The following is a 110,621-nucleotide window of genomic DNA, read 5'->3' on the forward strand; positions in this document are numbered from 1 at the left end:
AAGGTTCGATGCGACGGGCCAGGATTTGCGCTTTACCTGGAACGGCACGCCCTTCCTTGTCCGCCTGCCGCTGATCGGCGGTTTCCAGGCCGAGAATGTGCTGGCCGCCGCTGCGCTGGTCGCGGCTTCCGGCACCCATTCGCCGGAAGAGATTGCCCGCACCCTGCCGGGCCTGACCACGGTGCGCGGCCGGATGGAACTGGCGGCGACGCGCGCCAATGGCGCGACCGTCTTCGTCGATTATTCCCACAAGCCCGGCGCGCTGGCTTCGGCGCTGCAATCCTTGCGCCCCCATGTGATGGGCCGCATCATCTGCGTCTTCGGCGCGGGCGGCGACCGCGACCGGCTGAAACGTCCCCTGATGGGCGAGGCGGCGGCGCACCATGCGGATGTGGTGATCGTCACCGACGACAACCCCCGCAGCGAGGACCCGGCCGCGATCCGCGCCGAAGTGATGAAGGGCTGCCCGGAGGCGACCGAGGTCGGCGACCGGGCCGAGGCGATCCTGCGCGGTGTCGATGCGCTGCAACCGGGTGACGCGCTGCTGATCGCGGGCAAGGGGCACGAGACCGGCCAGATCATCGGCAGCGACATCTACCCGTTCGACGATGCCGAACAGGCGAGCGTCGCGGTCGCCGCCCTTGACGGGGTGATCTGATGGCCGCGCTCTGGACCTCGGACGATGCGGCACGCGCGACCGGCGGGCGGGCGACACGCGCCTTCACGGCCGATGGCGTCTCGATCGACAGTCGGACCATCGCCACGGGCGACCTTTTCGTTGCCCTGAAGGATGCACGCGACGGGCATGATTTCGTCCGCGCCGCGCTCGACCGGGGCGCGGCGGCGGCGCTTGTCTCCCGCATCCCCGACGACTGTTCCGAGGCTGATCCGCTCTTGATCGTTCCGGATGTGCTGCAAGGGCTTGAGGCGCTTGGCCGGGCCGGGCGCGCGCGGGCTTCGGCAAAGGTGGTGGCGGTGACCGGGTCGGTCGGCAAGACCTCGACCAAGGAGATGCTGCGCACTGTTCTGGCGGCGAACGGCCGTGTGCATGCGGCCGAAGCCTCCTACAACAACCATTGGGGCGTGCCGCTGACGCTCGCCCGCATGGCGCCGGACGCCGCCTTCGCGGTGATCGAGGTGGGCATGAACCATCCCGGAGAGATCGCGCCGCTCGCGCGGCTGGCGCGGCCGCATGTGGCGATGATCACCACCATCGGCACGGCGCATCTGGAAGCGTTCGGCGCCATCGAAGGGATCGCGCGCGAGAAGGCCTCCATCGCCCTGGGGCTGGAACCCGGCGGCATTCTGGTGATGCCCGGCGATCTGCCGACCTCGCCCATCCTTGCGGAGGCGGCCCGCGCCGTCGGTGCGGCGGCCGTGACCTTCGGGGCAGGCTCGGGCGATGACTGGCAGCTTGGCACCGTGACGCTGGCGCAGGACACGACCGTGGTTCAGGCCAGGCATGCAGGCCAGCCGATCCTCTTCAAGGTGCGCACGGCGGGGCGGCATTTCGCCAAGAACGCGCTCGGCGTCCTTGCGACCGCCCATGCGCTCGGCCTCGATCCGGCGATTGCCGCCTGCGACCTGGGTCTGTGGGCACCGCCCGCCGGGCGGGGCGAGCGGCAGCGCATCTCGCTCGACCCGGTCGAGCCGGGCTTTACCTATGACCTGATCGACGATGCCTATAACGCCAATCCCGACAGCCTCGCTGCGGCACTCGATGTGATCGCGGCCTCCCGGCCTCAGGACGGGATCGGGCGCCATGCCGCGGGGCGCCGGATCGCCATCCTCGGCGACATGCTGGAGCTTGGGTCGGACGAACGCGCGCTGCACGAGGCCGTCGCCCGCCATCCGGCGGTCGAGAGCCTCGCCTTCATCCATTGCGTCGGTCCGCGCATGCGCTGGCTGTGGGAAGCTCTGCCGCGCGAGAAACGCGGCGATTGGGTCGAGAAAGCCGACGAGCTTGCCGCCCGCGCCCATCAACTGGCGGACGCGGGCGATGTGATCCTCGTGAAAGGCTCGAAAGGGTCGAAGGTCAGCCTCGTGGTTGACGCGCTGAAGAAACTGGGGCATCCGGTCGCGCCCGAATAGACCCGGGCGCGGAAAGAAAGAAGAAACGGGCCGAAGGCCCAGCCGAGGGGACGCGTAGATGCTGTACTGGCTGACCGCTTTGTCGGACGGGGGGGATGTGTTCAACCTCTTCCGCTACATCACCTTCCGCGCGGGCGGCGCCTTTTTCACCGCGCTGCTCTTCGGCTTTCTCTTCGGCCAGCCGCTGATCAATTTCCTGCGGCGCAAGCAGAAGAAGGGACAGCCCATTCGCGACGACGGCCCGCAATCGCATCTGTCGAAAGCCGGAACGCCGACCATGGGCGGCCTTCTGATCCTGTCGGCGCTTATTTTCTCGACGCTCCTTTGGGCGCGGCCTGACAGCCCCTATGTCTGGATCGTGCTGATGGTGACGGCGGCCTTCGGATTTCTCGGCTTCGCCGACGATTATGCCAAGGTCACCAAACAGTCGACCAAGGGATCGTCTGCGCGCATCCGCCTGCTGATCGGCTTCCTGATCGCGGCGGCGGCAGGGTATGCGGCCGCGCTTCTTCACCCCGAAGCCTTGTCGATGAAGCTGGCCCTTCCCGTCTTCAAGGACACGCTGATCAACCTCTCCTTCATCTTCGTGCCCTTCGCCATGCTGGTCATCGTCGGCGCTGCGAATGCGGTCAATTTCACCGACGGGCTGGACGGGCTTGCGGTGATGCCGGTGATGATCGCCGCCGGTACCTTCGGCGTGATCGCCTATTTCGTCGGCAACGTGAATTTCGCCGATTATCTCGGCCTGCATTTCGTGCCGGGTACGGGCGAACTGGTGATCTTCTGCGCCGCCCTCATCGGCGGCGGCTTGGGGTTTCTGTGGTACAACGCGCCCCCTGCCGCGGTCTTCATGGGCGACACGGGCTCGCTCGCGCTCGGCGGCGCGCTTGGGGCCATCGCAGTGGTGACGAAGCATGAGATCGTGCTGGCGATCGTGGGCGGCCTTTTCGTCGTCGAGACGCTGTCGGTCATCATCCAGGTCGCCTATTTCAAGCGCACCGGAAAGCGGGTGTTCCTGATGGCGCCGATCCACCACCATTTCGAGAAGAAAGGCTGGTCGGAACCGCAGATCGTGATCCGTTTCTGGATCATCTCGCTCATTCTCGCGCTCGTCGGTCTCGCAACCTTGAAGCTGCGTTAGCATGGCAGGGCTCGGCGGCGTCGGGCATCTGCGCGTCCTGAACCCCGAACCGGGCCTTTACGCCTATTACGACGGGCGCGTGCCGGGCTACCGGTTCATTGAGGCGCCGAACTGGGTGGACGAGGGCGCGATCTCGCTCGGCACCGCCTCTTACGCGCTGGTCGCGGGCGACGAGGCGCTCGTCTACGACAGCCATGTGTCCGTGGCCCATGCGGGGGCGATCCGCGCCCATCTCGAAGGGCTGGGCGTCCGGCGCTTCACCGTGACCTACAGCCACTGGCACCTCGACCATGTCGCGGGCACGGCCGCCTTTGCGGGCGCACCGGTCATCGCCAACGTGCTGACGCTGAGGCATCTGGCAGCGCACCGCAAAGCTGTCGAAGACGCAACCTATCACGGCCTGCCCGCCATCAACCCGCTGATCCTGCCGACTGAAACGTTCGAAGGTCACATGGCCTTCGAGTTCGGTGGTGAGCGGATCGAGCTGATCGCCGCCAACATTCATTCCGACGATGCTGCCCTTCTGTGGTTGCCCGGCCGAGGCGTTCTTCTGGCGGGTGACACGGTAGAGGATACAGTGACCTATGTCGGCGCGCCCGAGGACTTTGCCATCCATCTTCGCGATCTGGAAAAGATCGCCAGGCTTGGTGCGCGCCGCATCTACCCCAATCACGGCGCGCCGGAACGGATCGCGTCGGGCGGGTATGGCGGTGACCTTCTTGCCGCCACGGCGCGCTATGTCTCTTGGCTCCAGTCACTCGCTGCGCGCCCCGAACAGGGCGCGCGCGATCTTGCCGATGTCGTGGCGCAAGATCTCGAAGCCGGAACGCTGATCTACTGGCGGGAGTACGAGGCGGTCCACCGGCAGAATGTCGAACAGACACTCGCCCACTTCGCCGGCCGGGCCTGATCAGGCGGGCGGACGGCGCCCCGGCCAGTCGGTCGCGCGGTGATAGGCCTGGCCGATGGACAGGATATTCGCGTCCGACCCGGTCGGCCCGATCAGCTGCATCCCCATCGGCAGGCCGCCCGCGCCAAAGCCCACGGGCAGGCAGAGCGACGGCAGGCCAATCAGCGATACCGGCACGACCACCTCCATCCAGCGGTGATAGGTATCCATCGTCCGGCCCGCGACCTCCCTCGGCCAGCGCCAATCTGCGGGGAAGGGCCAGACCTGCGCGGCGGGCATGATCAGCGCATCGTAAGTCCGGAACAGCTTGGCGGCATGCGCGTACCAGCGCGAGCGGATGGTCGAAGCCTCGTAGACCGCGGCGGTGCTCAGCGACTGGCCCTGCTCGATCTCCCACAGCGTCTCGGGCTTGATCTTCGCGCGCTTCGCCGGATCGGAATGGAGCGCCTTCATCGAACCTGCATTCAGCATGGCGCGGAGCGTGATCCAGGCATGCCAGAGCCGTTCCGCAGGGTAGGGCGGCGCGACGGGCTCGACGATGGCGCCCATATCTTCAAGCACCCTTGCCCCCGCAAGGCATTGATCGAGGATGCCCGCCTCCAGCGGATAGGCCCCGCCCCAGTCGCCGAGCCAGCCGATGCGCAGGCCCTTCACGTCACGGTCAAGACGGTCGGCAAAGCTTTCGGCCGCGCGCCCGAACGGCGCCTCGGGGTTCGGGCCGCACAGGGTTTCGAGAAGCCGCGCGAGGTCTTCGATCGTGCGCGCCATCGGGCCTTCGGTCGAGAGCGTGTGCAGATAGGTATCGCCCTCGGCATCCTGCGGCACGAGGCCCCAGGTCGGGCGGAAGCCGTAGACATTGCAGAAGGCCGCCGGATTGCGCAGCGACCCCATCATGTCGGACCCGTCGGCCACGGCGAGGAGGCGCGTGGCGAGCGCCGCCGCCGCGCCACCCGAGGAGCCGCCCGCGCCGCGCGTCCGGTCGTAGGGGTTGAGGGTCGTGCCGTGGACCGGGTTGAAGGAATGCGAGCCGTGCCCCCATTCCGGGGTATTGGTCTTGCCGATGAAGATCGCACCCGCCGCCCGCTGCCGCGCCGCCACGAGATCATCGGCCCCGGGCACATGATCGGCAAAGAGCGGCGAGCCCCAGGTGGTGCGCAGGCCCTTCGTCGCCACCAAGTCCTTCGGGGCGGCGGGCAGGCCATGCATCCAGCCCTTCGGCTCTTCCTTGTCGGCGGCGCGCGCGCGGCGCATCGCTTCATCGGGGTCGATCAGCGAGACAAGCGCGTTGATCCCAGGGTTGAGCCGGGCGATCCGGTCGAGATAGTCCGCCATGATGTCGGACGCCGAGAGCTTGCGCGCCCGCAGAAGGCGCATGAGATCGGACGCGGAATGATCGGTAAGGCTCATCGCTGGCTCCCTGTCGTCGGGCAGAGAGTAAGCCGGCAAGGGCTGGATGCAAGCGCGCTTGCTGTTTCGTCCGGGCTTCGCCCGGCCGACCCGTGCGAGGGGGCTGTCTGCCCCCTCGCGCTCCCCCGAGGATATTTGGAAACGAAAGAGGGGATGGCTCGGGCGGGGCCGGATGGCCCTGCAGGGGCGGGTCGGAAGGGGAGGCGGCCGTCAGCGCAGAATGCGGTTCACATGGCCCATCTTGCGGCCCGGCCGCGCTTCGGCTTTCCCGTAGAGATGGATCGCCGTGTTCTTCTGGCGCGCGAGATCCGGCACCCGCAGCACATCGTCGCCGATCAGGTTCTCCATCTCGACATCCGCATGTCGCGATCCGTCGCCCAAGGGCCAGCCAGCGACGGCGCGGATATGCTGCTCGAACTGGTCGATCGCGCAGCCGTTCTGGGTCCAGTGGCCGGAATTGTGGACGCGCGGCGCGATTTCATTCACCACGAGGCCCTGATCGGTCACGAAGAGCTCAACTCCCATCACGCCGACATAATCGAGCGCGTTGAGGATGCGGGCGGCAAGCAGCACGGCATCGGTCCGCTCGGCCGGGCTCAGGCGGGCGGGGACGGTCGTCGTGTGCAGGATGCCGTCGCGGTGGACATTCTCGCCCGGATCATAGGCGGCGACCTCGCCGGAGAGCGACCGGGCCGCGATCACCGAGACCTCGCGCGAGAAAGTGACGAACCCTTCCAGCACGGCAGGCGCGCCGTTCATCGCGGCGAGCGCCCCGGGCGCATCGGCGGCCGACAGGATCCGCGCCTGGCCCTTGCCGTCATAGCCAAGGCGCGTGGTCTTCAGGATCGCGGGCGCGCCGATCCGGGCGATGGCCGCGTCAAGCCCGGCGGCATCGTCGACCGCCGCATAGGGCGCGGTCGTCAGGCCGATCGAGCTGAGAAAGTCCTTCTCCAGAAGCCGGTCCTGGCTGGTGGCCAGCGCCTTGCGGTTCGGCCGGATCGGCCGCAGGCTTTCCAAGAGATCGAGCGCCGAGGTCGGCACATTCTCGAACTCGTAGGTGATGACATCGACCGAGCTGGCGAAGGCGCTGAGTGCCGCCTCGTCTTCGTAAGGAGCGGTCGTCACCTTGTGGGCGACGTCGGCAGCGGGCGGGTTCGCGGACGGCTCGTAGACATGGGTCCGGTAGCCGATCCGCGCCGCCGCGACCGAGAGCATGCGGCCAAGCTGACCGCCGCCGAGGATGCCGATGGTGGACCCTGGGGCGAGCCGCTCACTCATCGGCGGGCTCGTCGGGGATCGAGGCCGAGAGCGCCGCGCGCCAGGCGTCGAGGCGGGTGGCAAGTGCGGAATCGTGCAGCGCGAGAATTCCGGCGGCCAGAAGCCCGGCATTCGCCGCGCCCGCCGCGCCGATGGCCATCGTGGCGACGGGGTAGCCTTTGGGCATCTGGACGATGGAATAAAGACTGTCGACGCCCGAAAGCGCCTTGGTCTGGACCGGCACGCCGATCACCGGCACCCGGGTCTTCGAGGCCATCATGCCGGGCAGATGCGCGGCCCCCCCGGCGCCCGCGATGATCACCTGCAGGCCCCGCCCTGCGGCCTGTCTGCCATAGTCCCAGAGCCGGTCGGGGGTGCGGTGGGCCGAGACGATCTTCGTCTCATAGGCCACGCCCAGCTCGTCGAGGATGGCGGCGGCCTCCTTCATCGTCGGCCAGTCCGACTGCGACCCCATGATGATGCCGACCTTGACGCCCATGTCCGCCCCTCGCTTGTCAGGGGCCGGTTAGCATGGGGCCGGGTGCGGTGCAACGTCACCTTGACGCCATGAAAGAGCGCTATAGTCCTGCGCCATGACAATCCTGACCGGTTCCCTGACCTCTGTCCTCTCGATCCTGGCCGGCCTTCACCTGGTGTGGGCGATCGGCTGGTGGTTTCCGTTCGGCGACGAAGGGCGGCTTGCCCGCGCCGTGGTCGGCGCGCGGGGGATTGAGCGGATGCCCGGCGCCATCGCCTGTTCGCTCGTCGTGGTGGCGCTTCTCGGCGTTGCCTCGGTCATCTGGTGGCCCGATACGATCCTGCGCACGGCGGCACTCTGGGCGTCAGGTGCGGTGTTCTTGCTGCGGGGCGTGGCCGCCTATGTCGCGGCCTTCCGCCGCCTTGTACCGGAAGAGCCCTTCGCAACCCTCGACAGGCGCTGCTACGCGCCGCTCTGTCTGGTCCTCGGCGCTGGGCTCTGGCTACTGGCCGCCTGAGGTCAGGCGATGATATCGGGGGTGAGGATATCCTCGATCCGGGCGATCTGGTCCTTCAGATGCAGCTTCTGCTTCTTCAGCCGCCGAAGCGTCAGCTGATCGGCGCGTCCGGCCTCTTCCATCGTATGGATCGCCTCGTCGAGATCGCGGTGTTCCTGCTTCAGGACACCGAGTTTGACGCGCAGGACCTCGTCGCTGTCCATCTCGAACTGGGCATTCATGGTCTTTCCGACTCGCTCTGGCCTCTTGCCACAGTCTACACGGCGCGCTGCCATCATGGGAAGTCTTAGCGCCTCGCGCCCTTGCCGCCCGCGTTGCGCCACCCCATATTGCCCGTCAGGTGCGTTGCCGATCCGGGGCGCGCCGTTCGCAAGTCGCTTAAGCCGAGGGCCTGCCCGAATGACCAAACTGACCTTTGCCGCCCATCCCTTCCTTCTGGGGTTCGATCAGCTCGACCGGCTGGTCGAGCGCGCCGCGAAGAGCGGCAGCGACGGCTACCCGCCCTTCAATATCGAACAATCCGGCGAGAATGCCTTCCGCATCACGCTGGCAGTGGCGGGCTTCCGCGAGGATGACCTTTCGATCACGGTCGAGGACCGCCAGCTGGTGATCCGGGGCCGACAGGCCGACGACAGCGAGGGTCGCGTCTTCCTGCACCGCGGCATCGCGGCGCGGGCCTTCCAGAAGGCCTTCGTGCTGGCCGACGGCGTGGATGTCGCGGGCGCGTCGATGGAGAACGGGCTTTTGCATGTCGACCTGCGCCGGGCCGTGCCGGAGGCCGTGGTGCAGACCATCCGGATCGACCGGAAATAGGAGGCAGGCATGGATACGAAATTTGATTTCGGCGCGGTCGAGGGCGAGCGGATCGTCTATGTCCGCCCCGTCGCCGTTGCCGATCTGCCTGACGAGCTGCGCGCGCATGCGGGCAATCGCGAGGTGATCTGGGCGGTCCATGGCGCCGATGGCGAACAGCTGGCGCTGGTGGCTGACCGGCGGATGGCGTTCCTTCTGGCGCGCGAGAACGACTATGCGCCGCTGAGCGTGCATTGACCGGCGCGGCGGATAAACTTTCGTAAGAGACAGGGCCGTTGCCCCCGGAAACCGATAGGCGCGGGGGCAATTCTGGCGGATGTTCCGAAAGACCGCGTGTGACGGTTGAAAGGAACCCGATGCAAGTGAAATCTTCTTATTCTGCGGCGCAGATCGCGCTTCACTGGCTGATCGCCGCACTCATTCTCGCCAACTATTTCCTGTCGGAGGAGATGCCCGAGGTCTTCGACCATATGCTCGAAGGCGAAGGCGGGCCGACGCTCGGCTCGACGTTCCATGTCTGGGCGGGCATGGCTGTGCTCATTCTCAGCGCGATCCGGATGGTCGTGCGCTTTTCGGCCGGCGTGCCGGGAAGCGCGGGCGACGGCCTCATGGACCGGGCCGCGCGATGGGCGCACGGGCTGCTCTACCTCCTCATGGTTCTCGTGCCCGGCCTCGGCGCCTACAGCTGGTTCGCGGGCGCCGAAAGCACGGCCGACCTGCACCAGTTGACCGCCAACCTTCTGATAGCGGTTGCCGGTGCGCATGCGCTCGCCGCGCTCTATCACCAATATGTGCTGAAGGACGGGCTTCTGTCCCGGATGCTGCGCCCGAACTGAAGTTCCGGCAAAAAAACGCGCGGCCCCTGCCGGGGTCGCGCCTTCTTGCGTCTTGTGGGAAGGCTCAGGCCTTGATCAGGCCCATGCTTTCCAGCTTCAGGATCACCTGATGGGCGCAATTGTCGACATCGACATTCTCGGTCTCGACCCGCAGTTCGGGGTTCTCGGGGACCTCGTAGGGGTCCGAGATGCCGGTGAATTCCTTGATCTTGCCTTCGCGGGCGAGTTTGTAGAGCCCCTTGCGGTCACGCCGTTCGCATTCCTCGACCGAGGTCGCGACATGGACCTCGATGAAGGCGCCGAAGGCCTCGATCATCTCGCGGACCGCGCGGCGGGTGGCCGCATAGGGCGCGATAGGCGCGCAGATCGCGATACCGCCGTTCTTGGTGATCTCGGACGCGACATAGCCGATGCGCTTGATGTTGATGTCGCGGTGTTCCTTCGAGAAGCCCAGCTCCGATGACAGGTGCTTGCGCACCACATCGCCATCGAGCAGCGTCACCGGGCGCCCGCCCATCTCCATCAGCTTGACCATCAGCGCGTTGGCGATCGTGGACTTGCCCGAGCCCGAGAGGCCGGTGAAGAAGACGGTGAAGCCCTGTTTCGCGCGCGGCGGCGAGGTGCGGCGCAGTTCCTTCACGACTTCGGGGAAGGAGAACCATTCGGGGATCTCCAGCCCCTCGCGCAGGCGGCGGCGGAGTTCGGTGCCGGAAATGTCGAGGACGGTCGAGCCTTCCGGCACTTCGTCCACCGGATAATATTGTGCCTTTTCCTGCACATAGACCATCTGCTTGAAGTCGACCATCTCGATGCCGACTTCCGCCTGATGCTGGCGCACCAGTTCCTGCGCGGCGTAGGGATCGTAGAAGTCCTTGCCCTGGCTGTTCTTGCCGGGGCCCGCATGGTCGCGGCCGACGATGAAATGCGTGAGCCCGTGGTTCTTGCGGATGATCGCATGCCAGAGCGCCTCGCGCGGGCCACCCATGCGCATCGCAAGGTTCAGAAGGCTCATATGCGTGGTCGAGGCCGGGTATTGGCCAAGCACCGCCTCGTAGCAGCGGACGCGGGTGAAATGGTCGACGTCGCCCGGCTTGGTCATGCCGACGACGGGATGGATCAAGAGGTTCGCCTGCGCTTCCTTCGCGGCGCGGAAGGTCAGTTCCTGATGCGCGCGGTGCAAGGGGTTGCGGGTCTGGAAGGCGACGACGCGGGTCCAGCCCAGCTTGCGGAAGAAGGCGCGCAGTTCGTTCGGCGTGTCGCGGCGGGCCTTGAAATCGTAATGCACGGGCTGCTGGATGCCGGTGACCGGCCCGCCGAGATAGACGTTGCCCGCCTTGTGGTGGAGATAGTTCACCGCCGGATGGGCGATGTCGTCGGCGCCAAAGACCTTTTCGGCCTCGCGCGCCTTGTTCGGCACCCATTTGTCGGTGACCGACAGGATGGCAAGGATCACGCCTTCCTGGTCGCGCAGCGCAATGTCCTGCCCGGGTTCGATACCCTCGGCGAATTTCTCGCTGACGTCGAGCGTCACAGGCATCGGCCAGAGCGCGCCGTCTGCGGTGCGCATCGTCTCGACGACGCTGTCGTAATCGGCCTCGGTCAGGAAACCCTTCAGCGGGTGGAAGCCACCGTTCATCAGAAGTTCCAGATCGCAGATCTGGCGCGGCGTCAGATCCCAGGAGGGCAGGCTGCCCGCCTCGTGCTTCAGCTTCTGGGCGGAATCGTAGGAGACATAGAGTTCGGGGATCGGTGCATGGTTCGCGGGTGCCATGGAATGGGCCTTCTGCAAGCGGAAAGACTTTGAATTTGCCGGCGGCATAGCCCCGAAAAGCCGGGCGGTTCAAGGGAAATAGCCTGATTTCACGCGAAAAGGGCGGAAATGCCGCGCTGCGGCGGATGAATGGAAGAGATTCCCGGACAAAGGCGCAGACGCCGAACGACTGATATGGGGCAGACGCCCGGTTCCGAAGAGTTTTCGCGAAAACTCTTCGGAGGGGATCCGGGGGTAGAAAAATCTTCGCGAAGATTTTTCTACCCGGCCGTCGCGAGCCAGCGTTCGGCGTCGAGTGCCGCCATGCACCCCATGCCGGCCGAGGTCACCGCCTGGCGATAGACATGGTCGGTCAGGTCGCCTGCGGCGAAGACACCCGGGATCGAGGTGGCCGTGGAACCGGGCGTCACCTTCACATAGCCGCCCGCGTGAAGCTCCAGCTGATCCTTCACCAGCTCCGACGCGGGCGCATGGCCGATCGCCACGAAGAAGCCCGCACAGGGCACGGTGCGCTCGGCCGCGGTCAAGGTGTCGCGGATGCGCACGCCGGTCACGCCGAGGGGGGCGTCGTCGCCAAGGATCTCCTCGACCGTATGGTTCCAGATCACCTCGATCTTGGGGTTCTTGAAGAGCCGGTCCTGCAGGATCCTTTCGGCGCGGAACGAGTCGCGGCGATGGATCACCGTGACCTTCGAGGCGAAGTTCGTCAGGAACAAGGCCTCCTCGACCGCCGTATTGCCGCCGCCGATCACCACCACTTCCTTGCCGCGATAGAAGAAGCCGTCGCAGGTCGCGCAGGCCGAGACGCCGAAGCCCTTGAACCTCTCTTCCGAGGGCAGGCCCAGCCATTTGGCCTGCGCGCCGGTGGCGAGGATCACCGCATCCGCCGTGTAGGTTGTGCCGCCGTCTCCGGTCGCCGTGAAGGGCCGCTGCGACAGGTCAAGCGCCGAAATGTGGTCGGAAATGATCTCCGTCCCCATGGCCCTTGCATGCGCCTCCATCCGGACCATAAGGTCGGGGCCCTGCACCTCGGTATCGCCGGGCCAGTTCTCGACCTCGGTGGTGATCGTCAGCTGGCCGCCGGGCTGGATGCCCTGGACGAGGATCGGCGCGAGCATCGCGCGCGAGGCATAGACCCCTGCGGTATAGCCTGCCGGGCCGGAGCCGATGATCAGAACCCTTGTATGCCGTGTCTCGCCCATCGCTGCCTCTTCACATTCCCTCCGCCCGGATATAATCAGCCACCCGGCTCGGGGAAAGGGGGCATGTCCGCCAGCCCCGATGCGGAAAATCGCCAATACGCGAAATAATATTGCGCATTACTGCCCCCGGCGGTAAGTTCCGCAAAGTTTTCAAAGGAGACGTTCAATGGCCGGCCACAAGCTCGACGAGATCGACCGCAAGATCCTGTCGGAACTGCAGGCCGATGGCCGGATGACGAACGTCGAGCTGGCAAGCCGCGTGGGCATTTCCGCGCCGCCCTGCCTGCGCCGGGTCCGTACATTGGAAGAGACCGGCTATATCCGCGGCTATCATGCCGACGTGAGCCCGCGCGAACTGGGATTCGAGGTTCATGTCTTTGCCATGGTCAGCCTGAAATCGCAGGCCGAATCCGATCTGTCGGCATTCGAGCAGCGCTGCCGCGACTGGCCGCTGGTGCGCGAGTGCCATATGCTGAATGGAGAGATCGATTTCATCCTGAAATGCGTGGCGCCGGACTTGTCGTCCTTCCAGCACTTCCTGACCGGGGAACTGACGGCGGCCGACAATGTCGCCTCGGTCAAGACATCGCTCGTGATCCGCTGCGCGAAAGACCAGCCGGGCGTACCCTTTGACGTGCTTGAGGCGCGGATCGCGCGCCTGGGCTGATCACGCCCCGCGCAACGATCCACGCCTCAAGCGGCCTCCGCAGCCGTCCGGCGAAATTCCTTCCGCACCCAGGAAAATTCCGCCCGGCCCGGAGACAGGGAGCCTGTCAGGCGGCGATAAGGTCCGCGGCCTCTTCCTCGCTCAGGCGCGCATGGGCCATCGGGCCGAAGCCGCCCCAGCCCTTTACCTGCGGGAAGAGCGCGAGGAACAGCTGACCAAGCTGCGGGTCGAACCGTTCGGACGGGTTCTTGCCGGGATGGAAGCTCTCGATCTCGATCCCGGCGCAGCGCAGCGAGCCGTGGTTTTCCAGAACGACATGGTAGACCGTCACCGGGGCGACCGGCGTGACCTCGATCACCGACAGACCGTCGATCAGGCCGCGCGCGGGGCAATAGGCGGCGGCGTGACCGGCCGCACGGGTCCGGGCGTTGCGCATCAGCAGCCGTGCCTCGGGGCCAAGCAGGATGTCGGGCATCGGCTTGCCGCCACCGAAAGCGTCGGCGGTGATCCGGGTCATGCTGGTAGCGGCGATCCCGGGGATCGTGTTCGGCGGGAAAAGCGTCATCGAGCCGATCCAGGTCACGGTCTCGATCCGGCCTTCGCCGGTCACGACCTGCATGCCGGGCAGAAGGTCTTCGATCGCGACCGGGCCTTCCGCGGTGTCTATCACCGTGCCGCGGGCAAGGGCAGAGAAAGCCTCCTCGAATTCGGGCAGCGCCGGGGCAGTGCGGCTCTCACCCTCGATCTGGCCGTCGGCGCCGAGCCACTGCACCTCGTAGCGGCGCATCTTGAAGGTCGGGCGCGGCGGGCGCGGCGCGGGTTTGGCGCCACGCGGCAGGAACAGGTCTGTCGTTCTGGATGGGGATGACAAGGCAGGCATGGCCGAAGCCACGCTCGGGGCGGAATGCATCATATCAAAAACCTTCCGGTTCAAACTTCAAAAATAGAAACGGCGAAAAAGCCGTCACAAATGCTGCGCCCGAAAACTGGGAGCGTCTTCCTTGTGCGCCCATTCTGTCTGCCTGTCAAATCTTGGGCGAACTTTGCCGAAAACGGCCGCCAATCGCGGCCGTTATGTCAAGATTGCCGTATGGTTAATGAACAATGGCTATCGGAATGTGGCGGGAGTTCGATTCGACCGCGACGGGACCTCAGAGCCGGATCGCGGCGATCAGCCTGCCGTAGTCAGCTTCATGCCGGTGAACCGACCGGCGGAAGGAAAAGAAGCGGTCCGGGTCGGAATAGGTGCAGTGCCCGGTCCAGCGCGCCAGCCCCACACCGGCCGCGCGCAGCCGGAAGAGACCGAAGGACGGCAGGTCGAACTGCAGCCGGTCGCCTTGGCCCTGCGCGAAGAAACGGTCGTACGAGGCATCTTCGCTCAGGAAGCTCTCCATGAACTCCGGTCCGACCTCATAGGCGCGCTGGCTGATCGTCGGGCCGATCATCGCGACGATGCGGTCGGCGCGTGCGCCGAGCCGCTCCATCGCCAGCACCGTGTTTTCGAGCACCCCGGTCAAAGCGCCCCGCCAGCCCGCATGTGCCGCCCCGATCACACCTGCCCCGGCGTCGGCCAGAAGCACCGGCTGGCAGTCGGCGGTCAGGACAGACAATGCGAGACCGGGACGGTCGGTCACCATCGCATCGGCGCGCGGCGCCTTGTCGAACGGGGCGGTGACGGTCACCACATCGGCGGAATGAACCTGATGGACGCCGACGAGTGCCGCGACCGGGACCGACAGATGGGTCGCCACCCGCTCGCGGTTCATCATCACCGCTTCTGACTGGTCGGAGGAACCGAGCCCGCAGTTCAGCCCGTGGAAAATGCCGGAGGAGGCGCCGCCTTTGCGGGTGAAGAAACCGTGCGTCACGGGCTCCAGCGCCGGATCGGTCAGACTTTCGAGCGTCGTGGCCATCAGATGGGGTCCAGTCCCGGCGGTGGTGGTGCACCTGAAGGATGACAGGCGATCACCTTGAACAACTCACCCATTTCCGATGGATGGGTCAAGCGCCGATAGGCGGCGAGGTGGCTGTCGAGCGGCTGGCCCTGCAAACGCGCGGCCAGCCGCTGCGCGCGCTCGGCGATGCCGAGCCGTTCCAGAAACTGGCCCTGCGGCACCATCCGGCTTGGGCGGGCGCCGGGGCGGGTGAAAGCAAGGCTCAGCGCCTCGAAATCGACATGCGCGGTCAGATCGGCCTCGCCCGGTGCGGCGAACGGATCGGTCGGGCGATGAGCCTTCAGCGCCTGGAACGTGTCGCCGAGAGAATGCCAGCCGCCATAGTCGATCACCAGTGCGGCGCCGCCATGCGTCGCAATCCGTCGGGCGATCTCATCGGCTATAGGCGGAAGGGCAGGGCACAGCTCGACCAGATCGCCGGGGCGGGTGTCGGCGAGGCGGGGGGCGAGCGGTCCGTAAGGCGTTGCCGGTCCAAGGCCGAGCGTCAGCCGCCCGTCCTGAAGCCCGACCATCCGTTCGGACCATCCGGCCGCCGTGCGAACGAACTGGCGGATCGGCAGCGCGTCGAAGAATTCGTTGGCGACGAGGAAAAGCGGCCCTTCGGCAAGATCGGCTAGCCCGTCAAGCCACTGCACATCGTACCCCTGCAGCCGATCCTTCTGGACGCCGCGCAGCGTCGGTGAGGCTTCGACGAGACCGACCCTGATCTGCCCGGCAAGTCCGGGCACCGAGGCCATCGCCCGCAGCATATCCGCCATCAGCGTTCCGCGCCCGGGGCCAAGCTCGACCAGGCGGAAGGGCAGGGGGCGGCCCTGATCGATCCAGGCCTGCGCGAGGCAAAGGCCCAGAAGCTCGCCGAACATCTGGCTGATCTCGGGCGCGGTGGTGAAATCGCCCCGTGCCCCGAACGGGTCGCGGCTGGCGTAATAGCCGTGAACCGGATGCATCAGGCAGTCGGCCATATAGTCGGCGAGGGTGATCGGCCCCTCCGCCGCGACCCGCGCCGCGATGAGGCGGCCGAGCGGCGTCATCCCTTGGCCCGTGCCCGGGCAAGGAACCAAAGGCCGGCCGCCACCATCGGCAGGCTGAGAAGCTGACCCATGGACAGGCCGAAACCGGCCGAGCCTATGACATGGCCAAGGGGGTTGTCGGGCGTAATGAACTGCCCGTCCGCCTGCCGCACGAACTCGACGACGAAACGCGACAGGCCGTAGCCCAGAAGGAAGGTGCCGGTGATGAGGCCGGGCCGTTTCAGAGCGCCACGCCGGAAAAGCCAGTAGAGAAGGGCGCCCAGCAAGAGCCCTTCAAGACCGGCCTCGTAAAGCTGGCTCGGGTGGCGGGCGCAGTCTCCCGGAACAATGCCGGGGCAGTCCTGTGCCGCCTCGCCGGGAAAGATCACTCCCCACGGCAGGTCGGTGGGCCGCCCCCAAAGCTCGGCATTCACGAAATTCGCGAGCCGCCCGAGGAAAAGGCCGATGGGGGCCACAAGCGCCATTGCGTCCGACAGAAGCATCGGGCGCACGCCGTTCTTCCAGCAGAAGAACAGGCCCGCCGCGATCACGCCGAGAAAACCGCCGTGGAAGGACATGCCGCCTTCCCAGACCCGGAGAATCTCGCCCGGATTGGCGAGGTAATAGTCGCGCTGATAGAAGAAGACGTAGCCGAGCCTGCCGCCGAGAACCACACCGAGGACGATCAACGTCAGAAGATCCTCGACCTTGCCAGGTTCCATCGGCGCCCGGTCGCCGGGCCAGAGTGTCGGTCGCCGCATTAGCGCCTGGATCACCTTCCAGCCGACGACGAGACCGGCGAGATAGGCCAGCGCATACCAGCGCAGCGCGAAGCTGAAGGTGCCGATGTCGATCGAGAAAATCTCGCTCGACAGGTCCGGAAATGCGATGACTGCCTGCATCATGCCCTCTTTTCCGCCCGTCAGAGCCCGAGGGCGCGACATTGTCAACCTTGAGCTTCCCGGGCCTTCAGCCCATATAGGCGGCAAGATGCCCGAGAAGGAGGCTCCGCCATGGAAGGCCCGAACAAGTTCATCGACGATCTGTCGAAACTGATGACCAATGCGATGGGCGTGGCCCAGGGCGCCAAGACCGAGGCCGAGACGGCGATGAAGGGCTGGATCGACCGCTGGCTCGCCGACCGCAATTTCGTGACCCGCGAGGAGTTTGACGCCGTCCGCGCCATGGCGCAGAAGGCCCGCGAGGAAAACGAGGCGCTTGCAGCACGGATCGAGGCGCTGGAAGGTGCCAGGAAGAAGACCAAGGGCTGATGGGGCGCTCTGGGGCCGTTCCCGGTTCCGGCCGGGGCGATGATCGGCGACGGGCCCTGCGGGCGCGCGAGACGAAGGGGCAGTGAACGTGGGCAGCGATGCGCGTCTCGGGCTTCCGGAAGGCCTCGCGATCCTTATCAATCTCGCCTCTGCCACGGACCGTCGGGCGTTTCAGGAACGGCAACTCAACCGGCTTGGCGTCCCTTTTACTCTATTGGCCGCCACCAGCGTTGCCGACGTCGCCCCCGCCCAACTCGCCCGGTTCCGAAACGCCTGGGCGCGGCCCCTGCGCGCGACCGAGATCGCCTGCACCCTCTCTCACCGCCGCGCGTGGGCGGAGGTCTTGGCCGGTGGTCGGCCGCGTTTGATCCTGGAAGACGATGCCATACTGTCCCCGGCCCTGCCTGCGCTGCTCGCCGACCTGATCGGGCGCCCGGGCACCGAGTATGTGACGTTCGAAACCTACGTGCATCCGAAGCTCCTGTCGCGTGCAACGGAGCCGCTTTGCGAGGTCGGTTTCGTCCTCTCGCGCCTCTATCGGGACCGTGGGGGCGCAGCCGCCTACTTGCTCTGGCCCGACGGCGCGCGCCGCCTTCTGGCCGCGACCGAAACGGTTCTGCCGCTTGCGGATGCCGCCATTGATCTCGTCCCCGGTCTTGTCCGCCATCAGGTCGAACCCGCCGCTGCGCGGCAGGCCCAGTTCCTGCCCGCGCCACCCGCCCCGTTCGACCGGATCGGCGCATCGATCATCTTTACCGAACCGATGCCGGACCGGGGGGCGGGCGCCGCGTGGTTTCGCTTCCGGCTGCGTCGCCTGCGGATATCGCTCGGGCTTCTGCTGCGCCGCCTTCGGGCCTCAGGCGCGGTCCTGAGGCACGTCGATCCGGCCACCGACATCGGCTGGCCCGGCGACTAGGGGCATCGTCTCGCCCCTCCGACCGTCTGCGCCATCCGAGGTGGCTTTTCAGCGCACCGGCCGTGCCTATAGTGGCCCCATGACACTTACCCTCTATTCCGCATATTATGGATCGAAGGAACCGCTGAACCGCGAGGTCTTCGGCGCTTTCACCCATGTGCGGCGCGTTCTCTTCACCGACCATGCGGATGTCGATTTTCCCGGGGTCGAGATCGTTCACGATCCGCTCGACGGGCTCGACCCCGCCCGGGCCTCGCGGCGCGCCAAGCTGATGCCGCACCGCTATCTGGGCGAGGGCTGGTCTCTCTGGCTCGACAACAAGTCGCGGCTGAAACGCGATCCGCTGGAGATTCTTGAAACGGTGACGGCGGGCAGCGATGCCGCCTTCTTCGCGTTTGCGCATTTCCGCCGGGACTGCGTCTATCAGGAACTGCAGACCTGCTGGGAGAACGGGCTGGATGACTATCGTATCCTGAGGGAACGCGAGCGCACCTACCGTGCCGAGGGCATGCCTGGGCATTCGGGCCTGATCGAGGGCCATTTCATCCTGCGCCGCCATCAGGATCCGGCGGTTGCGCATTTCGGCGAGCGCTGGTTCGAACATGTGCTGCGCTATTCGCGCCGCGACCAGATTTCCTTCCCCTATCTGGTCTGGAAACTTGGCCTGCCTTTCGAATTCATTCGAAGTCTCGACTGGCGCGAGACGGTTCAGCACGATTTCCTCGACCGTGCGAACCGGGTGCCGGACTTTCCGCGCAAGCATCTGGCCTATCAGGCGGCTCGACGCTTCTATCATTCCATCAAGGGGCGATGACGGGCCGCTCATCGCGCGCCGGGCGCGCGCTCTTCGCTCGGTGAGCGAGGAACCCCGTCAGGAGCGACGAGCGGCCCGGGCGGGCCTGAGTCTTTGCCGCCACAGATCGGCCGCCCAAATCTGGTGGGCCGAAAAAGCCCCTACCCATCCTTTGGGTGCGCCCCTATAGTCCTTGCGGGCAAAGGGTTTTCGGGGAGATATCCATGCGCTGTCCGTTTTGCGGCAATGTCGATACGCAGGTGAAGGACAGCCGCCCGGCTGAAGACCATGTCTCGATCCGGCGGCGGCGGTTCTGCGCGGCCTGTGGCGGGCGCTTCACCACCTATGAGCGCGTGCAGTTACGCGACCTCGTGGTGATCAAGTCCTCGGGTCGTCGCGAGGACTTCGACCGCTCGAAGCTCGAACGCTCGATCCGCATCGCCATGCAGAAGCGCCCGATCGAGCCGGAACGGATCGACCAGATGATTTCCGGCATCGTCCGCCGTCTGGAAAGCCTTGGCGAGACCGACATTCCCTCGAAGACCATCGGCGAGATCGTTATGGAGACGCTCGCACGGATCGACACGGTTGCCTATGTGCGCTTCGCCAGCGTCTACAAGAATTTCCAGGCCGCCGACGATTTCGACAAGTTCGTCTCGGAACTGCGCCCGGCGGCCGGCGCCGAGGAGTGAGCGGCGCGGACGACCGCGCCTTCATGGCCCAGGCGATCGCACTGGGCGCGCGCGGGCTTGGCCGGGTCTGGCCCAATCCGGCGGTCGGCTGCGTGATCGTGAACGAGGGCCGGATCGTCGGCCGTGGCTGGACTGCCGATGGCGGGCGGCCCCATGCCGAGCCGCAGGCGCTCGGCCAGGCGGGCGTGCTCGCGCGCGGCGCCACCGCCTATGTGAGCCTTGAGCCCTGCGCCCACCATGGCAAGACCCCGCCCTGCGTGGACGCCCTGATCGCGGCGGGCGTGGCGCGTGTCGTCACAGCGCTTGAGGACCCTGACCCTAGGGTCGCGGGCGGGGGGCATGCGCTGCTGCGCGATGCCGGTATCGTGGTAGAGACCGGCCTCATGCAGGCCGAGGCGCGGGCGGTCCAGAAAGGTTTCCTCAGTCGCGTCACTCTCGGGCGACCGATGCTGACCCTGAAGCTCGCAACCAGCCTCGACGGCCGGATCGCGACCGCCTCGGGCGAAAGCCGCTGGATCACCGGGCCAGAGGCGCGGCGGCGGACCCATCTGATGCGGGCCTGTCATGATGCCGTGCTGATCGGGGCGGGTACCGCGCGGGCGGATGATCCGGGTCTGACGGTGCGCGGGCTCGGCGTCACCGGTCAGCCTGTGAGGATTGTCGCGGCGCGCGGGCTTGACCTGCCGCGCGATGGCCAGTTGGCCAGGACGGCGACAGAGGTTCCGCTGTGGCTCCTGCACGGTCCGGACGCTGCCGCCGCCGCGCGCAGCCACTGGTCCGCGCTCGGCGCGCGGCTGATCGAAGTTCCGCTCGCCGACGGCGGTCTCGACATGAGGGCGGCTTTTCAGGTCCTGGGCGCCCTTGGCCTGACCCGGGTGTTCTGCGAGGGCGGCGGGGCGCTGGCAGCGGCGCTGATCCGCGCCGGTCTGGCGGACGAGCTTGCGCTTTTCACCTCCGGCCTCGCGCTTGGCAGCGATGCCCGGCCGGGCGTTGGCGCGCTGGGTCTTGACACTCTGGCGGGCGCCGGACGCTATCGGCTGGAGGAGCTTTGCCCGGTCGGCGGTGACGTGCTGAGCCGCTGGTCGCGCATGTGACGCGGGCGGACGCGGGCGGACCGGGCCGCTCATCGGCCCTCGTGGCCCTCTTCGCGAGGAGGGCGCGGCCCGCGCCCGAGGAGCGGCCCGTCAGCGCCAGAGCCAGGGCTGGCCCGCCAGAAGGCCCTGAAGCTTTGACAGAACCCGATAGCCCGCGCCCGGTCGTGGCACCTGGCCCTGTGCCAGACGGTCCACGATCACCTCGGCGGGGCAGGGCAGGCCGGTCTTTGGGTCACGGTAGCGCGGATAGGCGATCAGCGCGGCATGGACGAGCTTTTCAGGCGTGGGCCGTGCCTTGCGGTGCGGGATCGAAGGGCCAAGATCGCGCGTGAGGCCCCAGCCCGCATAGAAGGGCGCGCCGAGACAGGCGACGGGCCTGCCGCGCATCAGCGCCTCGAAGCCGAGCGTCGAGGTGATGGTCCAGACCTCGTCCACCTCGACGAGAAGCGCCGCCGGATCGGCGGCGCGCACGAGGAGAGCGCCGCGCGCGGTCAGGTCCGCCGGGGCGATCAGGCCGGGCCGGAGGCCCGCCTCGACGTCGGGGTGGGGCTTGTAGAGGATCACCGCCCCGGGGTTTTCCGCCCGTGCGCGGTCCAGCAGCGCAAGGTTCGTCCGAACCTCGCCCGCGCCGAGCCGGATCGAGGCATCGTCCTCGACCTGACCCACGACCAGGATGCGCCGCCCCTGAGGCAGAGCGGGCAGCGCGCCGCCGATATTGTATTTGGTCAGGCCCGCCCTGGTGATCGCGGCGATCAGCTTGCGCGCCCGCTCCTCCTCCCCGGCAGCGGGCGGCGCGGCGATCAGCCGGTCGAGATCGCTTTCCCGCGTCGGGTCGTAGTAGATGCCGCTTGCATCGCTCACCAGAGACAGGGGTGGCACAAGTTCGGCGCCAAGCCCGCGCGAGCGCAGAAGGCCGTCCTCCACCCGGCGGACCGCAAGATCCGGGCCGGCAGCTGCGGGGGCGGCCGCGCCCCATGCCAGCAAAGTGCGCCCGCTTGCCCGCGCTTCCTCGACCGCCCGCCCGCCCTCGCGGAACAGGACGGGTTTCCCGCGCCCGTAGAATTTCTGCAGATGCGCCCGCTTCCACAGCCGCATTCCGCTGGCGACATAGCCCGCCCGGTCCTCGCGACAGGCGCGCACTTCGGCCTCCAGTTGGTTCAGCATCTCCTCGAAGCTGCACAGCCGGTCGCGGCAGGGGTCGTACCAGACGGGGTAGAGGATCATCGCGGCGGCAAAGAGCTGCGCGCGGGTCAGTTTCCGCTGGCGCCGCCAGACCGGCTGGCGGTCGTCGGTCAGGCCCCAGCCCGCATAGAAAGGCTGGCCGAAGACATGGGGCCTGTGGCCCGCGAGAATCGCCTCGAACCCCATCTGGGACGAGACCGTATAGACCGCGACCGCGCCCTCAAAGAGTGTCTGCGGCGTCAGGGCCGGGTCGGCAAATTCGATCGGCCCCATCGCGCGGTCGTCGGGTCCGTAATGGCCAGGCCGGTGGCCCGCGCCGGTTTCGGGGTGGCTGCGGATCAGGATCGGGCGCCCGGGATGTTCGTCCATCGCGACGAACAACATCTCGCGGAAGGTGGCCGCCGTCGCCCCGCCATGGATGATCGAGGCATCGCCCCTGGTCTGGTCGATCACCAGCACATAGCCGGGCGGCGGCGGCGTGGCGGCAGGATCGGAGAGATTGTATTTCGAAAGATGCCCCGCCGCGATCTGCGCCATTCCCGCACGGGCGCGGCCCAGAAGATGGCTGTCATCCAGCGGATGGGTCGCGAGAAGGATCTCCAGATCGGACGGACTGTCGGCGGCGAAATGCACGCCGCGCTCATCGAGCAGCAGCCCGAGCGGCGGCGCGCCCTCGCGGCCGAGTTGCACCGAGCGCAGGAACGGGTCCTCGACCCTCAGGACCGGGCGCGCGAACCTCTCCGCCACCGCCTCGCCGCGCGGCGCGGTCGGGCTCTTGCCCCAGACGCCGACATGATCTTCGGGCCGTAGGGGCGCGCCAAGCCGCACATCCCAGCCTTTCAGCGCCAGAATGCGGCGGATGCGCGCCTGGGTCAGGAAGCCGCCATTATAGACGAAAAGCCGCCGGGCGCTGTCACGACCGGCGGCGTCGCGCGTCGGAGCGCCGCTCAATTGCCCTGCGCGAGCGCGCTGACGGAATTGGCCGAGCTTGCGGTGCCGGTCAGCACGGCCAGCGTCTTCTGCCACTGAACATAGGGCGCTTCGGTCACATAGAGCGTGTCGCCGTCGCGGATCAGGAAATCGCGCGCGTTGAAAAGCCCATCGGGTTCGGTCAGGTTCAGCACATAGGCCACGCGCTGCGGGCCATTCAGGTCGTTGCGGCCAAGGACGGCACGGGCGATCGCCTCGCTTTCGTCGCGCAGGACGAACACCCCCTTGGGATCGGCGAAATTGGTCGAAAGGCCGCCGACCTGTGCCAGCGCCTCGATGGCGGTCAGGGTGGGGGTTTCGAACTGCACGCGGTTTTGCGCGCCGGTCGCGCCCATCGCGGTGAAGGAGCGCGGGTCGGCCTCGACAAGGATGATGTCACCGGGACGCAGCGCGATATCCATCGCCGGGTTCTGGTAGATGTCGACGAGGCGCGCCTGGCCAGACGACTTGCCGCGCGTCAGCGTCACCTGGGCGGCCTGCGGATCGACCGCCACGCCACCTGCGCGTGCGATCATCGCCGACAGGGAACGCGTGGGCCGCTCGATCGGGTAGACGCCCTGTGCGCCGATGTCACCGATGACCGAAACCGTCGCACCATCGCCTGCAAGCCGCGTCACCTCGACCTGCGGGTCGGGGGTCTGCTCAGACAGCTTGTCGGTGATGATCCGGCGCAATTCATCGACCGAATTGCCTGCGGCCTTCACCCGGCCCGCATAGGGCACGAAGATGAAGCCCTGGCCGTCGACCTGAATTTCCTGAAGCGGGGTGGCCTTGTTGCCCTTGGCCAAAAGCCCGTTATCGACGTTTTCCCAGATCACCAGACCGAGCTTGTCGCCGGGTCGCACATCGTCGGACCCGACCAGACCGGCATGGCGGAAGGCCGCCGGGAAGCCGATGGGTGCCTCTTCCCCGGTCAGGCGGGCGACGCGAGCGTCGACGGGAATGATGAAGGAATTGCCCTGCCGCTCGACACTGCCTGCAAGGATCTCTTTCTTGTTCGGCCCCGAGCGCGGCAGACCGCAGGCAGCGACCAGCGCCACCATGGAAACAAGAACCAGACTGCGCGTCCGGCGTTTGCCAGATTGGATCACTCTTCGGTTTCCGTTTATTATCCTGCCTCTTTGAGCGCGATGGTAGCGGTTGCGGCGGCAAAAAAACAGCCCCCTCAACTCACCCTCAATTCACCGCCCGGATGTGTTGCCGCTCTGCCGCGGCCGCCTGAAGAAGCGTGACATAGGGATCATGCGGCGCCAGCATCATGTCCACGACCCGCCGCAGCGCCCTGCGGCGCCCGGCGGCAGAATAGAAGCCGCCCGGAATCTGCGAGGTTTCCAGAAGGAACTGCCGGTAGTCGGAATAGGCGCGCGAGTCGGGGCGGGCTGGCGCGGCGAAGAACTCGGCAAGCGGCTGGGGGGACACGAAGTCCGGCTTGTCATAGACCGCGCGGCCAAGAAGCTTGACCGGCAGTCCCCGCCACAGCGCCTGCTGGGCGGCAGTGGAATTGACCGTCACCGCGCTTGCCGCCTCGCGCAGAAGCTGGGCAAGCTTGCCGCCGGTCACGAAATGAACCCGCGCCGACAGGCCGCGCGCCGCGGCGCCCTCGCGGATCAGCCGGGCCAGCGGCAGGCGCCCGTCCTCCAACGGATGGGCCTTGAAGACCAGATGGTGATGCGCCGCCGCCCCCCGTGCGAAAGCGTCGAGGCACTGGGTCACGAAATCAGCCATCGAGGCGAAATCGGAATGCGCCCGGAAGCTCGCATCATGTTCAAGCTGCAGCAGCACCAGATGATAGGGAAAGCCGCTTTGCCGTATGCGGCGTTCGGCAAGCCGGCGCCCGATCCTCACGAACGGCATCGTGAAGAAGCGCTGCAGATGCAGCCGCGCCTCGCGTGCCACGCCGATCTCTCGGTGCGGACGGTGACCGGGATAGGCGCGGTTCATCGTCAGGATCAGGAAATGATAAAGCGCGCCGTAGAACATATGCTCGCGCATGTCGCCCCAATGGACCGGCGCGGGCGGCTGTTCGGCGCCCGGCCGGGCGAGGGCAGCGCGCATCGTCGCGAGGTCAAGCTGCATCAGCCGCGAATTGCCGTTCGATCCGTCGCGTTCGTAGGTGATCCAGTAGGGCCTGAGATAGCCCTCTTCGAAGACATGGATGCGCAACCCGCGTTCCTTCGCCAGCCGGATCGCCGTGGCGTGGATCGGTCGGCTGTCGCCGTAAAGCGCGATATCGGTGATGCGCAGTTCCGTCAGCAGGTCGGCGAGCCGCGCCTCCCATTCGCCAAGCGGCGCACGGAAGGCGATATAGTTCGGGCCGCGCCAGAAGAACGCGTCGCCGCGATTGAACCCGACGCGCCAGACCTCGGCACCCGCTGTGCGCAAGAGGTCGCCGAGCCGCGCGAAGAACGGCCCGTGCGGCCCCTGCAGCAACAGGAAGCGCCGGTCGGCGGCGGACGGCGGAGGGGAGGTGCGTCGGGTCATGCTTTTGCCAATCTGTCGGTTTTTCCCGCTTTCATCTTGCCCTCGTTGCGCCGGACCCTTCCGCCACGCCCTTGCGCCAGGGCGCCGCGCTCGCTAGGCAATCGGGAAAGGAGACGCTCATGTTCACAGGTATAGTCACCGACATTGGCGAAGTCATGGCGCTTGAGCGTCGCGGCGATCTTTGGGCGCGGATCGGCACGCATTATCCGGCCGGCGGCATCGACATCGGCGCCTCGATCGCCTGCGACGGCTGCTGTCTGACGGTCATTGCGCGCGGGGCAGAGGACGGGCGCACCTGGTTCGATGTGCAGATATCGGCCGAAAGCATCGCCAAGACCACGATCGGGTCCAACCGCGTGGGTTGGTCGGTCGGACGGCGGCTGAACCTTGAACGGGCGCTGAAGGTGGGCGACGAGCTGGGCGGCCATATCGTCTCGGGCCATGTGGACGGCGTGGCCGAGATCGTCGGGATGGAGGATGAAGGCGAAAGCACCCGGTTCACCTTCCGGGCGCCCGAGGCGCTTGCGGGCTTCATCGCGCCCAAGGGATCGGTGGCGCTGAACGGCACGTCTCTGACGGTGAACGAGGTGAACGGCCGGGAGTTCGGCGTCAACATCATCCCCCATACCAAGGCTGTCACCACCTGGGGGGCGGCGCGCCTGGGCGATCAGGTGAATATCGAGATCGACACGCTTGCGCGCTATGTGGCGCGGATGCGGGACTGGGCCAACGGCTGACGCCTGCGCGGGCAAATCTTTTCGAAAAGATTTGCCAAAATCCTTTGAAGGATTTTGGTCTGCCCGATAGACAGGCGCCATGCCTGAAAAACCGGCGTTGCGTCCGGCGATCCGCCCGGCACGCGCCTTTGAGCTTGCCCGCAGCCGGCGATCCTGAAAGCTTGGCAATCGCGATGATTAACCTGATCGGGCATAACGGCGGCCCGACGCTGGAGGGCGGCGCAAGCTGGCGGGCGCATTGCTGGCGGACGGCGCGGGCGCGGCTTCTACCGGTGCTGCCGGTCGAGGTGGTTCGCCTCAGGGTCAAGCGGGCGGCGGAACTTGGGCTGGATTACAAGACCTATGCCGGAGTGCGCGCGACGACCGGGCGCGACCTCTTGGCCTTTCTCTTTTCATCGAATGCGCTCGCCCTGTCTGTGGCGCAGCCGGTCCTGCCGCCGGAACGGGCGGGCAAGCTTGACCAGATCACCGCCTGCGGCCGCATCGCGCTGGCCAATCCGCCGCTGACGCCCGAGGCGGTCAGGAATGCCGCCTGCATGATCGACGCCGCCCATGCCGCGCCTGCGCTTCTCGCGCCGGAACGCGAGGTCCGCGCCCGGCTGCGCGCGGCACTCGGGCACCTTCCGGCCGATGCCGTTCTGCTCATCGGCGATCACGCGCTGGAACGCGACTGGTGCGCGGCGGGCAGGCTGGCGGGCTATCTCTCTGCCGAGAGGTTCTTCACGGCGCCGACTGCGCGCTGAGACAGCGCCCTGTCGCTTGAGGCCGGTAAAGCGCCGCCGCCGCCTCTGGCCTTTCGGGCGCGCATCGTCTATGCCCGCCGGTGACTTTTCCCTGCCCCGGGCCGCCCATGACCGACGATCTGAAATCCGTGATTTCGCCCACCGAAGAGATCATCGAAGAGGCCCGGAACGGCCGGATGTTCGTGCTTGTCGACCATGAGGACCGCGAGAACGAGGGCGATCTGGTGATCCCCGCACAGATGGCCACGCCCGAGGCGATCAATTTCATGGCCATGCACGGGCGGGGACTGATCTGTCTGACGCTTCCGGCCGAGCGGATCGAGACGCTGGGCCTGCCGCTCATGTCCACCAAGAATTCCTCGCGTCACGAAACGGCCTTCACCATCTCGATCGAGGCGCGCGAAGGGGTGACGACCGGCATTTCCGCCCATGACCGGGCGCGCACGGTTGCTGTCGCCATCGACCCTTCGAAAGGCGCCGCCGATATTGCGACGCCGGGCCACATCTTTCCGCTGCGCGCCCGCGACGGTGGCGTTCTGGTGCGCGCGGGCCATACCGAGGCCGCGACCGACGTGTCGCGCCTCGCGGGCCTCAATCCGGCGGGCGTGATCTGCGAGATCATGAACGAGGACGGCACGATGGCCCGCCTGCCGGAACTGGTCGCCTTCGCGCAGAAGCACCGGCTGAAGATCGGCACGATTTCCGACCTCATCGCCTACCGGCTGCGCCATGACAGTCTGGTGCGCGAGATCGCCCAGCGGCAGGTCACCTCGATCCACGGCGGCGACTGGCATATGCGGGTCTTCACCGATGCCACGCAGGGCGCCGAACATATCGTGCTGACCAAGGGCGATATCGCCACGCAAGCGCCGGTTCTCGTCCGCATGCATTCGCTCAATCCGCTGGAAGATGTCCTTGGCCTCCACCCCTCGCATGCGGGCCAGATGCCTGCCGCGATGCGCGCCATCGCCGAGGAGGGCCGGGGGGCGGTCGTGATGCTGCGCGACACGCAGATGAAGCTTGCGCTGGATGAGGAGGCAACGCCCCACAAGCTGCGCCAATATGGGCTCGGCGCGCAGATCCTCGCGGCCCTCGGCCTCAACCGGATCGAGCTTCTGACCAATTCCGGAACGCCGAAGATCGTCGGGCTCGACGCCTACGGGCTCGAGATCACCGGCACCCGCCCGATTGCACTGGACTGAGCCATGGCCGCAAACGAACAGCATTATTCCCTGCCGCTGCCCGATTTCGACAAGCCGCTGAGGCTTCTGATCGTCGTGGCGCCCTATTACCGCGACATCGCCGACAACCTGATCGCCGGGGCGAAGGCCATGGCGGCCAAGGCGGGTGCGACGGCCGAGGTGATCGAGGTTCCCGGGGCGCTCGAAGTGCCGACGGCGATCGGCATGGCTTTTCGCATGGCCGATTATGACGGCTTCGTCGCGCTTGGCTGCGTGATCCGGGGCGAGACCACGCATTACGACACGGTCTGCAACGATTCATCGCGCGGCATCACCATGCTTGGCCTTTCAGGTGCCTGTATCGGCAATGGCATCCTGACGGTCGAGAACCGCGAGCAGGCCGAGGTCAGGGCCGATCCGGAGGGCCAGAACAAGGGTGGCGGTGCGGCAGCGGCGGCCTTGCATCTGATCGCACTTTCCCGCAAATGGGCGCGCCAGACCAAGGGCATGGGCTTCAAGCCCGCCGAATGAGAGAGAGATGACCGACGACGCCCCCCGCAAGCCGACGCAGGAAGAGAAGCGGCAGATGAAGTCCGCTGCCCGGCTCTATGCCGTGCAGGCGCTTTTCCAGATGGAGGCGGCGAGCCAGACAGTCGACAAGGTGCGCCGTGAGTTCGAGACGCACCGCTTCGGCGCGACGATCGAGGGCGATGAATTCGCCGAGGGGGATACGCACCTCTTCCGCCAGATCATCGAAGAGGCGGTGAACTGGCAGGCCAAGATCGACCAGATGACCGATAGGGCGCTGGTTGCCAAATGGCCTCTCGACCGGATCGACCCGGTGTTGCGCGCGCTCTTCCGCGCCGCGGGGGCGGAGCTTCTGCAGCCCTCGACCCCGCCGCGCGTCGCGATCACTGAATATGTCGATGTGGCACACGCCTTCTTCCCCGATGGGCGGGAACCGAAATTCGTCAACGCGGTCCTCGACCATATGGCGCGCGAGGCCCGTCCCGAAGCTTTCTGAGGGACTAGCCGCTCATCGTCGCCTGCGGCGCTCTTCGCTTGGCGCGCGGGCACAGGCCGCTTACGCTGTGGCAAACACAGTGACCGGAGAGCATCATGCCGCCTGCCGCCCAGATCCTGATCGCCGCCATAGCGGCGCTGCATCTCAATATCCTCTGGTTCGAGATGTTCGCCTGGGAAAGCCGGGGGCCGAAGATCTTCCGGTCTTTCCCGAAGGACCTCTTTGCACCCACGAAGGTGATGGCCGCCAACCAGGGGCTTTACAACGGCTTCCTCGCCGCCGGTCTCATCTGGTCGCTGATCGCGCCCGAGCCGATGGCCCGCCCGCTTGCCAGCTTCTTCCTTGGCTGCGTGCTCGTCGCCGGTCTATTCGGCGCGCTCACCGCCTCGCGCCGCATCCTTTATGTGCAGGCGCTGCCTGCGGCACTGGGGCTGGCGGCGGTCTGGTTCCTCTAAGCGGCGGGCCTGCGTCACTCTGCCTCTGGCGCCGGGAGCCTGAACCCTTAGATTGGTGGCGGAGGGTCCAGCGATGCCCGAACTTGTCCGCCTTTACATCCGCCACGTGATCATCGGCTTCCTGCTCGGGGCGGCCTTCACCGCGCTGCTTCTGTGGCTGAACGTCGCGAACCTCTGGCATCTGGTGACGGCCACGCGCGAGGGGCCGCTCGCCGTCCTGATGCTCGTCGTCTTCAACACGATCGTCTTTTCAGGCGTGCAGTTTGCCTATGCCGTGATGCAGATGGCAGAGAGACCGGGTGGGGCTGGCGGCACCAAGGCGCCCGTCGCGCTGACCGAACCGGCGCCTGTCGCGGCACAGAAGACAAGTGGCGGGAACCGCAGCGACCGTGCCGGCGTGAATTTCCCGAGAGCCTGACTAGTCAGGTGGGAGCCAGATACCTGGGCCAGGACCCAGGCAGAGCCAGCCCCCTCGGAAAAGAGTATCGGCCACTGGAAAAGGGCCGGATACGAGAAGAGCAGAACCCGCCATCAAACAATCTATGCCCGCAGCTTGGCAGCTTCAAGGCGGGACTGTCGGGGCTTGACGAAATGTTCGTCTTTCGTTCATGTTCTTCCATGTCCAGTGATCTGATGCCCGGCCAGGTACTCGCGCGCGGTGTTTGCCGCCATCTCCTGTCGCACGGGTTCGCGACGGTCGAGGAACTTGTGCCCGCGCCGGGCCTCAGGGTCGATGTCATGGCGCTCGGGCCGAAGGGCGAGGTCTGGATCGTCGAATGCAAATCCTCGCGCACCGACTTTGTGAGCGATCGCAAGTGGCACAGTTACCTCGAATGGGCGGACCGGTTCTTCTGGGCGGTGGACGCCGATTTCCCGGTCGATCTGCTGCCCGAAGGGGCGGGCCTGATCATCGCCGATGGCTATGATGCCGAAATACTGCGCCTTAGCCCCGAGGCGCCGCTGCCGGGGGCGCGACGCAAGGTGATGCTTATGAAATTCGCGCGCCATGCCGCGTTGAGACTGCAATCCTATCGCGACCCGGGCGTGACGGCGCAGGGAATTATCGCCGTCTAGGCTTGCCCTTCCCAGACCCGCCTGCGCGCATCTCCCGCGCCGCTTCGGCGGCCGCGCGCAGCTCCTCGGCGATTTCCTCTGCCTCCTCGGGATCGAAGTCGAGCGGCAGCTCGAACCCCTCCGCCTCGACATAGATGCGCACCATTCCCTGATCGGTCGGACCGATCTGCAGATTGGCGGCGATATCGCTTTCCTTGTTGATGCCCATCTCGGCCTCCGGATGTTCAGTTTCGGTTCTGGCGGAAGCGCGAAGAAAATCCAAGCCTTAACCGCCGATCGCCGTTTCCCGGCGGTGCGGTCGTCCGCCTGCCTGTGGATAAGTGCTCTGGCGAAAGCTTGCGCCGCGCGGGCACTGCGGTCGTACATGGGAAGGCGGCACAGGATCTGCTCCGTGATCGTGACGAATCATGCGAAATGGCCGCGTTGTGCCAGGCGGAACTCGGCGCCTGGCACTCTGTCGCAGGTCGGATCGCGACCTGACGAACAAAGCAGGAAGGACATCGGGATGTTGGACAGTGCAAGACGCGTCATCGCAACCCTGACGGAGCCCGGAATCGGTCTTCTGGCGCGGGCCATCGTGGCCTCGCTTCTGATCGACGCGTTCGGCCAGCAGACGCCGGTCGCCCTCGCCATCGTCTTCGTCCTCGGCCCCGGCCTCGACCTGCGTCGACGCATCAACCGGCAGGCACCGGTCGCTTGCGGCACGCCGATTTTCCGGTTGACCCTTTCCGCCAAACGCCCTAATCCCACGCCCGAGTGCCGCCTTAGCTCAGTTGGTTAGAGCACCAGATTGTGGATCTGGGGGTCCCCCGTTCGAGCCGGGGAGGCGGTACCATGACGCCCCTTGAGAAAGCAGCACCGGCATTGGGTGGCGGGCGCGCCCGCGCTCCGACAATTTTCGCCCCGCCGGACAGCCTGGCATTCACCGGAAGCCGGATCCGGCGCCCGTCGCGCCGCGATATTGCCGAATTGCACCGTCTGCCAGACCGTGGCGCGGGTCATCCATGGTGGCGATCTGGCGGGTGAGTGCGCGCTTCCTGCGGAAGGCACGCCGCGCGGGTCTCGGCGGAGACGACCGGGGAAAAGCCGTTTTAAATCAACATATTGGATGGTGGCGGAGAGGGTGGGATTCGAACCCACGGTGGGCTTGCACCCACAACGGTTTTCGAGACCGCCCCGATCGACCACTCCGGCACCTCTCCGCACTTCGGGGGTCGTCTGGGGGCGGGGTTTAGCCGGGGTTGCGGGCCTCTGCAACAGCAAAATGTGGCGCCGACCGCCGGACAGGGGGCGACAAGGCGCCGACCGCGCGGGCGGCGCTTATTGGCACCGGCAGTGACACAGGATAGGCTTTGGCAGCGCAGGTTCTGGCAGGTAGGGCAGATGCGGTTCGTCGCACTGATTTTTCTCGTCGCGGTTTTCCTTGGTGGCATGGCGCCCCGGCCCGGGCTGGCCGAGGCGGCGCGGGTCTCGGGCATCGACGCCGTTGCGAGCGCGCTTGAGGATGCGATGCTCCTGCCCGAGCTTCTCGACGTGATGGCGCGCGAGGGCGCGGCCTACGGTGGCGATCTGGACCGGCAGTTCCTGCAGGGCAGTGGCGGGGCCTCCTGGCAGGCGGAAGTCGAGCGGATCTATGCGCCTGAACGCCTCGGTCCGCTCTTTCATGCGGCCTTCGCGGCGGAGCTCGACCATATCGGGGTCGATACCCGGCCGATTCTCGCCTTCCTCGGTTCCGACCTTGGCCAGAAGATCATGCGCCTCGAGCTGTCGGCCCGCGACGCGCTTCTGGACGACGGCATCGAGGAGGGCGCGCGCGCCATGGCCGCGCGGCTCGAGATCGAGGGCGACGGGCGCTACAAGACACTGCGCCGGTTCGTCGATGCCAACCATCTGGTCGACATGAATGTCTCGAGCGCGCTCAATGCCAATGTTGCCTTCCTCAAGGCGCTCTCGGCATCGGGGGGTGCGAACACGGCGCTGCCCGACGACGAGATCCTCGCCCGGGTCTGGGCGCAGGAGGGCGAAGTGCGCGGCGAGACCGACGCCTGGCTTCTGGCCTTCGGCACGCTGGCCTACGGACCGCTCCCGGACGCGGAACTCGACCTCTATCTGGCATTTTCCGAGACTGCGGAGGGCGTTGCGCTGAACCGGGCGCTCTTTGCGGCCTATGACCGGATGTTCGTCACCGTCTCGGGCGACCTGGGCGGCGCGGTCGGCCGCTGGATGGTCGGGACCAACCTGTGAAAGCGCCGCGCCATGCCGCCGAAACCGGTCCGGTCCGGCGCCGGAAGCTGTTCTACATTCCGGGCTACGACCCTTTTCCGCCGCGCCGCTACCGGGAGCTTTATCGCAGCCAGGCGGCGCTGCAGGCCGAGCTTTCCGGTCACGATATCGCGCTCGCGCCGAAGGCGGGCGGTGGCTATGGCTGGCTGATCGAGGCCGAGGTCGAGGGCCGCGATGTGTCGGCAGAGGTCGAGGTTCTGGTCTGGTCCGACCTCGTGAAGGCCTCGATGGGGCAGGGGATCGTCGAGACCTATCGCCAGCTTTTCCGCACCTCCTGGCTGTATGTCGGCTCCGGCGCGCTGCGGCGGCTGATGCGGTTGCGGAAAGGGCCGATGATCGCGGCGCTTTATCCGATCGCCGCGCTGATCCTGCAACTCCTGGCGGCGCTCGCCGTGGGCCTTGCGGCGGCGCACTTTCTGCCGGTCGGCGGGCTGCCGGGCGGCCTTCTTGGACTGATCATTGTCGCGGGCAGCGTCTGGGGCGGGCTCTGGCTCTTCCGTCGCCATGACCGGCGCATTTACGCCTGGTACCTCATGCATGACTATGCGTTCACCACGGTCGAGGACGGCGCCTATCCGGCGGCGCTCGAGGCGCGGATCGCCGATTTCCGCACCCGGATCGCCGCCGATCTGGCGCGCGACTGGGACGAGGTGCTGGTCGTCGGCCATTCCTCGGGCGCGTATCTGGCGATCTCGATCCTCGCCGACCTGATCCGGCGAGAGCCCGTTCAACCCGACGGACCGGCGCTGTCGCTTCTGACCCTCGGGCAGGTGGTGCCGATGGTCAGCTTCCTGCCCGGGGCGGGGCGGCTGCGAGAGGATCTGGCCTATCTCTCCGAACGACCGGAACTGGCCTGGGTCGATGTGACGGCGCCGGGCGATGGCTGTGCCTTCGCGCTGTGCGATCCGGTGGCGGTCTCGGGCATGGCCGGACCGGCGCAGCGCTGGCCGCTGGTCCTGTCGGCGGCCTTCAGCCGCACGCTGTCGCCCGTGCGCTGGCAGCGGCTGAAACGGCGCTATTTCCGTCTGCATTTCCAGTATCTTTGCGCCTTCGACAATCTGACGGGCGCGCCGGACGAGTATGACTACTTCGCGGTGACGGCGGGCCCGAAGACCCTGTGGCAGCGCTTCGGCGGGCGGGCGCCGTCGAAAAGCCGGGTCGTTGAACCGCAAAATCCCTATGGAGCGTTCCGGTGAGCGGTCACAACCCCGCGCCAAAGCCCGAGCCGCGTGCGGGTCGCGTCTCGCTCTGGCGTTACCTGCGACTGTTCCGGCAGGATATCCTCTCGGCCCAGCCCGCGCGGCTTTACCGCGCCTGGATGGCGGAATTCCGCACGCCCTTCTTCCGCTCCTACCTCTGCAACCATCCCGACCTGATCGACCTTGTGCTGAAGGAACGTCCCGCCGATTTCCCGAAATCCGACCGTATCCGCGAAGGGCTGGCGCCGCTTCTCGGCCGCTCGGTCTTCGTCACCAACGGCGCCGAATGGCAGGCGCAGCGCCGCATCATCGACCCGGCGTTCGAGGGCGGGCGTCTGCGCGAGATATTTCCGGCAATGCTGGCCGCCGCCGAGGCGGCCTCCGCCCGGCTCGTCCCCCATGAGGGCCAGGTGGTCGAGGTCGAGGAGGCGATGAGCCATGCCGCCGCCGACATCATCTTCCGGACGCTCTTCTCGATCCCGATCGAGGATGAGACGGCGGCGGCGGTCTTTGCCGCCTTCCGCCGCTATCAGCGCACCCAGCCGCTGCTGAACCTCGGCGCCTTCCTGCCCCTGCCGCGCTGGCTGCCGCGCTTTCACCGGCGCAGCACCCGCCGCGCGGCGCGGGATATCCGGGCCCTGATCACCCGGCTGACGGAACAGCGGATGGCCGCGATCCGCGCGGGCAGCGCGCCCGACGATCTGGCGACCAAGATCATGACGACAGCAGACCCCGAGACCGGGGCATGTTTCAGCACCGAAGAGATGGTCGATCAGGTGGCGATCTTCTTCCTTGCCGGGCACGAAACCTCGGCCTCGGCTCTTGCCTGGGCGCTCTATCTGATCGCTGCCCATCCAGAGTTGCAGGACCGCGCGGCAGCGGAAGCGGCGGGTCTGCCGGACCTGCCCGGCTTCTCCGACATCGCCGGGCTGACCATCCTGCGCGATGTGTTCCGCGAGACGCTCAGGCTTTATCCGCCGGTGCCGATGATGGTGCGCGAGAACCGCTGTCCGGTCGATCTTCGGGGCAGGGCGGTCCGGCCCGGCGCACAGATCGTTCTGTCGCCCTGGCATGTGCACAGGCACGAGCGGCTTTGGCACGATCCTGACATATTCGACCCGGACCGGTGGCGGCGGGAGGATGGCCGAACTTCGGCGCGCGACGCCTATTTTCCTTTTTCGGCAGGGCCCCGCGTCTGCCCGGGCGCGGGCTTTGCCATGATCGAAGGTCCGCTTGTTCTGGCGATTCTCCTCAGATCCTGGCGATTCGCGGTCGAAAAAGCGGACATTCCCGCCCCGATTGCATTTTTGACGGTTCGATCCCGATCCGGCATCAGACTGTTTCTGGGTCGTCGGCAATAACCGGCCACCGCTCTGAGGGACCTGACGTCATATTCGCATGACTCCGGTTGACCCAGATTTCGCCGCAATTTAGCCACAGCTCTCACCCGTCATTCACTCACCGGTCTGCTTGTTATTGCTGGGGTGCAACAAATGAAGCTGTCCATAGCGTCTCGCCATCAGGGCGAGGGCAATATGTCGCCGCTGGGCTGGTTGCGTATTGCCGTCCCGACCTGGTCGCTGCGCGGCGCGGCCTTCCGTCATCAGCACGCGGATGGCGGGCTGTCGCGCGAAGAACTGCAGGCGCTGTTCCGCAAGGATCTGCGCGCGCCTGTCCTGATGCCGCGCAAGGGAAAGGCCGACTGACCGGCCGATCAAGCCCAAGTCGAGGCGACGCCGCTACCCTGCGGGCTGGCGCAGTCAGGCTGCACGCGCGCCTTCCCCAGCTTTCCTGACCTTGAGCCCTCAGCCGCGCCGACGCGCGCCGCGCTCGCGCCGCTCCGCGCCTGAAGGCTCGCCCGTGCCGTCCGAGGCGGACGAGAAGGCGCCGAGCTTCGACGCGATCTCGTCGAGCGTCGGGCGGGGGCCGCGCGGGTGGCTTTCGAGCGCGGCGCGCATCGAGCGCAGATGGTCGGGCATCGTGCCGCAGCAGCCGCCGATGATCGTGGCACCTGCATCGCGCGCCAGAACCGCATATTCGCCCATCAGTTCCGGCGTGCCGTCATAATGGATATGGCCGTCGTGATATTTGGGAATGCCCGCATTGCCCTTGGCGATGACCGGCAGTTCCGGGCCGGCCGCCATGAAACCCATGACGGTGCGCATCAGGTCAGACGCGCCGACGCCGCAATTGGCACCGAAGGCAAGCGGCGGGTTCGGCAGGTTCGCGACCAGCGCCACCATCTGCGCCGAGGTGAAGCCCATCATCGTGCGGCCCGCCGTGTCGAAGCTCATCGTGCCGCACCAGGGCATGCCCGCCAGCGCGCAGGCCTCGGCTGCCGCACGGAATTCCTCGGGGGCAGAGATGGTCTCGACCCACAGGACATCGGCCCCGCCCTCTTTCAAACCTTCCGCCTGTTCATGAAAAACCTCGACCGCCGTGGCGTGGGTCAGACTACCCATCGGCTCCATGATCTCGCCCGTCGGGCCGATGGAACCTGCGACGACGACCGGGCGGCCCGCCGCATCGGCGATCTCGCGGCCAAGGCTGGCGCCGACGCGGTTCAGTTCGCGCACGCGGCCTTGCGCATTATGCAGCTTCAGCCGCGCGGCATTGCCGCCGAACGTATTGGTCAGGAAGAGGTCCGACCCGGCCTCGACCGCATTGCGGTAAAGCGCGCGGATATTGTCGGGCCGGTCGGTGTTCCACAGTTCCGGGGGCTCGCCCGCCTCAAGCCCCATGTTGAAGAGGTTCGTGCCCGTCGCGCCATCGGCCAGAAGCCAGTCGCGGTCGGCAAGAAGGCGGGAAAGGGTATTGGTCATCGCAGGTCCTGACAGGCAAGAATGGCTTTGGGGTCACGCTGCCCCGCCCTCATCCTCTGCCACGCCGGTCAGGAAACATCAAACCCAAGTTTTTCAACATGACCATGAGCGCGCCGCAAGCCGCGGTCTTGCCGGATGTCGGGCAGAGGCGGCGGGTGGCGCACGGCACAGGCGATTTCGATGGCGGCCAGTGGAAGCGAGGCGGGGCGCGGCGTCGCGAGGTAAAGCCGGGTGCGCTGCGGCGCGAAACCCGCCTTGAACTGCCTGAGGCCGCCGACGCCCGCGCGCTGAAGCACCCGGTCCGCCAGCCAGCCCGCAAGCCCCGGAAGACCACCACGCGGCAGCGCGCAGGCGGCGAGCGACAGGCGCGGCAGGCCGAGCGTCGCCGCTTCCTCAAGGCCAGCGACGATCAGGGTTTGCATCGTGCCGTCGGGCGTGCCCGCGCGCTGGCGCATGAGGTCGAGCACCCATTCCGCCTGTCCGGCATGGAAGCTGGCGAAGGCGATCAGCCTGCCGTCCTGCCAGGCAAGATAAAGCCGATGGCCTGACAGGTAGGCGGGCGCGAAGCGACCCATGGAAAAGCCGCGCTCCCCGCCATGCCGAAGGCTCCAGTCCCGGTTCACCTCCTCCATCGCCGTGAAAGGCAGCCCGGCGGGGTCGTCCGGCCGGTGGCGGGTGACGGTGACGCCCGCCTCTGCCGCATGGCGAAGCTTGCGGCGCAGCGTGGCGCGCGCGCTGCCCGTGGTGGTGAAGCTGCGGGGGCAAAGCCAATGGTCCTCGGCGACCGGCGCGACGGCCCAGCCCTCGGCCCGTGCCGCCGCCGCCGTGCGCGGCCCGACCTTGTAAAGGCAGGGGGCCAGCCCGGCCCGTCGCGCCTCGGCGGCAAGCGCGGGCAGCAGGCGCGGGCAGGCGCCCGCCCCGCCTGACGGGTCGAGAAGCGCCACGAGCCGCTGGCCCGCGCGGGCAGTCAGCCAGAAATCGCGGTGCCGCGCGCCCTGCAGGATCCGGTGGGTGCCCTGATGGCAAAGGCCATATTCGGCGCTTGGCGCCAGCACCAGTGCTTCGGGCAGGACCTCTGCCCCGGGGTTGGGATAGAAGGACGGCACCGTCCCGCCTGAAGACGGGGACGCGGACGGGACGGTGCCGCCGGCTGCGCCGGAACGCGGGTGCCCCAGCGCGGCCAGTGCCACGATCGCGGCGGCGACGGCGGCAGGAAGGGCGAAATAGACGGTGCGATAGCAGATGAGCGCGGTGGCCAAGAGATCGAGCGGCAGGCCGGGCAGAAGCGTTGCCAACACCACCTCGAACGGCCCGACGCCGCCCGGCGTGCCGAACATCAGCCCGACACCAAGCGCCAGAAGGAAGGCGGGCAGGAAATGCGGCAGATCGGGCGCCAGATCGGGCGGCAGGAACACATAGAGCGCGGCGGCGGCCCCGAGGCAGTCGATGAGCGTCAGGACCAGGATGCGCACCATCATGCGCAGGGGCGGCATTTCGAACAGGCGCCGCTTCAGCCGGACATGGGGGACGAAACCGGTGCGCACGGCGGCAATCAGGGCAAGGATGACAATGACCAGCGCGGCCATGCTCAGCCCCGCCGCATGTGGAGCGTCAGCAGGCCACAGACATGCGAAGGCAAGTGCCGTCAGGATCGACCAGGCCGCGAGGAAACTCGCCGTGACCGCGATGGTCAGCCGGATCGAAGCGGCAAGCGAGAGGCTCGGCACCAGATGGAACCGCATGAGGCTGCCGGTCAAAAGGCCGAAGCCCGCAGTCTGGCTGATGGCGATCGCCGCCATGCCCGACCTGACGGCCTGAGGGTCCGCCACGCCGGTCGCGAGCCAGCGGTGAAGCTGGGCATCATACTGGCCGATGGCGCGGTAGCTGGCATAAGTCGCCGCCGCGGCGATCAACCATTGCGGCAGCGATATCTCCCACACGGCGGCGGTGACCGAATGCCAGTCGATGGCCGTCAGATGGTCGCGGAAAGCCAGCACGATCAGCGCCGCAAGCGCCAGAAGCGGCACTTGTCGGATCAGCGCCCGACGCAGGAGCGATGGCGTCCCTGTCGCCGCCTCGGCAAGACCGCCGACCGCAATCGCCTTCTGAAAATCCCGCATTCCGACACCCTGCCTTCCACCGATCCCGGCGATCAGCTAACGCCGGGCAGGGTTGTCGGGGGCTTAACGCGGGCAGGGGGGCGGGGCAGGAAAACGCCGGGCTTTTTAGCGATCGAAACGAAAACGCGCGAGCCTGTGGCCCGCGCGTTGCTGTCTGTGCACCCAATCGGGCCGGATCAGCTTTCGGTCATGATCTGGCGCTTCGCCTCGGCGTCGAAAGCCGCCAACTTGGCGCGGATCGCCGCCTCGTCGGCCTTGGCGCCCAGATCGGCGGCAAGCTTGCGCACGACATCCTCGTCGCCCGCCTCTTCCATGTCGGCGATCACCACCGACTTGGCGTAGGTGTCCGCATCGGCGCCGCTCTTGCCCAGAAGACCGGCCGCCCAGAGACCGGCAAGCTTGTTGCGCCGCGCGGCCACCTTGAACCTCAGTTCCTCGTCATGGGCGAACTTGTTCTCGAAAGCATTCTCGCGTTCGTCGAAAGTGGTCATCGGCCAGGCCTCTCTATCAGAAATCCCTTCTGATATGCACGTCCGGGCCTGCGCCCGCAAGAGGCAGCTGGCCCGATGGCGATGCGCTGTCTGATCGCATTCCCGCATCCGTCAGGGCAGGATCGCGACGGGCGACAGGCAAAGGCCTGCCCGGGCTCCGGCAGATATCTGCCCGGAGTTTTGCGCGCCGCGAGCGGCAATGTTTGCGCCCGGTCGCGCACGCCCGCTAGCAAACCGCATCTGCCGCGCCGCTGCGTCCGTTCGGATCAACCATGGCAGCGCGGACCAACCAGGGAGGATCGAATGCTCAATCTCAAAGCCCGGGTCGGCGCGCTGATCGCGGCGGTGACGCTTGCCGCGCCGGTGACGGCACAGGCCGACGACTTCATCAATATCCTGACCGGCGGCACGTCGGGCGTCTATTATCCGCTCGGCGTCGGCCTGTCGAAGATCTATGCCGACAATATCCCCGGCGCACGCACGCAGGTGCAATCGACCAAGGCCTCGGTCGAGAACCTGAACCTTCTGCAGCAGGGCAAGGGCGAACTCGCGCTGGCGCTCGGCGACAGCGTGAAGATGGCCTGGGAAGGCAATGCCGACGCGGGCTTCAAGGAGCCATTGACGAAGCTGCGCGGCATTGCGGCGGTCTATCCGAACTATATCCAGATCGTCGCGACGAAGGACTCGGGCATCACCTCGCTCGACGGCCTGAAGGGCAAGAGCCTTTCCGTCGGCGCCGCGAAGTCCGGTACCGAGCTGAACGCCCGCGCGATCTTCGGCGCGGCGGGGATGAGCTATGAAGATCTCGGCAAGACCGAATATCTGCCCTTCGCGGAATCGGTCGAGTTGATCAAGAACCGCCAGCTGGACGCGACGCTGCAATCGGCGGGCCTGGGCGTTGCCTCGATCAAGGATCTGTCGACGTCTCTCGACATCCAGATGGTCGCCGTACCCGAAGACATCGCCGCCAGCCTTGGCGCGCCTTATGTCGCCGCGACGATCCCGGCGGGGACCTATCAGGGTCAGGATGCCGATGTCCCGACCGTGGCCGTCATCAACTTTCTGGTAACACATGACGATGTGTCGGAGGAAACCGCCTACCAGATGACCAAGCTTCTGTTCGAAAACCTCGGCGAGCTGGAAGCCGCCCACAAGGCCGCCGCGCAGATCAAGCTGGAGAATGCGCTGAAGGGCATGCCGATCCCTTTGCACCCGGGCGCGGAGCGTTTCTACAAGGAAGCGGGCCTGATGTAATCTCATGCCCCCGGGCGGCCCGTCCGCCCGGGGGGTTCGGCTTTCCGGGGAGGGGAAATCCGCAATGGCCCAGCCAGATCACGACCTACCAAAGGACGCCCCTGATCTGGGGCTTCATGATCCCTTGGCTGAAAGCTTTCCGGCGACTTCGGAGGGCCGGGCGCTCTTCTGGATTGCGGTTCTTTTCTCTGTCTTCCAGATCGCCACGGCCGCACATTTGGTGGATCTGTCCAGCCAGATTGTCCGGGCTTTCCATGTGGGCTTCCTGACGCTTCTGGGCTTTCCGCTCCTTGCTGCGCTGAAACGGAAATCGCCGCCATTCAAGGCAATTGCCTGGGCGTTGGCGCTGGCCGGCATCGTCGTCGCGATTTATCAGTGGTGGGAATTCACGCCGCTGATCCTGCGGGCCGGCGATCCGCTGCCGCGCGACATTGCCGTTGGCATCATCGCATTGATCACCGTCTTTGCCGCTGCCTGGTGGCTGATGGGTCCGGCGCTGCCGGTCATCGCGGGCACCTTCCTTGCCTACTGCCTCTGGGGGCAGCATCTGCCATCGCCACTGAACCACCGAGGCTATGACTTCAGCCAGGTCATCGACCACATGGCCTATGGAACCGAAGGCATCTACGGCATCCCGACCTATGTCTCCTCGTCCTATATCTTTCTCTTCATCCTTTTCGGCTCGTTCCTCGAACGCGCCGGGATGATCCGGCTCTTCACCGATGTCTCGCTCGGCCTTGTCGGCCACAAGCAGGGCGGCGCCGCCAAGGTCGCGGTCTTTTCCTCGGGCCTGATGGGCACGATCTCGGGCTCGGGCGTCGCCAATGTCGTGACCACCGGCCAGTTCACCATCCCGCTGATGAAAAGCTTCGGCTACCGCCCGGCCTTCGCGGGGGGCGTCGAATCCACCGCCTCGATGGGCGGGCAGCTCATGCCCCCCGTGATGGGCGCCGTCGCCTTCATCATGGCCGAGACCTTGGGCGTCGAATATGTCGAGGTCGTCAAGGCCGCCCTCATCCCCGCGATCCTCTATTTCGCCTCGGCCTTCTGGATGGTGCATCTTGAGGCCGGGCGTCACGGACTGAAAGGCATGGCGAAGGCCGATCTGCCGTCGCCTGCGAAGGCCTTGAGAGAGAACTGGCATCTGATCCTGCCGCTGGCCGTCCTTGTCTATCTCTTGTTTTCCGGGTTCACGCCCCTTTTCGCGGGCACCATCGGTCTGGCGCTGACCGTGATGCTGATCCTCGGCGGCTCCATCGCCCTCGGCCTGCCCGAGGGCGTCATCCGCCGCCAGCGAGGCCCGGGCCGCGACGCTGCCGGAACGGGTCGCGGCCTTCGAGGCGCGGGAAATCCACGCCGCACTGGTGAAATGCCGGGGCAATAGGGAACGTGCGGCAACCCTGCTCGGGCTGCCGCGCCGGACGCTGAACGACAAGATCAAGCGGTTCGGCCTGACACCCTGAGGCGCCGGACCGATCTGATCAACCGTCGATGCGGATGCGTTCGTTCCTGGGGTCGAACGGGCTGTCGACAGTCACTTCCGCGTTCCAAAGCTCGCGCAGCATGCGGACCTTCAGCTTGGTGCCGGGTTCAGCCAGATGGACCGGCACATAGCCCATGCCGATCTGCTTGCCGAAAGCCACCGAATAGCCGCCCGAAGTCAGGCGCCCTACCTTCTTGCCGTCATGCAAGAGCGCCTCCTTGCCCCAGGGGTCGGCATCCGAAGGCCCGTCGATCAGAACGGTGACGCACATGAAGCGCGTGCCCTTCTTCTCCATCTCCGCCTTGCCGCGGAACTCCTTGGACATGTCGACGAAGCGCGGCAGACCCGCCTCCAAGGGCGTCGCGTCGCGGCCGAGTTCGGAGCCGAAGGCGCGGTAGGACTTTTCCTGCCTGAGCCAGTTCTGCGCCCGCGCGCCCACGCCCTTCAGCCCGTGTTTTTCACCCACCGACCAGATCAGATCCCACAGATAGCGGCCGAATTCGATCGGGTAGTGCAGTTCCCAGCCGAGTTCGCCCGTGTAGGCCACGCGCACCGCGCGGACCGGGCACATGCCCAACTCGATGTCGCGGTAGCTGAGCCAGGGGAAGCGCTTGTTGGACAGAACCGTGTCGGGATCGGCATCCTTGACGATGTCCTTAAGCAAAGCCCGCGCATTCGGACCGGCCAGCGCGAACACGCCCCATTGGGTGGTGATGTCGTGGATGTCGAGATGGCCACCGCCCTGGCCCATGAAATCCTCGGCCGCCTTCATCAGGAAGTCGGCGTCATAGGCCGTCCAGGCACCCGCCGAGATCAGATAATATTCGTTCTCCTTCAACCGCACGATCGTATATTCGGTCCGCGTCGTGCCTGCCTCGGTCAGCGCATAGGTCAGGTTGATGCGGCCGACATTCGGCAGCTTGTTGCAGGTCAGGTGGTCAAGGAACGCGGTCGCGCCCGGGCCACGGACCAGATGCTTGGTGAAGGCAGAGGCGTCGATGATGCCCACGGTATTGCGCACAGCCTCGGCTTCGGCCTTGGCATGGGGCCACCAGGCGCCGCGCCGGAACGAACGGCTGTCGTGGTCGAAGGACGCAGGCGCATCGACGGGGCCGTAATAGTTCGGCCGTTCCCAGCCGTTCACCTGACCCATCTGGGCGCCCATCGCCTTTTGGCGGTCATAGGCCGGGGCGGTGCGCAAGGGGCGGCAGGCTTCACGCTCCTCGTCCGGATGGTGCAGGATGAAGACGTGGTCGTAGCATTCCTCGTTCTTGCGCGCCGCATATTCGGTCGTCATCCAGTTGCCGTAGCGCTTGGGATCGAGGGACGCCATGTCGATCTCGGCCTCGCCCTCGGTCATCAGCTGGGCAAGGTAATGGCCCGTGCCGCCCGCCGCGGTGATCCCGAAAGAAAAGCCCTCGGCCAGCCACATGTTCCTCAGCCCCGGCGCGGGTCCGACCAGCGGGTTGCCGTCGGGCGTATAGCAGATCGGGCCGTTGAAATCGTCCTTCAGGCCCACGGTTTCCGACGAGGGGATGCGGTGGATGAAGGACATGTATTCCGCCTCGATCCGCTCGAGGTCCAGCGGGAAGAGGTCGGCCCGGAAACTGTCGGGCACCGCATATTCGAAACGGGCCGGGGCGCCCTTTTCGTAAGGGCCAAGGATCCAGCCGCCGCGTTCCTCGCGCACATACCATTTGGCGTCGGCATCGCGCAGGACCGGATGCTGTTCATGGGTCTTGCGATATTCGACCAGCATCGGGTCGGGCTCGGTGACGATATACTGATGCTCGACCGGAATCGCGGGGATCTTGATGCCCAGAAGCTTCGCCGTGCGCTGGGCGTGGTTGCCGGTCGCGGTGACGACATGCTCGGCGTGGATTTCGAACGTCTCCTCGCCCGGCAGCAGCATGCCGCCCTTCTCGGTCATGATATGGCCTTTGACGATCCATTCCGACCCGGTCCAGGTATAGCTGTCCACCTGGGCCTTCTGCACCACCTCGACCCCGCGCTGGCGGGCGCCCTTGGCCATCGCCTGGGTCACGTCGGCGGGGTTGATATAGCCGTCCTGCGGGTGATAGAGCGCGCCCACGAGGTCCTCGGTGCGCACCAGCGGCCAGCGCTCCTTGATCTCCTTCGGCGACAGGAATTCGTGATAGACGTCCGCCGTCTCGGCCACCGACGAATAGAGCATATATTCGTCCATCCGTTCCTGGCGCTGGGCCATGCGGAGGTTGCCCACCACATAGAAACCGGCGTTCAGCCCGGTCTCGGCCTCGAGCGTCTTGTAGAAGTCGACCGAATATTTGTGGATATGGGTCGTCGCATAGGACATGTTGAACAGGGGAAGCAGACCCGCCGCATGCCAGGTCGACCCCGAGGTCAGCGCGTCGCGCTCCAGAAGCATCGTATCCCATCCCGCCTTTGCGAGGTGATAGGCGATGCCGGTGCCCACGGCACCACCGCCGACGACAAGGGCTCTGACATGGGTTTTCATCGGGCCGACTCCTTCGGGGAATTCATTTGCGCCATATCTGACAGAGCCAGATTTTGGCGGAAAGGTCTGCCCGACATTCCGCGTCCGAAAACGACATTTGCAGATGTCGCATCCGTCTCCCGGATGGCAGGGAAAATCCTTCGTGAAGGATTTTCCGGCCCGTCGGCGCGCGGGGCTTCATGAAAAATCCGGCAGGAAGCCCGGCCTGGGGGCAGAAAATTCTTCGCGAAGAATTTTCTTTCGGGGCCGACGTGACGCTTGTTGCTCGCGACGGCCTCAGCCGCCCGAGGCGCTGCAGCGTTTGACCGCGCCCTGCATCGTGCAGTTGCCGCTGCCGAAGCTGCCGACTGCGGGCTTCGCGGGCGCCTGCTCTTCGGCGTCGGCGGTCTCTTCGGTCGCGCCCTTGCCGAACAGGCCGTTGACGATCGACAGGAAGCCGCCGCCCTTCGCTGTCTCCGCCGCAGCCTCCCCGGCCGGTGCTGCGGCAGGTTCCGCCGCGCCGCCGATCTGGTTCATCTGCGTGACCTCTGCGGCATATTCCGCCTCGGAAGGCAGCTTGCCCTTGTGGCGTTCGCTCACTTCCTTGGCCCAGTCGAGCAGCTTCTGGTTATTGTCGATCGCCTCCATGACCTGTGCCGCGCTGTCGGCGGCGACGCGGGCATCGGCCTCGGCCTTCTGCCTTTCCCATGGAATGGTGGGCGCGGCAGCACCGATCCCCTCGATCGGCGCGTCGAGAAGGAAGTTCAGCTGGTCGAAGTCGATCGCGCTCAGCACCTCGAAAATCGCCTCGTCGCGGGCGCGCGCGGTCACCGCGATGCGGATCTGGCTGTTCAGATTGGCCGAGAAGGCGCGGGTGACCGTTGCAGGGTCGGCATCTGGCGCCTCATCCTGCCCGAAATTCATCACACCGAAATCGCGGCGGAAGGTGACGCCCTGCACCACGGCGAAACCGGTCTTGCCGGACAGGGCCTCGATATTGCCGTTCACCAGCGACATGAAGGGCCCGCCCATCATCCCGCCCTGGCCGGCGGTGCGGTCATAATGGATCAGAACGGCGACACTTTCGCCATCCTTTTCATAAACATAGCTCTGGTCGGTGCGAAGCTTCTGCACCATCTTCCGATCCATCTCCATCAGGGCCGTCAGGGTCGGTTCGTCCTTCAGCTCGTCGGGCAGGGCGACATTTCTATCGGTGCCGAACAGGCGCTCGTCGGCCTCTCCCCAGACATGGCGGGCCCAGCCATCGGGGGCCTCGGGCAACAGCTCGCGCCGCTTCTGCTGCAAGAGCGCGCTGCGTTTGGCCTCATCCTCGATCGTGCGGCGATAGTCGAAATAGCGCGCGCTGATGCTCGTCATGTAGGCATCGGCGCCGAAAGCGTTCGGCGCCACTCCCGCCCGCTTCGCCTGGTTGACATAATCGACGCCCACGGTGCCCGCACCGACAAGGCAGACGAACGCGACAAGAAAGCCTTTTGACATAGCCGTTCCCCAGTTTCGGCGCGGGTGTAGGCGCTGAAATGGGCGGAAATTTGACGGTTGGACGACAAGTCGGAGTTTAGAGACAATCGTCGCGAGATCGCGGCGACCGCCACGGATTGACGAGCGGTTCACGCGCCGCTACTCGGGCGCATGCGCCGCCTTTTCCGCCCGCACGCCGCCCGGTTTCCTCGCCAGATCGCACTTCTGGCGATGCTCCTGTGGGTCTTGCTTCCGCCGGGGCTGATGCCGGTGACGGGCGCTGGCGGCTGGCCCGCCTTCGCGCTCTGCACGGGCGAGGGGCCGGTCATGATGGTTGCGGGCGCGGAGGGCGTTCCTGAACCGGCGCGCGATCCGGAGGGCAGCGGGCACGAGCGCCAGCCCTGTCCCTTCGCCGCCGCCGCGCATCTGGCGCTTGCCGCGCCCTTGTCGGGTCCGGCACCCGTTGCTCTCACCCTCGCCGGTCCGGTCGCGCCACCGGCAGAGGCGGGCATCGCACCCGCCCGCTACACACCGACACCGCCCTCGCGCGCACCGCCCGCTGTCTCCTGATCGCGAACCCGCCCTTCGGGGCCTTCGATCCAACAGGAGATATCATGTCTGTCACCGAGCTTTCCGGCGCGACTGCGCCGACCACGGGCGCGTCCCGTACCAATCCGCTCTATTTCGCCGTCTGGCGCTGGCATTTCTACGCAGGGCTCTATGTCGTGCCCTTCCTGATCATGCTCGCCGTCACCGGCTTCTTCATGATGTGGTTCACCGCCATCGCGCCCGAATATGGCGACCGGCTGGCGGTCGAACCGGCGGGCGAGGCCCTGAGCCTTGCCGATCAGGAAAGCGCGGCCCTTGCGGCCGTCCCCGGCGCCACCGGCCTTGCGGGCTACACGGCGCCCTACGACGCAGCCACGCCCGCGCTTTTCTCCATCCTCGACGCCGAGGGGGGGGAACGGGTCGTGGCGCTCGATCCCTACCGGGGCACCGCGCTGCGGATCACGGCCGAGGGCGACACCTGGAACGCCCTTGCCGAGGACATTCACGGCTCGCTGCTGATCGGCACCCTCGGCGACCGGCTTATCGAGATTGCCGCCTCGCTCGGCCTTCTTCTTGTCGCCAGTGGCGTCTACCTCTGGTGGCCCAGAAATGGCGGGTCGGTCCGCGACCTTTTCCTGCCGCGCCTTGCCGCCCGGGGCCGGGCCTTGTGGAAGTCGCTCCATTCCGTCACCGGCGCCTGGACCGCTATCCTTCTCGCCTTCTTCTTCGTCACCGGCCTCGCCTGGTCCGGGGTCTGGGGCGAGAAATTCGTGCAGGCCTGGTCGAGCTTTCCGGCCGAGAAATGGGACAATGTCCCCCTGTCGGATGCGACCCACGCCAGCATGAACCATTCCGAGAAAGAGGTGCCCTGGGCGCTGGAACAGACGCAGATGCCGCAATCGGGTTCGCAAGCGGGAATGGCCGGACTGGCCGAGGGCTCGGCGGTGACGCTGGAAAGCGTCGTGGCACTGGCGCGCCAGATCGGCTTTGACGGCCGTTTCCGCCTGACGCCTCCGGGGGACGAGACCGGTGTCTGGACCATCGCGCAGGATTCGATGAGCTACGACAGCCCGGACCCGACCGCCGACCGCACGGTCCATGTCGACCGCTATTCCGGCCGGATTCTCGCCGAGGTTCGCTTCGCCGACTATTCGCTTGCGGGCAAGGCGATGGCGGTCGGCATCGCCCTGCACGAGGGGCAGACGGGCCTGTGGAACGTCATCCTGAACGGGCTCTTCTGCCTTGCCGTCGTGATGCTTTGCCTTTCGGGGATCGTGATGTGGTGGCTGCGCCGCCCGGCCAGCACGGTGCGCCTTGCCGCCCCGCCCACGGCCCAGAACGCGCCCCTGACCCGGGGCGTGGTCCTGATCGCCATCCTCTTGTCAATGGCCGTCCCGATGCTCGGCCTGACACTCATGGCCGTTCTGGTGGCGGATATTGCGATCCTGTCGCTGGTGCCCGGGCTGAAGCGGGTGCTCAGCTAGCCTCTCGGATCGCGGCGGGCCAGATAGTCCGCCGCGATCTGCCGCAGCCGGGCCCCGTCGAACGGCGGACCGTGGCCGCCAAGGGCGAGGCGGCAGTCGAAGGCGGCAAGGCGCCGCATCGTCGCCCGGTAGGCCGCGATGTCGGCGCCCGCTATGTCATCGACCAGTTCATCGTCATAGATCGCGTCGCCGGTCAGCAGGAGCCCGTCCCGTTCATCGAAGAGCCCGATCGAGCCCGGCGAATGGCCGGGCAGGTGCAGGATGGTGAAGGCGCGGTCGCCAAGGTCGATTCGCTCGCCGTCCGCCAGTGTCGCGGTCAGTGGCGCCGGGGCAAGCGCCCAGTCGGACAGCGTGAAACCGGGATGGGGCAGGGCGGAAAGGCTCGGTCCCGCGCGCTCCTCGCGAAACCAGTCCTGAAAGGTCAGCCCGGGGGCCACGGTCGCGAAGCACTCCGCCTCCGCCAGATGGCCGCGCCGGTCGGGAAATTCGTGAAAGCCGCCGATATGGTCGACATGCGCATGGGTCGCGACGGCGATCACCGGTTTGCCTGGCGTGAGTGGGAGGGCAGGCCGCAGGGGCGCGACGCCGCAGCCGAAATCGACTTGCAGGTCCGCGTCACGGCCCCGTACCGTGTAGAGGTTGGCGGAAAAGAACGGATGAACCGCCGGTTCGGTCGTGACCCAAAGGCCGGGCTGAAGTTCCTTGGTCGCAAACCAGCCCGCCACCATGGGCCTACAGCATGCCGGGCACGACCTGATCGGGTGGGCGGTGACCGTCGGCGAAGGTCTTGATGTTGATGATCACCTTCTCGCCCATCTCGATCCGCCCTTCCATCGTCGCCGATCCCATGTGCGGCAGAAGAACGACATTGGGCAGCGCGCGCAGACGTGGGTTCACCTCGGTGCCATGTTCATAGACATCAAGGCCCGCGCCCGCGATCTCGCCCGCGCGCAGCATCCGCGTCAGCGCATTCTCGTCGATCACCTCGCCGCGCGACGTGTTCACGATCACCGCCGATGGCTTCAGAAGTTTCAGCCGCCGCGCGTTCATCAGATGGAAGGTCGATGGCGTGTGCGGACAGTTGATCGAGATCACATCCATGCGCGCCACCATCTGGTCGAGGCTTTCCCAGAAAGTGGCCTGCAGCTCGGCCTCGGTCTCCGGGCGCAGGCGGCGGCGGTTGTGATAATGGATCTGCATGCCGAAGGCCGAGGCGCGGCGCGCGACCGCCTGGCCGATCCGGCCCATGCCGAGGATTCCCAACCTTTTGGCCCCGAGCCGCCCGCCGAGGAAGGCAGTTGGCGACCAGCCGCCCCAGCTTCCGCCCTGCATCGCGGCCATGCCTTCGGGCAGGCGGCGGATTACGGCAAGCATCAGGGCCATGGTCATGTCGGCCGTGTCCTCGGTCAGGACGCCGGGCGTGTTGGACACGAGGATTCCGCGCTGGCGGGCGGTCGAGACATCGATATTGTCGACCCCCGCGCCATAGTTGGCGATCAGCTTCAGCCGCTCGCCCGCTTGCGCCAGCAGGGTCGCGTCGATCTGGTCGGTGATGGTCGGCACCAGCACATCGGCGCGACGCATGGCGGCGGCAAGATCCTCGCGGCTCATCTTCTCGTCGCTGTCGCGCAGCTCGACGTCGAACAATTCCTTCATCCGCGTCTCGACCGGCTCGGGCAGGCGCCGCGTGACCACCACTGTCAGCCGTTCGCTCCGCATCGCTCGCTCCTTCGTCCTGCCATCCAGTCCGGGCTTTCGCCCCGACGCCCCTGATGGCAAAGTGCAGCGCAATCGGGTAAGCCACAAGCCCGAAAGATTATTGCGAGGCGGTTGACGTGACGAGGCTGATCCCAGGCCAACGGCAAATCAGGGCGGGCGCCCGGGCACTGGTCATGGCTTTGGCCTTGGGACTTTTGCCGCTGCCTCTCCTCGCGCAGGAAGAGGGCGAGGGGATGGCCGCGCCCGCGCCCGGCGGCGCGGTCGAGCCCGGCAAGGGCCCGGTCACCAACCTGCCGCTGCCGCGCTATGTCTCGCTCAAGACCTCCGATGGCAACGTGCGGCGCGGCCCCTCGCTCGAACACCGCATCGACTGGGTTTTTCGCCATCGCGACATGCCCCTCAGGGTCACGGCCGAGTTCGAACACTGGCGCCGGGTCGAGGATGAGGAGGGGCAGGGGGGCTGGATCTATTACACGCTTCTCTCCGGGGTCAGGACCGTGCTCGTGACCGAACCGGATACATTGCTTCATGTCGGCCCCGGCGAGAAGACTGCGGTCCTTGCCAGGGCGTCCCAAGGGGTGATCGGCAAACTCGGTCCCTGCACGCTCGACTGGTGCGAGATCACGGCGGGCGGCGAGACCGGCTGGGTCGCCAAGACCCAACTCTGGGGTGTGGACGCGGACGAGGTACGGGAATGAACCGTCCGGGTGCTGTCGGGCTGAACCTCTCGGCGGGGGTGGCCTCGGTTTCGGTGGCGCTTCTTCTCGTGGCGCTGAAGCTCTGGGCGCTTGGGCATACACAAGCGCTCTCGGTCGCGGCCTCGCTCGCCGACAGCGCGCTTGATCTGATGATGTCCTTGGGCGGGCTGATGGCGATCCTTTATGCCGCGCGGCCGGCGGACGAGGATCATGCCTTCGGCCATACGTCGGTCGAGGATCTCGCGGCCCTCGGCCAGTCGGTTTTCATCCTGATCTCGGGGGGCGTGATCGGCTGGGCGGCTGCGGGACGGCTTCTCTCCGACGCGCCCTCGCCGATCGCGGACGAGGCGCGCGGCATGGCGGTGATGGGGCTCTCGATCCTGGTGACGCTCGGCCTTGTCCTCTGGCAGCGGCGGGTCGCGCGCCGCACCGGCAGCCGCGTGGTCGCCGCCGACAGCCTGCATTACATGTCCGATCTGGTGCCGAACATCGGCGCCTTGGCGGCCCTCTTGATGTCGCGGCATTTCGGCCTCGGCCAGGTCGATTCCGTCGTGGCGCTCGGCGCGGCGCTGATGCTGGTTCTCGGCTCGTTCAGGATCGGCAAGGGCGCCTGGGACGCGCTGATGGACCGCCGCGCCGATCCGTCCGTGATAGAAGGCATCGCCGCCATCGCCCGCGACTGGCCCGGGGTGCGCGGCTTTCACGACCTCAAGACCCGCATGGCCGGCAGCCGGGTCTTCGTCAACATCCATATCGAGCTCGACGGTGACCAGTCGCTGCGCGACGCCCATGCGATCGGCGCGGGCCTGAGGCGCCGGATCATCGAGACCTATCCCGACTGCGACGTGATCGTTCACAAGGACGTGGCGGGCGAGACCTGAGCCATGGTGTCTGACGGGCGCCTCCTCGTGCGCCTGCGGCTTCTCGTCGGGGGGGCGAGGAGCGCCCGACGGGCGGCGAGAAGCCCCCTTGCCCGATCGGCGGGCCGCCTCCCTGTACCTCTTCAAGTACATGTTGGCCAAGGCGAGGAGCGGCCGAAGGCCGACGACGAGCGCCGCCCCCCGGGGGAAAACCGCTCCGCACCAGGGTCGCTGGCGCGCTACTGCAGTAGGACCGAGCGCGCGGCCAGCCGTTTCCGCGCGCCCTCCGTGAAGCCCGCCGCCAAAGTTGCCCGCAGCGGCACGGCGACCTCATAGCCCCGGTTCCGGGCTGCGAGCGCGGTCTTCAGGACGCAGTAGTTCAGATCGAGACCGACAATATGCAGTTTCCCCGCATCGAGCCGCGCCAGCAGACGGTCAAGCTCGCCCGTCCGGAACGCGTCCTGTACCGGTTTGACCAGGACATGATCGGCGATTCCGGCGAAAGGCACAGCGATCTCGGTCCCCGGCGTCCCGGCGATGGCCCGGCCCTTCATCGTCAGTCGCGCGAGGCATCGCGTCGAGGGGACCGACCATTCCTGACGCAGCGCTATGACCGGATGGCCCGCTGCCTTCGCGGCCGCGACCTCGTCAAGGATGGCCGACCGGGCCTCTTCCTTCGCCGTACTGGAATAGGGACCATCATCCCAGAAGACCGTCTGCAGATCGACCAGCAGCAGTGCCGTGCCGGATCGCCGCCCGATCGGCCTTCCCTTGCTAACCGCGCCGATGCGACGCACGCCGTCGCCCAGCCACAGCAGCAGCCCAAGACCGGCCGCACCCAACAGATACCCGATCATCCTTCTACCTTTCCAGCGTGATGCTTCAGCTTCCCGACAAGGGCGAGGACGACCGTCAGCGCGGTCCGGGCATCCTCCGCGTCGATATCGGCGCCGATCGCCGCGACCAGCGCCCGTTCGCGCGCGATCACCTGGCCGATCACCGCGCGCCCCTCTTCGGTCAGCGCCAACAGGATCGACCGCCTGTGCCGGGGATTGGGTCGCTGAACCGTCAGCCCGGCGCCAAGCGTCTCGTTGACCATCAGCTGTACATATTGCCGGTTGATGTCGAGCTTGCGGGCGATGTCGGGCACCGTCGCATCGCCATGGGCGTGCAGGATCTCAAGCACCGCGCGCATCCTGACGGTCAGGCCGGTACCCGCGAGCCCCTGCTCGACAGAGGCTTCCGCCGCCTGCATCAGCGGGCGTGACATCCAGATCAGGCGGTAGAGGAGGTCGGTCTTTTCCATGACACTATGAATGTCATTACGACAATCATAATGTCAATACCGGAAACCGACCCTCTCGGGGACACGCTCACCTGTCCGCCAAAGAAAAACCCCGCCGCAGCGGGGTTTTCCGTCGGACAGTGGCAGGGCCTTACTTCGGAATGTCGCCGGTGATCCCTTCGACATAGAAGTCCATGCCCAGAAGGTCGCCATCCGGCGCGGTCTGGCCCTCGGCCAGCCAGGCGGAGCCGTCCTGCTTGTTGATCGGACCGGTGAACGGGTGGTAGGTCCCCGCCGCGATCGCATCGCGCATGGCCTCGGCCTCGGCCTTCACTTCGGCCGGAACCGCCGCCGTGATCTCGCCGATGCCCACTTCGCCGCCCGCGATCCCTTCCCAGGCGTCAGCCTGCGCGTAGGAGCCGTCCAGGAGCGCGCCGACGCGCTTCACATAATAAGGCGCCCAGTTGTCGATGATCGACGACACGCGCGGCCCGTCCTTGTATTCGGCCATGTCGGAGGCCTGGCCGAACCCGATCACCGCGCCATTGGTCTTGGCGGCTTCAGCGAGCGGAGCGGTCGAATCGGTGTGCGAGGCAATCACGTCGACGCCCTGGTCGATCAGCGCCTTGGCGGCATCGGCTTCCTTGGCCGGGTCGAACCAGGTGTAGGCCCAGACGACCGACAGTTCGACGTCCGGGTTCACCTTCTTGGCGTGCAGGTAGTAGCTGTTGATGCCCATCACGACCTCAGGGATCGGGAACGAGGCGATGTAGCCGATCTTGTTCGACTTGGTCATGCGGCCCGCGATCGTGCCCTGCACAGCGCGGCCTTCATAGAAGCGGGCGTTGTAGGTCGAGACGTTCTCGCTGTTGCGCATGAAGCCGGTGGCATGTTCGAACTTCACGTCCGGGAACTTGGCCGCCACCGCGTTCGTCGGATCCATGTAGCCGAACGAGGTGGTGAAGATGATGTTGCAGCCGCCAAGCGCCATCTGGGTCAGCACACGTTCGGCGTCCGCACCCTCGGGCACGCTTTCCTGCCACTGGACCTCGACCTTGTCGCCAAAGGCTTCCTGCACCGCCAGCGCGCCCTGATGATGCTGATAGGTCCAACCGCCGTCACCGATGGGGCCCACATAGACGAAGCAGGCCTTCACATGGTCCATGCCCGCCGCCAGCGCCGCGCCACCGGTCAGCGCGAGGCCGAGACCGAGGGCTGCAGTGGTCATTAGGGTTCTTCTCAGCATTCCTTTACTCTCCCGTTGGTGGGGCCTTGGTGCGCCCCGTTGGTTTTGCCGTTGGTTTTGCCGTCTGCCGCCGCCTCAGCGTGCGGCGTGGAAATTCTGGCCGAGGCTCGCGGGGGCATTCAGCGCCGCGCGACCCCTGCCAGAGGACATGATAACCAGCACCAGAATGGTTATCAGATAGGGTGACATAGACAAGTACTCGACCGGGATCGCCGATCCGGCGGCCTGCAGGTTGAGCTGCAAAACCGTAATGCCGCCAAAGAGATAGGCGCCGATCAGCACCCGCCAGGGCCGCCAGGAGGCGAAGACGACGATGGCCAGCGCGATCCAGCCCGCGCCCGCGGTGATCCCGTCGACCCACTGCGGCACGCGGACAAGGCTGACATAGGCCCCGCCAAGCCCCGCCATCGCGCCGCCGAAGGCGATGCAGCCGAGGCGAATGCGGTTGACCTTGTAGCCGAGCGCATGCGCCGCCTCGTGGCTTTCGCCCACCGCGCGGATAATGAGGCCAAGGCGCGTGGCCTTCAGCACCCACCAGACCACAGCGACCAGAGCAATCGACATATAGACCATCCAGTCATGGTCGAAGAGGATCGGACCAAGGGCCGGAATATCGGCCAGCGGCCCCATCGGCACCGAGAGGGTCGGCGGCGGCTTGATGCCGTTGTAGCCTTGTCCCATCAGCGAGGCGAAGCCGAGGCCGAAGAGCGTCAGCGCAAGGCCTGTCGCCACCTGATTGGCCAGAAGAACCTGGGTCAGGAAGGCGAAGACGAGGCTCAGCGCGGCGCCGCCGACTGCGCCGCCGAGGAAACCCATCACCGGGCTGCCGGTCTGGACCGCGGTGATGAAGCCGCAGATCGCGCCCACGATCATCATCCCCTCGACGCCCAGATTGAGCACGCCCGATTTCTCGACGACAAGCTCGCCGAGCGCCGCCAGCATGATCGGGACCGCCGCCACCATGAGCGAGGCGATCAGAATGACCGGATTGATACCGCCGAACTCCATCACCGTGCCCCCATGAGTGCAGAGCGGATGCGATAATTGGTCAGCACATCGACGCCCAGAAGGAAGAAGAGAAGCATGCCCTGAAAGACCTGGATCGCGGCCGAAGGCAGGCCCATGTTGGTGGCGGCCATCTCGCCGCCGACATAGGTCAGCGCCATCAGGAAGCCCGCCAGCACGATCCCCAGGGGATTGAGCCGGCCGAGGAACGCCACGATGATCGCGGTGAAGCCATAGCCCACGTTGAAGTCGATCGAGATCTTGCCCGCCGGTCCCGTCACCTCGAAAAGTCCAGCAAGCCCTGCCAGCGCGCCCGAAAGCCCCATGCACAGAAGGACGAGCCTTTCAGGGTTCACGCCATGGAAGCGTGCCGCGCGCGGCGCCTGACCGGCCAGCTTGATTTGGAAGCCGAGGATATGGCGGCTGAGAAGCACATAGGCTGCAACTCCCGTCGCCAGCGCCGCGACACCGCCCCAATGCAGGCCTGATCCGGCGATCAGTTCCGGGTTGGACGCCGCCGTGTAGGATGAGAAGGACCGGCTGCCCGGAAAGCCTGCGCCCTCGGGGTTCCTGAGAAACCCGGTCGAGGCCTTGGCAAGGATCGTCTCGGCCACATAGACCAGCATCAGCGAGACGAGGATTTCATTGGTGTTGAACCGCGTCTTCAGGATCGCCGGGATCATCGCCCAGGCCCAGCCGCCAAGCGCGCCCGCAAGGATCGCCAAGGGAAAGACCAGGCGGCTTTCGGTCGGGTAAAGCGCCAGCGCCACGCCCGCGCCGCAGATCGCGCCCATGATATACTGGCCCTCGGCCCCGATGTTCCAGATACCGGCCCGGAACCCGAGCGACAGGCCGATGGCAATGAGGATCAGCGGCCCCGCCTTCACCAGAAGCTGGCCGCGCAGGTAGAAGGCGAATTCGCCGAAGAGCGGGTCCCAGAAGATCGTCCTGATCACCGCGACGGGGTTCTTGCCCAGAAGCCCGAACAGGATCCCGCCCGCGATCATCGTCAGAAGGACGGCCACGACAGGCGTCGCATAAAGCCAGAACTTCGAAGGGGTCGGCCTTTTTTCAAGCCTCAGCATGGTGACTTCCCCCCGACCGTCGGCTGCGGCAAATTCCTTCGAAGGAATTTGCCAATTTTCTTGCAAGAAAATTGGCGTTGCTCACACATGGTGGGCCACCTCCATACCGTGGGCGCCGCCCATCATCAGTCCGATCTCGTCGATCGTCAGGCCCTGCACGGGGCGCGGTTTGGTCAGCCGCCCCTCGTTCAGGACCGCGAACTGGTCGGCGATTTCCAGAAGTTCGTCGAGGTCCTGGCTGATCACCACCACGCCCGCGCCTTCGGCGGCGCGATTGAGGATCGCCTGGCGGATCGCGGCGGCAGCGGCCGCATCGACGCCCCAGGTGGGCTGGTTGATCACGATCACCTCGGGGCTCTGGTCCAGCTCGCGCCCGATCAGGAATTTCTGCAGGTTGCCGCCCGACAGGGCGCGCGCCGCGACATGGCTGCCGGGCGTCCGCACATCATAGCTGGCGATCACCTCCTCGGCGAATGTCCTGGTTGCGGCCCAGTCGATGAAGCCGTTCCTCGTCAGCCCCCGGCGCAAGGCGCCGGTCAGGAAAGCGTTCTCGATCAAGGACATGTCCGGCGCCGCCGCATGGCCGTAGCGATCTTCCGGCGCGGCCACCAGCCCCGCCTTGCGCCGATCCGCCGGGCCGAGATCGCCTGCTGCATGGCCGCCGATCCTGACCTTGTCGGCCCCGGTCCGCAATTCGCCCGACAGCGCCAGCAACAGTTCGTCCTGTCCGTTGCCGGCCACGCCCGCGATGCCCAGAACCTCGCCCCGCGCCACGGTGAAGCTCACGCCCTTCAGCGAGGTGCCGAACGGGATGGGCGAGTTGGCGGACAGATCGGTCACGCCCAGAACGACCTCGCCCTTCTCGCCCGGATGACGTTCGGGCGGCGACAGTGTCGCGCCCACCATCATTTCGGCCAGTTCACGCGCGGTCTTTTCGCGCGGCGTGCAGGTGGCGACCACCTTGCCGCGCCTCAGGATCGTCGCCTCGTCGCAAAGCGAGCGAATCTCCTCAAGCTTGTGCGAGATATAAAGGATCGCCGTACCTTCCGCCGACAATTGCCGGAGTGTGCGGAAGAGGATCTCCACCTCCTGCGGCGTCAGCACGCTGGTCGGCTCGTCCATGATCAGAAGCTTGGGGTCCTGCAACAGACAACGGATGATCTCGACCCTTTGCCGCTCTCCCGCCGACAGATCGCCCACCATGCGGGCAGGGTCCAAGGGCAGGCCATATTCCTCGCTCACCGCCCGGATGCGCGCTGCCAGTTCCCGCATCGGCGGCGGGTTTTCCATGCCGAGCGCCACGTTTTCCGCGACATTCAGCGCCTCGAACAGCGAGAAATGCTGGAAGACCATGGCCACACCCGAGGCCCGCGCCTCACCGGGCTTTCCCGGCGTGTAGGGTGCGCCGCGAAAGGTCATTTTCCCCTCGTCGGGACGCACCAGCCCGTAGATCATCTTCACGAGCGTCGACTTGCCCGCGCCGTTCTCGCCCAGAAGCGCATGCACCTCGCCCTCGCCGACCGCGAAGGAAACATCGTCATTGGCGCGCACGCCGGGATAGCTCTTGGATATCCCCTCGATCTTCAGAAGCTCTGGCCGTGTCATGCCGTTCCGTCCCCCCTCATGCGCTGAGCGCGCCGTCCGTTGCACCGGATTTTCTCTCGCGGCCTTGTTCCAAAAACTCCGCGGCCACGCCAATGGCAATCGCCTGCGGATGCTTGCCATACTCCACCCGTCCGATCGGGCACTGGATACGCCCGATCCGTTCCGCAGCATGGCCGAGCGCCTGAAGCCGTGACCGGAACCGCGCCCACTTGGTTTCCGATCCGATCAGCCCGAGCCGGACGAACCCGTGGCTCAGCAGCCGGTGGCAAAGTTCCAGATCCAGCGCATGGCTGAAAGTCAGGACCAGATGCTCGGCACTTGCGGGCGCCTCGGCCACCAGATCGGCCGGGTTCGCGGCGATCCGCTGTACCACCCCATCGGGCAGGTCCGGGAACCTGTCGGCTGCCGTATCCACCCAGGTGATCCGCAGGTCCGGCAGGGTGGCCATGGTCGCGACGATGGCGCGACCGACATGACCCGCGCCCCAGACCCACAGATCGCGCTTTGGCCGGGCGAAAGGTTCCACGAACCAGCCCTGCACCACGCGGGCCGCAGGCAGGGCCCCTTCGCCCCGCGCTTTCGCCATAAGGCGTCTTACCGTTAGCGGCATGTCGGGGCTCTGACCGGGAAGCGGACGCGCGACAAGCGGCCCCGCGAGCGCCGCGAGCCGTGCGCCATCCCAGGGTTCGGACAGCAGAACCACCGCCCCGCCGCAACATTGGCCAAGCGTCGGGCCGAGCGGCAGCCGGTCCACCCGCGCCGCGCCGCCCTCGGCAAGCATTCTCCGCGCCGCCAGTGTCGCTTCATGTTCCAGCGTGCCGCCGCCGATCGTGCCCTCCTGGCCATCGGCCCAGACCACCAGCGACGCCCCGACCTCGCGCGGCGTAGAACCGGCGATGTCGGCGACGACGACGCGCACAACCGGCCCATGAAGGTTCGCAAGCCGCACCATCTGGTCGCGGTCAAACCCCATCAGCCCGTCCCCCGCGCGCGCTTCACCGCCGCCAGAACCGCCTCTGCCGTCGCCGGGGCCTGCAGGTCGGGCCAGTTGGACCCGCAGGCCGCACAGGCCGCCGCCAGCGCCGAAAAGGCGGATATGCCGTGCATGAACGGCGGCTCCCCCACCGCTTTCGACCGATAGATCGTCTCTTCCCGGTTCGGCCCGTCCCAGAGCGCGACGTTGAAGATGCGCGGCCGGTCCGAACAGGCGGGGATCTTGTAGGTCGAGGGCGCATGGGTGCGAAGCCGCCCCTTGTCGTCCCACACGAGCTCCTCGGTCGTCAGCCAGCCCGCGCCCTGCACATAGGCGCCCTCGACCTGACCGATATCCAGCGCCGGGTTCAGGCTCGCGCCCGCGTCATGCAGGATATCCGTGCGCAGGATGCGGTTCTCGCCGGTCAGCGTGTCGATCACGACCTCGGTCACCGACGCACCATAGGCAAAGTAATAGAATGGCCGCCCGCGCCCCGCCTTGCGGTCCCAGGTGATCTTGGGCGTCGCATAGAAGCCGGTCGACGAAAGGCTGACCCGGCCCTGATAGCAGCGCCTCGCCGCCTCCTCGAACCCCATTTCCTCGCCGCCCACCTTGACCCGGCCGCCCTCGAACCGGACCGAGGCAGGCTCCGCCTGATGCTCGCGCGCCAGAAACTCGGCCATCCGCTCGCGGATCGTGTCGGTCGCGGCCTTCGCCGCCATCCCGTTCAGATCGGCGCCCGACGAGGCCGCCGTGGCCGACGTGTTCGGCACCTTGCCCGTGTCGGTCGCGGTGATCTGCACCGCGCCCGGGTCAACGCCAAACCCCGCCGCCACGACCTGTGCCACCTTGCGGTTCAGGCCCTGACCCATCTCGGTGCCGCCATGGTTCAGGTGGATCGAGCCATCCTGATAGACATGCACCAGCGCGCCCGCCTGATTGTAATGCGTCAGCGTGAAGGAAATACCGAACTTCACCGGCGTCAGCGCGATCCCTTTCTTCAGGATCTCGTTCTTGGCGTTCCAGTCCGCCACCGCCGCCTTGCGCGCCTGAAAAGCCGCGCTCCCCTCCAGCCGCTCGGTCAGCGCGCCCAGGATGAAGTCCTCGACCTCCATGTGATAGGGCGTCGTCTGCCCCTTCATCTTGGCCGAAATACCTTGGGGGTGCGGGGGCAAAGCCCCCGCGTCTTGATAATAGTTCACCTTCCGCACGTTCAGCGCATCCAGCCCCAGCACATGCGCGACATGATCCATCACCCGCTCGATCCCGATCATGCCCTGCGGGCCACCAAACCCACGGTAGGCGGTCGCTGACTGGGTGTTGGTCTTCAGCCGGTGACTCTCGATGCGCACATGCTCCAGATTGTAGGCATTGTCGGAATGCAGCATCGCCCGGTCCGCGACCGGCAGGCTGAGGTCCATCGACCAGCCGCAACGCACCAGATGACGGAAGTCGATCCCGAGGATCCGGCCCTTCTCGTCGACACCCGCGCGATAGTCGATGCGGAAATCATGGCGCTTGCCGGTGATCATCATGTCATCGTCGCGGTCATAGCGCATCTTGGCCGCGCGGCCTGTCATGCGCGCCACGATGGCCGTCGCGCAGGCCAGCGCATTGCCCTGGCTTTCCTTGCCGCCGAAACCGCCGCCCATGCGCCGCATCTCGACCCGGACCGCGTTCATATGCGTGCCGATCGCCTCGGCCACCTTGTGCTGGATCTCGGTCGGATGCTGCGACGAGCAATGAACCGTCACGCCGCCTTCGTTCGGCACGGACAACGCCACCTGGCCCTCAAGGTAGAAATGCTCCTGCCCGCCCATGTCGAACGTGCCCTCGACCACGCGCGGCGCCTTCGCGATAGCGCCCGCCGCATCGCCCTTCGACCAGATCACCGGGCCATCCTCGAACCGGCTGTTCGCCGCCAGGGCCTGATCGACGGTCAGAAGGGCAGGGCGCTCCCTGTAGCTGATCTGCCCGAGCCGCGCGGCCTTGCGCGCCTGCAAGTGGCTTTCGGCCACCACCAGAAAGATCGGCTGGCCGACGAAATGCACCGTGCCGCGCGACAGCATCGGCTCATGATCGCCCGAGGGCGAGACATCGTTTTCGAACGGCAGGTCATCGGCGGTCAGAACCGCGACCACACCCGGTGCGGCGCGGACCGCCGACAGGTCCATCGACGTGATCTCGCCATGGGCGATCGTTGACAGGCCGAAGGCCAGATGCAGCGTATCCGCTGGAACCGGCAGGTCGTCGACATAACGCGCGCGGCCCGTCACATGGAGCGCGGCGCTGTCGTGGGGAAGCGAGGCACCAATGCTCATGCCACCACCTCCAGAACCGAGGCTGCCTTGCCGTCGCGTTCATGGAAATAGCGCAAAAGCATGTTCTGCGCGCTTTCCAACCGGTAGCCAGCCGAGGCGCGCATGTCGGTCATCGGCTTGAAATCCCTTGAAAATTCCGGCAGAGCCGCGCGGACCGTTGCTTCGGCCCAGGCCTGGCCCACCAGCGCATTCTCAACGTTCGCTGCACGCTTGGGAATGCCCGCCATGCCGCCGAAGGCGATCCGCGCCGCCTCGACGCGCCCCGACCGCAGCGTGACATTGAAGCATCCGCAGACCGCCGAAATATCCTGATCGAACCGCTTCGACAGCTTGTAGCAGGCCAGATCGGGCGCCGCGGCCGGGATCGTCACCGCCTCGACGAATTCACCCTTCGCGCGGTCCTGCTTGCGATAATCGAGGAAGAAATCCTCCAGCGCGATCTCGCGCCGCGCCTCGCCCTTGCGCAAATGCAGCTTTGCCCCCATCGCGATCAGCGCGGGCGGCGCGTCGCCGATGGGCGAGCCATTGGCGATATTGCCGCCGATCGTCGCCGCGCCCCGGACCTGTTCCGAGGCGAAGCGGCGCAGCAGTTCGGCGAAGGCCGGATGGCTGTCACCAAGCGCCGACCGCAGCCGCTGGATGGTGACGCCCGCACCGATGCGGATCGTGCCGTTCTTCTTGTCGATCCCTTGCAGATCCTTGCAGGCATGAAGAAACGCGACCTCGGGCAGCTCCATCAGCATCTTGGTGACCCAAAGCCCGACATCCGTCGCCCCCGCGATCAGCGTCGCATCGGGATGGGCGAGGTACCAGCCCGCCAGCGCGTCCGACGTGGCAGGCGCAAAGGGTGCCTTGCCGCCCGCCAAGGGGCGCAGGTCCTCCGTCATCCATTCCGGCACCGGGGCGGTCTCCGCCGCCTCCGCCGCGCGGATGATCGGCGCGTAACCCGTGCAGCGGCAGAGGTTGCCCGCCAGCCGGTCGTCATGATCTGTCGCGCCTTCCTTGTGCGCGACCGCCATCGAGACGACAAACCCCGGCGTGCAGAAACCGCACTGGCTGCCATGATGGTCGACCATCGCCCGCTGCACCGGATGCAGAGCGCCATCGGGCCCCGACAGGCCTTCGACGGTCCGAACCGCCTTGCCGTGCAGCTGCGGCAGAAACAGGATGCAGGCATTCAGCGCGCGCGATCCGCCCTCGTCGGTGACCATCACCGTGCAGGCGCCGCAATCGCCCTCGTTGCAGCCTTCCTTGGTGCCCCGAAGGCCCCGGACCTCGCGCAAATAGTCAAGCAGGGTCCGCGTGGGGCTTTCGCCCGCAACCCGGACCGGCGTTCCGTTCAAGAGAAACGCTATGTCGCTCATCGCGTCTGTCCGCCGCCTTCTCCTCGTCCGGGGTTTCGTGCCATCGCCCGATGCGGCGTAAAGCGAAGGACACCCCCGTCTCCCTGCCGTCATGAAGCGCCGAGGGGCGCGCGTTGGCAAGCATAACTTCAAGTGAATCCGATAAATCAGTTTCGCAATTTCCCGAAAGATCGGCGGCTGACCGCCACCGGGCGGGAGGCCGGGCAAATCGAGGGGTGACGGGCGGGAAAACCGCCGCTAGCGTACCCGCCACCACTCAAGAGGGGCAAAAAGCCCCCGCAACGCCGGAGACCCCCATGCAGACAACAGGTTTGATCCTGGTGCTCGCAATCCTCATTGCCGTCGTTCTTCTGTCCCTGTTTTCGATCCTTTTCCGCCGCAAGTGCCACGCCGCCCGGACCCGCATCGCTCAAGGTCCCTCGGGGCTCGATCAGTCCGGTCGCCTTCCGCCCCTCGTCCGCGACTTCGCGATGAGGGGCGGGGCGGAGGTCGGCGCGGGCCATCTGGCGCTGGTCCTGACGCAAGCCGCCGAACTCCGGCTCAAGCGCGGCGGCCTCTTCGCCCGCTTCCGCGCCCGCCAGATCGTGGGCCTCGGCCGTCCCGGCTTCGTCTGGCAGGCGCGCCAAGGCTTCGGCCCGCTGACCCGGCTGCGCGTCGCCGATGTCTTCGTCGAAGGCGAGGGCTGGCTTGAAGCGCGGCTTTTCGGGGCGCTGACGGTCGCGCGCGCCAACGGGGTCGAGACGACCTTGGGCGAGGCCTACCGCTATCTCGCCGAACTGCCCTGGGCGCCCGATGCGATCCTCGGCAATCCCGAGATCGCCTGGCGCATGTTGGGCGAGGATCAGGCCGAGGCCAAGCTCGACACCCGCGTCGGCACCGCCCGCGTGACCTTCCGCTTCGATGCGGCGGGCGACATCGTGGCGATGGAGGCGCGCGAGCGCCCCGCGCGCGATGCCGCGGGAAAACCGGTGCGCTACGACTGGCGCGGCCAGTTCGGCGATTACCGCCAGATCGGCGCCCGCCGTGTGCCTGCCTATGGCGAGGTCGGCTATGATTACCCCGAAGGGTTCGAGATCTACTTCCGCAGCCGCATCACCGACTGCCAGCCCGCCGGTCACTGACGCGACGCCGGGCGCCGGAAAATCCTTCGCGAAGGATTTTCCGGGGAGGGAAGAATTTTCGTGAAAATTCTTCCCCGCTCCCCTATCGGTGAGCCATGAGCTCTCCCCGATTCATCCATCTTCGCACCCACACCGAATATTCGCTTCTGGAAGGGGCGGTGCCGGTCAAGAAGCTGATCGGCCTGTGCGAGAAGGCGGGGATGCCTGCCGTCGCGGTCACCGATACCAACAACCTCTTCGCCGCGCTCGAATTCTCGGTGACCGCCAAGGGTGCAGGGCTTCAGCCGATCGTCGGCTGCCAGATCTCGCTCGGATACGACCCTGCCCAGCCCGGCGAACGGCCGCGTGCGCCTGCACCCATCGTCCTGCTGGTCCAAAGCGAGGCAGGCTACATGAACCTGATGAAACTCAACTCCTGCCTCTATCTCGATGCGGGTGGCGAGCTGCCGCAGGTCACGCTGGACGAACTCGCCGCCCATGCCGATGGCCTCATCTGCCTGACCGGCGGCCCCGACGGGCCGGTCGGGCGCTTTCTGCAGGCCGGGCAGGGGCCGAAGGCCGAGGCGCTGATGAAGCGCCTCGCGGCAATCTACCCCGACCGGCTTTATGTCGAGCTGCAGCGCCATCCGGGCGAGGGCGGCCAAAGGCCCGAGGCCGAGCGGCTGACCGAACGCGGCTTCATAGAGATGGCATATGCGATGAACCTGCCGCTCGTTGCCACGAACGATGTCTATTTCCCGAAACCCGACATGTACGAGGCGCATGATGCGCTGATCTGCATCGCCGAAGGCGCCTATGTCGACCAGCAGGACGCCCGCCGCCGCCTGACGCCGCAGCATTATTTCAAGTCCGAAGCGGAAATGGCGGCCTTGTTCGCCGACCTGCCGGAGGCGCTGGAAAACACGGTCGAAATCGCCCGCCGCTGCGCTTTCGCCGCGAAGAAGCGCAACCCGATCCTGCCCAGATTCGCCGATGACGAGGTCGAGGAACTGCGCCGTCAGGCCTGGGATGGGCTGAAGGCCCGCCTCGCCGTCATCCCCCATTCCGCCACGGTCGAGGAATATGAAGACCGGCTGAAGTTCGAACTTGGCATCATCGAACAGATGGGGTTCCCCGGCTATTTCCTGATCGTTGCCGATTTCATCAAATGGGCGAAGGACCACCATATCCCCGTCGGCCCCGGCCGGGGGTCGGGCGCGGGCTCGCTGGTGGCCTATGCGCTCACCATCACCGACCTTGACCCCTTGCGCTATTCGCTGCTGTTCGAGCGGTTCCTCAACCCCGAACGGGTCTCGATGCCCGACTTCGACATCGACTTCTGCATGGACCGGCGGGAAGAGGTGATCCAGTATGTTCAGGGCAAGTACGGCCGTGACCGGGTGGGTCAGATCATCACCTTCGGCGCGCTTCTGTCGAAAGCCGCCGTCCGCGATGTGGGCCGCGTCCTGCAGATGCCCTATGGCCAGGTGGATCGCCTGTCGAAGCTGATCCCGGTCGAGGGGGTGAAACCCGTCTCGATCGAAAAGGCGCTCGCCGACGAGCCGCGCCTGCGCGAGGCCGCGCGGGCAGAAGAGGTGGTCAAACGCCTGCTCGACTACGGCCAGAAGATCGAGGGGCTCCTGCGCAACGCCTCGACGCACGCGGCGGGGGTAGTCATCGGCGACCGCCCGCTCGACGAGCTGGTGCCGCTCTACCAGGATCCCCGCTCCGACATGCCCGCGACCCAGTTCAACATGAAATGGGTCGAGGCGGCGGGGCTGGTGAAGTTCGACTTCCTCGGCCTCAAGACCCTCACCGTCATCCAGAACGCGGTCGACCTCATCCGCCAAAGCGGCCGCCATCTGCATATCGCGCCCGATGGCCGCCAACTTTATGCGCCGCCCGAAAGCGCGGTGGACGAGATCAATGCCATCCCCCTCGACGACAAGGCCAGTTACGACCTCTATTCCGCCGCCCGCACGGTCGCCGTCTTCCAGGTGGAAAGTACCGGCATGATGGATGCGCTGAGGCGCATGAAACCCACCTGCATCGAGGATATCGTGGCGCTCGTGGCCCTATACCGCCCGGGGCCGATGGAGAACATCCCAACCTACTGCGAGGTCAAGAACGGGCTTCGGGATCTGGAATCGATCCACCCGACCATCGACCATATCCTTGAGGAAACCCAGGGCATCATCGTCTATCAGGAACAGGTGATGGAGATCGCCAAGGTCATGGCAGGCTACTCGCTGGGCGGCGCCGACCTTCTGCGCCGCGCGATGGGCAAGAAGATCAAGGAGGAGATGGACAAGGAACGCCCGAAATTCATCGAGGGCGCCAAGAAGACCCATGACGTGCCCGCAAAGAAAGCCGGAGAGGTCTTTGATCTTCTTGAGAAATTCGCGAACTACGGTTTCAACAAGTCCCACGCCGCAGCTTACGCCGTGGTCAGCTACCAGACCGCCTGGCTGAAGGCCAATCACCCGGTCGAATTCATGGCCGCGGTGATGAACTGCGATATCCACCTGACCGACAAGCTCGCCGTCTACAAGCGCGAGGTCGATCAGATGGGGATCGAGACAGTGGCGCCTTGCGTCAACCGCTCGCTTGCCACCTTCACCGTACGCGAAGGACGGCTTGTCTATGCGCTGGGCGCTTTGAAGAACGTCGGCGTCGAGGCAATGAAGATGATCGTCGCCGCGCGGGCAACCGAGCGCGGCGAGAAACCCTTCGTCACGCTTTTCGATTTCGCCCGCCGCGTGGACCTCAAACGCCTCGGCAAACGGCCCCTGGAAATGCTCACCCGTGCAGGCGCCTTCGACGTTCTCGACCCCAATCGCAAACGGGTCTTCGAAAGCCTCGACGCGCTCGCCGCCTATTCGGCCGCCATCCACGAACAGTCGGGGTCGGCCCAGGTCTCGCTTTTCGGCGAGGCGGGCGACGATCTGCCCGAACCGCGTCTTGCAGTGACGAACGACTGGCTGCCGGTCGAGCGGCTCGCCGAGGAGCATCAGGCGGTGGGCTTCTATCTCTCCGGCCATCCGCTCGACGACTACCTCCCCGCGCTCCGCCGCAAGCAGGTGATGACGCTTGCCGAACTCACCGCCGCCGCCGAACGCGGGCCGATGGTGGCGAAACTCGCGGGCACCGTCTCCGCCCGGCAGGAACGCAAGTCGGCCAAGGGCAACCGCTTCGCCTTCGTCTCGCTCTCCGACCCGACCGGGCTTTACGAGGTCACGGTCTTTTCCGACACGCTCGAGGCCGCGCGCCAGCACCTTGAGCCGGGTCTTGCGGTGGTCCTCACCGTCGAGGCCAACCTTGAAGGCGAGACGCTGAAACTCCTCGCCCGCGCCGCGCAGCCGATCGATTCCATCGCCGCCGACGCAGTCAGCACGGGCCTGCGCGTCCATGTCGATACCGCCGAAGCCGTTGCCTCGGTCGCGGGGCTTCTGTCACGCATGGCCGCCGAGATGAAGGGCCGCGCCAAGCCCGGTGCCATCAGCTTCGTCGTCGCCGACCGCGAGACCGGCGCCGAAGTCGAGGTCTCGGCAGGCCGCGACTTCCCGGTCAATCCTCAGATCAAGGGTGCGATCAAGTCGATGGAGGGGGTCGCGCTGGTGGAGGAGGTCTGACGCGGCCTCTCCGTCGAAAAATCTTCGCGAAGATTTTTCGAAACTGCCCGGTGACTGCCGAAAAATCTTCGCGAAGATTTTTCGGCCCCGGCGTTGCGCCTCTCACGCCGCCTTCTCGAACCGGGCTGGCAGGTCACCCAGCCGCTTGGCCTCGTCGATCATGGCGCCCACATCGGCGTCGAGCGAGGCCGCAAGCTGCGCAAAACTCTCGATGACGAAATAGACCGGCTGGACGATGTCGATCCGGTAGGGCGAGCGGAAGATGGTCATCAGATCGAAGGGCAGCATCTCGGCCTTGCCCGACAGCGCATGCGCCGCCTCTGACGGCGAGGAGGCGATGCCCGCGCCGTACCCGCGCAAGCCCTCCGGCGTGCGGATCATCCCGAATTCGACCGTGAACCAGAAGAGCCGGAACATCCGCCAGCTGTAGGGCTTGCCGAGCGCTTTGGCTTTCGTCCCGAACCGTTCGATGAAGGCGGCATAATCGGGGTCGGTCAGCAGCGGACAATGGCCGAACACCTCGTGGAAGATGTCCGGCTCCTCGATATAGTCCATCTCTTCCCGGCGGCGCAGGAAGGTCGCGACCGGGAACTTCTTCTGCGACAGGAGATCGAAGAACTGCGCGGGCGGGATGATCGCGGGCACGCCCACGACGCCCGCGCCAGTCAGGGTGGCCAGCCGCGCATCAACATCGCGGACCTGCGGCACATGGCCTTCGTTCAGCCCCAGCCGCGTGACGCCGTCAAGATAGGCGGGCACCATCTTGTCCTGCAGAAAGGCGAACTGGCGGGCGAACAGCTCGCCCCAGACCGCATCCTCCTCGGGAGAATAGGAGAAAGTGCCGTCCGGCCGGGCCAGTTTCGATTCATATCCCGCCAAGTTCGCCTCCCGCCTTTGACCAGCCCAGTCTGCCACGGCTGGAGCGGAAATTTCTTTCAATCCTGCCGGTATTGGCCTATTTTCGGGTGAAATTTTCCGTCGTTGTGGGTGTAATGGAATTATCTGATCACGAATCCGCAATCTTGCGGGAAATTCAGCAGGACAGCTCTCTGTCCCTGTCCGACCTTTCCGCGCGCACCGGCATCGCCCAGTCGACCCTCTGGCGCAAGCTGAACGAGATGGAGGCGGCGGGCATCATCCGTGCCCGCGTCGCGTTGCTCGATCCGGCAAAGGTCGGCGCGAAGCTTTGCGTCCTGGCCCAGATCAGCCTCATGGACCATTCAGAGGCTTGCGTCACCGGTTTCACCCAGCTTGTCCGCCGCCTGCCCGAAGTGCTCGAATGTCATTCGGTCTCGGGTCAGGCCGATTACATGCTGAAGGTCCGCTGCCGCGACGTCGAGGCCTACGAGGCTTTCATGTCGCACCACCTTCTGCGCTCGGGCTTCGTGCGCGCCGTGCAGTCGAGCTTTGTCCTGAAAGAGATCAAGGCGACGACCGCGCTGCCGCTTGGCTGAGGGAACTGGCTGGCGCAGGGCGGCGATGCGGCTAGACTGCGCAAAAGTGCGAGGTTGGCCATGTGGCTCGGTCTGAAGCTATTGTCGATCCTGATCGCGGTTCTGGGGGCGACGATCCTGCTTCTGCGCCTGCTCTTCAGCTTGCCAAGCCCTGAGGGGCGAAATGCGAGCGCGGTTCTACCACTGTCAGACGACAGCGAACTCGTGCGCCAGATCGGGCCGCTTTCGGCAAGCCATCCCGGTCTTTCCGGGATCGTGCCGCTGCATTCCGGGGCCGAGGCCTTTGCCGCGCGCATCCTTCTGGCCCGGGCCGCGCGCGCCTCGATCGACGCGCAATATTACATCTGGCAGAACGACATCACCGGAATCCGCCTGCTTGAGGAGCTGAAGGCGGCCGCCCTGCGCGGCGTGCGCGTGCGGCTTTTGGTCGACGACAATGGCACACCGGCGCTTGATGCCGAACTGGCCGCCCTGAATGCGTTGCCGACCTTCGAAGTGCGCGTCTTCAACCCGTTCAACCTGCGCAGTCCCCGGCTTCTGTCCTATACGTTCGATTTCTTCCGGCTGAACCGGCGGATGCACAACAAATCCTTCACCGTGGACGGCGTCGCCACGATCATCGGCGGCCGCAACGTGGGCGACATCTATTTCGCCCGGGCGGCGGAATCGCAATATTCCGACCTCGACCTGCTGGCCGTGGGCCATGTGGTGCCCGACGTCGGCACGGATTTCGACGCCTATTGGAACAGTGCCTCTGCCTATCCGCATGAGCTGCTGGTGGACCCGCCCGCCGAAGGCATCGCCCGCTTCGATGCACGCATGACCGAAGTGCGCGCCGATCCGGGTAACGAGCAATATGCCGCTGCCGTCGCTTCGACCCCGCTGGTAAAGTCGCTGATGGAGGGAACGCTCAATTTCGACTGGGCCGAGACGATCCTCGTTTCCGACGATCCGGCCAAGGGGCTTGGCCAGGTGCCGCGCGATCAGCTTCTGATCGGCCGCCTGTCGCCAATTGTCTCGGAAGCGGCAGCGCGCATCGACCTGATCTCGGCCTATTTCGTTCCGGGCTCGCGCGGGTCCGAGCTGTTGGCCGAAGCGGTGGCGCGCGGCATCCGGGTCCGGACACTCACGAATTCTCTTGAGGCGACCGATGTGATCCCGGTCCATGCCTCCTACACCAAATACCGCAAGGGGCTCCTGCAGGCGGGGGTCGAAGTCTACGAGTTGAAGGCCAATCCCGGGTCGCACGAGACCGCCGCGCGGCTGGGCATCCTCGGTAGCAAGGCCGCGAGCCTGCATGCCAAGACCTTCACCATCGACGGCAAGGAAGTGTTCGTGGGTTCGTTCAATTTCGACCCGCGCTCGCTGCTTCTCAATTGCGAAATGGGCTTTCTCGTCAAAAGCCCGCGCCTCGCCGCCCTGATGACCCGCCGGTTCGAGGAGGATCTGAACGATGCCGCCTGGCACGTGACCTGGGAAAAGGGGCGGGGGCTTGAGTGGGCCGGGCGCGCGGCAGATGGCAGTGCCGAAGTGGCCGAGCACGAACCCGGCGCCACGCTGATGAACCGGCTGGCGCTGACAGTGATCGGCTGGCTGCCGATCGAATGGCTGATGTGACGACGCTTTCAGTGGCCTACCAGTGCGGTGGCTTCTGATCGGCCAGCGGGATCGTGCCGCCCCCCATCGCTTCGGCCTCCGCCGCCCGCTCCATCAAGAGCGCCATGTGCCGTTTCAGCCGCTCGATCTCCTGGGCCTGCCGCGCGACGACGTCCGACAGATCCTCGACCGTGCGGGTCAGGTAGGCGATGGCCTCCTCGGCCTTTTCGAGCTTGGTCTCGGTCATCGCTTGGGGCCTTTCTGTCGGGACGGATGCGGGGCGCTGCCGGGGTGCTGGCGGGACGCCGACGGTACAAGCTTGTCGCGCCTTTCCCCTTCCGTTACACCCGCGCGCGACAGAATGTGAAGGGCCAAGCCATGTCCGGCGAGAAGAAGGAACGACGCCCGCGCGCGGAGACGCCGAAAGGCTTCCGCGACTATTTCGGCGCCGAGGTGACCGAGCGGAAGGAGATGCTCGACAGGATCGCCGCCGTCTATCATCGCTATGGCTTCGATCCCCTGGAGACATCGGCGGTGGAAACCGTCGAGGCGCTGGGGAAATTCCTGCCCGACGTCGACCGCCCGAACGAAGGCGTCTTTGCCTGGCAGGAGGAGGAGGCCGACTGGCTGGCGCTGCGCTATGACCTGACCGCGCCCCTCGCGCGCGTCGCGGCGCAGTATCGCAACGACCTGCCCACGCCCTACCGCCGCTATGCGATGGGGCCGGTCTGGCGCAATGAAAAGCCGGGGCCGGGGCGGTTTCGCCAGTTCTATCAATGCGATGCCGATACGGTGGGCTCTGCCTCGGTCGCGGCGGATGCCGAGATTTGCGCGATGCTGGCGGATGCGCTGGAAGAGGTCGGCATCCCGCGCGGCGATTATGTGGTCAAGGTCAACAACCGCAAGGTGCTGAACGGGGTGATGGAGGTCGCAGGCGTCCTCGACCCGTCCGACCCCGAGAAGTTCGCGCATGAGCGCGGCATCGTCCTGCGCGCCATCGACAAGATCGACCGTCTGGGGCCGGAAGGCGTGCGCGCCCTTCTGGGCGATGGACGGAAGGACGAGAGCGGCGACTTCACCAAGGGCGCGGGGCTGTCTGGAGAACAGACAGAAGTGGTAATGGGCTTCACGACTGCCCGCCGTGATACGGGTGCCGAAACTGTGGCACGTTTGCACGAACTGGTTGGGGCATCGACCCTGGGTGCCGAGGGTGTGCAAGAGCTTGAAACAATTGCCTATCTCCTCGCCGCACAAGGCTACGGCCCCGACCGGATCGCCATCGACCCCGGCGTCGTGCGCGGCCTTGGCTACTACACCGGCCCGGTCTTCGAGGCGGAACTGACCTTTGAAATCCTCGACGAAAAGGGCCGCAAGCGCCAGTTCGGCTCGGTCGCGGGCGGCGGGCGCTATGATGACCTCGTCAAGCGCTTCACCGGTCAGGCGGTGCCTGCAACCGGCGTTTCCATCGGTGTCGACCGGCTTCTGGCCGCGCTCCGCGCCAAGGGGCGGGCGGGGGGCGATGCGGCGGGGCCGGTCATCGTAACGGTGATGGACCGCGACCGGATGGCCGATTATCAGGCGATGGCGGGCGAATTGCGCCGCGCGGGGATCCGCGCCGAGGTCTATCTGGGCAATCCCAAGAACTTCGGCAACCAGCTCAAGTACGCCGACAAGCGCCAGAGCCCGGTCGCGGTGATCCAGGGGGGCGACGAGGCCGCGAAGGGGACGGTGATCCTCAAGGACCTGATCCTCGGCGCCCAGATCGCCCAGAACGCGACGCTTGAGGAATGGAAGAACCGCCCCGCGCAGGTGGAAGTGCAGCGCGCCGACCTGGTCGCCGCCGTGCGACGCATGCTGGACGGTAGCAATGGCTGACAAGGCCGCCTCCCGCGCGGTGGCCGACCGGCTCTACGCCGCCTTCCTGAAGGCGGGGGCGGTGCCGGTCGAGGCCGATATATTGCAGCCCGCCGAGGTGCTTCTGGACCTGTACGGCGAGGATATCCGCGCGCGGGCCTATGTCACGCAGGACCCTTTGCGCGGCGAGATGATGCTGCGCCCCGACTTCACCGTGCCGGTGGTGCGCGAGCATATGGCGCACGGCGCGGAACCCGCGCGCTATGCCTACCGGGGCGAGGTGTTCCGCAAGCAGGAACATGTCAGCGAACGGAAATCGGAATATTTCCAGGTCGGGTTCGAGATTTTCGACCGTGACAATCCGTCGGCCGCCGATGCCGAGGTATTCGCGCTTTTCGCCGGGCTTCTGGCGCCCGCCGGGCTGCGTGCAGCGACCGGCGACATGGCGATCCTGATGGCGGCGGTTCGGGGGCTGAAGACGCTCGACAGCCGCAAGGCAGCCCTTCTGCGCCATGTCTGGCGGCCCGCGCGCTTCACAAGGCTTCTGGAGCGGTTCGGCGGGCTGGTGCCGCCGCCCGAAAGCCGCCAGCGCCTCCTCGAAGGCACGGGCATGCTGCCCGCGCCACTCGTCGGGCTTCGCGGCGAGGCCGAGATTGCGGCACGCATCGCCGTCATCCGCGCCGATGCCGCGGCACCGCCGATTTCGGCAGAAGAGGTCGGGCTGATCGAGGACCTGCTCAATCTCTCCGGCCCCTCGCCCGAGGCCCTGACCCGCCTGCGCATGCTGCAGCATGGCCTGCCCGCCATCGGCCCCGCCGTCGACCTTATGGAAGCGCGGCTTGAAGCCTTGGCCGCGCGCGGGATCGCAGTCGCGGCGCTGGATTTCGAAGCCTCGCACGGGCGCACGACGCTCGAATATTACGACGGGTTCGTCTTTTCCTTCCATGCCGCCGATCCCGCGCTGCCACCTGTCGCCTCGGGCGGGCGCTACGATGCCCTGACCGCCGTCCTCGGGCAGGGCCGGTCGATCCCCGCGGTGGGGGGCGTGATCCGGCCCGGTCTTCTGGCCGACCTTGGAGGCGCGCGATGCTGAAGCTCGGGGTGCCCTCGAAGGGCCGTCTGATGGAGCAATGTTTCGACTGGTTCGCCGCGCGCGGCGTCCGGCTTGCCCGCAGCGGATCGGACCGAGAATATGCGGGCGCGGTTGACGGGGTCGAGGGTGTTGAACTCGTCCTTCTCTCGGCGGGCGAGATCCCGCGCGAGCTTTCCGCCGGGCGTATCCATCTGGGCGTGACCGGATCGGACCTGATCCGTGACAAGCTGGCCGACTGGTCGACACAGGTCGCCGAACTGGCGCCCATGGGTTTCGGCCATGCCGATCTGGTGATCGCCGTGCCCGCTGCCTGGGTCGATGTCTCGACGCTTGACGATCTCGACGCGGTCGCCGCCGCCTTCCGGCAGGCCCATGGCCAGCGCCTGAGGATCGCCACCAAATATCACCGGCTGGTCAGGGACTTCCTGACCTGGCACGAGATCGCCGATTATCAGCTGGTCGACAGCCAGGGTGCAACCGAAGGCACGGTCAAGAACCTGACCGCCGAGGCGATCGCCGACATCACCTCCTCGGGCGAGACGCTCAGGGCGAACCATCTGAAGATCCTCGACGATGGCCTCGTGCATCAAAGTCAGGCCACGCTTTTTGCTGCGCGCGCGGCCGACTGGACGGGCGCGGCCGCTGCGGCCTATCAGGCTTTGGCGGCGCGGCTTGGAACCGCGCCCCGGCCCTTCTAGCGCCGGGCCAGCGCCACGCCGAAGGCGGCAAGCGCCATCCCGAGCCATCCGGCGGCGGGCAACGCCTCGCCCAGAAGCGGCCAGGCGAACAGCGCCGACAGCGGCGGCACGAGATAGAAGAGCGAGGACACCCGCGCCACTTCGCCCGCCCGGATCATGGCAAGCAGAAGCGTCATCGAAACCAGCGAATTGCCGATGACCAGATAGAGAAGGACGGCAGCGAATTCGCCGGTCCAGTCGGCTTGCAGCCCCTCGGTCAGGATCGCGACGGGCAGGGTGAAAAGCGCGCCCACGCCATACTGGATCAGGTTCGCCGGGATCGGATGCTGCGGCGCGCCGAAACGCTTTTCATAAAGCGTGCCGCCGGTGATGCCGAGAAGCCCGCCGATGGCGGCGAGAAGCCCAAGCGGCGGTTCGGCGCTGATGCCGGATCGGGCTATGATGACGGCAAGTGCTCCGCCAAGGCCGAGCGCGAGGCCAAGCCAGCGCAGGCGGCTCACCCGTTCGCCGACAAGGCGCGGCGCGATCAGTCCCGCGAGGATCGGCTGCAGGCAGACGATGATCGCGACGCCCCCCGCCGAGACGCCGGACCGGAAGGCGATGTAGCACAGGCCGAAATACGCCACCTGGATGAGGAACCCCGTCACCGCGATATCGAAGGCCGCGCGGCCGCGCGGCAGGGGCGGGCGGACGAGCGGCAGGAGCGGCAGCAGCAGGGCGACGGCGAAGAGATAGCGCAGCGCCAGAAGGGTGAAGGGTCCGCTGTGGCGCAGACCGATCTTGGCGATGGAAAAGCCTGCCGACCACAGCAGCAGAAAGACCAGGGGCGCGGCGATCAGCCAGAGCGGCCTGCGGCTCATCTCAGCCCGATCCGCGCCAGTTCCAGCGCCAGGGGCTCCGGCAGGCTGTCGTCGCCCCTGCGCGCCGGCGCGAGGTCGCGCGGACTGTCGCCGGGTTCCAGATAGCGCCAGCCCTGAAAGGCGCGGCGCGGCATCGGTTCGGTGCGGATCACCTCCGGGTCCATGATGATGCCGCAGCGCAGGATGCCATCGGCGCCCGTCACCTCGTCCAGCCGGACGATGCGCTGGCGGCACAGGACAAGCCCCTTCACCACCCAGTAGAGCGAGCCGCCCGCCAGGATTTCCGCATCGCGCTTGGGCCACATGCGGGTGACATGACGTCGCTCGCCGGTCGGGAAGGGCGAGGGATGGGTGCGGTGCCAGTCAAGGAGGTCCTCGACCGAATCCGCGCCCACGCACAATTTCAGGATATTGACGAATCCGGTCGACATCATTCACCCCGCGCCGTTCTATCAGGCCCGGCCACCGGGAAAAAGTGAAACCGGCCGCGCCGCCGCCCGGCCGGTTTCCTCGCGAGGGACGAGAGGTCAGAGGCTTGGACCGTCCACGCGGATGCTTTGCTCCATCGCCATGCACTGGTCATAGATGAAGACATCGAAGCCCGAGAGCTTGTGGCGCCATTTCGGCGCCAGATCGGCCACGCACTCGACCGTCACCCGGTCGATGAAATTGTCGAAGACCGCCCAGGGGTTGGTCGTATCCTCGGCCCGCATCCCTTCGGCGATGGCGGTCGAGCCGAGCGCCTTCAGCGCCGCCCCGTGCAGGTCGGTCATGAAGGCCCACTGTTCTTCCACATCGGCCTTGGTGCCGGTGCGGCCGACATGGCCCGAAACCAGCGTCTTGAAATCGTACTTGGCGTTGACCTGACCCACCAGGTCGAAGACCCCCGGAATGTCATGGGCAATCGCCATCCGCCGCCACATCATCCAGCCGGGAAAAACAACGTCGATCAGCATCAGCGTCTGGCTGTCGGCGTGCCATATCTCGATATTGCCGGGCTCATGGTTCGGGCCGGAATAGGTCAGGTCCAGCGACTGGCCGCCCGCCGTGAGCGTGAAAGGCTGGTCGATCCCGCCGAAGGTCATTGTCGGCATCGGGCGGTTCGGGTCGTTCGCGCGGGCCAGAATGTCGGCCGTCTCCTGATGGGCGACGATCTCCATCCCCGGGTTGGTGGCGACGATCCGGGCGGCGAAGCCGATATGGTCGACATGGGCGTGTCTGTAGACCAGATGGGTGATCCTGGCGCCCGGCGCGATTTCCTCGGCGGCCTTGAGGATCTTGTCGCCAATGGGCGGCGGGGCATCGACGACGATCAGGCCCTCGTCGGTCTTGACGATCATCATCTGGTAGGTGCCCTCGGTCACCATGAAGGCACCGGCGCCCAGATCCTGGATGCGGTAGCCCTTGGCCGGGTCGATGTCGGCGCCTTTTCCGGCCTCGAGCACGGCATCGTAATGGTCGTTATGGACCATCGGCGGCGCAATGTCGGAGGCGCCGGGGTAGGGGAGGTATTCCTGGCCGTTGGCCCAGGAGGCGGACAGCATCAGAAGGCCCGCGAGAACGCGAGTGCGCATGGGTGATCCTTTCAGAGGGGGCGCCGAATCCGGTAGCGGTTGGCGCGGATTTAGTGTAGTGGTCGATACATAATTCGGATTTGTGCTGCAAGAGGTTTTTTAGTGACCGATACAAAAGAGGCGAAACGCGCCGGTCGCCCCCGCGCCTTCGACCCGGATGCGGGGGTGGCCGCTGCCATGCGGCTTTTCTGGGAAAAGGGCTATGATGCGGTCGGCGTGGCCGAGCTTGCCCAGACCATCGGGATCAACCCGCCGAGCCTCTATGCCGCCTATGGCAGCAAGCGGGAGCTTTTCGGCCGCGCCGTCGCGCATTACGCTGGGACGCAGGGGCGGTTCTTCGCGCGGCTCGACGCGGAGGGACCGGCATTCGAGACGCTGGTTGCCGTGCTGGAAGAGGCTGCCCGATCCGGCACCGGCGATGCGACCGCGCGGGGTTGTCTGGTGCTGGACGGGACGCGCAACTGCACCGACCCCGGCGCGCGCGCCTTGACGGCCGAGGTCAGGGCTGACCTGCGCGAGAAGGCCCGCAGCCTGATCGCGCGGGAGCGGCCTGACGTGGCGGACAGTGCGGCGGACTATTTCATGTTCGTGCTGACCGCGATTTCCGGATCGGCCATCGACGGGGTGCCGCTGGAGCGGTTGATGCAGGACATAGCGCTCGCGGGGCGGGGCCTGGGTGCGATCCTCGGGCGGGGCTGAGACCACTACATTTCGCGCAAGGAACCTGTCCCGCCGCATTCGGCTGTTGATCGCACCCGCCGACGGGCGTAGGGTGGATGTCCTTCCCGATACACCAGACGAAGATTGCCGAGGACCGTCCATGAGTGCCTTTTCCGCCCCGATCGCCGAAGCCATCTGGGACATGAAATACCGCCTGAAAGAAGCGGACGGCACGCCCATCGACGGCACGGTCGAGGACAGCTGGCGGCGGATCGCCCGTGCGCTCGCCGCCGTCGAGAAAGAGCCGTCGAAATGGGAAGACCGATTCTACAGCGCCTTGGAAGGGTTCAAATACCTGCCCGCCGGGCGGATCACGGCGGGGGCCGGGACGGGCCGCAATGTGACGCTCTTCAACTGTTTCGTCATGGGCACGATCCCCGACAGCATGGGCGGCATCTTCGAGGGGCTGAAGGAAGCGGCGCTGACCATGCAGCAGGGCGGCGGCATCGGCTATGATTTCTCGACCATCCGCCCGCGCGGGGCGGAAGTGAAGGGCGTTGCGGCGGACGCCTCGGGGCCCTTGAGCTTCATGGATGTCTGGGACGCGATGTGCCGCACGATCATGTCGGCGGGCTCCCGCCGCGGCGCGATGATGGCCACCATGCGCTGCGACCATCCCGATATCGAGGCCTTCATCGAAGCCAAGCAGGATGCGGCGCGGCTCAGGATGTTCAACCTTTCCGTCCTTGTCACCGATCCGTTCATGGCGGCGGTGAAGGCGGGCGGATCGTGGGATCTGACCTTCGGCGGTAAGGTCTACAAGACGGTCGAAGCCCAGGCGCTCTGGGACAAGATCATGCGCGCGACCTATGACTATGCCGAACCGGGCGTGATCTTCATCGACCGCATCAACCGGATGAACAACCTCTCCTATGCCGAGGAAATCGCGGCAACAAATCCCTGCGGCGAACAGCCCCTGCCGCCCTATGGCGCCTGCCTGCTCGGCTCCATCAACCTTGCCCGGCTGGTGAAAGACCCGTTCGGCAAGACGGCGGCACTCGATCTTGCGGCACTCGACGATCTCGTCCGGGTCGCGGTCAGGATGATGGACAATACCGTCGACGCCTCGCGCTTCCCGCTGCCCCAGCAGGAGGCCGAGGCCCGCGCCAAGCGGCGGATCGGCCTTGGCGTCACCGGCCTGGCCGACGCCCTGCTGATGGTCGGGCTGCGCTACGGTTCAGAGGAAGCCGCGAAGGCCTGCGAGGACTGGATGCAGGCGATTGCGCGGGCCGCCTACCTCGCCTCGGTCGAACTGGCGAAGGAAAAGGGCGCCTTCCCGCTCTTTGACGCCGAAAAATACCTCGCCACCGGCAACATGCAGCAGATGGACGCCGAAGTGCGCGAGGCTGTCGCCAGACACGGCATCCGCAATGCGCTTCTGACCTCGATCGCGCCCACCGGCACGATCAGCCTCTATGCGGGCAATGTGTCATCGGGGATCGAGCCGGTCTTTGCCTATGCCTACAAGCGCAAGGTCCTGCAAAAGGACGGCAGCCGCACCGAGGAAGAGGTGGTCGATTACGCGGTGCAGATGTGGCGCGAAAGGTTCGGCGACAGACCCTTGCCCGACCATTTCGTCAATGCCCAGACCCTGCCGCCGCTCGACCATGTCCGGATGCAGGCGGCCGCGCAGAAATGGGTGGATTCCTCGATTTCGAAGACCATCAACTGCCCCGAGGACATCTCCTTCGACGCCTTCAAGGATGTCTACATGGCGGCCTGGGATCAGGGCTGCAAGGGCTGCACCACCTACCGGCCGAATGCGGTGACGGGGTCTGTGCTGACCGTCAGCGAAAAGGCCGACGAGGCCCCGGATCAGGTCCGGGGCGCGATGTCGAAGGAGGGCGAGGTGGTCTATCTCTCCGAACCGCTCGACCGGCCGCAGGCGCTGGAAGGCGCGACCTACAAGCTGAAGTGGCCTGACAGCGAACATGCGATCTACATCACGATCAACGACATCATCCAGTCGGGCCACCGCCGCCCGTTCGAAGTGTTCATCAATTCGAAGAACATGGAACATTACGCTTGGACGGTGGCGCTGACCCGGATGATCTCGGCCGTCTTCCGGCGCGGGGGCGATGTGTCTTTTGTCGTCGAGGAGCTAAAGGCCGTCTTCGACCCGCGCGGCGGCGCCTGGATGGAGGGGCGCTACATCCCCTCGATCCTTGCCGCCATCGGGGGCGTGATCGAACGGCACATGGTAGCCATAGGTTTCCTGCAGGGCGAGGGGATGGGCCTCAAGGCCGACCCCAAGGCGCAGGTGATGGCAGTGGGCGAGGGGCCGCGCGGCCCCGCCTGCCCCTCCTGCGGTCAGTTCGGCATGATCAAGTCCGAAGGCTGCATGACCTGCCCGTCTTGCGGCCATTCGAAGTGCGGGTGACTTTTCGCCGGATCGCATGAGTGCGGCGGGCGCCTGACTGCTGGTCAAGCGTCCTTGCCTGCGCTATTGGCCCGCAATGACCCAGCGATTTTCCTTCACCCTGAACGCCACCGACGGCAAGGCCCGGACCGGTGTGATCTCGACCCCGCGGGGCGAGGTCAGAACGCCCGCCTTCATGCCGGTGGGCACCGCCGCCACCGTCAAGGCGATGCTGCCCGAAAGCGTGCGCGCGACCGGGGCCGATATCCTTCTCGGCAACACCTATCATCTGATGCTGCGCCCCACGGCCGAGCGGATCGCGCGGCTGGGCGGCCTGCACCGCTTCATGAACTGGGAAAGGCCGATCCTCACCGACTCGGGCGGCTTTCAGGTCATGAGCCTCGCCGACCTCCGCAAGCTGACCGAGGAGGGGGTGCGGTTCAAGAGCCATATCGACGGATCGGACCACATGCTGACGCCCGAGCGCAGCATGGAAATCCAGAAGCTTCTCGGCTCCGATATCGTGATGTGTTTCGATGAATGCCCGGCACTGCCCGCGACGGACGAGGCGGTGGCGAAGTCCATGCGCCTCTCCATGCGCTGGGCCGAACGGTCGCGTGAGGCCTTCGGCGACCGGCCGGGGCATGCGCTCTTCGGCATCATGCAGGGCGGCGTTACCCGCGACCTGCGCGAGGAAAGCGCGGCGGCACTGAAGGCCATCGGCTTCGACGGCTATGCAGTCGGCGGCCTTGCGGTGGGCGAGGGGCAGGAGGCGATGTTCTCCGTCCTCGACTATGCGCCGGGCTTCCTGCCCGAGGACCGGCCGCGCTACCTTATGGGCGTGGGCAAGCCCGACGATATCGTAGGTGCGGTCGAACGCGGCATCGACATGATGGATTGCGTGCTGCCATCCCGCTCGGGCCGCACCGGCCAGGCCTGGACCCGGCGCGGGCAGGTCAACATCAAGAACGCCCGCCACGCCGACGACCCGCGTCCCCTGGACGCAGACTGCACCTGCCCGGCCTGCCGCAGCTATTCCCGCGCCTATCTGCACCATGTCTTCCGCTCGGGAGAGATCATCTCCTCGATGCTCCTTACATGGCACAACCTGCATTACTTTCAGGAGTTGATGGACGGGCTGCGCGGCGCGATCGCCAAGGCGGAACTCGCGCAGTTCGTCGCCGCTTTCCACGCGCAACGCGCCGAGGGCGATATCGACCCTCTCTGACCTAGCCGTGGGTCAGATAGATCGACATCTGTCTGAGCGTTTCGTGAATGTCGGGGCTGAGGACCAGCATCCCCAGCGTCTCGTCATGCAGCGCCCTGAAATCCTTGTGCAGCGCGGCGATCTCGATATCCGTCATCTCGCGGTCCGACCGCGCGAAACCGGCGATCGAGCGCGAATTGCCGCGCATCACCGAAATCGCCACCCCGTAGCGCATGCCGTAATCCCCGGCCTGTTTCAGGACGCCCATCTCGTCCATGTCGGCCAGCGCGCTCCAGCGGATCGTCCCCTCGCTGGAAAAGCCCCAGCGCACGATCGGGTCATGCACCAGAAGCCCGCGGCCCGAATAGATCTCGAACCATTCCCGGTCGTAGGACTGAAAGAAATAGCGCGGCGTCGTATAGTGGATATGCAGCCCGATCGCGAAGCCGCCGGGGCTTTTCCCGTGCAGCTGCCTCAACAGCCCGTTTGCCTGCGTCATCGCCCCACCCACACACGCACAATGTTTTCTTTCTTTGCCACAGATTGCATGGCATAAGATCACTGTACAACTCTGTTGCGGAATGCAAAAGACTTGACGAAGGAATTCATCCGGGCCGAGCGGGTCGAGGGGGGCGCGCAAGGGACAGAATTCGCGCGCCTCGCGCCGGGCGGATATTACATCGCGCTCCGGATCGGCTTCGCCTTTCCGCTGGCCGAGCACAATGCCCTTCCGACCGCCTGGATCGACCGCTATACCCAGCAAAGCTACATGGTCTTCGACCCGGTGATGCAATGGGTCTATCGCAATGCCGGCGCCGTGCGCTGGAGTGCCATTCCTGAGGCCGATCCCCGTGGCGTTCTGGCCGACGCGGCCCGTCACGGGCTGCAGTTCGGCGTGGCGATCAGCCTCGACGACCCCGGCCCCAAGGGACAGCGCTCCTTCGGCAGCTTCGCGCGTGGCGACCGCGAGTTCGAGGATGCCGAGATTGCAGCCCTCGCCCAAAAGCTCGAGTGGCTCCATGTGGCTATGGCCCCGCCGACCAACCTGACGCAGGCCGAGCTTGAGGCGCTGAGCCTGGTGAAACAGGGCTATCTGGTCAAGGAAATCGCCAACATGCTCGGCGTGTCGGAAGGGGCGGTGAAGCAGCGGCTGAAGAACGCCAAGGTCAAGCTTGGCGCCAAGACCGGCAGCCAGGCGGTCTCGGCGGCCACCGGTTACGGCCTTATCTAGCCAGGTCGCGCAGGATTTCCGCCGCGCGCGCCGCCAGCGGCGCCTCGGTCGGGCCGAGCAGCTTCAGCCGGTCAAACTCGTCCGGCTGCTCGCTCAGCACCCGGCGCAACGCGGCGCCGAACGTCTGGCGCAATTCGGTGCCGATGTTGACCTTGCAGATCGGTGTGGTGCGGGCGAGCCGTCTGCGCTGCTCCGGCGGCACGCCCGACCCGCCGTGAATGACAAGCGGCACCGCGCCACCGGTCGCCGCCGCGATGGCACGGACCGCCGCTTCGTCGATAAGGCCCTCCGGCGCCTCTTGCAGGTGAACATTCCCGACCGCAACCGCCATCGCATCGACGCCCGTCTCGCGGGCGAAACGCGCGGCCTCCTCCGGTGCGGTCCGGGCCGAGGCAGCACCACCCGCATAGCCCACGAAACCCACCTCCCCCTCGCAGGAGACGCCCGCCGCATGGGCCAGCCGCGCCACTTCGGCGGTCAGGCGGATATTTTCCGCAAAGGGCAGGTTTGAGCCGTCGAACATCACCGAGGTGAAGCCTTCGCCGATCGCCGCGCGCGCCTCCTCGACCGAGCGGCCATGGTCGAGGTGCAGGACCACGGGCACCGAAACGCTGTCCGCCAGATGGCCGAACATCGCGGCCAGCACCGGCAGCGGCGTATGGGCACGGCATCCCGGACCGGCCTGCAGGATCACCGGCAGCCCTTCCGCCTCTGCCGCCGTGACGAAGGCGCGCGCATCCTCCCATCCAAGGCAGACGAAGCCCGGCACCGCGTAACCGTCGCGCAGGGCGGGCTGAAGAACCTCAGACAGGGTGGCACGTGTCATTTGAACTTCGCGACCATGTCCATGATGCCCGGAATGGTCTTCAGTTGATCGGCGTGCGTCGGCTGGAAATATTGCTTCAGGCTGCGCTGGCTGAGCCCGCCGAGGATGGTGAAGTAATACATCTCGTATCCCGGCAGCACGCAGCAGGGGTGATAACCCCTGTCGATCAGGACGGTCGAGCCGTCCATCACATGATAGGCATCGCCCGGAGCATTGTCCTCGCGCTGCAGCATCTGCAGGCCCGAGCCATGCGCGGGACGAAAGCGGAAATTGTAGGTCTCGTCATGCCGGGTCTCATCGGGCAGGCGGTCGGTGTCGTGCTTGTGGCTCGGAAAGCCCGACCAGCCGCCCGCCCCCACGGTGAAAAGCTCCGACACCAGAAGCCGCCCGACCCGGTCGTGATACCTGGTGCCAAGGATATGCTTGATCTTGCGATGGGTCTTGGTCTCGTCCGAGCCATACTGCACCCGGTCGATCTCGTCCGCGCGCACCGCGAAAGGCTCCAGCACCCGGTCGTACTTTGCACCAGCGATGAACACTTCGGCCGCATCCGACCGGCAGGTGAACCGCGCCTCCCTCCCGACCGGCACATAGACGCCCTCGGGCTCGCCGTCCCAGACATCCCGCGTCCGCTGGCCCAGACCCTCATGGCGCTGGCCGCCGACCTCGACCCTTACCGTGCCGGTCGCGGGTACGATGCAGGTCTCGTAGCCCGGCACCGCATAGGTGAAGCTTTCCCCGCGCTTCAGCCGCACGATGTTGAAATAGTTCAGCGGCACCAGGGGATGGTCCACATCGACGATGGGGCGGTTCTGGTTGTCGTGGGGGGCAATGTGCATTTCGGGGCCTCAGGCTATGCAGGGTTCGGGCTGGCTTGCGATGAAACTGTCAAGTTCCGCCGCTGTCGGCATCGCCGGGGCGCATCCGACCCGCGCCACGACGATGGCGGCAGCGGCAGAGCCGCGCAGCACCGCCGCGCGCAGCGGCTGCCCGGCGGCAAGGGCCGCCAGAAAGCCGCCCATGAAAGCATCGCCCGCCCCTGTGGGCTTCAGCGCGCGGGTCTCGTAGATGCCGGTCGCGATCTCCTCGTCGCGGGCAAAGGTGACCGCGCCATTCTCGCCCTTCTTGTAGACCACGATCGCCGCGCCTTCGGCGACGAGGCTTCGGGCTTTCGCCAGCCCGTCCTCGGCGCGCCCGGCCAGAAGGCCGAACTCCAGATCGTTGCCGACGATGATGTCGCACAGCCGGGCGGCGTCCAGATTCACACGGCCCGCCACTTCCCACGACCGCCAGGAATAGGGCCGGTAATCCACATCCATCACCGTGGCGATCCCCGCCGCCCGTGCCCGGCGCAGGGCCATGAGCGTGGCGGCGCGCGAACCTTCCTCGGCCAGCGCGGTCCCGGTGACGACCAATGCGCCAAAGTCTCTGAAGTCAATCGCCTCGACATCCGCCACTTCCAGCGCCAGATCGGCCGCATGGTTGCGGTAGATCACCGACTGGCAGTCCTCGCCCCGGGTCTCGACCACGGCGAGCGAGGCGCGCCGCTCGCCGCCGCTCAGCCGGACATGGCTGCGCCCGACGCCGTAGCGGTCCAGCTCCGCCAGACAGAAGCGGCCGACCGCATCGTCCGACAGCCGCGTGATCAGCTCCGCCGCCGCGCCCTGACGGGCAAGGGCCACCGCGATATTGGCCGCCGAGCCGCCAAGATGGGCGGCGAAACTGCGGGCTTCTTCGATCCTTGTACCGGGCGGGTCGGCGTAAAGGTCCATTCCCGCACGGCCGAGGATCAGGAAGCGATTGCGCGCCAGGCCGTGCAGAACCGACCCGCCCGCCGCCGCTTGCGACTGCCCGGCCTTGAAGGATGCCGCCTGCTGCGCCACGATCCGCTGACCCCTCTGCCCGCGCGCCGCAGAAATTGCGGTTGCGGGTCCTGGTGGGCGAGTATAGAAATTTTGCAACCGGTTGCAAATGCAAATCGGAACGAGGAGGGCAGCGATGCCGGAGATTGGAATCGGGCTGATCGGCGGCGGCTATATGGGAAAGTCCCATGCGGTCGCCTTTGGCGCGGTCGGCGCGGTCTTCGACACGGCGCTCCGCCCGCGCCTTGAGATGATCGCCGCCGGATCGGCCGCCTCGGCTGAACGCTATCGCGCCGCCTTCGGCTTTCATCGCGCCGCGCGGGACTGGCGCGCGCTTGTCGCCGATCCGCGCGTGGGTGCGGTCGTCATCGCCACGCCGCAGGCGCTCCACCGAGAGATCGCCGAGGCGGCGCTGGCGCTTGCCAAGCCGGTCCTCTGCGAAAAACCGCTCGGCGCCTCGCTCGCCGATGCCCGCGCGATGGTGGCGGCGGCCGAGGCGGCGGGCGTGGCCAACATGAGCGGCTTCAACTATGTGCGGACCCCCGCGACGCAGTTCGCCCGGCAGCTGATCGCCGAAGGCGCCATCGGCCAGGTCACCTGGTTTCGCGGCGAACATACCGAGGATTTCCTCGCCGACCCGTCGCTCCCCGCCAACTGGCGGACCAGGGGCATGGCCAACGGCACATTGGGCGATCTCGCGCCCCACATGATCAACTGCGCGCTCGCGCTGGTGGGTCCGGTCGCGAGCCTCTCGGCGATGGTCGAGACGGTTCATGCCACCCGGCAGGGCGAAGAGGGGCCAGAGGCGGTCACCAACGACGACCAGACCCAGTTCATGTGCCGGTTCGCGGGCGGCGCCATGGGGCATCTCTATTTCAGCCGCATCGCGACCGGCCGCAAGATGGGCTATGCCTACGAGATCACCGGCACGAAAGGTGCCATCCGCTTCGACCAGGAGGATCAGAATGCGATCTGGCTCTACCGCGCCGAGGGGCCCGAGGCCCTACGCGGCTTTCGCAAGATCCTGACCGGACCGGCGCATCCCGATTACCGGCCCTTCTGCGTCGGCCCCGGCCACGGCACCGGCTTTCAGGACCAGATCATCATCGAGGCTCGCGATTTCCTTGCCGCGATCCATGGCGGGAAGCCGGTCTGGCCCACCTTCCGCGACGGCCTTGCGGTCTGGGAAGTCGCCGATGCCGCCGCCCGGTCTGCCGCCGCCGGGGGGACATGGATATCGGTCGCAGGATGATCGCCGCCCCTCGACCCACACTCACGTCAACCGCTTCTCCCGGGGGGAACTGCACATGGCACGACTGAAATGGGGCATGATCGGCGGCGGCGAGGGCAGCCAGATCGGGCCCGCCCACCGGCTGGGCGCGCTGGCCGACGGTCACTTTGACCTTGTGGCAGGCGCGCTCGACCACCGGCCCGAGGCGGGCCGCGCCTATGCCCGGCAGCTTGGCGTGGCGCCCGACCGTGCCTATGGTGACTGGAAAGAGATGCTGGCGGCAGAGCGAGACCGTGCCGACCGGCTCGATCTGGTCACCGTCGCCACGCCGAACGCCACCCATTACGAAATATCGAAGGCCTTCCTTGAGGCAGGCATCAACGTCCTGTGCGAAAAGCCGATGACCGTGACGGTCGCGGAAGGCGAGGATCTGGTGAGGACCGCCGCCCGTACCGGCAGGATCTGCGCGGTCAATTACTGCTATTCGGCCTATCCGATGGTGCGGCAGGCCCGCGCCATGGTGCGCGCGGGCGAGATCGGCCGGGTCCGGCTGGTGGTGACGAGTTTCAGCCACGGCCATCATGGCGACGCGACCGACGCCGACAATCCGCGCGTGCGCTGGCGCTATGATCCGGCGATGGCGGGCGTTTCGGGACAGTTCGCCGACTGCGGCATCCATGCCTTGCACATGGCGAGCTTCATCTGCGACGACGAGGTCGAGAGCCTGTCGGCCGACTTCGCCTCCACCATCCCCAGCCGGGTTCTGGAAGACGATGCGATGGTCAATTTCCGCATGGCTCGCGGTACCGTCGGGCGGCTATGGACCTCCTCGGTCGCCATCGGGCGCCAGCATGGGTTCGACATCCAGGTCTTCGGCGAAACCGGCGGTTTGCGCTGGGCTTCCGAACAGCCGAACCAGCTGATCCATACGCCGGTCGGCGGGCGGACGCAGATCATCGAGAAGGGCGAGGGCGGCCTGCATGACGATGCCAAGCGCCTGTCGCGTGTCGCCATCGCCCATCCTGAAGGCTTCCCGCTCGCCGTCGCCAATATCTACTGCGACCTCGCCGACACGATCCGCGGCAGCGCGCGCGACGGCCTGCCGCTTGCCGCTTCGGGCCTGCGCTCGATCGCCGCGATCCACGCCGCCGTCGCCTCGGCCAAGGCGGGTGGCGCCTGGCAGGACGCCCGCCCGCCGATGTTCCGCTGACGGATCACGCGCAAAGGTCAGGCAGGCGGCGGCAGTGTCCCGCGCTCGACGATGGAACAGTCAAAGAGCCGCGCTTGCGGCGGCAGGTCGGGATCATCGACCGCCGCCATCACCAGATCGATGCTCGCCGCGATGATCTCGGCGATCGGCTGGCGAACAGTGGTCAGGTCGATCCCCGCCCAGCGGGCCATCTCCATGTCGTTGAGGCCAAGCACGCCCACATCCCCCGGCACCTTCAGCCCGGCATCGGCAAGCGCGCTCAGCGCCCCGATCGCCAGCACATCGTCGCCGCAGAAATAGCCCCCGGCGGGCGGCCCCGCCGCCAGAAGGCGCTGCATCTCTGTCCGCCCAGCCGCGAAGGAATAGGCCCCGGCGAAACTGGCCGTGACCCGCACGCCGTCGCCCGCGCCCTCCCTGAAACCCGCCAGCCGGTCCTGCGTCGAACTCGCAGCCTCCGGCCCGCCCAGAAAACCGACATGGGCGTAGCCACAGGCCAGAAGCCGCTCTGCGGCCAGCCGCCCGGCGGCGCGATTGTCGATGGTGACGAGGTGAACCTCGGGGCTTTCCGACCAGCGCCCGAAGGACTGCACGACCGGCAGCCCCGCCTCGCGGAACCGGCGCGCATAGGTGGGCGGCAGGGTGGAACTTGCCAGGATCACCCCGTCGACCGAATAGCGGCGCAGCATCTCCACCGCCGCCTCCTGCGACAGATCGCCCGAAAGGTTGACCAGAAGCGGCCTCAGCCCCCGATCCTGCAATCCGCGCGTGAACTGGTCGAAGACCTCAAGGAACACCGGATTGTGGAAATTGTTCGACACGAGCCCGATCATGCGCGTGCGCCCCGTCGTCAGCGCCGAGGCGAGCGCCGAGGGCATGTACCCAAGCGCGCGGGCCGCTTCCTCGATCGCTTCGCGCTTCTTGGCCGACAGCGATGCGCCCGGTGTGAAGGCCCGCGATACGGCCGAAGCGGAAACCCCCGCCCGCTCCGCCACCTCGCGCAGCGTCACCGTCCCCCGCCGCCGCCCCGGTCCGACCGTTTCCCCCACGCGTCCTGTCCTCCGGCCCCTTGAGCGAGGCTTACGCGACAAGCGCCTTCGCCGTCCAGCGGCAAAGGCCCGCACGCTTGCCCCGCACGCTTGCCCCGCACGCTTGCCTCGCACGCTTGCCTCGACCGGAAAAGCGCTGTATCAGCGCCGCCACGGGTGATTAGCTCAGTTGGTAGAGCGCCTCGTTTACACCGAGGATGTCGGGAGTTCGAGTCTCTCATCACCCACCATCTCTGCCCTTGATCTCGTGGAAAGTCCTTGATGACAAAGGGCTTTTCCCGTTTTGACGTTACAGCCGCCGTGACCGGACGGTCGCAGACCATGGCGGGCGCCATCCGGTATCTGCTGCCGCGCGACGGATGCTGACCTCCTTGTTTGATCAAACTATCCTTGACAGCGGCCCGGGCTTGCGGCTTTGTCTCCTGACCCGGATCAGCCCGTCTCCGGCCCCTTAGGCAACGACTGGGCGTTCTTGGCCTGGGGGGATTTCCATGGCACTCGAAGATGCGAAGACGCAGGTCGACACCGCGTTCACCCGCAAGGGTCAGAAAGGTTATGCGTTCGAGAATGCGTTCGGGGGGGCGACGAGCTTCCTGCGCCGGACCTTGACGAAGGACCTGACCGGGGTCGATCTGGCGATCACCGGGGTTCCGTTCGACCAGGCGGTGAGCCACCGGGCGGGCACGCGCTTCGGGCCCAGGGCGATCCGCGAGGCCTCGAGCCTCAATCCCTATGACCCGCCGCATGGCTGGGGGACCGATCCGTTCGAGGATCTCAACATCATCGATTATGGTGATGTCGCCTTCGACTATGCGAACGTGCCGGAGTTCCCGGCGACGCTGACCGACCATATCCGCACCATCCTTGCGGCCGGTGCCGGGACGGTGACGCTGGGCGGGGACCATTACATCACCTTCCCGATCCTGAGGGCCTATGCCGAGAAATTCGGACCCCTGAGCCTGATCCATTTCGATGCCCATTCCGACCTCTGGCCCGACGACAATCCGGCGCGGATCGACCACGGGACGATGTTCTACAAGGCGGTGAAGGCGGGGTATGTCGACCCCATACGCTCGATCCAGATCGGCATCCGCACCACGACCGAGGACTACCTCGGCGTCAATGTCATCACCGCGCGCGAGGCGCACGAGATGGGGGTGGCGGCGGTCGTGGCGCGCACGAAGGCGGTCGTGGGCGATAAGCCGACCTACCTGACCTTCGACATAGACGCGCTCGACCCCGCCTTCGCGCCCGGCACCGGCACGCCGGTCTGGGGGGGCTTGGCCAGTTGGCAGGCTGCGGCGATCCTGCGCGATCTGGCGGGGATCAACCTCGTCGGCGGCGACGTGGTCGAGGTCTCGCCGCCCTATGACACGACCGGGGCGACGGCGATTGCCGGGGCGCATGTCGCCTACGATCTGATCTGCCTTTACCACTGGGCCAGGACACGGCGGTGAGGCGGATGCTCTACGCGCTTCTCCTCATCCTTGCCGGGGGCATGGCCTGGATCCGCCTCGCCCCCGACGACCCGGGGCGCTGGCATGTCGATCCGGCCGGCAGAGATCGCGAATTTGGCATCGACGTCGTTCGGGACGGTCCTGGCGGTGTCATCGCTGTTGCCGGTGGCGCTCGCGCCCGGACAGTATTTCTCGATGAGACGGCGATCGACGTCCTGGCGCGGCTTGATGCGATCGCGATGGCAACGCCCCGCACCCGACGGCTCGCGGGCAGCCCGGCGGAGGGGCGGATAACCTGGGTCACGCGTTCCGCCTTCTTCGGATTTCCCGACTATACCACCGCGGACGCGCAGGACGGGCCGGTCGTGACCGTCGAGGTGTTTGCGCGGCTCCGCTACGGCGGGAACGATTTCCGCGTCAATTTCGGCCGACTCCGGGACTGGCTGACCCGCCTGGGCGCCGAGTGATCCGATTGCGGCCGCGCCCAAGGGCGCGGCCAAGCCATATCTCGCGCCCCGGACAGGGTCCGGGGCACTCGGGCCGCCTCCGGCGGGAGTATTGGCACAAAAGAGAAACAGGCGCGGTTTCTTCTTTGTCGAAATACTCCGGGGTCCGGGGCAGCGCCCCGGGGGTCTCCCCCTTGACCAATCGCCGGGCAAGGGCGATGAGGCGGCATGGTTCCGATGGACAAGCTTGACCAGATCGTGCGGCGCCTCGAGTTTCTCGAGGCGAAGCTTTCGGCTGGCGCCGCGCCGGCCGAGATCGCTGCGCTCAGCCGGGAATATGCCGACCTGAAACCGGTGGTGGCCGAGATCGGCGCCTACCGGCAGGCGCTTGACGATCTGGCGGAAGCCGAGGCGATGCTGGCCGATCCCGAGATGAGGGCCCTGGCCGAGGATGAACTGCCCATCCTCAAGGCCCGCATCCCCGAGATGGAAGCGCGCCTGAGGGTAGCGCTTCTGCCCAGGGATGCGGCGGACGCCCGCCCGGCGATCCTGGAGATACGTCCGGGGACGGGGGGCGAGGAGGCGGCGCTCTTCGCAGGTGACCTTCTCCGCATGTACCAGAAATATGCCGAGACGCAGGGCTGGCGGTTCGAGCTGCTTGAGTTCAGCGCGACCGAGCTTGGCGGCGTCAAGGAAGCCATGGCGCGGATCGAGGGCGAGGGGGTCTTTGCGCGCCTCAAGTTCGAAAGCGGCGTGCACCGTGTCCAGCGCGTGCCCGAAACCGAGGCAGGCGGGCGCATCCATACTTCCGCCGCGACGGTCGCAGTCCTGCCCGAGGCCGAGGAGGTCGAGATCGACATTCCGGCGGCCGATATCCGGATCGACACGATGCGCTCGTCGGGCGCGGGCGGGCAGCATGTGAACACGACCGATTCGGCGGTCCGCATCACCCACCTGCCCACGGGCATCGTGGTGACCTCGTCCGAGAAGAGCCAGCACCAGAACCGGGCCAATGCAATGGCGGTGCTGCGCGCGCGCCTCTACGATCTGGAACGGAGCCGTGCCGACACCGAACGCGCCGCCGACCGCAAGGCCCAAGTGGGCTCGGGCGATCGCAGCGAGCGGATCAGGACCTACAATTTCCCGCAAGGGCGCATGACCGACCACCGGATCAACCTGACGCTTTACGCCCTGCCGCAGATCATGGCGGGCGATCTTGGCGACATCATCGACGCGCTCGTCGCCCATGATCAGGCGGCGAAACTCGCCGAGATGGAAGCGTGACCGGCAACGAGGCGCTCAGGGCGGCGATCCCGCGCCTCAGGGCGGCGGGCATCGACAGCGCAGCGGGAGACGCCCGCCGCCTCATTGCCCATGCGATGGGGATCGGCGCCGACCGGCTGATCCTGCATCTCGCCGATGAGATGACCGGCGCGCAGCAAAGGTCATACGAAGAGGCGCTCGTCCGGCGTGTCCGGCGCCAACCCGTCAGCCAGATCGTCGGCGAACGGCAGTTCCTCGGCCGCGCCTTCCGGGTCACAAGCGATGTGCTCGACCCGCGCCCCGAAACCGAGCTTCTGGTCCTGAAAGCGCTGGAGCGGCCCTTTGTCCGCATGCTCGACCTCGGCACCGGCTCGGGCTGCATCCTCCTCTCCTGCCTCGCGGCCATGCCGATGGCAAGCGGGCTCGGCACCGACCTGTCCGAGGCGGCGCTGGCCGTGGCCAGGGACAATGCCGCGCGCCTTGGCCTCGGGGCGCGGGCGGCCTTCGCCCGGTCGGACTGGTATCAGTCGGTCCCCGGCCGGTTCGATCTAATCGTCTCGAACCCGCCCTATATCGCGGCCGACGAGATGGAGGCGCTCGCGCCCGAGGTCCGCGACTGGGAGCCGCATCTGGCGCTGACGCCCGGCGGCGACGGGCTGGGTGCCTACCGGGCGATTGCCGCGGGTGCGGGCGCGCGGCTGATGGCCGGCGGGCGCCTCCTTCTGGAGATCGGGCCCGCGCAGGGGCAGGCGGTCGCCGCCCTTCTCGCCGCCCAGGGGTTCGAAAGCGCGGCGATTCTCCCCGATCTCGACGGCCGCGACCGGATCGTGACGGCGACCAAGCCCGGCGATCCGGAGGGCTGCGGTGCGGTCTGAGGCCTGGCAAATGAGCCAGATTCGACCCGTTCGGGAAAATTGTGGGGGAAACCCGGCGCTTCGCCACCCCGCATGCGAGAATCCGCTTGTCAGGCTGGCCTTGCCCGTGCAAACAGGGCGCAGCGGATCCAAGCGGCTCTTTGGCCGGGCTCGGGCCGCTGTTCTTACCCACATGACCCTCAGGCCGTCCGGAAGCGGATCCTGGTGCGGGTCGGTGGGCGAAACACCCGCCCCTTGAAGCCTCAGGCGAGCATAGACGAAGCACATGAGATCATCGAAATCCCGTTCGCGGAACAAGTCGAACCGGCAGCGTTCGCTGGGCAATATCGTCAACCGCGTGTTTGACAGTTCCGGCCCCGAGGGCAAGGTCCGCGGCACGCCGCAGCAGATCATCGACAAATATCTGATGCTGGCGCGCGATGCGCAGCTGTCGAGCGACCGCGTGGCCGAACAGGCTTTCCTGCAGCATGCCGAACATTACACCCGCATGCTGGGCGAGGCGCAGCGCGAGCTTGCCCGCGAGCAGGAACAGCGCCAGGCCCAGGGCGGTCAACCAGGCGGTCAACCAGGCGGCCAGCAGGGCGGCAGCCAGGGCGGTCAGCCCTACGGCCAGAACGGCAACGGCAACGGCTATGGCGGTCAGGCCGGCGGCGAGCGCTATGAGCCGCGCGATCCGGCCGAGGAGGACCAGCCGGGCCTTGCCTCTGTGCCGGAGAGCACGGAGGAAGACGAAGGGCCGGGCCTCGTCGAGACGCCCGAGATGTATCACGCGCCGGAGCCTCTTGGTTTCGAGGGCTCCACGCCCGATTTCCTGGGTGGCGCCCAGGGCAGCCCGCAGCCGCGCGAGCGGCGCGAGGGCAACCGCGGCCCGCGCCGCGAGCGGAACGAGAAGCCGGACGGCGGCGCCGCAAGGAAGGACAGCGAGCGCAAGGAAGGCGGGGAGCGCAAGGAAGGCGGGGCCCGCGGTCCGCGCCGCCCGCGCGGCGAGCGCAAGGATGGCGATGCGGGCGCCGAGGCACCGGCTGCGCCAGCCACGCCCGATAGCGAATAGGCCTCAGGGCAAAGTCAGAAGCAACGCGGCCCCGGTTTTCCGGGGCCGGTTTCGTCTGGTGGTCTTGCGGGTCGGTCGGGGCACTTCCTCGCGCCCCGGCCTCGAGCCGGGGCCTCCGCCTCGGCAGGCGCGACGACAGGGCCGGGAGGCCCCGGTTCAGGACCGGGGCACGGGCAGCGGGTCGCGCGACCGCGCCAAGAGGCGGGCGAGCGCGCAGAACCGCTCGAGCTCGATCTCCTCGGCGCGGGCGGTGGGCGGGATGCCTGCCTCGCTCAGAAGATCCTCGATCCCCGGCGCGAGCCCTTTGAGAGCGGCGCGCAGCATCTTGCGGCGCTGGTTGAAGGCGGTGGCGGTGACATTGGCGAGGATCTTCGCCTCCGCCGGATAGCGGGGTTCGGCAAGGGCGGTCAGATGCACGACCGCCGAATGGACCTTGGGCGCGGGGGTGAAGGCCTCGGGCGGCAGGGTCAGCACGATCCGCGCCTCGGTGCGCCATTGCGCCAGCAGGGCAAGCCGCCCGTAGGCCTTCGATCCCGGCTTCGCGACGATCCGCTCGGCCACTTCCTTCTGGAACATCAGCGTGAGACTCTGCCAGAAGGGCGGCCATTTTGCGGGGGTAAGCCAGCGCACCAGAAGTTCGGTCCCGACATTGTAGGGCAGGTTCGCCACCACCTTGATCGGCTGGGCGAGATGCTCGGTCGCGTCGACCGTCAGGGCGTCGGCGTTCAGGACCGTCAGGCGACCGGGGTAGGCGTCGGCGATCTCGGCCAGCGCGGGCAGGCAGCGCGCGTCCTTTTCGATCGCCAGCACCCGGCGTGCCCCTTCGGCCAGAAGGCCGCGCGTCAGCCCGCCGGGGCCGGGGCCGACCTCGAGAATGTCGGCGGCGGTGAGATCACCCGCCGCCCGGGCGATGCGGGCGGTGAGGTTGAGGTCCAGAAGGAAATTCTGGCCGAGCTGTTTCCTGGCCGAGATGCCATGGCTGGCGATCACTTCGCGCAAGGGCGGCAGGCTGTCTATCGTCGCCATCAGCGCGGGCTCCGGCGGGGGAAGGGGGCTCTGCCCCCGTCCCGGACCTGGTCCGGGACTCCCCCGGGATATTTGGAAACGGAAGATCGGGTCATAGCTGCCGCTTGCGGTTGTCGGCCATCTGCGTCGCAAGGCGCAGGGCTGCGATCAGGCTTGAGGGGTCGGCGCGGCCCTGGCCCGCGATGTCGAAGGCGGTGCCGTGATCGGGCGAGGTGCGCACGAAGGGCAGGCCGAGGGTCACATTCACGCCGTCGGCGAAGGCGAGCGTCTTCAGGGGGATCAGCGCCTGATCGTGATACATGCAGATGGCCGCGTCATGGCGGGCACGCGCTTCGGCATGAAACATCGTGTCGGCGGGCAAGGGGCCCGCGATTTCGAAGCCTTCACCGCGAAGCCGGTCGAGGACGGGACGGATCACCTCGATCTCCTCGCGTCCCATCGTGCCGCCTTCGCCCGCATGGGGATTGAGGCCCGCGACCGCGAGGCGCGGGCGCGGGATGGCGAAATCGCGGGCGAGGCCCGCATGGGTGGTGCGCAGCGTCTCTTCCAGCAGTTCCCCGGTCAGGCGGGCGGGAACGTCGGCGAGCGGGATATGGATGGTCACCGGCACGGTGCGGAGCCTGTCGGACGCGAGCATCATCACCGGGCGCGCGCCGGTTCCCGCGAGATGGGCGAGATATTCGGTATGGCCCGGGAAGGCGAAGCCCGCGCCGCGCTTGAGGGCTTCCTTGCTGATCGGCAGGGTGCAAAGCGCGCAGGCCCCGCCGGTCTGGACAAGGCGCACCGCGCGTTCGATCACCGCGATCACGGCGGCGGCGTTTTCCGGCGCCGGACGGCCGGGCAGGGCGGCTGCAGGGAACGGGTGGGGCAGGACCGGCAGTCTGTCTGCCGAAACAAGGGCTGCCTCGGCGGGCGTGGCGATGTCCTGATGGGCGGTGCCGGGCGGCAGGTGGCGCGGATCGCCGATCCAGAAGAAGGGCAGGGCCTGCCCGAGCGCCGCGCGCGCCCTGACCGCGATCTCGGGGCCGATACCGGCAGGCTCGCCGCAGGTCAGCGCGACCGGCAGGTCGCTCTCGCCGCTCATGGCCGGGTGATGATCGCGTCCGCCTTCAGCTCGGCCAACCAGGCCTCGGCGAGTTGGGCAATCTTGCGGTTCTGCAGCTCATCGCGGATCTGGTCGCGGCTCGGGCCATTGCCGAAGCCGAGCCCCTCGATGGCCGAGGGGATGATGTCACCATCTGCGCTGACCGCCGCCGGATCGGCGATCACCGGCACGGTGGCATCCAGATGGTTGGCGGCGATGGTCGCGTTGCGGGCGCAGAGCATGACCACGCGGGGGCCCGAGGCGCCCTGCACCACGGCGGCCTCGTTCGCGTCAAGCCGGTCCAGCGTCGCGGCAATATCCCCGGGGATCGCGCCACGCAGCACGGTCTGCCGGTTCACCGCGCCGCCTTGCCCCCTGGTCATCAGGTAAAGATCGTCGCAGGACCGCGCCTCGGCCGCGATCCGCTCTGCCTCCGCCGCCTGACCCGCGCCAAGCGCGAGCACGGCATAGTCGCTTGCGATCGCACCCGGGGAAAGCTTCTCCTCGCCGCCGGTCATGCCGCGCAGGAGGAAAAGGGCGACATAGCCGTTCAGCGGCACCGGCTCGCTGATCTGGCCCTGGCCGAGCTTGCCCACCGCCGCCTGCGCCTGCGGCGGCAGGTTCGAGAGCGGGATCCAGTCGATCCGGCCGCCATCCTCGCGCGACGGCGCGAGCGACATCTCGCGCGCGAGCGCCGCAAAGGCCGCCTCGCCGCGCGTCTCGGCCGCGAGTTTCTCGGCCTTACGGCGGACAAGCCCGATCTCGCCCGGACGGGCGCGCAGGATGATCTCTGACAAAAGCACGCGCGGCCCCGCGCCCCGGCCATTGTCGGCCGAAAGCGCGCGGTCGATCTCGGCTTCGGACACGCTGACGCGGCCCGCATAACGGGCGCGCACGACCTCGCGCCAGGCGATACCGGCCTCGACGAAATCGCGGAAGGTCTCGGGCTCGACCCCGCCCTCGGCGATCGCCTGCAGGAACTGTTCGGTATCGAGATTGGCGCGGCCAGCGAATTCGGCCATCCCGGCGGCGATCTGCTGGTCGGAGAGCTTCATCCCGATCGAGCGGGCCATCGCTAGGCGCAGCCGGTCCTCGATCAGGCCTTTCTCCGCCTCGGCCTCGATATCGCCGGGGAAGCGCAGGAGCGTCAGGAAGGCGATGCGCTGGTCAAGCTCGTAGCCGGTGATGGCGCTGTCGTTCACGCGGATCACCGGGCTGAACTGGCCCTGTGCGAGCGCGGCCGGGGCCACCAGGCAAAGCGCGAGGTTCAGGGCAAGGAGGATGAAGCGCATCTGTCTGGTTCCGTCTCTTCTGGTTCGTCTTTAGCGGTTGGGGCGGGCGCTGTCAGCCCCCGCAGGCCTTGCGATATTGTCGGCCGTCGCTGCCGGTGCCGAAGCCGTTGAGGTTCACCGTCAGGCTGACCTCGGTCGATGGCCTCACACTAGTCGAGGAGGTGAAGCGGCGCGAGAGGGAAAGATCGAGCCGCGCGCAATCGCTGAGATAGGTGAGGCCGAGCCCGGCCTTGACCGCCTCGTCGGCGGTGAAATCGTAGCGGCCGTTGGCCGCGACATGCCAATGGTCGCTCGCCTGCCAGCCGGCCGACAGCGCCAGTTCCGACGTGGCGAGCGGGCGGCCCTCGGCCGGATCGGCGACAAGCCAGACATAACTGGCGCCGAGCGCATAGCGGCCGCGATTGAAGTCAAGCCGCAACTCGTCCTTCGAGAATTCCAGGGCGTCGTCGAAAAGCGCGCGATTGATCACCGACAGCCCGTCGTCGGTCTGAAGATGCATCGCAAGCAGCCAGTCCGACCGCGTGCCCGAAAGGCGAGAGCCGGTCGAGAATTGCCCGAGGTCTTCCGACCTGAGGATTCGGCCCGCCGTCAGGCCGACGCGCCAGCCCGCCGGATCATAGCGCGTCCAGCGCAGGCCGATATTGGTGCGCAGGCCGCTTTCATAAAGATCGGCACCGGGAAAACGGCTGAAGGCGAACAGGTTGCCTTCGTCCAGTTCGACAAGCGCGCTGTCTTCGTTGGGCACCGGTTCAAGGTCGTCGGGGCTCCAGACCACCTGCACGACCGGTTCGATCACCTGCGCCGAATGGCCGCCCTTCGCGGGTTTCACCCAGGGCCAGCTCAGTTCGACCGATGCCGTCGGGATGGTGCGGGTCACCGTACCCGGCCAGGCCTGATCCTGGCCGATCTGGTAAAGATCGCTGCGGACCGCCGCGCCGAAGCTCAGGACCATACCGTTGCCGAGTATCTCCTGCCGCCGCCAGTCGAGCCCGAGCGAGAAGCGCGCCACATCGCGCCCGTCGGTCACCCCGTCGCCGTTCACATCGGTATCGAGCGTCGAGAGGCGGTTCAGCCCGTGCAGGTCGAAGCTCAAGGTCGCCTGCCCGCCGATCAGTGCGGGCGCGAACCGTCGGATATATTCGGCACTCGATTCGAACGAGGGCAGCACGTCATTGTCGTCGGCGGCGCGCAGCGAATAATAGGTGGCGAGGCGCGCGTCGAAGAACAGGTCGCGCTTGGTGCGGGTGAGGAAGATATCGCTCGTCAGCCGGTCCTTGTCGGTGATGCCATAATCCAGAAGATAGGCCTCGTCGCTCGCTGTCTCGATGTCGAACCCCCAGCGGTAGCCGCCCGGCAGGGCGAATCGGCCGGTTCCAAAAAGATAGCCGCGATCCTCGCCCGGGAAGATGTCGTCGCGGCCGAGGGCGCCGCTGAATTCCACCGTGCCGTTGCGGAAGGCCTGACGGTAGCGCAGATCGACCGAGCGCCCGCCCTTCGCGGTAAGGTAGGGCGTGACGGTCAGGTCCTTGTCCTCGCCGATGGCGATGAAATAGGGCAGCTTGAAGCCGATCCCGAGTTCCGACGAGGTGCGGACCGACGGCAGAAGGAAACCCGTCGCCCGGTCGAGCGTCGGGTCGGGCATCCTCAGGCGCGGGATGTAGAAGACCGGCAGGCCCGCAACCCGGAACTGGGCATTGTCATAGTAAAGCTGCCGCGTTTCCTGATCATGGGTCACCCGGGTCGCGCGTATCTCCCACAGCGGCGTCGGGTTCGTCGGGCAGACCTGACAGGTCGAGGCGGCAACCCGCGTCGCGGTCGTATAGCGCCCCTCGACCCGCCGGATTTCCGCCGCGGCGATCTGCAGCTGGCTCTCAAGCACAAGCCGGGCGCCCGTCAGGATGCCTTCGCGGAAATCGGCGCTGAGTTCGCCCGCGTCGGCAAGCAGCAGCGTGCCCGCGCCGTCGTCTATCTTGATCGGACCTTCCAGCGTCAGCCGGTCGGTCGCCTGGTCATAGGTCAGGCGCTGCGCCGTCAGATGCTGGCCCTTGTAGATCACCTCGACCGCGCCCTCGGCGACCAAGGTCTGGTCGGCGTTGATGTAAAGCGTGTCGGCGACAAGCGCGGGCAGTTCCTCGGCCAGCGCCGACTGGCGCACCGGCGCGAACAGCAGGGCGGCGGACAGCAGAAGCGCCAGCTTCAGCGATTTTCCCGGACGCATCAGCCGTCCTCCAGATGCAGAAGCAGGCTGATCGACAGCATGAGCGCGGCAAGCGGCGGCGTCCAGGCGGCGAGAAGCGCGGGGATCTGGCCGCTTTCGCCCAGGACTTGGGCAAAATTCCGCACGAAGAAGATCGCGATACCGGACACCAGCGCCATCAGCACCATCAGGCCCGACTGGCCGAAGCGGGCATGGCGCATGGTGAAACCGGCGCCCACCAGCACCATCGCGGCAAGAAGAAGAGGCAGCGTCAGCTCGCCCTGCAGCGCCACCAGATGGCGCCGCGCAGAGAACCCTGCGGCGTCAAGGCGCGCGATGAAGCCGGGCATGTCCCAGACCGATATCGTCTCGGGCGAGCCGACGGAGTCGCGGATCTGGTCGAGGGTGAGGTCCGATTCAATCGACATTTCCGGCTGGCGCCGTGCCGCTGCCTCGGGATTGTCGCCGCCCGCGAGGTCCCAGACCTTCACGTCGCGGGCGACCCAGCGCCCTTCTTCCAGCCGCGCCTCGGTGGAAAGAAGCCGGGTCTTCGGCCGGCCATCGGCACCGAACAGCAGGAAGCTGACGTTCGAGAGCACGCGGTCGTCCTCGCTCGCGCCACCCGCGCGGATCACCCATTGCCCGTCCGCGGCCGCCTGCCGCAGCCAGAGCCCGCCGCTGCCGCCGAGGGTCGAGGCCTCGGCCGAGACGATCGGACTGCCGGTCAGCAGTTCGTAGCGTTTGGTGGTGGCCGCGACGATCGGGTTCAGCAGCGCCACCGCGAAGACCCCGATGGCGAAGGCCGCGCCGACCGGGGCGAGAAGCGTGCGCAGCGCCGACCGGCCCGAGGCGCGGATCGCCACCAGTTCCGACGTGCGCGCCAGCCGCAGGAACAGCGCGATCGCCGTCATCACCATCAGCAGCGGCAGGATGCGGTAGGCGGTGCCGGGCGTGTGGAGGAAGGCCAGGCCGACAAGATCGGACAGGCCCTTGCCCGGAAAGCGGCGGATCTGGTCGACCAGGTCGAGAAGCCACAGGATCGCGAAAAAACCGCCCGCCACGAGCGCGAAGGTCGCAAGGAACCGCCGGGCGATATAGAGCGACAGCCTCATGCCAGCGCCTCCCGACCGGACCGCCCGGGCCGTCGGCCGCGCCCGGCCCAGGCCAGCATCGCAAGCCCGAGTGCCATGCCGGATGCCGGAACAAGGTAGCTGAGGCCCAGCAGATCCGTCCGGCCCGCCGCGGCCTTGTCCGCAAGGTTCGACAGGAGGAAAAGCACAAGGAACAGGCCGCAGGCCTGCCCGATCTGGCGCCAGAGGCCGAAACGCGAATAGCTGCCGCCCTGCAGCGCCGCGAAGGCGATGAGCGCCAGTGCGAGCGGCAGGAAAGGCTTGGCGATCCGGTCATGCGCCTCGAACCGCGCCTGCTCGACCGTGGCGCCGATCCCGCTCAGGGCCGCCGCGTCCGCGGTCAGAAGCTGCGCTGTCGGCAGTTCCTCGACCTCTGGCCAGCGGCTGCCCCGCGGGGCGAGGAAACTCGATATGTCATAGGTGAAATTCTCGAAGCGGGTCAGCGACAGCCTGCCCGTCGCACCATCCAGCCGCTGTGCCTGACCGTCCAGCAGCACCAGTTTCGGCCCGCTGTCGCTGCGGGCCAGATAGGCACGCTTCGAGGAATAGATCACCTCCGCCGCCGGATCGCGGCGATCCGACAGGAAGAAATCGCCCAACTCCCCCGTCTGGTCGATCCGGCCGATGAACAGCGTGATCCCCCTGGCCGGATGGACGAACGTCCCCTCGGACAGAAATTTCGAACTGACGTTCTGCGACACTTCCAGATTGCGCTCGTTCAGCCGCGCCCGCGACATCGGCACAAGGAAATGGCTGAGCACCGACAGCATCAGGGCGACGATCAGCCCGAAATAGATCACCGGCCGCGCCAGCCGGAAGGGCGAGAAGCCGGTCGCCTGCATCACCACCAGTTCGCTTTCGCTGGCGAGCCGGTTGGTCGCATAGATCGTCGCGACGAAGGCCGCGACCGGCAGCATCAGGCGGATGACGTTCGGCAGGGAAAGCGCTGAAAGTTCAAGGAAAACCCAGACCGACTGATTGTCGGAAATCAGCTGGTCAAAGAGGCGGACGGCGCGGTTGACCCAATAGACCGAGACGAGCACAAGCGCAAAAAAGCCGAAGAACATCATCAACTGCGACAGCAAATATCTGTCGAATCGAGAGATCAATGGCCCGGCTCCCCGCGTTTGGTTTTGACCCTGCCTAGCGCAAAGGCGGGGCCGGGAAAACTCCTATCTGGCCAAACTGGCGGGCCTTCGCTAGGGTCCGGCCAACCCCCGAAAAGCGGAGAGATCGGATGTCCTTGCCCGTCGCCATTTCCTTCCATGCCACCGACGCCGCCGAGGCGATCGCCGCCAGGGGCAGGGTCGCGGTCCTGCTGGCCGCCGAGGGCAAGCTTTCGGGCGCGGCGGCAACGATCGACAAGGCCGCCAAAGGTGCCATCGCCCGGGCGATGGAAGGCAAGGCCTGGGCCAGGCTGAAGGCCGGCGACGCGCTCGACCTCGCCTGGCCCGCCGGGCTGAAGGCCGAGGCGCTGCAACTGGTGAAACTGCCCGCCAAGGCCAGCGTGGCCGAGGCCCGCAAGGCTGGTGCCGCGATCGGCAAGGCGCTTGGCGCCGATGGTGCGACGGTCGTTGCGGGCGGTCATGCCCGCACCGCCGATCTCTCGCTCGGCCTCGCGCTCCGCGCCTACGACTTCAACCTCTACAAGACCGGCGAGAAAGAGGCGAAGGGCGCGGTCCGCATCCTCGCCGACAGACCCGAGAAGGTCGCGGCCGAGGCCGGACCGATGGCCGCCGTGGCCGAAGGCGTCCTCTTCACCCGCGATCTGGTGAACGAACCCGCGAACGTGCTGACCACCACCGATTTCGCTGCGCGCCTTGCAGCGATGCAGGAACTGGGCCTCGACGTCGAGATCCTTGATGAGCCGGAGTTGGAAAAGCTCGGCATGCGCGCGCTTCTGGGCGTGGGGCAGGGGTCGGAAAGCCCCTCGAAGGTCGTCGTCATGCAATGGAAGGGCGGCAAGAAGAAAGAAGCGCCCTTCGCGCTCGTCGGCAAGGGCGTGGTCTTCGACACCGGCGGCATTTCCCTCAAGCCCGCAGAGGGCATGCAGGACATGACCATGGACATGGGCGGCGCGGGCACCGTTGCCGGGGTCATGCGGGCGCTGGCGCTCCGCAAGGCCAAATGCAATGTCGTGGGCCTCGTGGGCCTGGTCGAGAACATGCCCGACGGCCGCGCGCAGCGGCCGGGCGACGTTGTGAAATCCATGAAGGGCGACACGATCGAGGTCATCAACACCGATGCAGAGGGCCGTCTCGTGCTGGCCGATGTGCTCTGGTACGCGCAGGAGCGCTTCAAGCCCTCGGGCATGATCAACCTCGCGACGCTCACCGGCGCGGTGATCGTGGCCTTGGGGCACGAGAATGCCGGGGTATTCTCGAACGACGACAAACTCTGTGCCGCACTCCTCAAGGCGGCGTCGGCCGAGGGCGAGGGCGCCTGGCGCCTGCCCCTGTCGCCCGCCTATGACGCGCTTCTGAAAAGCCATATCGCCGACATGCGCAATTCCGTCGGCCGCCCGGCGGGCTCGATCACGGCGGCGCAGTTCCTCAAGCGCTTCGTCAAGGACGAAACGCCCTGGTGCCATATCGATATCGCGGGCGTCGCACTTCCCGCGACCGAACAGCCGCTCGTGGGCCCCAAATGCGCCTCCGGCTGGGGGGTGATGACGCTGAACCGGCTGATGGCCGATCTTCTGGAATAGGGATGGGGGCGGTCTTCTTCTATCACCTGACCCGCTCCGCGCCCGAGGCGGCGGTCGCCATGCTCGCCGACCGCGCGGCGGGGCAGGGATGGCGGGCGGCGGTGCGGCTGCGCGAGGCCGCGCGCGCCGACTGGCTCGACCAGAAGCTCTGGCTCGGCCCCGAGGATGGCTTTCTGCCCCACGGCATCGCGGGCGGCCCGCATGACGCGCTGCAACCGCTCCTCCTGACCGCCAGTCCCGACCTGCCCGACGGCGTGCGCTTCCTCATGGCGCTGGACGGGGCCGAGGTCACCCCCGCCGAGGTCACCACCCTCGACCGCGCCGCCATCCTCTTCGACGGCAACGACCCCACGGCGGTCGAGACCGCCCGCACCCAGTGGCGCACCCTGACCGCCGCCGGGCTGGAGGCGCAGTATTGGAGCGAGGAAAGCGGCCGCTGGCAGAAGAAGGCGGAGGCGGGTCCAGCGTCCGGTCGCTGAGGCCTGCGTAAACAAACGCGCGCCACCACGCCGAAGACCCGGTAATGGTGCTATTTGTTTTCCGGGTCGGTCACTGCCTGTCCCTCAACCGACCGGAGATCTGCCCGGCGGCCGCGACGATCTGTTGCGCCCGGTCGAGGATCGGCGCGATCCAGGCCAGGACCGGCTCACCCCAGAAACGCGCGACCGTGAGGATGTCGGGCGCGTGCGCGGCGAGCCAAGGTAGCCCGTGCTGATAGAAGCCGTTGCCTATGGCGCCACCGACCGAACGATCGAGCAGGAAGGTGCCTAGGACGAATACCCAGTTCTTTGTTAGTGTCTGCCGCATGGCCGTCATTTGCGTGTCGGCCCCACGGTCGGCGCTCGCCAACGCGAAGTCGCGAACCTCAGGCGCACCAAGCTCGGTCGCGGCGATGCCCTCCGCCAGCCTGATCTCGGCTTCTTCCTCCGCTGCGCTCCGCCGTTCCAGCCGGTTGCGCCGCGCGCGGTCCAGAAAGGTCTCGACCTCCGGCGTGTCAAGCGTCAGGCCCGGCCCGATATCCACAACCGCCCCGATGGCGAGGGCAAGGTCGAGGTCGGCCTCGGCAGGCAGGCCGCCGCGCACCCGGCGCAGCGCCTCTACCGCGAGATGCACCCTCAGCGCATCCATATGAACAAGGCCCGCCTCTTGCAGATCGCGCAGGCGGCAGGCCTCGCGGTAGGCGGCCTCGTCGCGGTTGCCCGCGATGCGGATAAGGTCGGCCACTCGCTCGGCCAGCGCCTCGAACAGCGTCGCCCGCACCGGATCGCCCGCTTCCGCCTCCCCGACCTCGGACGTCGCGAAGGCGATCCTGTCCCCGGCGACGACAAGGGGCAGGCCGGGTTCCGGCGCAGGCGCCTCGGTGCGCGCCGCCTCGACCTCCCACGGCAAGGGATCCGGCCAGGGCGGCAGCGTCTTCAGATAGGCGAGGGTCTTCTTAGTGCGCTCTCCGGCGCCTCGGATTTCCGACAGCCGCGCAAGCTCGGGGTCTCGCGCCACCGCTGGGGTGTCGCCATAGTACAACCCGCGGATTGGGCCGCTCCCGAGCTTTTCCAGATCGCGGATCGGCCGCAGATCGGTGACGCCGGTCCCGTCGAGGGAGAGGTGCTCCAGCTCGGTGAGGCTGGCGATCGGGGAAAGGTCGGTGATTCCGGTCCCCACGAGGGGTAGGAACCGCAGCGCGGTGAGGCTGACGAGAGGGGCGAGGTCGGTGACGTCGGTCAGATCGAGGGAGAGGGTCTGCAGCGCGGTGAGACTGGCGATGGGGGCGAGGTCGGTGACGCCGGTCCTGTCGAGGGAGAGGGTCTGCAGCGCGGTGAGGCTGGCGATGGGGGCGAGGTCGGTGACGCCGGTCCGGTCGAGGGAGAGGTCCTGCAGCGCGGTGAGGCTGGCGATGGGGGCGAGGTCGGTGACGCCGGTCCTGTCGAGGGAGAGGTACTCCAGTGCGAGAAGGCTAGAGATGGGGACGAGGTCGGTGACGGCGGTCCCGTCGAGGGAGAGGCGCTCCAGTGCGGTGAGGCTGGCGATGGGGGCGAGGTCGGTGACGCCGGTCCGGTCGAGGGAGAGGTCCTGCAGCGCGGTGAGGCTGGCGATGGGGGCGAGGTCGGTGACGCCGGTCCTGTTGAGGGAGAGGCCCTGCAGCGCGGTGAGGCTGGCGATGGGGGCGAGGTCGGTGACGCCGGTCCTGTCGAGGGAGAGGTACCGCAGCGCGCTAAGGCTGGCAATGGGGGTGAGGTCGGTGACTGGGGGGGCGGCGAGGTTGAGATAGAGAAGATCCTCAAGTTCGGCGATGGCGGGCGGAATTTGGTCGAGCGCGCTGAATTCCTCTCCGGTGAAGTCGAGCTCGGTCTCGTGGTTCGAAAGCGCATTGGCGATCAGCGCCTCTGCCGCCCGATAGGCCCGCTTCGCTTCCGATGTCCGCGCCATGATTGCCCGCCCCCGCTCGTCGCCCGTACCCGTCCCGCCAATCTGGCCTTTCCCCCGGCACGGATCAACCATGGGTTCATTCCGGGGACAGTTACCCGACAAAAACCCACGTGTTACGTGCAGCCATACGTCCTGCCATACCTGAACTGCACCCTCCAGATCGGCGCTTCGGCCCCCCTTGACGCCCCGGGGCCGCTCCTGTAGCAGGCCGCTGTCGCGCGGTGGTAGCTCAGTCGGTTAGAGTACCGGCCTGTCACGCCGGGGGTCGCGGGTTCGAGCCCCGTCCACCGCGCCACTTCCCTTCAGGATGGATTACCCGGTCGCCGCCTCGTCGAAGGCTGCGGGTCCTTGGCGGACCCTTCGCCACTCCTCGGGCGGGCGACCTCACATGGCTTTTGTTAGATTTTCCAGTGCCTTGGCCGGGTCGTCCGTGCGCCAGATTTCTTCGCCGATGGCGAAGAAGTCGGTGACGGGCGACAGGGCGCGGATCATGTCCTCGCTCAAGGCGCCTTCGGCGACGACCGGCACCTCGACCATTTCCGACCACCAGGCGAAGAGATCCGCCTCCGCCCGCCTGCCGCTGCCAAGCGCCGTCTCGCCCACTGGCCCGAAGGCCACATAGTCGGCGCCGGCCTCCCCCGCCGTCATCCCCGCATCCCGCGACGCCCCGCACCAGGCCCCGACGATCGCATCGGCCCCCAGCGCCTTGCGCGCGGCGCGGACGGAGCGGGCGGAATCGGTCAGGTGGACGCCGTCAAGCCCATGTTTTTCAACAAGAACCAGGTGGTTCTCGATCACCAGCGCCACGTCGCGCGCATGTGCGACCTCGCGCACCGCATCCGCCGCACGGCCCAGTTCATACTCGTCGCGCGAGGCGAGCGCGAGGCGGATGCAGGCAACCTCCACCCGGTCGAGCACGCGTGCCAGAAGGTCCGGAAAGACTTCCAGATCGAGGACCGGCGGGGTGATCAGGTAGATTTGCGGGCGATCTTCAGCGGCCATGGCATCCTCACGTTTCGCCGCCCCTTAGCGCAGATCGAGGGCCTTTGCCATCCGTCGCGTCATTTCGGCGGAAGGGCCTTCACGAAGCCGAGCGCCAGCGCCATGACCTGCCCGCGGCGGATATCGTCGGCCGTGGCCTCGTCGGAGAAATCCACCATCCCCGCCATCGGCTTGCCGGTGAACATCATCGGCGCCGCGCCCTTGATCGCCAGCGCCGCCGCCTCGTTCGGCTTGCCCAGACGGAACATGGCGCCGCCCTTGTGGATGCCGCAGACCATATGGCCGTTCATCAGGAAGGCGAGACCGCCGAACATCTTCCTCTCGGTGATCCGCTCGCCCGCCAGATCCTCGCGCATCAAGTGCGCCAGCCCCTCGTCCCAGGCCATGACCGTCTCCTTGCCAGACTGCCCCCGCCAAAGTATCAGGCCCGGACCCCGACCGATAAAGCCATGTCCGACCTGCAGCCGACCTTCATCCTCGTCCGCCCCCAGATGGGGGAGAATATCGGCGCCGCCGCCCGGGCGATGCTGAATTTCTCGCTCACGCAGATGCGGCTCGTCGATCCGCGCGACGGCTGGCCCAATCCGCGCGCGGTCGCCATGGCCTCGGGCGCCGCGGGGCGGGTCCTCGATCATGCCGGGGTCTTTCCGACTCTGCCCGAGGCGATCGCCGATTGCGCCTATGTCTTTGCCACCACCGCGCGCGGGCGGGAGCTGACGAAGCCCGTGATGACGCCGGAACGGGCGATGGAACATGCACGCGCGCTGACCGCGTCTGGCCAGAAAGTCGCGGTTCTCTTCGGCCCCGAACGGGCGGGCCTCGAAAACGAGGATGTGGCGCGGGCGAATGCGATCATCTCCGTCCCGGTCAACCCCGATTTCGCCTCGCTGAACCTTGGGCAGGCGGTGCTTCTCTGCGCCTATGAATGGATGCGCCAGACGGGCGAGCGCCCGCCGGAAGTCGTGGGGATGGCGCGGACCGAATTCGCGAGCCTTCTGGAGGTCGAGAAGCTCGGCGATCACTATGAGGAACGGTTGAGCGAGGCGGGCTTCTTCTTTCCGCCGACCAAGGCCGAGGGGATGAAGCTGAACCTCCGCAATCTCTGGAGCCGCATGCCCTTTACCCGCGCCGATGTGCAGACCCTGCACGGGATGCTGCGCCAGATCGTCCGGCATCGCGACAAGGGCTGAAGCGGCCAGCGCCGAGGGTCGGCCAAAATCAGCCTATGCGTGCATGACGCTAGGTCAATTTCTCCCCGTCCCCGCGCAATTGCGCTATTCTTCCCGCACGCATTTTCAGCAGGGAGGCAATTATGTGTGGCCATTGTTTCATCATTCCGAAGGATGTTCTCGAACGGCTGTCCCACAACGAAAGCCTTGAGGCGCCGACCCGCGCTGCGATGGAGCGGACGGCGATGCTCGATACAGAGATTCGCAAGCTGCGCATCCAGAACCAGCGGCTGACAAGTCTCGGCATGCAGTTATTGCCAGGGCTGGAAAAGCCGATGGCGGCGACCCCGCCCAAGGTGCTGGTCTATGATTGCCAGCATGGCACAACGCTGCCCGGTGTGCCGGTGCCGACGCCGGGCACATCCGGCGATACGACCGCCAGGACCGCCTTCACCGAAACGACCGAGCTTGCGAAGTTCTATTCGAAGGTCTTCGGACGGAACTCGATCGACGATCAGTCGATGTCGCTCGTTTCTTCCATCCACTACGGGGTCGATTACAACAACGCCTTCTGGAACGGCGTGCAGATGACCTATGGCGATGGCGACGGGCGAATCTTCCTCGACTTCACGCGCGGCAATGACGTCATTGCGCACGAGATCACCCATGGCGTGACCCAGCACACGATCCAGCTGGCCTATACCAATCAGGCGGGCGGGCTGAACGAGAGCCTGTCGGACGTGTTCGGCTCGATGTTCCGCCAATGGCAGGCGGGGCAGACGGTGGCGCAGGCCGACTGGCTGATCGGGGCCGACATCATGGGTCCTGTGGCGAAGGCGGGCGGCTATACCTGCCTGCGAGACATGGCGAACCCGGCGGCGAAACATGCGCTCGCACCCCAGATCACCCATTTCGGCCAGTATCAGAACGGCATGGACCCGCACCATTCGAGCGGTGTGCCGAACCTCGCCTTCACCACCGCAGCCAAGGCGCTGGGCGGAAAGAGTTGGGAGAGGATGGGCCAGATATGGTACAGGGCGATGACGGGCTATCGGCCGTCGCCGAACCTCCGCATGGCCGCCTTCGCCCGGCGCACGCGCAAGGCGGCGGCGTCGCTTTATCCGAAGGATGCCAAGGTGATGGCTGCGCTCGATCTGGGATGGAAGAAGGTCGGTCTGTGACGGACGAAAAAGACAAAACGCCCGAGGCGGTCGTCGATATCGAGCGGCTCGGGGGCCTTGCGGGCTTTGGCGGGCCGGGCGCGAAGATCCGCAGCCATGGCACGATTGCCCTGTCGGATCTGAGCGCGGCCGACCGGGCGCGGCTGGAAGCCCTGGTGACCGAGGAAAGTCCGGCTGCACCGATGCCCGACGAATTCCTCTACCGGATCACCCGGCAGACCGAGGCAGGCAGCGTGACCATCGACGTGCCGGAATCGCGCGTTCCGCAGGCGCTGCGCGCCTGTGTCAGGGACGAGCTGATGTAGGCCCCCTGCAGGCCCCCTATGGGCCCCCAGCGGCGGAGCGCCGAAATCTTGCAAAGATTTCGGACCGGAACCTTTGCAAGGTTCCGTCCGGATTTCGTGTCGAAATCCGGGCCTCTTGCCGGTCCGACCCGCCCTTGAACCTCGCCTCCGGGGCGCCTACTGTCGCGCCCGATTGTCAGACGAGCGGGCCATGAGCGCGAAACGCACGATTTTCGAAGAGGTGAAGGCGGGGGCCGAGGCGCCCGCCGCGCCGAAAGGCGGCATGATCGATGCCGAAAAGGGCAGGGGGCGCGGGCCGGTCCGGCGCTGGCTGGCGGCGATCTTCCTCTTGGTCGCGGCGATGATCCTGGTGGGCGGCCTCACCCGGCTGACCGACAGCGGGCTCTCGATCACCGAATGGCGCCCGGTGACCGGTGCGCTGCCGCCGATGGGCGAGGCGGCCTGGCAGGCGGAGTTCGACAAATACCGGCAAAGCCCGGAGTTCCAGCTGCAGAACAGCCAGATGACGCTTGAGGGCTTCAAGTCGATCTACTGGTGGGAATGGGGTCACCGGCAGCTTGGCCGGACCATCGGCCTCGTCTGGGCGGTGGGCTTTGTGCTCTTCTGGGCCACGCGGCGGGTGCCCGCGGGCTGGACCCGGCGGCTTCTGGCGCTTGGCGCGCTCGGCGGTCTGCAAGGGGCGATCGGCTGGTGGATGGTCTCCTCGGGGCTTCAGGGCCGGACGGTCGATGTCGCCTCCTACCGGCTCGCCACCCATCTCGGTCTCGCCTTCGTGATCCTTGGCCTCACCGCCTGGTATATCCTGATGCTCGCCCGGCCCGAGGGCTGGCTCCTGCAGGCGCGGCGCTCGCGCGAGGAGCGGCTCTTCCGCCTCGCGACCGGGCTGATGCATGCGGCCTTCCTGCAGGTGCTTCTCGGTGCCCTCGTCGCGGGGATCGACGCGGGCAGGGCCTTTCCGACCTGGCCCCTCATGGGGGAGAGCTTCTTTCCCGCCGATGCCTTCTATGTGCCGGACGGCGGCGCCGGCTGGCGGGCCTTCTTCGAAAACCCGGGCCTTGTGCAGTTCATCCACCGGATCATGGGCTATGTGACCCTTGCCTTCGGTGTTTTCGTCTGGTGGCAGGCGCGGCGTTCCGCCCATCCGCGCACCCGGCAGGCGTTCGACTGGATGGCGGCGGTCCTTTTCGGACAGGTCGTCCTCGGGATCGTCACGGTCCTGCATGCCGCGCCCCTTGCCCTTGGTCTTGCCCATCAGGCGGGCGCGATCCTGCTCTTCACCCTCATCCTGCGCGCCCGCCACCGGGCGCTCTATCCGATCGTCACCTCCATCCGGGATGCCAGATGACCGCCTTTTCCGAACTGATGTCCTTCCAGCGCGAGACCGAGGCGCTTGCCCAGATCGCCGGCCGTCTCGGCTGGGATCAGGAGACGGTGATGCCGCCCGGCGGCGCCGACCAGCGCGGCGAGGAGATGGCGGCAATCGAGAGCGTGCTGCATGCAAGGCGCACCGATCCGCGCCTCGCCGACTGGCTGGCAAAGGCCAGGGCGCCGGACGCGGCGGGCAACCGCGCGCTCGACCTCATCTCGCGCGCCTATCTCAGGACCGCACGGGTGCCCGCGAAACTGGCGGCAGAGATCGCCCGCCAGACTTCGGTCGCCCAGCATGTCTGGGCCGAGGCGCGGGCGAGGGACGACGTGGCGCATTTCCTGCCGACGCTGGAACGGATCGTGGCGCTGATCCGCGAGAAGGGGCAAGCGCTGGCCGATGGCGGCGATGCCTATGACGCGCTGATCGAGGATTATGAGCCGGGCGCGACCGCCGCCGGTCTGGCCGCGATGTTCGCCGCGATGCGCCCGCGCCTTGTGGCCTTGCGCGAGGCGGTCCTGGGCTCCAGCCACCAGCCCCGGCCGCTTGACCACACTTTCCCGAAGGAAGGCCAGCTGGCGCTTGCGCGCGAGGTCGCGGATGC

The 110,621-nt window shown here is 66.8% G+C and carries 107 protein-coding genes, 4 tRNA genes and 1 pseudogene (2 of these 112 only partly in view); 62 read left to right on the forward strand and 50 right to left on the reverse strand.

The features are described from left to right. The 4 genes in view from P0645_RS01345 to P0645_RS01360 are tightly spaced (at most 58 nt apart) and all read left to right on the forward strand, a layout consistent with a single transcriptional unit that may run on beyond the window. Positions 1-658, forward strand: partial view of a UDP-N-acetylmuramoyl-L-alanyl-D-glutamate--2,6-diaminopimelate ligase gene (locus tag P0645_RS01345; protein ID WP_284162753.1) — the 3' end only. The gene continues 824 nt to the left of window position 1, outside the view; only the last 658 of its 1,482 coding nucleotides appear in the window; its start codon lies beyond the left edge, outside the window; the stop codon is at positions 656-658. After that, positions 658-2,091 (forward strand): UDP-N-acetylmuramoyl-tripeptide--D-alanyl-D-alanine ligase, encoded by a 1,434-nt coding sequence (locus P0645_RS01350; RefSeq protein ID WP_284162754.1) that lies wholly within the window; start codon positions 658-660, stop codon positions 2,089-2,091. The genes P0645_RS01345 and P0645_RS01350 overlap by 1 nt, the downstream gene beginning before the upstream one ends. A 58-nt stretch (positions 2,092-2,149) precedes the next feature. Then, a complete protein-coding gene (mraY, locus tag P0645_RS01355; protein WP_284162755.1) occupies positions 2,150-3,232 on the forward strand; it encodes a phospho-N-acetylmuramoyl-pentapeptide-transferase in 1,083 nt (360 codons plus the stop codon). A 1-nt stretch (position 3,233) separates the two neighbouring features. Continuing rightward, positions 3,234-4,142: an MBL fold metallo-hydrolase gene (locus P0645_RS01360; RefSeq protein ID WP_284162756.1), complete on the forward strand. Its 909-nt coding sequence runs from the start codon at positions 3,234-3,236 to the stop codon at positions 4,140-4,142. Here the strand turns inward: P0645_RS01360 and P0645_RS01365 are convergent, their stop codons facing one another. From P0645_RS01365 to purE, 3 genes are all read right to left on the reverse strand, one after another. After that, positions 4,143-5,549, reverse strand: a complete 1,407-nt coding sequence (locus P0645_RS01365; RefSeq protein WP_284162757.1) for an amidase — start codon at positions 5,547-5,549, stop codon at positions 4,143-4,145. A gap of 210 nt (positions 5,550-5,759) precedes the next feature. Next, positions 5,760-6,827, reverse strand: coding sequence for a 5-(carboxyamino)imidazole ribonucleotide synthase (locus P0645_RS01370; RefSeq protein ID WP_284162758.1), 1,068 nt, complete (start codon positions 6,825-6,827; stop codon positions 5,760-5,762). Next, a complete protein-coding gene (gene purE, locus P0645_RS01375) occupies positions 6,820-7,305 on the reverse strand; it encodes a 5-(carboxyamino)imidazole ribonucleotide mutase (RefSeq protein WP_284162759.1) in 486 nt (161 codons plus the stop codon). Before purE ends, P0645_RS01370 begins: the two co-directional genes overlap by 8 nt. Before the next feature lie 94 nt (positions 7,306-7,399). On the opposite strand from purE, the gene P0645_RS01380 reads away from it, so the two are divergent. Next, the gene (locus P0645_RS01380) at positions 7,400-7,801 is read left to right on the forward strand and encodes a DUF3995 domain-containing protein (protein WP_284162760.1); all 402 of its coding nucleotides are present in this window, start codon (positions 7,400-7,402) and stop codon (positions 7,799-7,801) included. Between the two features lie 2 nt (positions 7,802-7,803). Here P0645_RS01380 and P0645_RS01385 read toward each other — a convergent pair whose 3' ends face one another. Then, a complete protein-coding gene (locus P0645_RS01385) occupies positions 7,804-8,022 on the reverse strand; it encodes a YdcH family protein (RefSeq protein WP_284162762.1) in 219 nt (72 codons plus the stop codon). A 178-nt stretch (positions 8,023-8,200) separates the two neighbouring features. Here P0645_RS01385 and P0645_RS01390 point away from each other — a divergent pair, with 178 nt between their 5' ends. From P0645_RS01390 to P0645_RS01400, 3 genes are all read left to right on the forward strand, one after another. Next, positions 8,201-8,614 (forward strand): Hsp20 family protein, encoded by a 414-nt coding sequence (locus tag P0645_RS01390; protein ID WP_284162763.1) that lies wholly within the window; start codon positions 8,201-8,203, stop codon positions 8,612-8,614. A 9-nt stretch (positions 8,615-8,623) separates the two neighbouring features. Then, positions 8,624-8,851: a DUF1150 family protein gene (locus P0645_RS01395; RefSeq protein WP_284162764.1), complete on the forward strand. Its 228-nt coding sequence runs from the start codon at positions 8,624-8,626 to the stop codon at positions 8,849-8,851. 119 nt (positions 8,852-8,970) lie between these two features. Next, entirely contained in the window at positions 8,971-9,450 is a 480-nt protein-coding gene (locus P0645_RS01400; RefSeq protein WP_284162765.1) for a cytochrome b, read from the forward strand. Between the two features lie 64 nt (positions 9,451-9,514). On the opposite strand, the gene P0645_RS01405 is transcribed toward P0645_RS01400, so the two are convergent. Next, positions 9,515-11,221: a bifunctional sulfate adenylyltransferase/adenylylsulfate kinase gene (locus tag P0645_RS01405; protein WP_284162766.1), complete on the reverse strand. Its 1,707-nt coding sequence runs from the start codon at positions 11,219-11,221 to the stop codon at positions 9,515-9,517. A 260-nt stretch (positions 11,222-11,481) separates the two neighbouring features. Further along, on the reverse strand, positions 11,482-12,423 hold the full coding sequence (gene trxB, locus P0645_RS01410; RefSeq protein WP_284162767.1) for a thioredoxin-disulfide reductase: 942 nt from the start codon (positions 12,421-12,423) through the stop codon (positions 11,482-11,484). Between the two features lie 166 nt (positions 12,424-12,589). On the opposite strand from trxB, the gene P0645_RS01415 reads away from it, so the two are divergent. After that, positions 12,590-13,090, forward strand: a complete 501-nt coding sequence (locus P0645_RS01415; protein WP_284162768.1) for an Lrp/AsnC family transcriptional regulator — start codon at positions 12,590-12,592, stop codon at positions 13,088-13,090. A gap of 106 nt (positions 13,091-13,196) precedes the next feature. On the opposite strand, the gene P0645_RS01420 is transcribed toward P0645_RS01415, so the two are convergent. From P0645_RS01420 to lgt, 4 genes are all read right to left on the reverse strand, one after another. Next, positions 13,197-14,003 (reverse strand): Hint domain-containing protein, encoded by an 807-nt coding sequence (locus P0645_RS01420; RefSeq protein WP_284162769.1) that lies wholly within the window; start codon positions 14,001-14,003, stop codon positions 13,197-13,199. 238 nt (positions 14,004-14,241) lie between these two features. After that, positions 14,242-15,003 carry a peptidoglycan editing factor PgeF gene (pgeF, locus tag P0645_RS01425; protein ID WP_284162770.1) on the reverse strand — a complete coding sequence of 254 codons (762 nt, stop codon included), beginning with the start codon at positions 15,001-15,003 and terminating at the stop codon, positions 14,242-14,244. Continuing rightward, entirely contained in the window at positions 15,003-16,076 is a 1,074-nt protein-coding gene (locus tag P0645_RS01430; RefSeq protein WP_284162771.1) for a class I SAM-dependent methyltransferase, read from the reverse strand. Before P0645_RS01430 ends, pgeF begins: the two co-directional genes overlap by 1 nt. Continuing rightward, entirely contained in the window at positions 16,073-16,957 is an 885-nt protein-coding gene (gene lgt / locus P0645_RS01435; RefSeq protein WP_284162772.1) for a prolipoprotein diacylglyceryl transferase, read from the reverse strand. Before lgt ends, P0645_RS01430 begins: the two co-directional genes overlap by 4 nt. A 111-nt stretch (positions 16,958-17,068) precedes the next feature. On the opposite strand from lgt, the gene P0645_RS01440 reads away from it, so the two are divergent. From P0645_RS01440 to ribD, 5 genes are all read left to right on the forward strand, one after another. Continuing rightward, a complete protein-coding gene (locus tag P0645_RS01440; protein WP_284162774.1) occupies positions 17,069-17,326 on the forward strand; it encodes an accessory factor UbiK family protein in 258 nt (85 codons plus the stop codon). Positions 17,327-17,408: 82 nt separating this feature from the next. Beyond that, positions 17,409-18,242 (forward strand): glycosyltransferase family 25 protein, encoded by an 834-nt coding sequence (locus tag P0645_RS01445; RefSeq protein WP_284162775.1) that lies wholly within the window; start codon positions 17,409-17,411, stop codon positions 18,240-18,242. A 79-nt stretch (positions 18,243-18,321) separates the two neighbouring features. Beyond that, positions 18,322-19,056 carry a glycosyltransferase domain-containing protein gene (locus P0645_RS01450; RefSeq protein ID WP_284162776.1) on the forward strand — a complete coding sequence of 245 codons (735 nt, stop codon included), beginning with the start codon at positions 18,322-18,324 and terminating at the stop codon, positions 19,054-19,056. A 203-nt stretch (positions 19,057-19,259) separates the two neighbouring features. Next, positions 19,260-19,727 carry a transcriptional regulator NrdR gene (gene nrdR / locus P0645_RS01455; protein ID WP_284162777.1) on the forward strand — a complete coding sequence of 156 codons (468 nt, stop codon included), beginning with the start codon at positions 19,260-19,262 and terminating at the stop codon, positions 19,725-19,727. Next, positions 19,724-20,821 carry a bifunctional diaminohydroxyphosphoribosylaminopyrimidine deaminase/5-amino-6-(5-phosphoribosylamino)uracil reductase RibD gene (gene ribD, locus P0645_RS01460; RefSeq protein WP_284162778.1) on the forward strand — a complete coding sequence of 366 codons (1,098 nt, stop codon included), beginning with the start codon at positions 19,724-19,726 and terminating at the stop codon, positions 20,819-20,821. Before nrdR ends, ribD begins: the two co-directional genes overlap by 4 nt. A gap of 90 nt (positions 20,822-20,911) precedes the next feature. Here the strand turns inward: ribD and P0645_RS01465 are convergent, their stop codons facing one another. From P0645_RS01465 to P0645_RS01475, 3 genes are all read right to left on the reverse strand, one after another. Continuing rightward, positions 20,912-22,954: a capsule polysaccharide biogenesis protein gene (locus P0645_RS01465; protein WP_284162779.1), complete on the reverse strand. Its 2,043-nt coding sequence runs from the start codon at positions 22,952-22,954 to the stop codon at positions 20,912-20,914. Next, a complete protein-coding gene (locus P0645_RS01470) occupies positions 22,951-24,036 on the reverse strand; it encodes a polysaccharide biosynthesis/export family protein (protein ID WP_284163356.1) in 1,086 nt (361 codons plus the stop codon). The genes P0645_RS01465 and P0645_RS01470 overlap by 4 nt, the downstream gene beginning before the upstream one ends. Positions 24,037-24,169: 133 nt before the next feature. Further along, positions 24,170-25,474: a capsule polysaccharide biogenesis protein gene (locus tag P0645_RS01475; protein WP_284162780.1), complete on the reverse strand. Its 1,305-nt coding sequence runs from the start codon at positions 25,472-25,474 to the stop codon at positions 24,170-24,172. A gap of 119 nt (positions 25,475-25,593) precedes the next feature. On the opposite strand from P0645_RS01475, the gene P0645_RS01480 reads away from it, so the two are divergent. The 8 genes from P0645_RS01480 to P0645_RS01515 all read left to right on the forward strand — a co-directional run bounded on the left by P0645_RS01480 (position 25,594) and on the right by P0645_RS01515 (position 30,688). After that, a complete protein-coding gene (locus P0645_RS01480; RefSeq protein ID WP_284162781.1) occupies positions 25,594-26,211 on the forward strand; it encodes a riboflavin synthase in 618 nt (205 codons plus the stop codon). Positions 26,212-26,384: 173 nt separating this feature from the next. Next, positions 26,385-26,954, forward strand: a complete 570-nt coding sequence (locus P0645_RS01485) for a hypothetical protein (protein WP_284162782.1) — start codon at positions 26,385-26,387, stop codon at positions 26,952-26,954. Between the two features lie 107 nt (positions 26,955-27,061). Next, positions 27,062-28,156, forward strand: a complete 1,095-nt coding sequence (ribB, locus tag P0645_RS01490; protein ID WP_284162783.1) for a 3,4-dihydroxy-2-butanone-4-phosphate synthase — start codon at positions 27,062-27,064, stop codon at positions 28,154-28,156. A 3-nt stretch (positions 28,157-28,159) separates the two neighbouring features. Continuing rightward, on the forward strand, positions 28,160-28,666 hold the full coding sequence (locus P0645_RS01495) for a 6,7-dimethyl-8-ribityllumazine synthase (RefSeq protein WP_284162784.1): 507 nt from the start codon (positions 28,160-28,162) through the stop codon (positions 28,664-28,666). 7 nt (positions 28,667-28,673) lie between these two features. After that, positions 28,674-29,159: a transcription antitermination factor NusB gene (nusB, locus tag P0645_RS01500; RefSeq protein WP_284162785.1), complete on the forward strand. Its 486-nt coding sequence runs from the start codon at positions 28,674-28,676 to the stop codon at positions 29,157-29,159. Positions 29,160-29,254: 95 nt separating this feature from the next. Continuing rightward, complete coding sequence (locus tag P0645_RS01505; RefSeq protein WP_284162786.1) at positions 29,255-29,614, forward strand: DUF1304 domain-containing protein; 360 nt, start codon at positions 29,255-29,257, stop codon at positions 29,612-29,614. Between the two features lie 73 nt (positions 29,615-29,687). Beyond that, positions 29,688-30,032, forward strand: coding sequence for a hypothetical protein (locus P0645_RS01510; protein ID WP_284162787.1), 345 nt, complete (start codon positions 29,688-29,690; stop codon positions 30,030-30,032). A 200-nt stretch (positions 30,033-30,232) separates the two neighbouring features. Then, the gene (locus tag P0645_RS01515) at positions 30,233-30,688 is read left to right on the forward strand and encodes an MmcB family DNA repair protein (RefSeq protein WP_284162788.1); all 456 of its coding nucleotides are present in this window, start codon (positions 30,233-30,235) and stop codon (positions 30,686-30,688) included. On the opposite strand, the gene P0645_RS01520 is transcribed toward P0645_RS01515, so the two are convergent. Beyond that, positions 30,675-30,896 carry a DUF6324 family protein gene (locus P0645_RS01520; protein WP_284162789.1) on the reverse strand — a complete coding sequence of 74 codons (222 nt, stop codon included), beginning with the start codon at positions 30,894-30,896 and terminating at the stop codon, positions 30,675-30,677. The two genes, P0645_RS01515 and P0645_RS01520, sit on opposite strands and share 14 nt — an antisense overlap. Before the next feature lie 297 nt (positions 30,897-31,193). Between P0645_RS01520 and P0645_RS01525 the strand changes: the two genes are divergently transcribed. Together P0645_RS01525 and P0645_RS01530 are read left to right on the forward strand one after the other, a co-directional pair. Next, entirely contained in the window at positions 31,194-31,469 is a 276-nt protein-coding gene (locus tag P0645_RS01525; protein WP_284162790.1) for a hypothetical protein, read from the forward strand. Beyond that, positions 31,447-31,523, forward strand: a tRNA-His gene (locus tag P0645_RS01530). The genes P0645_RS01525 and P0645_RS01530 overlap by 23 nt, the downstream gene beginning before the upstream one ends. 277 nt (positions 31,524-31,800) lie before the next feature. On the opposite strand, the gene P0645_RS01535 is transcribed toward P0645_RS01530, so the two are convergent. Beyond that, positions 31,801-31,890: transfer RNA gene (locus tag P0645_RS01535), tRNA-Ser, on the reverse strand. A 181-nt stretch (positions 31,891-32,071) separates the two neighbouring features. On the opposite strand from P0645_RS01535, the gene P0645_RS01540 reads away from it, so the two are divergent. The 4 genes from P0645_RS01540 (at position 32,072) to P0645_RS01555 (ending at position 35,876) form a co-directional block, all read left to right on the forward strand. Further along, complete coding sequence (locus tag P0645_RS01540; protein ID WP_284162791.1) at positions 32,072-32,932, forward strand: DUF2059 domain-containing protein; 861 nt, start codon at positions 32,072-32,074, stop codon at positions 32,930-32,932. Further along, on the forward strand, positions 32,929-34,167 hold the full coding sequence (locus P0645_RS01545) for a hypothetical protein (protein ID WP_284162792.1): 1,239 nt from the start codon (positions 32,929-32,931) through the stop codon (positions 34,165-34,167). The genes P0645_RS01540 and P0645_RS01545 overlap by 4 nt, the downstream gene beginning before the upstream one ends. Further along, entirely contained in the window at positions 34,164-35,531 is a 1,368-nt protein-coding gene (locus P0645_RS01550; protein WP_284162793.1) for a cytochrome P450, read from the forward strand. The genes P0645_RS01545 and P0645_RS01550 overlap by 4 nt, the downstream gene beginning before the upstream one ends. Positions 35,532-35,705: 174 nt before the next feature. Beyond that, positions 35,706-35,876: a hypothetical protein gene (locus P0645_RS01555; protein WP_284162794.1), complete on the forward strand. Its 171-nt coding sequence runs from the start codon at positions 35,706-35,708 to the stop codon at positions 35,874-35,876. Positions 35,877-35,975: 99 nt separating this feature from the next. Here the strand turns inward: P0645_RS01555 and bmt are convergent, their stop codons facing one another. The 3 genes from bmt to P0645_RS01570 all read right to left on the reverse strand — a co-directional run bounded on the left by bmt (position 35,976) and on the right by P0645_RS01570 (position 39,603). Continuing rightward, complete coding sequence (gene bmt / locus P0645_RS01560) at positions 35,976-36,992, reverse strand: betaine--homocysteine S-methyltransferase (RefSeq protein WP_284162795.1); 1,017 nt, start codon at positions 36,990-36,992, stop codon at positions 35,976-35,978. Positions 36,993-37,060: 68 nt separating this feature from the next. Then, positions 37,061-39,112 (reverse strand): phosphatidylglycerol lysyltransferase domain-containing protein, encoded by a 2,052-nt coding sequence (locus P0645_RS01565; RefSeq protein WP_284162796.1) that lies wholly within the window; start codon positions 39,110-39,112, stop codon positions 37,061-37,063. Positions 39,113-39,288: 176 nt separating this feature from the next. Then, positions 39,289-39,603, reverse strand: coding sequence for a DUF1476 domain-containing protein (locus P0645_RS01570; RefSeq protein WP_284162797.1), 315 nt, complete (start codon positions 39,601-39,603; stop codon positions 39,289-39,291). A gap of 303 nt (positions 39,604-39,906) precedes the next feature. Here P0645_RS01570 and P0645_RS01575 point away from each other — a divergent pair, with 303 nt between their 5' ends. From P0645_RS01575 to P0645_RS01585, 3 genes and pseudogenes are all read left to right on the forward strand, one after another. Beyond that, positions 39,907-40,857: a TAXI family TRAP transporter solute-binding subunit gene (locus P0645_RS01575; protein WP_284162798.1), complete on the forward strand. Its 951-nt coding sequence runs from the start codon at positions 39,907-39,909 to the stop codon at positions 40,855-40,857. Between the two features lie 64 nt (positions 40,858-40,921). Continuing rightward, positions 40,922-42,145 (forward strand): annotated as a pseudogene (locus P0645_RS01580) (TRAP transporter permease); the annotation flags it as partial. Between the two features lie 76 nt (positions 42,146-42,221). Next, the gene (locus P0645_RS01585) at positions 42,222-42,320 is read left to right on the forward strand and encodes a helix-turn-helix domain-containing protein (RefSeq protein ID WP_284162799.1); all 99 of its coding nucleotides are present in this window, start codon (positions 42,222-42,224) and stop codon (positions 42,318-42,320) included. A gap of 18 nt (positions 42,321-42,338) precedes the next feature. Here the strand turns inward: P0645_RS01585 and P0645_RS01590 are convergent, their stop codons facing one another. Then, on the reverse strand, positions 42,339-44,837 hold the full coding sequence (locus tag P0645_RS01590; protein ID WP_284162800.1) for a GcvT family protein: 2,499 nt from the start codon (positions 44,835-44,837) through the stop codon (positions 42,339-42,341). A gap of 276 nt (positions 44,838-45,113) precedes the next feature. Further along, on the reverse strand, positions 45,114-46,316 hold the full coding sequence (locus tag P0645_RS01595; RefSeq protein WP_284162801.1) for a hypothetical protein: 1,203 nt from the start codon (positions 46,314-46,316) through the stop codon (positions 45,114-45,116). Positions 46,317-46,466: 150 nt separating this feature from the next. On the opposite strand from P0645_RS01595, the gene P0645_RS01600 reads away from it, so the two are divergent. Together P0645_RS01600 and P0645_RS01605 are read left to right on the forward strand one after the other, a co-directional pair. Continuing rightward, positions 46,467-46,865, forward strand: a complete 399-nt coding sequence (locus tag P0645_RS01600) for a DUF2946 family protein (protein ID WP_284162802.1) — start codon at positions 46,467-46,469, stop codon at positions 46,863-46,865. A 44-nt stretch (positions 46,866-46,909) separates the two neighbouring features. After that, positions 46,910-48,328 carry a PepSY-associated TM helix domain-containing protein gene (locus P0645_RS01605; RefSeq protein WP_284162803.1) on the forward strand — a complete coding sequence of 473 codons (1,419 nt, stop codon included), beginning with the start codon at positions 46,910-46,912 and terminating at the stop codon, positions 48,326-48,328. On the opposite strand, the gene P0645_RS01610 is transcribed toward P0645_RS01605, so the two are convergent. Beyond that, positions 48,325-49,056: an MBL fold metallo-hydrolase gene (locus P0645_RS01610; protein WP_284162804.1), complete on the reverse strand. Its 732-nt coding sequence runs from the start codon at positions 49,054-49,056 to the stop codon at positions 48,325-48,327. The genes P0645_RS01605 and P0645_RS01610 overlap by 4 nt on opposite strands. Before the next feature lie 4 nt (positions 49,057-49,060). After that, positions 49,061-50,047 carry a 2-hydroxyacid dehydrogenase gene (locus P0645_RS01615; RefSeq protein WP_284162805.1) on the reverse strand — a complete coding sequence of 329 codons (987 nt, stop codon included), beginning with the start codon at positions 50,045-50,047 and terminating at the stop codon, positions 49,061-49,063. Positions 50,048-50,220: 173 nt separating this feature from the next. Here P0645_RS01615 and P0645_RS01620 point away from each other — a divergent pair, with 173 nt between their 5' ends. Together P0645_RS01620 and P0645_RS01625 are read left to right on the forward strand one after the other, a co-directional pair. Beyond that, a complete protein-coding gene (locus tag P0645_RS01620; RefSeq protein ID WP_502854774.1) occupies positions 50,221-50,745 on the forward strand; it encodes an SH3 domain-containing protein in 525 nt (174 codons plus the stop codon). Further along, entirely contained in the window at positions 50,742-51,626 is an 885-nt protein-coding gene (locus P0645_RS01625; protein WP_284162806.1) for a cation diffusion facilitator family transporter, read from the forward strand. The genes P0645_RS01620 and P0645_RS01625 overlap by 4 nt, the downstream gene beginning before the upstream one ends. Positions 51,627-51,844: 218 nt before the next feature. Here the strand turns inward: P0645_RS01625 and P0645_RS01630 are convergent, their stop codons facing one another. From P0645_RS01630 to xdhA, 9 genes are all read right to left on the reverse strand, one after another. Further along, on the reverse strand, positions 51,845-52,462 hold the full coding sequence (locus P0645_RS01630) for a cysteine hydrolase family protein (protein ID WP_284162807.1): 618 nt from the start codon (positions 52,460-52,462) through the stop codon (positions 51,845-51,847). Continuing rightward, positions 52,459-52,911, reverse strand: coding sequence for a MarR family winged helix-turn-helix transcriptional regulator (locus tag P0645_RS01635; RefSeq protein ID WP_284162808.1), 453 nt, complete (start codon positions 52,909-52,911; stop codon positions 52,459-52,461). Before P0645_RS01635 ends, P0645_RS01630 begins: the two co-directional genes overlap by 4 nt. Before the next feature lie 130 nt (positions 52,912-53,041). Continuing rightward, a complete protein-coding gene (locus P0645_RS01640; protein WP_284162809.1) occupies positions 53,042-54,136 on the reverse strand; it encodes a BMP family ABC transporter substrate-binding protein in 1,095 nt (364 codons plus the stop codon). A 75-nt stretch (positions 54,137-54,211) separates the two neighbouring features. Then, positions 54,212-55,144, reverse strand: coding sequence for an ABC transporter permease (locus tag P0645_RS01645; protein WP_284162810.1), 933 nt, complete (start codon positions 55,142-55,144; stop codon positions 54,212-54,214). After that, positions 55,144-56,226: an ABC transporter permease gene (locus tag P0645_RS01650; protein ID WP_284162811.1), complete on the reverse strand. Its 1,083-nt coding sequence runs from the start codon at positions 56,224-56,226 to the stop codon at positions 55,144-55,146. The genes P0645_RS01645 and P0645_RS01650 overlap by 1 nt, the downstream gene beginning before the upstream one ends. 81 nt (positions 56,227-56,307) lie before the next feature. After that, the gene (locus P0645_RS01655) at positions 56,308-57,831 is read right to left on the reverse strand and encodes an ABC transporter ATP-binding protein (protein WP_284162812.1); all 1,524 of its coding nucleotides are present in this window, start codon (positions 57,829-57,831) and stop codon (positions 56,308-56,310) included. Positions 57,832-57,847: 16 nt separating this feature from the next. Beyond that, positions 57,848-58,804 carry a xanthine dehydrogenase accessory protein XdhC gene (gene xdhC / locus P0645_RS01660; RefSeq protein ID WP_284162813.1) on the reverse strand — a complete coding sequence of 319 codons (957 nt, stop codon included), beginning with the start codon at positions 58,802-58,804 and terminating at the stop codon, positions 57,848-57,850. Next, on the reverse strand, positions 58,804-61,125 hold the full coding sequence (xdhB, locus tag P0645_RS01665) for a xanthine dehydrogenase molybdopterin binding subunit (RefSeq protein WP_284162815.1): 2,322 nt from the start codon (positions 61,123-61,125) through the stop codon (positions 58,804-58,806). The genes xdhC and xdhB overlap by 1 nt, the downstream gene beginning before the upstream one ends. Continuing rightward, positions 61,122-62,489, reverse strand: coding sequence for a xanthine dehydrogenase small subunit (gene xdhA / locus P0645_RS01670; RefSeq protein ID WP_284162816.1), 1,368 nt, complete (start codon positions 62,487-62,489; stop codon positions 61,122-61,124). Before xdhA ends, xdhB begins: the two co-directional genes overlap by 4 nt. Positions 62,490-62,785: 296 nt before the next feature. On the opposite strand from xdhA, the gene P0645_RS01675 reads away from it, so the two are divergent. Next, positions 62,786-63,610 carry a DUF6544 family protein gene (locus P0645_RS01675; protein ID WP_284162817.1) on the forward strand — a complete coding sequence of 275 codons (825 nt, stop codon included), beginning with the start codon at positions 62,786-62,788 and terminating at the stop codon, positions 63,608-63,610. Between the two features lie 95 nt (positions 63,611-63,705). Continuing rightward, positions 63,706-67,221 carry a DNA polymerase III subunit alpha gene (dnaE, locus tag P0645_RS01680; RefSeq protein ID WP_284162818.1) on the forward strand — a complete coding sequence of 1,172 codons (3,516 nt, stop codon included), beginning with the start codon at positions 63,706-63,708 and terminating at the stop codon, positions 67,219-67,221. Positions 67,222-67,323: 102 nt separating this feature from the next. On the opposite strand, the gene P0645_RS01685 is transcribed toward dnaE, so the two are convergent. Continuing rightward, on the reverse strand, positions 67,324-68,100 hold the full coding sequence (locus P0645_RS01685; RefSeq protein WP_284162819.1) for a phenylalanine 4-monooxygenase: 777 nt from the start codon (positions 68,098-68,100) through the stop codon (positions 67,324-67,326). Between the two features lie 113 nt (positions 68,101-68,213). Between P0645_RS01685 and P0645_RS01690 the strand changes: the two genes are divergently transcribed. Next, positions 68,214-68,675 carry an Lrp/AsnC family transcriptional regulator gene (locus P0645_RS01690; RefSeq protein WP_284162820.1) on the forward strand — a complete coding sequence of 154 codons (462 nt, stop codon included), beginning with the start codon at positions 68,214-68,216 and terminating at the stop codon, positions 68,673-68,675. Between the two features lie 60 nt (positions 68,676-68,735). Then, positions 68,736-70,292 (forward strand): phospholipase D family protein, encoded by a 1,557-nt coding sequence (locus tag P0645_RS01695; RefSeq protein ID WP_284162821.1) that lies wholly within the window; start codon positions 68,736-68,738, stop codon positions 70,290-70,292. 16 nt (positions 70,293-70,308) lie between these two features. On the opposite strand, the gene P0645_RS01700 is transcribed toward P0645_RS01695, so the two are convergent. After that, positions 70,309-70,518: a SlyX family protein gene (locus P0645_RS01700; protein ID WP_284162822.1), complete on the reverse strand. Its 210-nt coding sequence runs from the start codon at positions 70,516-70,518 to the stop codon at positions 70,309-70,311. A gap of 131 nt (positions 70,519-70,649) precedes the next feature. Here P0645_RS01700 and hisS point away from each other — a divergent pair, with 131 nt between their 5' ends. Genes hisS through hisG form a run of 3 tightly spaced genes read left to right on the forward strand, consistent with a single transcriptional unit; the run spans position 70,650 to position 73,916 of the window. Continuing rightward, positions 70,650-72,146, forward strand: coding sequence for a histidine--tRNA ligase (hisS, locus tag P0645_RS01705; RefSeq protein ID WP_284162823.1), 1,497 nt, complete (start codon positions 70,650-70,652; stop codon positions 72,144-72,146). Beyond that, positions 72,139-73,218 carry an ATP phosphoribosyltransferase regulatory subunit gene (locus P0645_RS01710; RefSeq protein WP_284162824.1) on the forward strand — a complete coding sequence of 360 codons (1,080 nt, stop codon included), beginning with the start codon at positions 72,139-72,141 and terminating at the stop codon, positions 73,216-73,218. The genes hisS and P0645_RS01710 overlap by 8 nt, the downstream gene beginning before the upstream one ends. Then, on the forward strand, positions 73,212-73,916 hold the full coding sequence (hisG, locus tag P0645_RS01715) for an ATP phosphoribosyltransferase (RefSeq protein ID WP_284162825.1): 705 nt from the start codon (positions 73,212-73,214) through the stop codon (positions 73,914-73,916). The genes P0645_RS01710 and hisG overlap by 7 nt, the downstream gene beginning before the upstream one ends. Here hisG and P0645_RS01720 read toward each other — a convergent pair. The 3 genes from P0645_RS01720 to P0645_RS01730 all read right to left on the reverse strand — a co-directional run bounded on the left by P0645_RS01720 (position 73,913) and on the right by P0645_RS01730 (position 76,350). After that, the gene (locus P0645_RS01720; protein ID WP_284162826.1) at positions 73,913-74,776 is read right to left on the reverse strand and encodes a DMT family transporter; all 864 of its coding nucleotides are present in this window, start codon (positions 74,774-74,776) and stop codon (positions 73,913-73,915) included. The two genes, hisG and P0645_RS01720, sit on opposite strands and share 4 nt — an antisense overlap. Then, positions 74,773-75,210 (reverse strand): DUF1489 family protein, encoded by a 438-nt coding sequence (locus P0645_RS01725; protein ID WP_284162827.1) that lies wholly within the window; start codon positions 75,208-75,210, stop codon positions 74,773-74,775. Before P0645_RS01725 ends, P0645_RS01720 begins: the two co-directional genes overlap by 4 nt. A gap of 93 nt (positions 75,211-75,303) precedes the next feature. After that, on the reverse strand, positions 75,304-76,350 hold the full coding sequence (locus P0645_RS01730) for an MBL fold metallo-hydrolase (RefSeq protein WP_284162828.1): 1,047 nt from the start codon (positions 76,348-76,350) through the stop codon (positions 75,304-75,306). Positions 76,351-76,452: 102 nt separating this feature from the next. On the opposite strand from P0645_RS01730, the gene P0645_RS01735 reads away from it, so the two are divergent. The 3 genes from P0645_RS01735 (at position 76,453) to tgt (ending at position 80,657) form a co-directional block, all read left to right on the forward strand. Then, positions 76,453-77,049 (forward strand): TetR/AcrR family transcriptional regulator, encoded by a 597-nt coding sequence (locus P0645_RS01735; protein WP_284162829.1) that lies wholly within the window; start codon positions 76,453-76,455, stop codon positions 77,047-77,049. 121 nt (positions 77,050-77,170) lie between these two features. After that, a complete protein-coding gene (locus P0645_RS01740) occupies positions 77,171-79,450 on the forward strand; it encodes an adenosylcobalamin-dependent ribonucleoside-diphosphate reductase (RefSeq protein ID WP_284162830.1) in 2,280 nt (759 codons plus the stop codon). Positions 79,451-79,526: 76 nt separating this feature from the next. Continuing rightward, positions 79,527-80,657: a tRNA guanosine(34) transglycosylase Tgt gene (gene tgt / locus P0645_RS01745; RefSeq protein WP_284162831.1), complete on the forward strand. Its 1,131-nt coding sequence runs from the start codon at positions 79,527-79,529 to the stop codon at positions 80,655-80,657. 1 nt (position 80,658) lies between these two features. Here the strand turns inward: tgt and P0645_RS01750 are convergent, their stop codons facing one another. After that, entirely contained in the window at positions 80,659-81,135 is a 477-nt protein-coding gene (locus P0645_RS01750) for an autoinducer binding domain-containing protein (protein WP_284162832.1), read from the reverse strand. Positions 81,136-81,228: 93 nt separating this feature from the next. Here P0645_RS01750 and P0645_RS01755 point away from each other — a divergent pair, with 93 nt between their 5' ends. Further along, positions 81,229-81,867 carry a helix-turn-helix transcriptional regulator gene (locus P0645_RS01755; protein WP_284162833.1) on the forward strand — a complete coding sequence of 213 codons (639 nt, stop codon included), beginning with the start codon at positions 81,229-81,231 and terminating at the stop codon, positions 81,865-81,867. Here P0645_RS01755 and P0645_RS01760 read toward each other — a convergent pair. Genes P0645_RS01760 through iolC form a run of 3 tightly spaced genes read right to left on the reverse strand, consistent with a single transcriptional unit; the run spans position 81,860 to position 84,576 of the window. Further along, entirely contained in the window at positions 81,860-82,693 is an 834-nt protein-coding gene (locus P0645_RS01760; protein WP_284162834.1) for a class II fructose-bisphosphate aldolase, read from the reverse strand. The genes P0645_RS01755 and P0645_RS01760 overlap by 8 nt on opposite strands. Then, a complete protein-coding gene (locus P0645_RS01765; protein ID WP_284162835.1) occupies positions 82,690-83,532 on the reverse strand; it encodes a 5-deoxy-glucuronate isomerase in 843 nt (280 codons plus the stop codon). Before P0645_RS01765 ends, P0645_RS01760 begins: the two co-directional genes overlap by 4 nt. A 9-nt stretch (positions 83,533-83,541) precedes the next feature. Then, positions 83,542-84,576 carry a 5-dehydro-2-deoxygluconokinase gene (gene iolC, locus P0645_RS01770; protein WP_349775065.1) on the reverse strand — a complete coding sequence of 345 codons (1,035 nt, stop codon included), beginning with the start codon at positions 84,574-84,576 and terminating at the stop codon, positions 83,542-83,544. A gap of 115 nt (positions 84,577-84,691) precedes the next feature. Here iolC and P0645_RS01775 point away from each other — a divergent pair, with 115 nt between their 5' ends. Beyond that, positions 84,692-85,807, forward strand: coding sequence for a Gfo/Idh/MocA family protein (locus P0645_RS01775; protein ID WP_284162836.1), 1,116 nt, complete (start codon positions 84,692-84,694; stop codon positions 85,805-85,807). 55 nt (positions 85,808-85,862) lie between these two features. Continuing rightward, the gene (locus P0645_RS01780) at positions 85,863-86,996 is read left to right on the forward strand and encodes a Gfo/Idh/MocA family protein (RefSeq protein ID WP_284162837.1); all 1,134 of its coding nucleotides are present in this window, start codon (positions 85,863-85,865) and stop codon (positions 86,994-86,996) included. 17 nt (positions 86,997-87,013) lie between these two features. Here the strand turns inward: P0645_RS01780 and P0645_RS01785 are convergent, their stop codons facing one another. Then, positions 87,014-88,042 carry a LacI family DNA-binding transcriptional regulator gene (locus P0645_RS01785; protein ID WP_284162839.1) on the reverse strand — a complete coding sequence of 343 codons (1,029 nt, stop codon included), beginning with the start codon at positions 88,040-88,042 and terminating at the stop codon, positions 87,014-87,016. A gap of 154 nt (positions 88,043-88,196) precedes the next feature. On the opposite strand from P0645_RS01785, the gene P0645_RS01790 reads away from it, so the two are divergent. The 6 genes from P0645_RS01790 (at position 88,197) to P0645_RS01815 (ending at position 93,134) form a co-directional block, all read left to right on the forward strand. Next, positions 88,197-88,272 (forward strand) — tRNA-Val (locus tag P0645_RS01790). A gap of 261 nt (positions 88,273-88,533) precedes the next feature. Then, entirely contained in the window at positions 88,534-89,499 is a 966-nt protein-coding gene (gene speB, locus P0645_RS01795; RefSeq protein ID WP_284162840.1) for an agmatinase, read from the forward strand. 5 nt (positions 89,500-89,504) lie between these two features. Continuing rightward, on the forward strand, positions 89,505-89,966 hold the full coding sequence (locus P0645_RS01800) for a DUF1499 domain-containing protein (protein ID WP_349775069.1): 462 nt from the start codon (positions 89,505-89,507) through the stop codon (positions 89,964-89,966). 207 nt (positions 89,967-90,173) lie between these two features. After that, complete coding sequence (gene prfA, locus P0645_RS01805; protein ID WP_284162842.1) at positions 90,174-91,229, forward strand: peptide chain release factor 1; 1,056 nt, start codon at positions 90,174-90,176, stop codon at positions 91,227-91,229. Further along, the gene (gene prmC, locus P0645_RS01810) at positions 91,226-92,083 is read left to right on the forward strand and encodes a peptide chain release factor N(5)-glutamine methyltransferase (RefSeq protein WP_284162843.1); all 858 of its coding nucleotides are present in this window, start codon (positions 91,226-91,228) and stop codon (positions 92,081-92,083) included. Before prfA ends, prmC begins: the two co-directional genes overlap by 4 nt. A 265-nt stretch (positions 92,084-92,348) precedes the next feature. Further along, positions 92,349-93,134: a DUF4167 domain-containing protein gene (locus P0645_RS01815; protein ID WP_284162844.1), complete on the forward strand. Its 786-nt coding sequence runs from the start codon at positions 92,349-92,351 to the stop codon at positions 93,132-93,134. 156 nt (positions 93,135-93,290) lie between these two features. On the opposite strand, the gene rsmA is transcribed toward P0645_RS01815, so the two are convergent. From rsmA to lptF, 6 genes are all read right to left on the reverse strand, one after another. Then, positions 93,291-94,160: a 16S rRNA (adenine(1518)-N(6)/adenine(1519)-N(6))-dimethyltransferase RsmA gene (gene rsmA, locus P0645_RS01820; protein WP_284162845.1), complete on the reverse strand. Its 870-nt coding sequence runs from the start codon at positions 94,158-94,160 to the stop codon at positions 93,291-93,293. Positions 94,161-94,251: 91 nt separating this feature from the next. Then, entirely contained in the window at positions 94,252-95,244 is a 993-nt protein-coding gene (gene pdxA, locus P0645_RS01825) for a 4-hydroxythreonine-4-phosphate dehydrogenase PdxA (protein ID WP_284162846.1), read from the reverse strand. Beyond that, positions 95,241-96,536 carry a peptidylprolyl isomerase gene (locus P0645_RS01830; RefSeq protein ID WP_284162847.1) on the reverse strand — a complete coding sequence of 432 codons (1,296 nt, stop codon included), beginning with the start codon at positions 96,534-96,536 and terminating at the stop codon, positions 95,241-95,243. The genes pdxA and P0645_RS01830 overlap by 4 nt, the downstream gene beginning before the upstream one ends. 52 nt (positions 96,537-96,588) lie before the next feature. Beyond that, positions 96,589-98,754: an LPS-assembly protein LptD gene (locus tag P0645_RS01835; RefSeq protein WP_284162848.1), complete on the reverse strand. Its 2,166-nt coding sequence runs from the start codon at positions 98,752-98,754 to the stop codon at positions 96,589-96,591. After that, entirely contained in the window at positions 98,754-99,845 is a 1,092-nt protein-coding gene (gene lptG / locus P0645_RS01840) for an LPS export ABC transporter permease LptG (RefSeq protein WP_284162849.1), read from the reverse strand. Before lptG ends, P0645_RS01835 begins: the two co-directional genes overlap by 1 nt. Beyond that, on the reverse strand, positions 99,842-100,972 hold the full coding sequence (lptF, locus tag P0645_RS01845) for an LPS export ABC transporter permease LptF (RefSeq protein ID WP_349775066.1): 1,131 nt from the start codon (positions 100,970-100,972) through the stop codon (positions 99,842-99,844). Before lptF ends, lptG begins: the two co-directional genes overlap by 4 nt. Before the next feature lie 128 nt (positions 100,973-101,100). On the opposite strand from lptF, the gene P0645_RS01850 reads away from it, so the two are divergent. Together P0645_RS01850 and P0645_RS01855 are read left to right on the forward strand one after the other, a co-directional pair. Beyond that, a complete protein-coding gene (locus P0645_RS01850; RefSeq protein WP_284162850.1) occupies positions 101,101-102,570 on the forward strand; it encodes a leucyl aminopeptidase in 1,470 nt (489 codons plus the stop codon). A 2-nt stretch (positions 102,571-102,572) separates the two neighbouring features. Further along, positions 102,573-103,049 (forward strand): DNA polymerase III subunit chi, encoded by a 477-nt coding sequence (locus P0645_RS01855; protein WP_284162851.1) that lies wholly within the window; start codon positions 102,573-102,575, stop codon positions 103,047-103,049. 70 nt (positions 103,050-103,119) lie between these two features. Here the strand turns inward: P0645_RS01855 and P0645_RS01860 are convergent, their stop codons facing one another. Continuing rightward, on the reverse strand, positions 103,120-104,994 hold the full coding sequence (locus tag P0645_RS01860; protein WP_284162852.1) for a leucine-rich repeat domain-containing protein: 1,875 nt from the start codon (positions 104,992-104,994) through the stop codon (positions 103,120-103,122). A gap of 218 nt (positions 104,995-105,212) precedes the next feature. Between P0645_RS01860 and P0645_RS01865 the strand changes: the two genes are divergently transcribed. Next, positions 105,213-105,289 (forward strand) — tRNA-Asp (locus P0645_RS01865). Positions 105,290-105,378: 89 nt separating this feature from the next. Here the strand turns inward: P0645_RS01865 and P0645_RS01870 are convergent. Both P0645_RS01870 and P0645_RS01875 read right to left on the reverse strand, forming a co-directional pair. Then, positions 105,379-105,996, reverse strand: a complete 618-nt coding sequence (locus P0645_RS01870; RefSeq protein ID WP_284162853.1) for a thiamine phosphate synthase — start codon at positions 105,994-105,996, stop codon at positions 105,379-105,381. A gap of 59 nt (positions 105,997-106,055) precedes the next feature. Beyond that, positions 106,056-106,382 carry a TfoX/Sxy family protein gene (locus P0645_RS01875; protein WP_284162854.1) on the reverse strand — a complete coding sequence of 109 codons (327 nt, stop codon included), beginning with the start codon at positions 106,380-106,382 and terminating at the stop codon, positions 106,056-106,058. Between the two features lie 63 nt (positions 106,383-106,445). Between P0645_RS01875 and P0645_RS01880 the strand changes: the two genes are divergently transcribed. The 5 genes from P0645_RS01880 to P0645_RS01900 all read left to right on the forward strand — a co-directional run. After that, positions 106,446-107,186 carry an RNA methyltransferase gene (locus tag P0645_RS01880; RefSeq protein WP_284162855.1) on the forward strand — a complete coding sequence of 247 codons (741 nt, stop codon included), beginning with the start codon at positions 106,446-106,448 and terminating at the stop codon, positions 107,184-107,186. 122 nt (positions 107,187-107,308) lie between these two features. Beyond that, a complete protein-coding gene (locus P0645_RS01885) occupies positions 107,309-108,346 on the forward strand; it encodes a M4 family metallopeptidase (RefSeq protein ID WP_284162856.1) in 1,038 nt (345 codons plus the stop codon). Next, on the forward strand, positions 108,343-108,651 hold the full coding sequence (locus P0645_RS01890) for a protealysin inhibitor emfourin (protein WP_284162857.1): 309 nt from the start codon (positions 108,343-108,345) through the stop codon (positions 108,649-108,651). Before P0645_RS01885 ends, P0645_RS01890 begins: the two co-directional genes overlap by 4 nt. A gap of 190 nt (positions 108,652-108,841) precedes the next feature. Then, positions 108,842-109,996, forward strand: a complete 1,155-nt coding sequence (gene ctaA, locus P0645_RS01895) for a heme A synthase (RefSeq protein WP_284162858.1) — start codon at positions 108,842-108,844, stop codon at positions 109,994-109,996. Beyond that, positions 109,993-110,621, forward strand: partial view of a carboxypeptidase M32 gene (locus P0645_RS01900; RefSeq protein ID WP_284162859.1) — the beginning only. The gene runs 844 nt beyond the window's last position; 629 of the gene's 1,473 nt are visible here — the first part of the coding sequence; the start codon lies at positions 109,993-109,995; its stop codon lies off the right edge, out of view. Before ctaA ends, P0645_RS01900 begins: the two co-directional genes overlap by 4 nt.

The organism is Frigidibacter sp. SD6-1 (genome assembly GCF_030143255.1).
Lineage (GTDB): Bacteria > Pseudomonadota > Alphaproteobacteria > Rhodobacterales > Rhodobacteraceae > TMP-24.

Excerpts from the sequence above, each read along its gene's own strand:
- P0645_RS01650 (WP_284162811.1), bottom strand. The coding sequence starts at position 56,226 with ATGCTGAGGCTTGAAAAAAGGCCGACCCCTTCGAAGTTCTGGCTTTAT.
- P0645_RS01370 (WP_284162758.1), bottom strand. The coding sequence starts at position 6,827 with ATGAGTGAGCGGCTCGCCCCAGGGTCCACCATCGGCATCCTCGGCGGC.
- P0645_RS01630 (WP_284162807.1), bottom strand. The coding sequence starts at position 52,462 with ATGATCGGGTATCTGTTGGGTGCGGCCGGTCTTGGGCTGCTGCTGTGG.
- P0645_RS01405 (WP_284162766.1), bottom strand. The coding sequence starts at position 11,221 with ATGGCACCCGCGAACCATGCACCGATCCCCGAACTCTATGTCTCCTAC.
- P0645_RS01695 (WP_284162821.1), top strand. The coding sequence starts at position 68,736 with ATGTGGCTCGGTCTGAAGCTATTGTCGATCCTGATCGCGGTTCTGGGG.
- mraY (WP_284162755.1), top strand. The coding sequence starts at position 2,150 with ATGCTGTACTGGCTGACCGCTTTGTCGGACGGGGGGGATGTGTTCAAC.
- trxB (WP_284162767.1), bottom strand. The coding sequence starts at position 12,423 with ATGGGCGAGACACGGCATACAAGGGTTCTGATCATCGGCTCCGGCCCG.
- P0645_RS01625 (WP_284162806.1), top strand. The coding sequence starts at position 50,742 with ATGAACCGTCCGGGTGCTGTCGGGCTGAACCTCTCGGCGGGGGTGGCC.
- P0645_RS01690 (WP_284162820.1), top strand. The coding sequence starts at position 68,214 with ATGGAATTATCTGATCACGAATCCGCAATCTTGCGGGAAATTCAGCAG.
- prfA (WP_284162842.1), top strand. The coding sequence starts at position 90,174 with ATGGTTCCGATGGACAAGCTTGACCAGATCGTGCGGCGCCTCGAGTTT.
- P0645_RS01605 (WP_284162803.1), top strand. The coding sequence starts at position 46,910 with ATGTCTGTCACCGAGCTTTCCGGCGCGACTGCGCCGACCACGGGCGCG.
- P0645_RS01645 (WP_284162810.1), bottom strand. The coding sequence starts at position 55,144 with ATGGAGTTCGGCGGTATCAATCCGGTCATTCTGATCGCCTCGCTCATG.
- nusB (WP_284162785.1), top strand. The coding sequence starts at position 28,674 with ATGACCGACGACGCCCCCCGCAAGCCGACGCAGGAAGAGAAGCGGCAG.
- P0645_RS01765 (WP_284162835.1), bottom strand. The coding sequence starts at position 83,532 with ATGCACATTGCCCCCCACGACAACCAGAACCGCCCCATCGTCGATGTG.
- pgeF (WP_284162770.1), bottom strand. The coding sequence starts at position 15,003 with ATGGCCACGACGCTCGAAAGTCTGACCGATCCGGCGCTGGAGCCCGTG.
- bmt (WP_284162795.1), bottom strand. The coding sequence starts at position 36,992 with ATGACCAATACCCTTTCCCGCCTTCTTGCCGACCGCGACTGGCTTCTG.
- P0645_RS01470 (WP_284163356.1), bottom strand. The coding sequence starts at position 24,036 with ATGGTGGCGCTGGTCGCTGCCTGCGGTCTGCCGCGCTCGGGGCCGAAC.
- P0645_RS01870 (WP_284162853.1), bottom strand. The coding sequence starts at position 105,996 with ATGGCCGCTGAAGATCGCCCGCAAATCTACCTGATCACCCCGCCGGTC.
- P0645_RS01740 (WP_284162830.1), top strand. The coding sequence starts at position 77,171 with ATGAGTGCCTTTTCCGCCCCGATCGCCGAAGCCATCTGGGACATGAAA.
- P0645_RS01385 (WP_284162762.1), bottom strand. The coding sequence starts at position 8,022 with ATGAATGCCCAGTTCGAGATGGACAGCGACGAGGTCCTGCGCGTCAAA.
- P0645_RS01480 (WP_284162781.1), top strand. The coding sequence starts at position 25,594 with ATGTTCACAGGTATAGTCACCGACATTGGCGAAGTCATGGCGCTTGAG.
- P0645_RS01710 (WP_284162824.1), top strand. The coding sequence starts at position 72,139 with ATGGCTGACAAGGCCGCCTCCCGCGCGGTGGCCGACCGGCTCTACGCC.
- P0645_RS01815 (WP_284162844.1), top strand. The coding sequence starts at position 92,349 with ATGAGATCATCGAAATCCCGTTCGCGGAACAAGTCGAACCGGCAGCGT.
- P0645_RS01850 (WP_284162850.1), top strand. The coding sequence starts at position 101,101 with ATGTCCTTGCCCGTCGCCATTTCCTTCCATGCCACCGACGCCGCCGAG.
- nrdR (WP_284162777.1), top strand. The coding sequence starts at position 19,260 with ATGCGCTGTCCGTTTTGCGGCAATGTCGATACGCAGGTGAAGGACAGC.
- P0645_RS01590 (WP_284162800.1), bottom strand. The coding sequence starts at position 44,837 with ATGAAAACCCATGTCAGAGCCCTTGTCGTCGGCGGTGGTGCCGTGGGC.
- P0645_RS01520 (WP_284162789.1), bottom strand. The coding sequence starts at position 30,896 with ATGGGCATCAACAAGGAAAGCGATATCGCCGCCAATCTGCAGATCGGT.
- P0645_RS01750 (WP_284162832.1), bottom strand. The coding sequence starts at position 81,135 with ATGACGCAGGCAAACGGGCTGTTGAGGCAGCTGCACGGGAAAAGCCCC.
- lptG (WP_284162849.1), bottom strand. The coding sequence starts at position 99,845 with ATGAGGCTGTCGCTCTATATCGCCCGGCGGTTCCTTGCGACCTTCGCG.
- P0645_RS01875 (WP_284162854.1), bottom strand. The coding sequence starts at position 106,382 with ATGGCCTGGGACGAGGGGCTGGCGCACTTGATGCGCGAGGATCTGGCG.
- ctaA (WP_284162858.1), top strand. The coding sequence starts at position 108,842 with ATGAGCGCGAAACGCACGATTTTCGAAGAGGTGAAGGCGGGGGCCGAG.
- lgt (WP_284162772.1), bottom strand. The coding sequence starts at position 16,957 with ATGCAGGCAGTCATCGCATTTCCGGACCTGTCGAGCGAGATTTTCTCG.
- P0645_RS01860 (WP_284162852.1), bottom strand. The coding sequence starts at position 104,994 with ATGGCGCGGACATCGGAAGCGAAGCGGGCCTATCGGGCGGCAGAGGCG.
- P0645_RS01880 (WP_284162855.1), top strand. The coding sequence starts at position 106,446 with ATGTCCGACCTGCAGCCGACCTTCATCCTCGTCCGCCCCCAGATGGGG.
- P0645_RS01430 (WP_284162771.1), bottom strand. The coding sequence starts at position 16,076 with ATGACGCCGCTCGGCCGCCTCATCGCGGCGCGGGTCGCGGCGGAGGGG.
- speB (WP_284162840.1), top strand. The coding sequence starts at position 88,534 with ATGGCACTCGAAGATGCGAAGACGCAGGTCGACACCGCGTTCACCCGC.
- P0645_RS01640 (WP_284162809.1), bottom strand. The coding sequence starts at position 54,136 with ATGCTGAGAAGAACCCTAATGACCACTGCAGCCCTCGGTCTCGGCCTC.
- P0645_RS01835 (WP_284162848.1), bottom strand. The coding sequence starts at position 98,754 with ATGCGTCCGGGAAAATCGCTGAAGCTGGCGCTTCTGCTGTCCGCCGCC.
- P0645_RS01720 (WP_284162826.1), bottom strand. The coding sequence starts at position 74,776 with ATGAGCCGCAGGCCGCTCTGGCTGATCGCCGCGCCCCTGGTCTTTCTG.
- pdxA (WP_284162846.1), bottom strand. The coding sequence starts at position 95,244 with ATGAGCGGCGAGAGCGACCTGCCGGTCGCGCTGACCTGCGGCGAGCCT.
- tgt (WP_284162831.1), top strand. The coding sequence starts at position 79,527 with ATGACCCAGCGATTTTCCTTCACCCTGAACGCCACCGACGGCAAGGCC.
- P0645_RS01380 (WP_284162760.1), top strand. The coding sequence starts at position 7,400 with ATGACAATCCTGACCGGTTCCCTGACCTCTGTCCTCTCGATCCTGGCC.
- rsmA (WP_284162845.1), bottom strand. The coding sequence starts at position 94,160 with ATGGCGACGATAGACAGCCTGCCGCCCTTGCGCGAAGTGATCGCCAGC.
- P0645_RS01655 (WP_284162812.1), bottom strand. The coding sequence starts at position 57,831 with ATGACACGGCCAGAGCTTCTGAAGATCGAGGGGATATCCAAGAGCTAT.
- P0645_RS01495 (WP_284162784.1), top strand. The coding sequence starts at position 28,160 with ATGGCCGCAAACGAACAGCATTATTCCCTGCCGCTGCCCGATTTCGAC.
- P0645_RS01730 (WP_284162828.1), bottom strand. The coding sequence starts at position 76,350 with ATGCGCACTCGCGTTCTCGCGGGCCTTCTGATGCTGTCCGCCTCCTGG.
- purE (WP_284162759.1), bottom strand. The coding sequence starts at position 7,305 with ATGGGCGTCAAGGTCGGCATCATCATGGGGTCGCAGTCGGACTGGCCG.
- hisS (WP_284162823.1), top strand. The coding sequence starts at position 70,650 with ATGTCCGGCGAGAAGAAGGAACGACGCCCGCGCGCGGAGACGCCGAAA.
- P0645_RS01615 (WP_284162805.1), bottom strand. The coding sequence starts at position 50,047 with ATGCGGAGCGAACGGCTGACAGTGGTGGTCACGCGGCGCCTGCCCGAG.
- P0645_RS01450 (WP_284162776.1), top strand. The coding sequence starts at position 18,322 with ATGACACTTACCCTCTATTCCGCATATTATGGATCGAAGGAACCGCTG.
- P0645_RS01365 (WP_284162757.1), bottom strand. The coding sequence starts at position 5,549 with ATGAGCCTTACCGATCATTCCGCGTCCGATCTCATGCGCCTTCTGCGG.
- dnaE (WP_284162818.1), top strand. The coding sequence starts at position 63,706 with ATGAGCTCTCCCCGATTCATCCATCTTCGCACCCACACCGAATATTCG.
- P0645_RS01775 (WP_284162836.1), top strand. The coding sequence starts at position 84,692 with ATGCCGGAGATTGGAATCGGGCTGATCGGCGGCGGCTATATGGGAAAG.
- P0645_RS01700 (WP_284162822.1), bottom strand. The coding sequence starts at position 70,518 with ATGACCGAGACCAAGCTCGAAAAGGCCGAGGAGGCCATCGCCTACCTG.
- ribB (WP_284162783.1), top strand. The coding sequence starts at position 27,062 with ATGACCGACGATCTGAAATCCGTGATTTCGCCCACCGAAGAGATCATC.
- P0645_RS01575 (WP_284162798.1), top strand. The coding sequence starts at position 39,907 with ATGCTCAATCTCAAAGCCCGGGTCGGCGCGCTGATCGCGGCGGTGACG.
- xdhB (WP_284162815.1), bottom strand. The coding sequence starts at position 61,125 with ATGAGCATTGGTGCCTCGCTTCCCCACGACAGCGCCGCGCTCCATGTG.
- hisG (WP_284162825.1), top strand. The coding sequence starts at position 73,212 with ATGCTGAAGCTCGGGGTGCCCTCGAAGGGCCGTCTGATGGAGCAATGT.
- P0645_RS01620 (WP_502854774.1), top strand. The coding sequence starts at position 50,221 with ATGGCTTTGGCCTTGGGACTTTTGCCGCTGCCTCTCCTCGCGCAGGAA.
- P0645_RS01635 (WP_284162808.1), bottom strand. The coding sequence starts at position 52,911 with ATGGAAAAGACCGACCTCCTCTACCGCCTGATCTGGATGTCACGCCCG.
- P0645_RS01595 (WP_284162801.1), bottom strand. The coding sequence starts at position 46,316 with ATGTCAAAAGGCTTTCTTGTCGCGTTCGTCTGCCTTGTCGGTGCGGGC.
- P0645_RS01360 (WP_284162756.1), top strand. The coding sequence starts at position 3,234 with ATGGCAGGGCTCGGCGGCGTCGGGCATCTGCGCGTCCTGAACCCCGAA.
- P0645_RS01760 (WP_284162834.1), bottom strand. The coding sequence starts at position 82,693 with ATGACACGTGCCACCCTGTCTGAGGTTCTTCAGCCCGCCCTGCGCGAC.
- P0645_RS01725 (WP_284162827.1), bottom strand. The coding sequence starts at position 75,210 with ATGATGTCGACCGGATTCGTCAATATCCTGAAATTGTGCGTGGGCGCG.
- P0645_RS01855 (WP_284162851.1), top strand. The coding sequence starts at position 102,573 with ATGGGGGCGGTCTTCTTCTATCACCTGACCCGCTCCGCGCCCGAGGCG.
- P0645_RS01395 (WP_284162764.1), top strand. The coding sequence starts at position 8,624 with ATGGATACGAAATTTGATTTCGGCGCGGTCGAGGGCGAGCGGATCGTC.
- P0645_RS01485 (WP_284162782.1), top strand. The coding sequence starts at position 26,385 with ATGATTAACCTGATCGGGCATAACGGCGGCCCGACGCTGGAGGGCGGC.
- P0645_RS01510 (WP_284162787.1), top strand. The coding sequence starts at position 29,688 with ATGCCCGAACTTGTCCGCCTTTACATCCGCCACGTGATCATCGGCTTC.
- P0645_RS01800 (WP_349775069.1), top strand. The coding sequence starts at position 89,505 with ATGCTCTACGCGCTTCTCCTCATCCTTGCCGGGGGCATGGCCTGGATC.
- P0645_RS01675 (WP_284162817.1), top strand. The coding sequence starts at position 62,786 with ATGCAGACAACAGGTTTGATCCTGGTGCTCGCAATCCTCATTGCCGTC.
- P0645_RS01505 (WP_284162786.1), top strand. The coding sequence starts at position 29,255 with ATGCCGCCTGCCGCCCAGATCCTGATCGCCGCCATAGCGGCGCTGCAT.
- P0645_RS01555 (WP_284162794.1), top strand. The coding sequence starts at position 35,706 with ATGTCGCCGCTGGGCTGGTTGCGTATTGCCGTCCCGACCTGGTCGCTG.
- P0645_RS01400 (WP_284162765.1), top strand. The coding sequence starts at position 8,971 with ATGCAAGTGAAATCTTCTTATTCTGCGGCGCAGATCGCGCTTCACTGG.
- P0645_RS01350 (WP_284162754.1), top strand. The coding sequence starts at position 658 with ATGGCCGCGCTCTGGACCTCGGACGATGCGGCACGCGCGACCGGCGGG.
- P0645_RS01475 (WP_284162780.1), bottom strand. The coding sequence starts at position 25,474 with ATGACCCGACGCACCTCCCCTCCGCCGTCCGCCGCCGACCGGCGCTTC.
- P0645_RS01540 (WP_284162791.1), top strand. The coding sequence starts at position 32,072 with ATGCGGTTCGTCGCACTGATTTTTCTCGTCGCGGTTTTCCTTGGTGGC.
- P0645_RS01515 (WP_284162788.1), top strand. The coding sequence starts at position 30,233 with ATGTCCAGTGATCTGATGCCCGGCCAGGTACTCGCGCGCGGTGTTTGC.
- P0645_RS01600 (WP_284162802.1), top strand. The coding sequence starts at position 46,467 with ATGCGCCGCCTTTTCCGCCCGCACGCCGCCCGGTTTCCTCGCCAGATC.
- P0645_RS01565 (WP_284162796.1), bottom strand. The coding sequence starts at position 39,112 with ATGCGGGATTTTCAGAAGGCGATTGCGGTCGGCGGTCTTGCCGAGGCG.
- xdhA (WP_284162816.1), bottom strand. The coding sequence starts at position 62,489 with ATGAGCGACATAGCGTTTCTCTTGAACGGAACGCCGGTCCGGGTTGCG.
- P0645_RS01830 (WP_284162847.1), bottom strand. The coding sequence starts at position 96,536 with ATGCGCTTCATCCTCCTTGCCCTGAACCTCGCGCTTTGCCTGGTGGCC.
- P0645_RS01885 (WP_284162856.1), top strand. The coding sequence starts at position 107,309 with ATGTGTGGCCATTGTTTCATCATTCCGAAGGATGTTCTCGAACGGCTG.
- P0645_RS01610 (WP_284162804.1), bottom strand. The coding sequence starts at position 49,056 with ATGGTGGCGGGCTGGTTTGCGACCAAGGAACTTCAGCCCGGCCTTTGG.
- xdhC (WP_284162813.1), bottom strand. The coding sequence starts at position 58,804 with ATGGGGTTTGACCGCGACCAGATGGTGCGGCTTGCGAACCTTCATGGG.
- P0645_RS01780 (WP_284162837.1), top strand. The coding sequence starts at position 85,863 with ATGGCACGACTGAAATGGGGCATGATCGGCGGCGGCGAGGGCAGCCAG.
- P0645_RS01525 (WP_284162790.1), top strand. The coding sequence starts at position 31,194 with ATGTTGGACAGTGCAAGACGCGTCATCGCAACCCTGACGGAGCCCGGA.
- P0645_RS01390 (WP_284162763.1), top strand. The coding sequence starts at position 8,201 with ATGACCAAACTGACCTTTGCCGCCCATCCCTTCCTTCTGGGGTTCGAT.
- P0645_RS01420 (WP_284162769.1), bottom strand. The coding sequence starts at position 14,003 with ATGATGCATTCCGCCCCGAGCGTGGCTTCGGCCATGCCTGCCTTGTCA.
- P0645_RS01570 (WP_284162797.1), bottom strand. The coding sequence starts at position 39,603 with ATGACCACTTTCGACGAACGCGAGAATGCTTTCGAGAACAAGTTCGCC.
- P0645_RS01415 (WP_284162768.1), top strand. The coding sequence starts at position 12,590 with ATGGCCGGCCACAAGCTCGACGAGATCGACCGCAAGATCCTGTCGGAA.
- P0645_RS01440 (WP_284162774.1), top strand. The coding sequence starts at position 17,069 with ATGGAAGGCCCGAACAAGTTCATCGACGATCTGTCGAAACTGATGACC.